At 60.6% G+C, this 115,343-nt stretch carries 87 protein-coding genes, 1 tRNA gene and 3 rRNA genes (2 of these 91 cut by a window edge); 57 read left to right on the forward strand and 34 right to left on the reverse strand.

The window, feature by feature from the left end; genetic code table 11:
- The 3 genes from ACVWSC_RS00590 to rrf (ACVWSC_RS00600) form a co-directional block, all read left to right on the forward strand.
- Window positions 1-1,563 (forward strand): 23S ribosomal RNA (locus tag ACVWSC_RS00590); it begins 1,328 nt to the left of the window's first position.
- A 129-nt stretch (window positions 1,564-1,692) separates the two neighbouring features.
- Window positions 1,693-1,808, forward strand: a 5S ribosomal RNA gene (rrf, locus tag ACVWSC_RS00595).
- A gap of 110 nt (window positions 1,809-1,918) precedes the next feature.
- Window positions 1,919-2,034 (forward strand): 5S ribosomal RNA (gene rrf / locus ACVWSC_RS00600).
- 59 nt (window positions 2,035-2,093) lie between these two features.
- Here rrf (ACVWSC_RS00600) and ACVWSC_RS00605 read toward each other — a convergent pair.
- Window positions 2,094-2,774 (reverse strand): GntR family transcriptional regulator, encoded by a 681-nt coding sequence (locus ACVWSC_RS00605; RefSeq protein WP_442111276.1) that lies wholly within the window; start codon window positions 2,772-2,774, stop codon window positions 2,094-2,096.
- A gap of 306 nt (window positions 2,775-3,080) precedes the next feature.
- On the opposite strand from ACVWSC_RS00605, the gene lapG reads away from it, so the two are divergent.
- A complete protein-coding gene (gene lapG / locus ACVWSC_RS00610; RefSeq protein ID WP_442111278.1) occupies window positions 3,081-3,767 on the forward strand; it encodes a cysteine protease LapG in 687 nt (228 codons plus the stop codon).
- A gap of 10 nt (window positions 3,768-3,777) precedes the next feature.
- Entirely contained in the window at window positions 3,778-5,724 is a 1,947-nt protein-coding gene (lapD, locus tag ACVWSC_RS00615) for a cyclic di-GMP receptor LapD (RefSeq protein ID WP_442111280.1), read from the forward strand.
- A 36-nt stretch (window positions 5,725-5,760) separates the two neighbouring features.
- Here lapD and ACVWSC_RS00620 read toward each other — a convergent pair whose 3' ends face one another.
- Together ACVWSC_RS00620 and ACVWSC_RS00625 are read right to left on the reverse strand one after the other, a co-directional pair.
- Window positions 5,761-6,105, reverse strand: coding sequence for a tryptophan synthase subunit beta (locus tag ACVWSC_RS00620; protein WP_476461719.1), 345 nt, complete (start codon window positions 6,103-6,105; stop codon window positions 5,761-5,763).
- A gap of 156 nt (window positions 6,106-6,261) precedes the next feature.
- The gene (locus tag ACVWSC_RS00625) at window positions 6,262-21,069 is read right to left on the reverse strand and encodes a retention module-containing protein (protein WP_442111284.1); all 14,808 of its coding nucleotides are present in this window, start codon (window positions 21,067-21,069) and stop codon (window positions 6,262-6,264) included.
- A gap of 345 nt (window positions 21,070-21,414) precedes the next feature.
- Between ACVWSC_RS00625 and ACVWSC_RS00630 the strand changes: the two genes are divergently transcribed.
- From ACVWSC_RS00630 to ACVWSC_RS00640, 3 genes are read left to right on the forward strand one after another with little or no spacing between them, the layout of a single operon-like run.
- On the forward strand, window positions 21,415-22,752 hold the full coding sequence (locus ACVWSC_RS00630; protein WP_442111286.1) for a TolC family outer membrane protein: 1,338 nt from the start codon (window positions 21,415-21,417) through the stop codon (window positions 22,750-22,752).
- A gap of 42 nt (window positions 22,753-22,794) precedes the next feature.
- Complete coding sequence (locus ACVWSC_RS00635) at window positions 22,795-24,951, forward strand: type I secretion system permease/ATPase (RefSeq protein WP_442111288.1); 2,157 nt, start codon at window positions 22,795-22,797, stop codon at window positions 24,949-24,951.
- A 7-nt stretch (window positions 24,952-24,958) separates the two neighbouring features.
- The gene (locus tag ACVWSC_RS00640; protein WP_442114236.1) at window positions 24,959-26,314 is read left to right on the forward strand and encodes an HlyD family type I secretion periplasmic adaptor subunit; all 1,356 of its coding nucleotides are present in this window, start codon (window positions 24,959-24,961) and stop codon (window positions 26,312-26,314) included.
- Window positions 26,315-26,405: 91 nt separating this feature from the next.
- Here ACVWSC_RS00640 and ACVWSC_RS00645 read toward each other — a convergent pair whose 3' ends face one another.
- Window positions 26,406-27,416, reverse strand: coding sequence for a helix-turn-helix transcriptional regulator (locus tag ACVWSC_RS00645; protein WP_442111290.1), 1,011 nt, complete (start codon window positions 27,414-27,416; stop codon window positions 26,406-26,408).
- A 207-nt stretch (window positions 27,417-27,623) separates the two neighbouring features.
- On the opposite strand from ACVWSC_RS00645, the gene ACVWSC_RS00650 reads away from it, so the two are divergent.
- The 6 genes from ACVWSC_RS00650 (at window position 27,624) to ACVWSC_RS00675 (ending at window position 33,553) form a co-directional block, all read left to right on the forward strand.
- The gene (locus ACVWSC_RS00650) at window positions 27,624-28,442 is read left to right on the forward strand and encodes a tetratricopeptide repeat protein (protein ID WP_442111292.1); all 819 of its coding nucleotides are present in this window, start codon (window positions 27,624-27,626) and stop codon (window positions 28,440-28,442) included.
- Window positions 28,443-28,535: 93 nt separating this feature from the next.
- The gene (locus tag ACVWSC_RS00655) at window positions 28,536-28,988 is read left to right on the forward strand and encodes a MarR family winged helix-turn-helix transcriptional regulator (protein WP_442111294.1); all 453 of its coding nucleotides are present in this window, start codon (window positions 28,536-28,538) and stop codon (window positions 28,986-28,988) included.
- The gene (locus ACVWSC_RS00660; RefSeq protein WP_442111296.1) at window positions 28,985-31,075 is read left to right on the forward strand and encodes an FUSC family protein; all 2,091 of its coding nucleotides are present in this window, start codon (window positions 28,985-28,987) and stop codon (window positions 31,073-31,075) included. Before ACVWSC_RS00655 ends, ACVWSC_RS00660 begins: the two co-directional genes overlap by 4 nt.
- A complete protein-coding gene (locus ACVWSC_RS00665) occupies window positions 31,072-31,284 on the forward strand; it encodes a DUF1656 domain-containing protein (protein ID WP_442111298.1) in 213 nt (70 codons plus the stop codon). The genes ACVWSC_RS00660 and ACVWSC_RS00665 overlap by 4 nt, the downstream gene beginning before the upstream one ends.
- Window positions 31,281-32,156, forward strand: coding sequence for an efflux RND transporter periplasmic adaptor subunit (locus tag ACVWSC_RS00670; protein ID WP_442111300.1), 876 nt, complete (start codon window positions 31,281-31,283; stop codon window positions 32,154-32,156). The genes ACVWSC_RS00665 and ACVWSC_RS00670 overlap by 4 nt, the downstream gene beginning before the upstream one ends.
- Window positions 32,153-33,553, forward strand: coding sequence for an efflux transporter outer membrane subunit (locus tag ACVWSC_RS00675; RefSeq protein WP_442111302.1), 1,401 nt, complete (start codon window positions 32,153-32,155; stop codon window positions 33,551-33,553). The genes ACVWSC_RS00670 and ACVWSC_RS00675 overlap by 4 nt, the downstream gene beginning before the upstream one ends.
- Window positions 33,554-33,665: 112 nt before the next feature.
- Here the strand turns inward: ACVWSC_RS00675 and ACVWSC_RS00680 are convergent, their stop codons facing one another.
- Window positions 33,666-34,412 carry a slipin family protein gene (locus tag ACVWSC_RS00680; RefSeq protein WP_442111304.1) on the reverse strand — a complete coding sequence of 249 codons (747 nt, stop codon included), beginning with the start codon at window positions 34,410-34,412 and terminating at the stop codon, window positions 33,666-33,668.
- A gap of 2 nt (window positions 34,413-34,414) precedes the next feature.
- The gene (locus tag ACVWSC_RS00685) at window positions 34,415-35,800 is read right to left on the reverse strand and encodes an NfeD family protein (protein ID WP_442111306.1); all 1,386 of its coding nucleotides are present in this window, start codon (window positions 35,798-35,800) and stop codon (window positions 34,415-34,417) included.
- 102 nt (window positions 35,801-35,902) lie between these two features.
- On the opposite strand from ACVWSC_RS00685, the gene ACVWSC_RS00690 reads away from it, so the two are divergent.
- The 3 genes from ACVWSC_RS00690 to ACVWSC_RS00700 all read left to right on the forward strand — a co-directional run bounded on the left by ACVWSC_RS00690 (window position 35,903) and on the right by ACVWSC_RS00700 (window position 37,372).
- The gene (locus ACVWSC_RS00690; protein ID WP_442111308.1) at window positions 35,903-36,361 is read left to right on the forward strand and encodes an aminoacyl-tRNA deacylase; all 459 of its coding nucleotides are present in this window, start codon (window positions 35,903-35,905) and stop codon (window positions 36,359-36,361) included.
- Between the two features lie 60 nt (window positions 36,362-36,421).
- Window positions 36,422-36,661, forward strand: coding sequence for a DUF2789 domain-containing protein (locus tag ACVWSC_RS00695; RefSeq protein WP_133216342.1), 240 nt, complete (start codon window positions 36,422-36,424; stop codon window positions 36,659-36,661).
- A gap of 63 nt (window positions 36,662-36,724) precedes the next feature.
- Window positions 36,725-37,372, forward strand: a complete 648-nt coding sequence (locus ACVWSC_RS00700) for an NADH:ubiquinone oxidoreductase subunit N (RefSeq protein ID WP_442111310.1) — start codon at window positions 36,725-36,727, stop codon at window positions 37,370-37,372.
- Window positions 37,373-37,388: 16 nt separating this feature from the next.
- Here the strand turns inward: ACVWSC_RS00700 and ACVWSC_RS00705 are convergent, their stop codons facing one another.
- From ACVWSC_RS00705 to ACVWSC_RS00770, 14 genes are all read right to left on the reverse strand, one after another.
- Window positions 37,389-37,829: a CBS domain-containing protein gene (locus ACVWSC_RS00705; RefSeq protein WP_442111312.1), complete on the reverse strand. Its 441-nt coding sequence runs from the start codon at window positions 37,827-37,829 to the stop codon at window positions 37,389-37,391.
- A 201-nt stretch (window positions 37,830-38,030) separates the two neighbouring features.
- A complete protein-coding gene (locus ACVWSC_RS00710) occupies window positions 38,031-39,287 on the reverse strand; it encodes a VWA domain-containing protein (RefSeq protein WP_442111314.1) in 1,257 nt (418 codons plus the stop codon).
- Between the two features lie 11 nt (window positions 39,288-39,298).
- Window positions 39,299-40,534: a VWA domain-containing protein gene (locus ACVWSC_RS00715; protein WP_442111316.1), complete on the reverse strand. Its 1,236-nt coding sequence runs from the start codon at window positions 40,532-40,534 to the stop codon at window positions 39,299-39,301.
- A 45-nt stretch (window positions 40,535-40,579) separates the two neighbouring features.
- Window positions 40,580-41,083, reverse strand: coding sequence for a hypothetical protein (locus ACVWSC_RS00720; protein WP_442111318.1), 504 nt, complete (start codon window positions 41,081-41,083; stop codon window positions 40,580-40,582).
- Window positions 41,084-41,092: 9 nt separating this feature from the next.
- Window positions 41,093-41,833: a hypothetical protein gene (locus ACVWSC_RS00725; RefSeq protein ID WP_442111320.1), complete on the reverse strand. Its 741-nt coding sequence runs from the start codon at window positions 41,831-41,833 to the stop codon at window positions 41,093-41,095.
- A gap of 21 nt (window positions 41,834-41,854) precedes the next feature.
- Entirely contained in the window at window positions 41,855-43,381 is a 1,527-nt protein-coding gene (locus ACVWSC_RS00730; protein ID WP_442111322.1) for a formylglycine-generating enzyme family protein, read from the reverse strand.
- Between the two features lie 16 nt (window positions 43,382-43,397).
- Window positions 43,398-44,621 (reverse strand): ABC transporter permease, encoded by a 1,224-nt coding sequence (locus ACVWSC_RS00735; RefSeq protein ID WP_442111324.1) that lies wholly within the window; start codon window positions 44,619-44,621, stop codon window positions 43,398-43,400.
- Window positions 44,605-45,303, reverse strand: a complete 699-nt coding sequence (locus ACVWSC_RS00740; protein WP_442111326.1) for an ABC transporter ATP-binding protein — start codon at window positions 45,301-45,303, stop codon at window positions 44,605-44,607. The genes ACVWSC_RS00735 and ACVWSC_RS00740 overlap by 17 nt, the downstream gene beginning before the upstream one ends.
- Before the next feature lie 5 nt (window positions 45,304-45,308).
- Window positions 45,309-47,228: a vWA domain-containing protein gene (locus ACVWSC_RS00745; RefSeq protein WP_442114237.1), complete on the reverse strand. Its 1,920-nt coding sequence runs from the start codon at window positions 47,226-47,228 to the stop codon at window positions 45,309-45,311.
- Between the two features lie 38 nt (window positions 47,229-47,266).
- Window positions 47,267-48,310 (reverse strand): hypothetical protein, encoded by a 1,044-nt coding sequence (locus tag ACVWSC_RS00750; protein WP_442111328.1) that lies wholly within the window; start codon window positions 48,308-48,310, stop codon window positions 47,267-47,269.
- Window positions 48,311-48,314: 4 nt separating this feature from the next.
- The gene (locus tag ACVWSC_RS00755) at window positions 48,315-51,023 is read right to left on the reverse strand and encodes a putative virulence factor (RefSeq protein ID WP_442111330.1); all 2,709 of its coding nucleotides are present in this window, start codon (window positions 51,021-51,023) and stop codon (window positions 48,315-48,317) included.
- Complete coding sequence (locus tag ACVWSC_RS00760) at window positions 51,020-54,097, reverse strand: virulence factor SrfB (RefSeq protein WP_442111332.1); 3,078 nt, start codon at window positions 54,095-54,097, stop codon at window positions 51,020-51,022. The genes ACVWSC_RS00755 and ACVWSC_RS00760 overlap by 4 nt, the downstream gene beginning before the upstream one ends.
- A gap of 17 nt (window positions 54,098-54,114) precedes the next feature.
- Window positions 54,115-55,578: an SrfA family protein gene (locus tag ACVWSC_RS00765; protein ID WP_442111334.1), complete on the reverse strand. Its 1,464-nt coding sequence runs from the start codon at window positions 55,576-55,578 to the stop codon at window positions 54,115-54,117.
- A gap of 424 nt (window positions 55,579-56,002) precedes the next feature.
- Window positions 56,003-56,317, reverse strand: coding sequence for a DUF3077 domain-containing protein (locus tag ACVWSC_RS00770; RefSeq protein ID WP_442111336.1), 315 nt, complete (start codon window positions 56,315-56,317; stop codon window positions 56,003-56,005).
- Between the two features lie 402 nt (window positions 56,318-56,719).
- Between ACVWSC_RS00770 and ACVWSC_RS00775 the strand changes: the two genes are divergently transcribed.
- Window positions 56,720-57,613, forward strand: coding sequence for a hypothetical protein (locus ACVWSC_RS00775; protein ID WP_442111337.1), 894 nt, complete (start codon window positions 56,720-56,722; stop codon window positions 57,611-57,613).
- A gap of 202 nt (window positions 57,614-57,815) precedes the next feature.
- Here ACVWSC_RS00775 and ACVWSC_RS00780 read toward each other — a convergent pair.
- A tRNA-Arg gene (locus tag ACVWSC_RS00780) sits at window positions 57,816-57,892 on the reverse strand.
- 261 nt (window positions 57,893-58,153) lie between these two features.
- On the opposite strand from ACVWSC_RS00780, the gene gabD reads away from it, so the two are divergent.
- The 3 genes from gabD to ACVWSC_RS00795 all read left to right on the forward strand — a co-directional run bounded on the left by gabD (window position 58,154) and on the right by ACVWSC_RS00795 (window position 62,409).
- Window positions 58,154-59,596 (forward strand): NADP-dependent succinate-semialdehyde dehydrogenase, encoded by a 1,443-nt coding sequence (gene gabD / locus ACVWSC_RS00785; RefSeq protein WP_133216358.1) that lies wholly within the window; start codon window positions 58,154-58,156, stop codon window positions 59,594-59,596.
- Between the two features lie 183 nt (window positions 59,597-59,779).
- On the forward strand, window positions 59,780-61,060 hold the full coding sequence (gabT, locus tag ACVWSC_RS00790) for a 4-aminobutyrate--2-oxoglutarate transaminase (RefSeq protein ID WP_133216359.1): 1,281 nt from the start codon (window positions 59,780-59,782) through the stop codon (window positions 61,058-61,060).
- Between the two features lie 140 nt (window positions 61,061-61,200).
- Window positions 61,201-62,409, forward strand: coding sequence for an HDOD domain-containing protein (locus ACVWSC_RS00795; protein ID WP_442111339.1), 1,209 nt, complete (start codon window positions 61,201-61,203; stop codon window positions 62,407-62,409).
- A gap of 69 nt (window positions 62,410-62,478) precedes the next feature.
- Here the strand turns inward: ACVWSC_RS00795 and ACVWSC_RS00800 are convergent, their stop codons facing one another.
- Together ACVWSC_RS00800 and desA are read right to left on the reverse strand one after the other, a co-directional pair.
- Window positions 62,479-63,468: a GGDEF domain-containing protein gene (locus tag ACVWSC_RS00800; protein ID WP_442111341.1), complete on the reverse strand. Its 990-nt coding sequence runs from the start codon at window positions 63,466-63,468 to the stop codon at window positions 62,479-62,481.
- A gap of 135 nt (window positions 63,469-63,603) precedes the next feature.
- Window positions 63,604-64,788 carry a delta-9 fatty acid desaturase DesA gene (gene desA / locus ACVWSC_RS00805; RefSeq protein ID WP_442111343.1) on the reverse strand — a complete coding sequence of 395 codons (1,185 nt, stop codon included), beginning with the start codon at window positions 64,786-64,788 and terminating at the stop codon, window positions 63,604-63,606.
- A 253-nt stretch (window positions 64,789-65,041) separates the two neighbouring features.
- Between desA and ACVWSC_RS00810 the strand changes: the two genes are divergently transcribed.
- From ACVWSC_RS00810 to ACVWSC_RS00875, 14 genes are all read left to right on the forward strand, one after another.
- Window positions 65,042-66,004, forward strand: coding sequence for an IS30-like element ISPsme1 family transposase (locus ACVWSC_RS00810; protein WP_442107591.1), 963 nt, complete (start codon window positions 65,042-65,044; stop codon window positions 66,002-66,004).
- A gap of 33 nt (window positions 66,005-66,037) precedes the next feature.
- On the forward strand, window positions 66,038-67,897 hold the full coding sequence (gene dibA / locus ACVWSC_RS00815) for a phosphodiesterase DibA (protein ID WP_442114238.1): 1,860 nt from the start codon (window positions 66,038-66,040) through the stop codon (window positions 67,895-67,897).
- 225 nt (window positions 67,898-68,122) lie between these two features.
- On the forward strand, window positions 68,123-68,305 hold the full coding sequence (oscA, locus tag ACVWSC_RS00820; protein ID WP_442111345.1) for a sulfur starvation response protein OscA: 183 nt from the start codon (window positions 68,123-68,125) through the stop codon (window positions 68,303-68,305).
- A 77-nt stretch (window positions 68,306-68,382) separates the two neighbouring features.
- Complete coding sequence (locus ACVWSC_RS00825) at window positions 68,383-69,390, forward strand: sulfate ABC transporter substrate-binding protein (RefSeq protein ID WP_442111347.1); 1,008 nt, start codon at window positions 68,383-68,385, stop codon at window positions 69,388-69,390.
- An 87-nt stretch (window positions 69,391-69,477) separates the two neighbouring features.
- Window positions 69,478-70,296: a sulfate ABC transporter permease subunit CysT gene (gene cysT / locus ACVWSC_RS00830; RefSeq protein ID WP_133216366.1), complete on the forward strand. Its 819-nt coding sequence runs from the start codon at window positions 69,478-69,480 to the stop codon at window positions 70,294-70,296.
- A 14-nt stretch (window positions 70,297-70,310) separates the two neighbouring features.
- Window positions 70,311-71,183: a sulfate ABC transporter permease subunit CysW gene (gene cysW, locus ACVWSC_RS00835; RefSeq protein WP_442111349.1), complete on the forward strand. Its 873-nt coding sequence runs from the start codon at window positions 70,311-70,313 to the stop codon at window positions 71,181-71,183.
- 3 nt (window positions 71,184-71,186) lie between these two features.
- The gene (locus ACVWSC_RS00840; RefSeq protein WP_442111351.1) at window positions 71,187-72,176 is read left to right on the forward strand and encodes a sulfate/molybdate ABC transporter ATP-binding protein; all 990 of its coding nucleotides are present in this window, start codon (window positions 71,187-71,189) and stop codon (window positions 72,174-72,176) included.
- Between the two features lie 261 nt (window positions 72,177-72,437).
- A complete protein-coding gene (locus tag ACVWSC_RS00845) occupies window positions 72,438-74,780 on the forward strand; it encodes a TonB-dependent receptor (protein WP_442111353.1) in 2,343 nt (780 codons plus the stop codon).
- Window positions 74,781-75,025: 245 nt separating this feature from the next.
- A complete protein-coding gene (locus ACVWSC_RS00850; RefSeq protein WP_442111355.1) occupies window positions 75,026-75,829 on the forward strand; it encodes an energy transducer TonB in 804 nt (267 codons plus the stop codon).
- Between the two features lie 27 nt (window positions 75,830-75,856).
- The gene (locus ACVWSC_RS00855) at window positions 75,857-76,579 is read left to right on the forward strand and encodes a MotA/TolQ/ExbB proton channel family protein (protein ID WP_442111357.1); all 723 of its coding nucleotides are present in this window, start codon (window positions 75,857-75,859) and stop codon (window positions 76,577-76,579) included.
- A 1-nt stretch (window position 76,580) separates the two neighbouring features.
- Complete coding sequence (locus ACVWSC_RS00860; protein ID WP_442111359.1) at window positions 76,581-76,982, forward strand: ExbD/TolR family protein; 402 nt, start codon at window positions 76,581-76,583, stop codon at window positions 76,980-76,982.
- 285 nt (window positions 76,983-77,267) lie between these two features.
- Window positions 77,268-77,849 (forward strand): alpha/beta hydrolase, encoded by a 582-nt coding sequence (locus tag ACVWSC_RS00865; protein ID WP_442111361.1) that lies wholly within the window; start codon window positions 77,268-77,270, stop codon window positions 77,847-77,849.
- Between the two features lie 65 nt (window positions 77,850-77,914).
- A complete protein-coding gene (locus tag ACVWSC_RS00870; RefSeq protein WP_442111363.1) occupies window positions 77,915-78,850 on the forward strand; it encodes a sigma 54-interacting transcriptional regulator in 936 nt (311 codons plus the stop codon).
- 145 nt (window positions 78,851-78,995) lie between these two features.
- Window positions 78,996-79,781 carry a MetQ/NlpA family ABC transporter substrate-binding protein gene (locus ACVWSC_RS00875; RefSeq protein ID WP_442111365.1) on the forward strand — a complete coding sequence of 262 codons (786 nt, stop codon included), beginning with the start codon at window positions 78,996-78,998 and terminating at the stop codon, window positions 79,779-79,781.
- A gap of 88 nt (window positions 79,782-79,869) precedes the next feature.
- On the opposite strand, the gene ACVWSC_RS00880 is transcribed toward ACVWSC_RS00875, so the two are convergent.
- On the reverse strand, window positions 79,870-82,233 hold the full coding sequence (locus tag ACVWSC_RS00880; RefSeq protein ID WP_442111367.1) for a penicillin acylase family protein: 2,364 nt from the start codon (window positions 82,231-82,233) through the stop codon (window positions 79,870-79,872).
- 141 nt (window positions 82,234-82,374) lie between these two features.
- Window positions 82,375-82,944, reverse strand: coding sequence for a DUF6436 domain-containing protein (locus tag ACVWSC_RS00885; RefSeq protein ID WP_442111369.1), 570 nt, complete (start codon window positions 82,942-82,944; stop codon window positions 82,375-82,377).
- 97 nt (window positions 82,945-83,041) lie between these two features.
- On the opposite strand from ACVWSC_RS00885, the gene bipL reads away from it, so the two are divergent.
- Entirely contained in the window at window positions 83,042-83,983 is a 942-nt protein-coding gene (gene bipL / locus ACVWSC_RS00890; protein ID WP_442111371.1) for a phospholipase BipL, read from the forward strand.
- Here bipL and ACVWSC_RS00895 read toward each other — a convergent pair whose 3' ends face one another.
- Window positions 83,984-84,733 carry a DUF2059 domain-containing protein gene (locus tag ACVWSC_RS00895; RefSeq protein ID WP_442111373.1) on the reverse strand — a complete coding sequence of 250 codons (750 nt, stop codon included), beginning with the start codon at window positions 84,731-84,733 and terminating at the stop codon, window positions 83,984-83,986. It abuts the gene before it with no gap.
- A gap of 113 nt (window positions 84,734-84,846) precedes the next feature.
- On the opposite strand from ACVWSC_RS00895, the gene ACVWSC_RS00900 reads away from it, so the two are divergent.
- Window positions 84,847-85,479, forward strand: coding sequence for a 2OG-Fe(II) oxygenase (locus tag ACVWSC_RS00900; protein ID WP_442111375.1), 633 nt, complete (start codon window positions 84,847-84,849; stop codon window positions 85,477-85,479).
- The gene (locus ACVWSC_RS00905) at window positions 85,460-85,963 is read left to right on the forward strand and encodes a 2-thiouracil desulfurase family protein (RefSeq protein WP_442111377.1); all 504 of its coding nucleotides are present in this window, start codon (window positions 85,460-85,462) and stop codon (window positions 85,961-85,963) included. Before ACVWSC_RS00900 ends, ACVWSC_RS00905 begins: the two co-directional genes overlap by 20 nt.
- A gap of 67 nt (window positions 85,964-86,030) precedes the next feature.
- Here ACVWSC_RS00905 and ACVWSC_RS00910 read toward each other — a convergent pair whose 3' ends face one another.
- Window positions 86,031-86,798, reverse strand: coding sequence for a transporter substrate-binding domain-containing protein (locus ACVWSC_RS00910; protein ID WP_442111379.1), 768 nt, complete (start codon window positions 86,796-86,798; stop codon window positions 86,031-86,033).
- Window positions 86,799-87,037: 239 nt separating this feature from the next.
- On the opposite strand from ACVWSC_RS00910, the gene ACVWSC_RS00915 reads away from it, so the two are divergent.
- Entirely contained in the window at window positions 87,038-87,514 is a 477-nt protein-coding gene (locus ACVWSC_RS00915; protein ID WP_442111381.1) for a DUF4399 domain-containing protein, read from the forward strand.
- An 82-nt stretch (window positions 87,515-87,596) separates the two neighbouring features.
- Here ACVWSC_RS00915 and serA read toward each other — a convergent pair whose 3' ends face one another.
- Window positions 87,597-88,826, reverse strand: coding sequence for a phosphoglycerate dehydrogenase (gene serA / locus ACVWSC_RS00920; RefSeq protein WP_442111383.1), 1,230 nt, complete (start codon window positions 88,824-88,826; stop codon window positions 87,597-87,599).
- Window positions 88,827-88,998: 172 nt separating this feature from the next.
- Here serA and ACVWSC_RS00925 point away from each other — a divergent pair, with 172 nt between their 5' ends.
- The 4 genes from ACVWSC_RS00925 (at window position 88,999) to ACVWSC_RS00940 (ending at window position 93,188) form a co-directional block, all read left to right on the forward strand.
- Window positions 88,999-90,396 (forward strand): FAD-binding oxidoreductase, encoded by a 1,398-nt coding sequence (locus tag ACVWSC_RS00925; RefSeq protein ID WP_442111385.1) that lies wholly within the window; start codon window positions 88,999-89,001, stop codon window positions 90,394-90,396.
- Between the two features lie 41 nt (window positions 90,397-90,437).
- Window positions 90,438-91,103, forward strand: a complete 666-nt coding sequence (locus ACVWSC_RS00930; protein WP_442111387.1) for a fumarylacetoacetate hydrolase family protein — start codon at window positions 90,438-90,440, stop codon at window positions 91,101-91,103.
- Window positions 91,104-91,253: 150 nt separating this feature from the next.
- Window positions 91,254-92,186, forward strand: a complete 933-nt coding sequence (locus ACVWSC_RS00935) for an SdiA-regulated domain-containing protein (RefSeq protein WP_442111389.1) — start codon at window positions 91,254-91,256, stop codon at window positions 92,184-92,186.
- A gap of 90 nt (window positions 92,187-92,276) precedes the next feature.
- Complete coding sequence (locus tag ACVWSC_RS00940; RefSeq protein ID WP_442111391.1) at window positions 92,277-93,188, forward strand: SdiA-regulated domain-containing protein; 912 nt, start codon at window positions 92,277-92,279, stop codon at window positions 93,186-93,188.
- A gap of 68 nt (window positions 93,189-93,256) precedes the next feature.
- Here ACVWSC_RS00940 and rpiA read toward each other — a convergent pair whose 3' ends face one another.
- Window positions 93,257-93,928: a ribose-5-phosphate isomerase RpiA gene (gene rpiA, locus ACVWSC_RS00945; RefSeq protein WP_133216391.1), complete on the reverse strand. Its 672-nt coding sequence runs from the start codon at window positions 93,926-93,928 to the stop codon at window positions 93,257-93,259.
- 135 nt (window positions 93,929-94,063) lie between these two features.
- Here rpiA and ilvA point away from each other — a divergent pair, with 135 nt between their 5' ends.
- Window positions 94,064-95,578 (forward strand): threonine ammonia-lyase, biosynthetic, encoded by a 1,515-nt coding sequence (gene ilvA / locus ACVWSC_RS00950; RefSeq protein WP_442111393.1) that lies wholly within the window; start codon window positions 94,064-94,066, stop codon window positions 95,576-95,578.
- Window positions 95,579-95,616: 38 nt separating this feature from the next.
- A complete protein-coding gene (locus tag ACVWSC_RS00955; protein ID WP_442111395.1) occupies window positions 95,617-96,045 on the forward strand; it encodes a DUF2269 domain-containing protein in 429 nt (142 codons plus the stop codon).
- Window positions 96,046-96,134: 89 nt separating this feature from the next.
- On the opposite strand, the gene ACVWSC_RS00960 is transcribed toward ACVWSC_RS00955, so the two are convergent.
- Window positions 96,135-96,791, reverse strand: coding sequence for a histidinol-phosphatase (locus ACVWSC_RS00960; RefSeq protein WP_442111397.1), 657 nt, complete (start codon window positions 96,789-96,791; stop codon window positions 96,135-96,137).
- Between the two features lie 140 nt (window positions 96,792-96,931).
- Between ACVWSC_RS00960 and ACVWSC_RS00965 the strand changes: the two genes are divergently transcribed.
- A complete protein-coding gene (locus ACVWSC_RS00965; RefSeq protein WP_010222140.1) occupies window positions 96,932-97,411 on the forward strand; it encodes an RNA pyrophosphohydrolase in 480 nt (159 codons plus the stop codon).
- Between the two features lie 22 nt (window positions 97,412-97,433).
- Complete coding sequence (gene ptsP, locus ACVWSC_RS00970; RefSeq protein WP_442111400.1) at window positions 97,434-99,713, forward strand: phosphoenolpyruvate--protein phosphotransferase; 2,280 nt, start codon at window positions 97,434-97,436, stop codon at window positions 99,711-99,713.
- A gap of 95 nt (window positions 99,714-99,808) precedes the next feature.
- On the opposite strand, the gene ACVWSC_RS00975 is transcribed toward ptsP, so the two are convergent.
- Window positions 99,809-100,555 carry an NRDE family protein gene (locus tag ACVWSC_RS00975; protein ID WP_442111402.1) on the reverse strand — a complete coding sequence of 249 codons (747 nt, stop codon included), beginning with the start codon at window positions 100,553-100,555 and terminating at the stop codon, window positions 99,809-99,811.
- Window positions 100,556-100,684: 129 nt separating this feature from the next.
- Here ACVWSC_RS00975 and ACVWSC_RS00980 point away from each other — a divergent pair, with 129 nt between their 5' ends.
- The 3 genes from ACVWSC_RS00980 to ACVWSC_RS00990 are packed head-to-tail and all read left to right on the forward strand — an operon-like array spanning window position 100,685 to window position 103,312.
- Window positions 100,685-101,467 (forward strand): sulfite exporter TauE/SafE family protein, encoded by a 783-nt coding sequence (locus tag ACVWSC_RS00980; RefSeq protein ID WP_442111404.1) that lies wholly within the window; start codon window positions 100,685-100,687, stop codon window positions 101,465-101,467.
- Between the two features lie 14 nt (window positions 101,468-101,481).
- On the forward strand, window positions 101,482-102,291 hold the full coding sequence (gene lgt / locus ACVWSC_RS00985; RefSeq protein ID WP_128323223.1) for a prolipoprotein diacylglyceryl transferase: 810 nt from the start codon (window positions 101,482-101,484) through the stop codon (window positions 102,289-102,291).
- Window positions 102,292-102,340: 49 nt separating this feature from the next.
- Window positions 102,341-103,312, forward strand: coding sequence for a thymidylate synthase (locus ACVWSC_RS00990; RefSeq protein ID WP_476461720.1), 972 nt, complete (start codon window positions 102,341-102,343; stop codon window positions 103,310-103,312).
- A gap of 120 nt (window positions 103,313-103,432) precedes the next feature.
- On the opposite strand, the gene cadR is transcribed toward ACVWSC_RS00990, so the two are convergent.
- Entirely contained in the window at window positions 103,433-103,876 is a 444-nt protein-coding gene (gene cadR, locus ACVWSC_RS00995) for a Cd(II)/Pb(II)-responsive transcriptional regulator (protein WP_442111408.1), read from the reverse strand.
- 82 nt (window positions 103,877-103,958) lie between these two features.
- Here cadR and ACVWSC_RS01000 point away from each other — a divergent pair, with 82 nt between their 5' ends.
- The 7 genes from ACVWSC_RS01000 (at window position 103,959) to ACVWSC_RS01030 (ending at window position 112,811) form a co-directional block, all read left to right on the forward strand.
- A complete protein-coding gene (locus ACVWSC_RS01000) occupies window positions 103,959-106,202 on the forward strand; it encodes a heavy metal translocating P-type ATPase (protein ID WP_442111410.1) in 2,244 nt (747 codons plus the stop codon).
- Between the two features lie 7 nt (window positions 106,203-106,209).
- Complete coding sequence (locus tag ACVWSC_RS01005) at window positions 106,210-107,073, forward strand: LysR family transcriptional regulator (RefSeq protein WP_442111412.1); 864 nt, start codon at window positions 106,210-106,212, stop codon at window positions 107,071-107,073.
- 116 nt (window positions 107,074-107,189) lie between these two features.
- Window positions 107,190-108,254 (forward strand): putative 2-aminoethylphosphonate ABC transporter ATP-binding protein, encoded by a 1,065-nt coding sequence (locus tag ACVWSC_RS01010; protein ID WP_442111414.1) that lies wholly within the window; start codon window positions 107,190-107,192, stop codon window positions 108,252-108,254.
- Window position 108,255: 1 nt separating this feature from the next.
- Window positions 108,256-109,980: a putative 2-aminoethylphosphonate ABC transporter permease subunit gene (locus ACVWSC_RS01015; protein WP_442111416.1), complete on the forward strand. Its 1,725-nt coding sequence runs from the start codon at window positions 108,256-108,258 to the stop codon at window positions 109,978-109,980.
- A gap of 41 nt (window positions 109,981-110,021) precedes the next feature.
- The gene (locus ACVWSC_RS01020; RefSeq protein WP_442111418.1) at window positions 110,022-111,047 is read left to right on the forward strand and encodes a putative 2-aminoethylphosphonate ABC transporter substrate-binding protein; all 1,026 of its coding nucleotides are present in this window, start codon (window positions 110,022-110,024) and stop codon (window positions 111,045-111,047) included.
- 71 nt (window positions 111,048-111,118) lie between these two features.
- A complete protein-coding gene (locus ACVWSC_RS01025) occupies window positions 111,119-112,246 on the forward strand; it encodes a TIGR03364 family FAD-dependent oxidoreductase (protein WP_442111420.1) in 1,128 nt (375 codons plus the stop codon).
- Between the two features lie 10 nt (window positions 112,247-112,256).
- The gene (locus ACVWSC_RS01030) at window positions 112,257-112,811 is read left to right on the forward strand and encodes a phosphonate degradation HD-domain oxygenase (protein ID WP_442111422.1); all 555 of its coding nucleotides are present in this window, start codon (window positions 112,257-112,259) and stop codon (window positions 112,809-112,811) included.
- Between the two features lie 43 nt (window positions 112,812-112,854).
- Here ACVWSC_RS01030 and ACVWSC_RS01035 read toward each other — a convergent pair whose 3' ends face one another.
- Together ACVWSC_RS01035 and ACVWSC_RS01040 are read right to left on the reverse strand one after the other, a co-directional pair.
- Entirely contained in the window at window positions 112,855-114,219 is a 1,365-nt protein-coding gene (locus ACVWSC_RS01035; RefSeq protein WP_442111424.1) for a GTPase/DUF3482 domain-containing protein, read from the reverse strand.
- A protein-coding gene (locus ACVWSC_RS01040; protein WP_442111425.1) for a DUF2868 domain-containing protein crosses the window boundary here: on the reverse strand, window positions 114,212-115,343 show its 3' portion. 260 nt of this gene lie beyond the right edge of the window; 1,132 of the gene's 1,392 nt are visible here — the last part of the coding sequence; its start codon lies beyond the right edge, outside the window; the stop codon is at window positions 114,212-114,214. Before ACVWSC_RS01040 ends, ACVWSC_RS01035 begins: the two co-directional genes overlap by 8 nt.

Here is a 115,343-nt window from a genome sequence, read left to right on the forward strand (position 1 = left end):
TAGTCGGTCCCTAAGGCGAGGCTGAAAAGCGTAGTCGATGGAAAACAGGTTAATATTCCTGTACTTCTAGTTATTGCGATGGAGGGACGGAGAAGGCTAGGCCAGCTTGGCGTTGGTTGTCCAAGTTTAAGGTGGTAGGCTGAGATCTTAGGTAAATCCGGGATCTTAAGGCCGAGAGCTGATGACGAGTTGCCTTTAGGCGACGAAGTGGTTGATGCCATGCTTCCAAGAAAAGCTTCTAAGCTTCAGATAACTAGGAACCGTACCCCAAACCGACACAGGTGGTTGGGTAGAGAATACCAAGGCGCTTGAGAGAACTCGGGTGAAGGAACTAGGCAAAATGGCACCGTAACTTCGGGAGAAGGTGCGCCGGTGAGGGTGAAGGACTTGCTCCGTAAGCCCATGCCGGTCGAAGATACCAGGCCGCTGCGACTGTTTATTAAAAACACAGCACTCTGCAAACACGAAAGTGGACGTATAGGGTGTGACGCCTGCCCGGTGCCGGAAGGTTAATTGATGGGGTTAGCTAACGCGAAGCTCTTGATCGAAGCCCCGGTAAACGGCGGCCGTAACTATAACGGTCCTAAGGTAGCGAAATTCCTTGTCGGGTAAGTTCCGACCTGCACGAATGGCGTAACGATGGCGGCGCTGTCTCCACCCGAGACTCAGTGAAATTGAAATCGCTGTGAAGATGCAGTGTATCCGCGGCTAGACGGAAAGACCCCGTGAACCTTTACTATAGCTTTGCACTGGACTTTGAATTTGCTTGTGTAGGATAGGTGGGAGGCTTTGAAGCGTGGACGCCAGTTCGCGTGGAGCCATCCTTGAAATACCACCCTGGCAACTTTGAGGTTCTAACTCAGGTCCGTTATCCGGATCGAGGACAGTGTATGGTGGGTAGTTTGACTGGGGCGGTCTCCTCCTAAAGAGTAACGGAGGAGTACGAAGGTGCGCTCAGACCGGTCGGAAATCGGTCGTAGAGTATAAAGGCAAAAGCGCGCTTGACTGCGAGACAGACACGTCGAGCAGGTACGAAAGTAGGTCTTAGTGATCCGGTGGTTCTGTATGGAAGGGCCATCGCTCAACGGATAAAAGGTACTCCGGGGATAACAGGCTGATACCGCCCAAGAGTTCATATCGACGGCGGTGTTTGGCACCTCGATGTCGGCTCATCACATCCTGGGGCTGAAGCCGGTCCCAAGGGTATGGCTGTTCGCCATTTAAAGTGGTACGCGAGCTGGGTTTAGAACGTCGTGAGACAGTTCGGTCCCTATCTGCCGTGGACGTTTGAGATTTGAGAGGGGCTGCTCCTAGTACGAGAGGACCGGAGTGGACGAACCTCTGGTGTTCCGGTTGTCACGCCAGTGGCATTGCCGGGTAGCTATGTTCGGGAGAGATAACCGCTGAAAGCATCTAAGCGGGAAACTTGCCTCAAGATGAGATCTCACTGGAACCTTGAGTTCCCTGAAGGGCCGTCGAAGACTACGACGTTGATAGGTTGGGTGTGTAAGCGCTGTGAGGCGTTGAGCTAACCAATACTAATTGCCCGTGAGGCTTGACCATATAACACCCAAGCAATCTGCAACGCAGATTGTGGTGGTGAAGACGAAAGTCACCGAAAGTTTGCAAAACCACAAAGTCACATACCCAATTCGCTGGAGTGTCTAACAAGACCTTCTGGCAACAGAATTTCTTGACGACCATAGAGCATTGGAACCACCTGATCCCATCCCGAACTCAGCAGTGAAACGATGCATCGCCGATGGTAGTGTGGGGTTTCCCCATGTGAGAGTAGGTCATCGTCAAGATTAAATTCCGAAACCCCTATCTGCGCATGCAGGTAGGGGTTTTGTCTTTATAGTAGAAGCATCAAGAATTCGCCGGTACGTCACAACAGACGGACCAGCACACAGAATTTCTTGACGACCATAGAGCATTGGAACCACCTGATCCCATCCCGAACTCAGCAGTGAAACGATGCATCGCCGATGGTAGTGTGGGGTTTCCCCATGTGAGAGTAGGTCATCGTCAAGATTAAATTCCAAAACCCCTGTCTGCCTTGCAGACAGGGGTTTTGTCTTTTCTGGCTACTATCAAGCGCTCAGGTAAGCCTTGATAGTCCTGGCCGCCGTATTCAAATGGCGTTCAAGCACCTTGATGGCATCATCAACTGACTTATCGTTCGCAGCATCTACCAAGGCGTTGTGGTCATCCTGGGTCAGTTTCCCCAAGCCCATCGACGACAGGTGAAAGCGTAAGAAGCGCTCTTCTTCGTTCAGCTCGATTTCAATCAGGTGCAGCAGCTTCTTGTTGGAAGCCTTGCTGTACAGGCTCATGTGAAACAACCGGTTCAGCCGGCCGATTTCGGCGTGCCGGGTTTCGTTTTCCAGTTGCTTGATATAGCTGCGAGCAAGGGCGATATCTTCGGCTTCCAGCAGAGGGATCGACTGGCGCAGCGCTTCAGATTCCAGAATCACTCGCAGGGCATAGGTGTCTACCGCATCTTCACCGATCAGCGGAGCAACCACCGCGCCTTTGTGTGCCACCACCTGTAGCAATGACTGCGCTTCAAGCTGGCGTAGAGCCTCGCGTACGGGCATACGGCTGACGCCGAACAGCGTCGCCAACTCTTGCTGTCGCAGAGCCATACCGGGTGCCAGGCGGCCTTCCAGAATGGCATTGCGCAACCGCTCTTCAATCACACTACGAGCCAGGTGCGGCGGGATTTGCTCGCTGCCCAGTATTTCGCTCAAGGATTTGGATTTCTCGGTCACGCTTTACTCTGTCCTTAATGTCGGGATGGATTAAATGTTGGATCCAATCACGCTAGTTAGCGTATGGACCCTTGTCAAACTCGCAGGCGCGCGCCTGAACCGGTCGGCAGGCTGCGAGTGTGATGGGTAGTTGCTATCGTGAATGAAGTTTTTCTCCAAGGGAAGTCGAGCCGACTACAGGGCATGGGTCTTCCGGGATGATCGCAGGCTGATGTTGTCGTGATTGTAAGGTGCCATTGTTTTTTCATGGGCAAGGCCGCACCATCGGTGTTTTTCCACAGGTTTGCGCAGGTTTTCGTATTGGCGATGCGTTGGGCTGTTCAGTTGACCTTGCGCCGGCTCGGCCTTGCCGTGGTGTTCGGCTGCCTGCTGTTAGGCAGCCTGCACGCCGATTGGGATTTCTCCCAGATCAGCCGACGAGCCCAATCCCTGTATGGCCCACTGGGGCCAGGGCAGGGTCGTATCGATGCCTGGCAAAACATGCTGACCACCCAGAAGCAGGGCAGTGAAGCCGAGCAGCTCAAGCGGGTGAATCAGTTCTTCAACCACCAATTACGTTACGTGGAAGACATCGACCTGTGGCGCGAGGTCGATTATTGGGCAACACCGATACAGGCACTGATCAAGGGGCAGGGCGACTGCGAAGACTATGCTATCGCCAAGTACTTCAGCCTGCGGCGCATGGGAGTGCCGGCGGAAAAACTGCGCATCACCTACGTCAAGGCGTTACGCCAGAACCGTGCGCATATGGTCCTGACCTATTACTCAAGCCCCAATGCCATGCCGTTGGTACTCGACAGCCTGATGGACGCAATCAAGCCCGCCAGCGAGCGTACCGACCTATTGCCGGTTTATTCCTTCAACGGTGAAGGCCTGTGGCTGACAGGTTCCGGAGGTAATAAAAAGGTTGGCGACACGAAACGTTTGTCGCGCTGGCAGGATCTACTGAAAAAGATGCAGGCCGAAGGTTTCCCGGCCGAACCGGTTTACTAAAGGAGCACAGATGTCACTGTTCAAACAATTGCTGCTTGCCATCTGCCTGTTCCTGGTAGTCGCGTTCAGCGGCAGCTTCATGGTTAGCCTGGAAAGCTCACGCAGCCAGTACGTAAACCAGTTGCGCTCCCACGCACAGGATGCGGCCACGGCGTTGGCGTTGTCGCTGACGCCGAACATTGATGATCCGGCGATGGTCGAGTTGATGGTCAGTTCGATTTTCGACAGTGGTTACTACTCCAGTATCAAGGTCATCGACCTGGGCTCCAACGCCGTGCTGGTAGAGCGCCACGCCGAAGCTGATGCCAATGGTGTACCTGCCTGGTTCATTCGCCTGATAGGCCTTGAGGCCGCAGGAGGCGATGCTATCGTCAGCCGCGGCTGGCAGCAGGCGGCGCGGGTTGAGGTGGTGAGCCATCCTATGTTCGCTCTGGGCAAACTTTGGCAAAGCGCTCTGGGCAGTCTCGGTTGGCTGCTGCTGTGCGGCGCCTTGAGTGCGGTGCTCGGTGCGTTGCTGCTGCGCCGTCAGCTCAAGCCACTGGACTACATGGTGGCGCAGTCTCACGCTATCGCTCGTCGCGAATTCCTCAGCCTGCCAGACCTGCCCAGCACACCTGAACTGCGTCGGGTGGTCCAGGCCATGAACCAGATGGTCGAAAAGCTCAAGGCGCTGTTCAAGGAGCAGGCTGAGCGCAGTGAAAAGCTGCGCGTCGAATCCTACCAGGACAGCCTGACGGGCTTGGCCAACCGCCGTTATTTCGAGATGCAGCTCAATGCCCAGGTCAGCAATATCGAGGAAGCCCGGCCGGGTTACCTGTTGTTGCTGCGAGTGAAGGATCTGGCCGGGCTTAACCAACGCCTGGGTGGCCAACGCACTGATCAGCTACTCCAGGCGGTAGGGCAGCAACTGCAACGCACCTGCGCTAACTACCCGGAAACCAACAACCTGATCACCCGCAGCCGTGGCGGTGAGTTTGCCGTGCTGGCACCGGGCTTGGTGCATGAAGAGGCGGTACAGCTTGCTCAGGCCCTGGAGGTGACCCTGCAGAGCCTGGCCGACACCGGCGCCACTGACGTCACGCCAGTGGCCTGTATCGGCATGGCGCCGTATAGCCCCGGTGATGCTCCCCAAGCCTTGCTCAAGCTGGCAGATGAAGCCTTGGCGCGTGCAGAGAGCCAGGTAGAGCCGGGTTGGGTGTGCCTCGAGCAGGGCACCGCCCCGCAAGCTGGCAATACTCACCATGCCTGGCATCAGTTGCTCGACGATGCACTGAAGCAAGGGCGCTTTCAGCTGTTTTTCCAACCGGTGGTGGCCAGTGATGCACCGGAGCGGGTGTTGCACTACAAGGTAATCTCGCGGGTACTGGATGACCAGGGTCAAGCGATTGCCGCGGGGCGCTTCCTGCCCTGGCTTGAGCGCTTTGGCTGGTCGGCGCGCCTCGATGTGCTGATGCTTGAGCAAGTGTTGAAACACATGCAAAACCACACCGAGGCCCTGGCCCTGAACCTGTCGGCGTCCACCTTGGCAGATCCGGCCGCGTTGCAACGGGTTTATGAGCTGCTTGGCCAGCATCCGGCACTGGGGCCGCGTCTGACCCTGGAGATTGGTGAAGAACAGTTACCCGACCAGGCCGTACTCGAACAGTTGACCCGGCGTTTGCGCGCGCTCGGTTTCAGCCTGAGCCTGCAGCGCTTCGGTGGGCGCTTCAGCATGATCGGTAACCTGGCCCATCTGGGGCTGGCCTACCTGAAGATTGATGGTAGCTACATCCGTGCGATCGATCAGGAGCGGCACAAGCGCTTGTTCATCGAAGCGATTCAGCGCGCCGCTCACAGCATCGACCTGCCGCTGATTGCCGAGCGCGTCGAAACCGAAGGGGAGCTTAAAGTGTTGCGCGAGATGGGCATCCAGGGCGTTCAGGGGCGTTTGGTAGGTGAGCCTGCACCCTGGCGCTAAAACAGGCGTGGGCAGGCCCTGAGGGGCCTGCAGCGCTTAGATCAGGCCGCCGTTCTCGTCACTGTCATCGATCAGATTGGTCAGCCCGCCCAGCACCTGACGGGCATTCGACCGGCTGAGCAGCTTGGCTTGAGCACCAGCCGGCAGGTCGGTGATGCTAATCACACCTTTGGTGGTGAGCACTTCGATCAAGTCTTCGAGTACCCGGATCATGTCCAGGCCACTCTGCTTGAGCTGCTTGAGGCTGTTCTCGACAACGTCATCAGCAAACCAGTCCTGAATTTCGGCGTGGTCGGCAGGCAACTGTTCCGTGTATTCGTCAAAGGCGGCGGCTTCTACCCGAAGCAACTGGCCCTGTGCGTCACGTTGCACATAGAACATGGGAATCCCTCGTAAATTGAGTCCGTAACCGCAGTCAGCAGCATAGGCCAAGCTCGCCAGGCTGTGGGACTGGCGAGCGAGTATGCCGGGTGAACAGGGTACAGGCCAAGCCTGCTGGCCTCGGTAGCCATGCCAGGCTACCGAGGTCGAGGGCTATCAGCTGTTGGAGTGGTCGATCTTGATGGTCGGGTCGGCACCAGATACCAGCGAGTTGATCGTGGTGTTGGCCCAGTTGACGCCTTCCAGCTTGATCGTCACATCCGCGTTGGCCAGGCCACCGGCGGAGTTCAGCTTGCCTTCGGAGCTGACCTGCAGGGTCGACTCGCCATTGACCGTGGTGATCTTCAGGAAGTTGTCGATCGTGCTGCCCTTCTCGCTCTGCAGCAGGTCGCTCAGATCCAGACGGTCACCCTCGCCAGGCTTGAAGTCCTTGATCACATCCTTGCCAGTGTCGCCGGCTTTCCACACGAAGGTGTCGGCGCCGCTGCCACCGGTAAGAATATCGTCGCCTTTGCCGCCCATGAGGATGTCGTTCCCTTCATCGCCAAGCAGGGTGTCAATGCCCTCTCCGCCAATCAGCGTGTCGTTGCCGGCGCCACCGATCAACACATCCTTGCCGCTACCGCCGAGCAGAATGTCATTGCCCTTGCCGCCTTCGAGACGGTCATCGCCACCCTGGCCGAAGATAATGTCATTGCCGTCGCCGCCGAGCAGCGTATCGGCACCATCGTTGGCGCGTGAAACATCAAAATCACTGACGTGTTCGGTGATGTACTTGTGCAGAACGCGGCCATCGACATCGCCCAGTTTCATATCCAGCTCACGGGCAACATAAGCCTGTATCGCTTCGATACCGTTGCCGGCGATTCCGTCGAAGCTGACCAGATCACCGAAGATAATGTCGTTGCCTTCACCGCCGTTGACCGTGTCGTTGCCAGGGTTAGTGGCTTCGGTATGACTGAGAATGGCTTCGGCCAGTTTGCTCGGATCGATGTTGGACTGCGGTTTGCCGTCGGTGTCGTAGTACTTCAGGTCATTGGCGTTAATCGTGCTATTGAGCCCGATCGCTTCCACACTTGAATGCTTCGACAGCAACAAGAACGAGTCTTTTGAGTTGCTGTCGATGTACCAGGACGACCCGCCCTGATACGACAACTCATACGTGCCGTCGCCTTGAGCATGCAGCTCACCCGAGGCTTTGTCGTCGTCACGCCAGCGGTTGCCAGAATAGTATTCGGCTGTGAGGTAACCGTTTTTGTCGATACTGATCCGGTTGTTGTCACCGATCATTTTGTCAGTGACAACATCACCCAGTTTGTACTTCATCGCGCCGAGCACACCGTCCAGGGTGAGGCTGGAGTTCTTGAATACCGGGTCGGACTCGCCGGTTTGATACCGGTTAGGTTTGCCGTCAGTGATAAAGAACGTCTGGTTGCTACCGGTGCTGCCGCTGATTTTGAGGTTCTGGAACCAGTTGGCGGTGGTTTTGAACGCGTCTTCGTAGTTGGTATTGCCGCCGGCATAGAACTTCTGCAGTGCAGCTTGCAGATCAGTGAGCGCGTTTTTGTCGGCCAGGTTGACCGTAATAGTGGTGTTCACCTGATCGGAGAAGTCCACCAACAGGATGTTCACCGTACCGGACTGCGCACCTTTGACACTGTTGGCCAGCGTAGTGAATACCGACTCCAGGGATTTCTTCGCAGCTTCTACGCCTTTGCTGCCCATACTGCCCGAAGTATCGACAATGAACGCCAGGTTGTAGTCCTGCCCTGGGGTAACGTGCAGACCGTTGACGTCAGCAACGACGATGTCGTTTTCGCTGCCCAGCGACTTATCGTCATTGACCTCGGTCAGGTTGCCGGGGAGGTAGCTGTCCGGGTGAACGGTGACCGTGATCTTGCCAGGGGTGGACGCGCTGTCGTTGTTGGCCTTCTCGGTCGATGTCGCGGTGACAGAGATGTCGAACTTGCCTTGGTAGTAAGCCGGTGGCTTGAGGCTCAGACCATTGAGGTTCCAGCCGGTGACATCCACTTCAGTCTTGCCAACGGTGACAGTGTGACCGGCGCCATCGCTGAGGATCGAGCCTTCCGGAATACCGCCCAGTTTGATGCTGAGGGTTTCCGAGCCATCGGTGTCGGTCAGGCTGCTGGAGATGCCCACCAGTTTGACGGTACCGTTCTCGGCACCTTCATTGAGCTTGTAGCCTTGGTAGTAGCCTTCACCGTTGTCGCCGTGCAGTTCGCCGACGGTCACGCCAGCGTTGTTCAGGTCGTTCACGCTCGGGTACATCGGGATGTTGCTATTGCTCAGGTCGACCGGAGCGCTGCCGTTGACCGACAGGTTGACGTCATAGCTGCCCGGACCACTCTGGTTCGCGTGGTAGATGTCCAGGGTGTAGTAACCACTGGCGCCCGGCGTGAATGAACCCGTGAACGTCCCGCTGGCATTGCCCCAGGTGGCAGACGCCACTTTCTGGCCGCCGATGGTAATCAGCAGGCTGTCGTCACCCATACCGCTGAAGGTGTAGGTTTTACCGGCTTCAAGATAAATCAGGCCAGAAGTCTTCGAGCCCGAGCCGGCTGTCACGCTGCTATCGGATTGGGCATTGGTGACCGTCGACGAGCTATTGGGTTTACCGGCGTTGTCGAAGACCGTCTTCAACGCGTTATCGGTGATGCCGTTGCCGTTGGTACCCAGGCCGCTCAGGCTGTTCCAGGTTTCCTTGAGCAAGCCGATCGAGTTCACGTTGTTGCTGCCGATGATCAGAGTCGGTGCATCGGCAACCGGAGTAATGTCGACCTTGATGGTCGATTCATTACCCACGCCTTGGCCATCAGTAGGTTTGAACTTGATCTGCGCGTAGTCGGCTTCTTTGTTGCCCACGCCGTTGCCGCCGTTGGCATTGATACCCGACTCGTTGCGATCCGGAACGAATTTCAGCTTACCGGCATCGATATCGGCTTTGCTGAAGACCTTGCCAGCATCAGCGCTGGTCAGGGTTTTCCAGACGTTGCCGTCCTTGTACTGCAGCACACCATCGGCAGGCAGTTGAGTGATGGTAAGACCGAGGTTGGCGGCCGGGGTATCGGCATCGGTGATGCCAAAGTTGGCCCAGCTCAGCACCAGGTCATTATCTTCAGTGCCGGTTACGGCACCACCTGCGGCAACGGGGGCTTCGTTGCTCTGGATGGTGGTGGTGACGCTGCCGTTGCTACCGACCTCCAGTTTTTCGAAATTGCCACCGGTGGCCGAATCGATCTTCACGGTGAAGGATTCAACGCCCTCGGCGACACCATCACGCAGGATCGGCACACTGAAGTTCCCAGTGCTGCTGCCTTTCGGAATCGTCACGGTCGTTACGCCGGTGAAGTCCGAGCCATCTTTGGCCGTGCCGGAGTAAGTCAGCGTAATAGTGACGTCGGCTTCCGCCTTGCTGGACAACGTCAGGGTGTAATTGGCGGAATCACCCTCGGCAACCGAGGTGGTGCCGGAGATATTGACCGTGGTGGTGTCGGTGGTGTCCTTGATATCGGCGGTTGCGGTAGCGCCGGTAAGGTCAGTGCCTTCGAAGTTGCCGCCGGTCACCTTAGTGACGGTGGCGGTCAGGGTGCTGCCGTCTTTGTAGACGTCTTCGACGTTGGTGTTCGGCACGTCGAGTTTGCCGTAGCCCTTGTCGTTGACGGTGACGGTGTAGTCCTTGCCCGCGACGTTGACGGTCAGGGTAGCGGTGGTGCCGGTCTGTGGCGGATTGCTCAGCTGGAAGTGGAAGGTGACGTTAGCGTCGCCTTCTTTCGCAGCGTCTGCAGTGACCTTGACGGTGGTGTCCTGGAAGGTGTCTTTGACATCAACCGTGACCGACGCGTCTTTGAGGTCAGTCCCTTCGAAGTTGCCGCCGTTCACTTCAGTCACGGTCGCGGTGACCTTGCTGCCGTCGAGGTAAGCGTCTTCGATGTTGGTGTTCGGGACGTCGAGCTTGCCATAGCCCTTGTCGTCAACGGTGACGAAGTAATCCTTGCCGCCAACGTTGATGGTCAGGATGGCAGTGCTACCGGCTTGCGGTGGATTGCTCAGCTGGAAGTGGAAGGTGACGTTAGCGTCGCCTTCTTTCGCCGCGTCTGCAGTGACCTTAACGGTGGTGTCCTGGAAGGTGTCTTTGACATCAACCGTGACCGACGCGTCTTTGAGGTCAGTCCCTTCGAAGTTGCCGCCGTTCACTTCAGTCACGGTCGCGGTGACCTTGCTGCCGTCGAGGTAAGCGTCTTCGATGTTGGTGTTCGGCACTTCGAGCTTGCCGTAACCCTTGTCGTCAACGGTGACGAAGTAGTCCTTGCCGCCGACGTTGATGGTCAGGATGGCAGTGCTACCAGCCTGCGGTGGGTTGCTCAGCTGGAAGTGGAAAGTGACGTTAGCGTCGCCTTCTTTCGCAGCGTCTGCTGTGACCTTGACGGTGGTGTCCTGGAAGGTGTCTTTGACATCAACCGTGACGGAGGCATCTTTCAGGTCGGTACCTTCGAAGTTGCCACCGTTCACTTCGGTCACGGTCGCAGTGACCTTGCTGCCGTCGAGGTAGGCGTCTTCGATGTTGGTGTTCGGGACGTCGAGTTTGCCGTAGCCCTTGTCGTCAACGGTGACGAAATACTCTTTACCGCCGACATTGACGGTCAGCACCGTCGTGCCTTGTGGCGGGTTGCTCAGCTGGAAGTGGAAGGTGACGTTAGCGTCGCCTTCTTTCGCCGCGTCAGCAGTGGCCTTGACGGTGGTGTCCTGGAAGGTGTCTTTGACATCAACCGTGACCGACGCGTCTTTGAGGTCAGTCCCTTCGAAGTTGCCGCCGTTCACTTCGGTCACGGTCGCAGTGACCTTGCTGCCGTCGAGGTAAGCATCTTCGATGTTGGTGTTCGGGACGTCGAGCTTGCCGTAGCCCTTATCGTCGACAGTGACGAAATAGTCTTTACCGCCGACATTGACGGTCAGCACCGTCGTGCCTTGTGGTGGGTTGCTCAGCTGGAAGTGGAAGGTGACGTTGGCGTCGCCTTCTTTCGCAGCGTCTGCTGTGACCTTGACGGTGGTGTCCTGGAAGGTGTCTTTGACATCAACCGTGACGGAGGCATCTTTCAGGTCGGTACCTTCGAAGTTGCCGCCGTTCACTTCGGTCACGGTCGCAGTGACCTTGCTGCCGTCGAGGTAAGCATCTTCGATGTTGGTGTTCGGGACGTCGAGCTTGCCGTAGCCCTTATCGTCGACAGTGACGAAATAGTCTTTACCGCCGACATTGACGGTCAGCACCGTCGTGCCTTGTGGTGGGTTGCTCAGCTGGAAGTGGAAGGTGACGTTGGCGTCGCCTTCTTTCGCAGCGTCTGCTGTGACCTTGACGGTGGTGTCCTGGAAGGTGTCTTTGACATCAACCGTGACGGAGGCATCTTTCAGGTCGGTACCTTCGAAGTTGCCACCGTTCACTTCGGTTACGGTCGCGGTGACCTTGCTGCCGTCGAGGTAGGCGTCTTCGATGTTGGTGTTCGGGACGTCGAGCTTGCCATAGCCCTTGTCGTCGACAGTGACGAAGTAATCCTTGCCGCCAACGTTGATGGTCAGGATGGCGGTGCTACCGGCTTGCGGCGGGTTGCTCAGCTGGAAGTGGAAGGTGACGTTAGCGTCGCCTTCTTTAGCCGCGTCTGCAGTGACCTTAACGGTGGTGTCCTGGAAGGTGTCTTTGACATCAACCGTGACCGACGCGTCTTTGAGGTCAGTCCCTTCGAAGTTGCCGCCGTTCACTTCAGTCACGGTCGCAGTGACTTTGCTGCCGTCGAGGTAAGCGTCTTCGATGTTGGTGTTCGGCACTTCGAGCTTGCCGTAACCCTTGTCGTCAACGGTGACGAAGTAGTCCTTGCCGCCGACGTTGATGGTCAGGATGGCAGTGCTACCAGCCTGCGGTGGGTTGCTCAGCTGGAAGTGGAAAGTGACGTTAGCGTCGCCTTCTTTCGCCGCGTCTGCAGTGACCTTGACGGTGGTGTCCTGGAAGGTGTCTTTGACATCAACGGTGACGGAGGCATCTTTCAGGTCAGTGCCTTCGAAGTTGCCGCCGTTCACTTCAGTCACGGTTGCAGTGACCTTGCTGCCGTCGAGGTAGGCGTCTTCGATGTTGGTGTTCGGCACTTCGAGCTTGCCATAGCCCTTGTCGTCGACAGTGACGAAGTAGTCCTTGCCGCCGACATTGATGGTCAGGATGGCAGTGCTACCGGCTTGCGGTGGATTGCTCAGCTGGAAGTGGAAGGTGACATTGGCGTCGCCTTCTTTCGCAGCATCTGCAGTGACCTTGACGGTGGTGTCCTGGAAGGTGTCTTTGACATCAACCGTGACCGACGCGTCTTTCAGGTCAGTCCCTTCGAAGTTGCCGCCGTTCACTTCGGTTACGGTCGCAGTGACTTTGCTGCCGTCGAGGTAAGCGTCTTCGATGTTGGTGTTCGGCACGTCGAGCTTGCCGTAGCCCTTATCGTCGACAGTGACGAAATAGTCCTTGCCGCCGACATTGACGGTCAGCACCGTCGTGCCTTGTGGTGGGTTGCTCAGCTGGAAGTGGAAGGTGACGTTGGCGTCGCCTTCTTTCGCAGCGTCTGCAGTGACTTTGACGGTGGTGTCTTGGAAGGTGTCTTTGACATCAACCGTGACCGACGCGTCTTTGAGGTCGGTACCTTCGAAGTTGCCACCGTTCACTTCAGTCACGGTCGCAGTGACCTTGCTGCCGTCGAGGTAAGCGTCTTCGATGTTGGTGTTCGGCACTTCGAGCTTGCCGTAGCCCTTGTCATCAACGGTGACGAAGTAATCCTTGCCGCCAACGTTGATGGTCAGGATGGCGGTGCTACCGGCCTGCGGTGGGTTGCTCAGCTGGAAGTGGAAGGTGACGTTAGCGTCGCCTTCTTTCGCCGCGTCCGCAGTGACTTTGACGGTGGTGTCCTGGAAGGTGTCTTTGACATCAACCGTGACGGAGGCATCTTTGAGGTCGGTACCTTCGAAGTTGCCGCCGTTCACTTCGGTCACGGTCGCAGTGACCTTGCTGCCGTCGAGGTAAGCGTCTTCGATGTTGGTGTTCGGGACTTCGAGCTTGCCATAGCCCTTGTCGTCAACGGTGACGAAGTAATCCTTGCCGCCAACGTTGATGGTCAGGATGGCAGTGCTACCGGCTTGCGGCGGGTTGCTCAGCTGGAAGTGGAAGGTGACGTTGGCGTCGCCTTCTTTCGCCGCGTCCGCAGTGACCTTAACGGTGGTGTCCTGGAAGGTGTCTTTGACATCAACGGTGACCGACGCGTCTTTCAGGTCAGTGCCTTCGAAGTTGCCGCCGTTCACTTCGGTTACGGTCGCAGTGACCTTGCTGCCGTCGAGGTAAGCATCTTCGATGTTGGTGTTCGGGACGTCGAGCTTGCCGTAGCCCTTATCGTCGACAGTGACGAAATAGTCTTTACCGCCGACATTGACGGTCAGCACCGTCGTGCCTTGTGGCGGATTGCTCAGCTGGAAGTGGAAGGTGACATTAGCGTCGCCTTCTTTGGCCGCGTCTGCAGTGACCTTGACGGTGGTGTCCTGGAAGGTGTCTTTGACATCAACCGTGACCGACGCGTCTTTCAGGTCAGTGCCTTCGAAGTTACCGCCGTTCACTTCAGTCACGGTCGCAGTGACTTTGCTGCCGTCGAGGTAAGCGTCTTCGATGTTGGTGTTCGGCACGTCGAGCTTGCCGTAGCCCTTGTCGTCAACGGTGACGAAGTAGTCCTTGCCGCCAACGTTGATGGTCAGGATGGCGGTGCTACCGGCTTGCGGTGGATTGCTCAGCTGGAAGTGGAAGGTGACGTTGGCGTCGCCTTCTTTCGCAGCGTCTGCTGTGACCTTGACGGTGGTGTCCTGGAAGGTGTCTTTGACATCAACCGTGACCGACGCGTCTTTCAGGTCGGTACCTTCGAAGTTGCCGCCGTTCACTTCAGTCACGGTCGCAGTGACCTTGCTGCCGTCGAGGTAAGCGTCTTCGATGTTGGTATTCGGGACGTCGAGCTTGCCGTAGCCCTTGTCGTCAACGGTGACGAAGTAGTCCTTGCCGCCAACGTTGATGGTCAGGATGGCGGTGCTACCGGCTTGCGGTGGATTGCTCAGCTGGAAGTGGAAGGTGACGTTGGCGTCGCCTTCTTTCGCCGCGTCTGCAGTGACCTTGACGGTGGTGTCCTGGAAGGTGTCTTTGACATCAACGGTGACGGAGGCATCTTTCAGGTCAGTGCCTTCGAAGTTGCCGCCGTTCACTTCAGTCACGGTTGCAGTGACCTTGCTGCCGTCGAGGTAGGCGTCTTCGATGTTGGTGTTCGGCACTTCGAGCTTGCCATAGCCCTTGTCGTCGACAGTGACGAAGTAGTCCTTGCCGCCGACATTGATGGTCAGGATGGCAGTGCTACCGGCTTGCGGTGGATTGCTCAGCTGGAAATGGAAGGTGACATTGGCGTCGCCTTCTTTCGCAGCATCTGCAGTGACCTTGACGGTGGTGTCCTGGAAGGTGTCTTTGACATCAACCGTGACGGAGGCATCTTTGAGGTCGGTACCTTCGAAGTTGCCGCCGTTCACTTCAGTCACGGTCGCAGTGACCTTGCTGCCGTCGAGGTAAGCGTCTTCGATGTTGGTGTTCGGCACTTCGAGCTTGCCGTAGCCCTTGTCGTCAACGGTGACGAAATAGTCTTTACCGCCGACATTGACGGTCAGCACCGTTGTGCCTTGTGGCGGGTTGCTCAGCTGGAAGTGGAAGGTGACGTTGGCGTCGCCTTCTTTCGCCGCGTCCGCAGTGACCTTGACGGTGGTGTCCTGGAAGGTGTCTTTGACATCAACCGTGACCGACGCGTCTTTCAGGTCAGTCCCTTCGAAGTTGCCGCCGTTCACTTCGGTTACGGTCGCAGTGACTTTGCTGCCGTCGAGGTAAGCGTCTTCGATGTTGGTGTTCGGCACGTCGAGCTTGCCGTAGCCCTTATCGTCGACAGTGACGAAATAGTCCTTGCCGCCGACATTGACGGTCAGCACCGTCGTGCCTTGTGGTGGGTTGCTCAGCTGGAAGTGGAAGGTGACGTTGGCGTCGCCTTCTTTCGCAGCGTCTGCAGTGACTTTGACGGTGGTGTCTTGGAAGGTGTCTTTGACATCAACCGTGACCGACGCGTCTTTGAGGTCGGTACCTTCGAAGTTGCCACCGTTCACTTCAGTCACGGTCGCAGTGACCTTGCTGCCGTCGAGGTAAGCGTCTTCGATGTTGGTGTTCGGCACTTCGAGCTTGCCGTAGCCCTTGTCATCAACGGTGACGAAGTAATCCTTGCCGCCAACGTTGATGGTCAGGATGGCGGTGCTACCGGCCTGCGGTGGGTTGCTCAGCTGGAAGTGGAAGGTGACGTTAGCGTCGCCTTCTTTCGCCGCGTCCGCAGTGACTTTGACGGTGGTGTCCTGGAAGGTGTCTTTGACATCAACCGTGACGGAGGCATCTTTGAGGTCGGTACCTTCGAAGTTGCCGCCGTTCACTTCGGTCACGGTCGCAGTGACCTTGCTGCCGTCGAGGTAAGCGTCTTCGATGTTGGTGTTCGGGACTTCGAGCTTGCCATAGCCCTTGTCGTCAACGGTGACGAAGTAATCCTTGCCGCCAACGTTGATGGTCAGGATGGCAGTGCTACCGGCTTGCGGCGGGTTGCTCAGCTGGAAGTGGAAGGTGACGTTGGCGTCGCCTTCTTTCGCCGCGTCCGCAGTGACCTTAACGGTGGTGTCCTGGAAGGTGTCTTTGACATCAACGGTGACCGACGCGTCTTTCAGGTCAGTGCCTTCGAAGTTGCCGCCGTTCACTTCGGTTACGGTCGCAGTGACCTTGCTGCCGTCGAGGTAAGCATCTTCGATGTTGGTGTTCGGGACGTCGAGCTTGCCGTAGCCCTTATCGTCGACAGTGACGAAATAGTCTTTACCGCCGACATTGACGGTCAGCACCGTCGTGCCTTGTGGCGGATTGCTCAGCTGGAAGTGGAAGGTGACATTAGCGTCGCCTTCTTTGGCCGCGTCTGCAGTGACCTTGACGGTGGTGTCCTGGAAGGTGTCTTTGACATCAACCGTGACCGACGCGTCTTTCAGGTCAGTGCCTTCGAAGTTACCGCCGTTCACTTCAGTCACGGTCGCAGTGACTTTGCTGCCGTCGAGGTAAGCGTCTTCGATGTTGGTGTTCGGCACGTCGAGCTTGCCGTAGCCCTTGTCGTCAACGGTGACGAAGTAGTCCTTGCCGCCAACGTTGATGGTCAGGATGGCGGTGCTACCGGCTTGCGGTGGATTGCTCAGCTGGAAGTGGAAGGTGACGTTGGCGTCGCCTTCTTTCGCAGCGTCTGCTGTGACCTTGACGGTGGTGTCCTGGAAGGTGTCTTTGACATCAACCGTGACCGACGCGTCTTTCAGGTCGGTACCTTCGAAGTTGCCGCCGTTCACTTCAGTCACGGTCGCAGTGACCTTGCTGCCGTCGAGGTAAGCGTCTTCGATGTTGGTATTCGGGACGTCGAGCTTGCCGTAGCCCTTGTCGTCAACGGTGACGAAGTAGTCCTTGCCGCCAACGTTGATGGTCAGGATGGCGGTGCTACCGGCTTGCGGTGGATTGCTCAGCTGGAAGTGGAAGGTGACGTTGGCGTCGCCTTCTTTCGCCGCGTCTGCAGTGACCTTGACGGTGGTGTCCTGGAAGGTGTCTTTGACATCAACGGTGACGGAGGCATCTTTCAGGTCAGTGCCTTCGAAGTTGCCGCCGTTCACTTCAGTCACGGTTGCAGTGACCTTGCTGCCGTCGAGGTAGGCGTCTTCGATGTTGGTGTTCGGCACTTCGAGCTTGCCATAGCCCTTGTCGTCGACAGTGACGAAGTAGTCCTTGCCGCCGACATTGATGGTCAGGATGGCAGTGCTACCGGCTTGCGGTGGATTGCTCAGCTGGAAATGGAAGGTGACATTGGCGTCGCCTTCTTTCGCAGCATCTGCAGTGACCTTGACGGTGGTGTCCTGGAAGGTGTCTTTGACATCAACCGTGACGGAGGCATCTTTGAGGTCGGTACCTTCGAAGTTGCCGCCGTTCACTTCAGTCACGGTCGCAGTGACCTTGCTGCCGTCGAGGTAAGCGTCTTCGATGTTGGTGTTCGGCACTTCGAGCTTGCCGTAGCCCTTGTCGTCAACGGTGACGAAATAGTCTTTACCGCCGACATTGACGGTCAGCACCGTTGTGCCTTGTGGCGGGTTGCTCAGCTGGAAGTGGAAGGTGACGTTGGCGTCGCCTTCTTTCGCCGCGTCTGCAGTGACTTTGACGGTGGTGTCCTGGAAGGTGTCTTTGACATCAACCGTGACCGACGCGTCTTTCAGGTCAGTCCCTTCGAAGTTGCCGCCGTTCACTTCAGTCACGGTCGCGGTGACCTTGCTGCCGTCGAGGTAAGCGTCTTCGATGTTGGTGTTCGGCACTTCGAGCTTGCCGTAGCCCTTGTCATCAACGGTGACGAAGTAATCCTTGCCGCCAACGTTGATGGTCAGGATGGCGGTGCTACCGGCCTGCGGTGGGTTGCTCAGCTGGAAGTGGAAGGTGACGTTAGCGTCGCCTTCTTTCGCCGCGTCCGCAGTGACCTTGACGGTGGTGTCCTGGAAGGTGTCTTTGACATCAACCGTGACCGACGCGTCTTTCAGGTCAGTCCCTTCGAAGTTGCCGCCGTTCACTTCAGTCACGGTCGCGGTGACCTTGCTGCCGTCGAGGTAAGCATCTTCGATGTTGGTGTTCGGCACGTCGAGCTTGCCGTAACCCTTGTCGTCGACAGTGACGAAGTAGTCCTTGCCGCCGACGTTGACGGTCAGGATGGCAGTGCTACCGGCTTGCGGTGGGTTGCTCAGCTGGAAGTGGAAGGTGACGTTAGCGTCGCCTTCTTTCGCAGCGTCTGCAGTGACTTTGACGGTGGTGTCTTGGAAGGTGTCTTTGACATCAACCGTGACCGACGCGTCTTTGAGGTCGGTACCTTCGAAGTTGCCACCGTTCACTTCAGTCACGGTCGCAGTGACCTTGCTGCCGTCGAGGTAAGCATCTTCGATGTTGGTGTTCGGCACTTCGAGCTTGCCGTAGCCCTTGTCGTCAACGGTGACGAAGTAGTCCTTGCCGCCGACATTGACGGTCAGCACCGTCGTGCCTTGCGGCGGATTGCTCAGCTGGAAGGTGAAGGTGACGTTGGTATCGCCTTCCTGTGCAGCATTGGCTTTGACCTCTACCGTTGTGGTGTCGATGGTGTCTTCGACATCGGCAGTGGCGGTCGCGCCAGTGAGGTCCGTGGCTTCGTAGTTGCCGCCATTGATCTCGGTAACGGTGGCGGTGACTTTGCTGGCATCGAGGTGCGCGTCGTCGAGGTTGGTGTTCGGCACATCGAGGGTGCCGTAGCCCTTGTCGTTGACGGTGACGAAGTAGTCTTTGCCGCCGACATTGACGGTCAACACGGTGGTGCTACCCGCTTGTGGCGGGTTGCTCAGCTGGAAGGTAAAGGTGACAAAGTCGCTGCCTTCCTGCGCGGCGTTAGCCTTCACTTCGACCGTGGTGGTATCAACGGTGTCTTTGACCTCAGCCGTCGCCGTGGCACCGGTCAGGTTGGTGGCTTCGTAGTTGCCGCCATTCACCGACGTCACGGTAGCGGTGAGGGTGCTGCCATCGGCGTAAACGTCTTCACCGTTGGTGTTTGGCACGGAAAGCGTGCCTTTACCGCTGGCATCGACGTTGACGGTGTAATTCTTGCCACCGACGTTAACGGTCAGGGTCGTAGCGCCCTGTGGCGGATTGCTCAGTTGGAAATTGAAGGTGACATTGGTATCGCCTTCCTTCGCCGGATCAGCGCTGACGGCCACGGTGGTGGTATCAACGGTGTCTTTGACCTCAGCCGTCGCCGTAGCACCGGTCAGGTTGGTGGCTTCGTAGTTGCCGCCATTCACCGACGTCACGGTAGCGGTGAGGGTGCTGCCATCGGCGTAAACGTCTTCACCGTTGGTGTTTGGCACGGAAAGCGTGCCTTTACCGCTGGCATCGACGTTGACGGTGTAATTCTTGCCACCGACGTTAACGGTCAGGGTCGTAGCGCCCTGCGGCGGATTGCTCAGTTGGAAATTGAAGGTGACATTGGTATCGCCTTCCTTCGCCGGATCAGCGCTGACGGCCACGGTGGTGGTATCAACGGTGTCTTTGACCTCAGCCGTCGCCGTAGCACCGGTCAGGTTGGTGGCTTCGTAGTTGCCGCCATTCACCGACGTCACGGTAGCGGTGAGGGTGCTGCCATCGGCGTAAACGTCTTCACCGTTGGTGTTTGGCACGGAAAGCGTGCCTTTACCGCTGGCATCGACGTTGACGGTGTAATTCTTGCCACCGACGTTAACGGTCAGGGTCGTAGCGCCCTGCGGCGGATTGCTCAGTTGGAAATTGAAGGTGACATTGGTATCGCCTTCCTTCGCCGGATCAGCGCTGACGGCCACGGTGGTGGTATCAACGGTGTCTTTGACCTCAGCCGTCGCCGTAGCACCGGTCAGGTTGGTGGCTTCGTAGTTGCCGCCATTCACCGACGTCACGGTAGCGGTGAGGGTGCTGCCATCGGCGTAAACGTCTTCACCGTTGGTGTTTGGCACGGAAAGCGTGCCTTTACCGCTGGCATCGACGTTGACGGTGTAATTCTTGCCACCGACGTTAACGGTCAGGGTCGTAGCGCCCTGCGGCGGATTGCTCAGCTGGAAATTGAAGGTGACATTGGTATCGCCTTCCTTCGCCGGATCAGCGCTGACGGCCACGGTGGTGGTATCAACGGTGTCTTTGACCTCAGCAGTCGCCGTGGCACCGGTCAGGTTGGTGGCTTCGTAGTTGCCGCCATTCACCGACGTGACGGTCGCGGTGAGGGTGCTGCCATCGGCGTAAACGTCTTCACCGTTGGTGTTTGGCACGGAAAGCGTGCCTTTACCGCTGGCATCCACGTTGACGGTGTAATCTTTGCCACCGACGTTAACGGTCAGGGTGGTAGCGCCCTGCGGCGGGTTGCTCAACTGGAAGTTGAAGGTGACGCTAGTGTCGCCTTCCTTCGCCGGATCAGCGCTGACAGCCACAGTGGTGGTGTCGATAGTGTCTGTAATCTGGGTGACCGCCGGCGTCTTGTCCGAGATTACGCTCAGTCCACCGCCGCCCGTAGTGCCGGTAATGGTCGTGGAGATTTCGCCGCCATCCAGGTACACGGTATCGTTCGGCGGGATGGTCACGCTGACGCTACCGGTGGTTTGCCCGGCGCTGATCACAATGACCTGGCCATTGGACAGGGTCACGGTCAGGTCGGTCAGGGGTGGCTGGCCGACAGTGGCGGTGTAGATAATCACGCCACCGGCTTCAGTAATCGACGGCGTCGCTTTCAGGGTGAGGCCGGTTTCGACATCGGCGGTCGGTGGCACCAGCTGGTTGTTGCCGTTGGTGTCCAGGCCGCCCAGTTCTTCACGCTGATCGTCGGTGGCAAAACCGATCGGGCCGGTCGGGAAGCCGATGGTCGGGTCCACGGAGCCTGCAGTGGCATCAAGCATCACGAAGCTGTGGCCACCACCGGCGGCACCGCCAGAGCCGGAGGCCGAAGGGCCTGCTGCGGTGGCTTCAAGTTCGGTCGTCGGGTCAGCACCGGCGGCGATTGCCTGCTGCAGCTCTTCAACCGAAGGCGCCGCTTGAGCGGTGGCAGCGGCCAGGTCGGTGCTGCTGTCCGGGGCATCAGCGCTCCATTGGGTATCGCGGCCCAGGTCCAGGGTGCGGCCGTCAGCCAGCTCCAGGCTCACGGCGCCGGCAAGGCCGGTCAGTACCTGCTCGCCAACGAACAGGCGGTCACCTTCGATAAGTACGCGCCGCACGCCTTCTGGTGATACGGCGATAACTTGACCAACAATGCTTTTGACGATGGCAACAACACTGCTCATTGGACTCTCCGGGTTACCCGTTCAATTGGCTTCCATGCCCAGGCGGCGCTGAATTGCCGCGTTTAGATGGAATGTTTCGAATTTAATTTGACGCTGAATTTGTCAAACTTTTGACTATATCTTTTGGCTATTAACTTTATGCCAAACTATTGACCTTACTGTTGCCATCCTAAACAATCGGCCCCGTAATGTCACATTGATATTTTTACGGCTGCCACCCTTCCTGCGTACGCTTGAGTACCCATTCGGAAGTCTCCGACATAACGTCTATCTGGTTGCCATTTTCGAATGCAGCAACGCCTTTTGCTGTGATTTGGGACAAGAGGTCCCCAGGAAAAAAGTCTAATGCGCGCGTCATTGTTCACCGCTCTTCCTTTCGCTCTCGCTGCCAGCTTCGTTCAAGCACAAACTCTGCCAGAGGCCATGCAAAAAGCCCTTGAGGTGCACCCGGAAATCCAGGCCGGGGTCAACAGCCGTATCGCTGCGGACTACCAGCTGCGTGCTGCCAAGGGTGGCTACTTGCCGAAGGTTGACGTGCTGGCAGGCTACGGCCGCGAAGGGACCGACAGCCCGAGCACTGGCAACCGCTGGGAGACGCTCAACCGTGGTGAATCCAGCCTGCGCCTGCGACAAATGGTCTTCGACGGTTTTGCCACGTCCAGCGAAGTAGGGCGTCAACAAGCCACCGTCAACTCGCGTGCCTATGCCTTGCTTGGCTCGTCCGAGCGCACGGCACTGACCGTAGCCCAGGTTTACCTGGATGTCCTTACCCGACGTGAAATGGTGCGCCTGGCCGAAGACAACCTGCGCAGCCACGAACGTATTTACGACCAGATCAAACTGCGTACCTCGAATGGCGTTGGTCGCCTGGCTGACCTTGACCAGGCCGAAGCGCGTCTGGCCCAGGCCCGCAACAACCTGATCACCGAGCAAACCAACCTGGCAGACGCCAAAACCAACTACCTGAGCGTGGTTGGCCAGATGCCTGATGAGCTCAGTGCGCCTGCACCGTTCATCGACCTGTTGCCGGCCAACCTCGACGAAGCGCGTCAGCAGATGGTCGAGAGCAGCCCGATCCTGCGTTCGGCAGAATCCGACATTGCGGCAGCGGAAAAGCAATACGAGGCGGCGAAGTCTACGTTCTATCCGCGCTTTGATGCAGAACTCGGACGAACGGCCGATAACGATATTGATGGCATGAACGGCCACAATAACGAATGGCAGGCTATGCTGCGTATGAGCTTTAACCTGTACAACGGTGGAAGCAACAAGGCCGACCTGGAATCCAAGTCGTACCTGACCAATCAGGCGCTGGACATTCGTAACAATGCCTTGCGCCAGCTCAATGAGGAATTAGGCCTGGCATGGAATGCTATGGACAACGCCAACGCGCAATTGCCTATTGCCCAGCAATATGTCGACTACAGCAGCAACGTGCGTTCCGCTTACCAGAAGCAGTTCAGCCTGGGCGAGCGGACCTTGCTCGACTTGCTCGATAGTGAAAACGAACTCTTCACCGCCCAGCGTCGTCTGACGGAGGTGAAGAACATTCAAGTATTTACTCAGTATCGAATCAAGGCGACCATTGGCCAACTGCTCAAGAGCCAGGGTGTTGTAGCGCCGATGGCCACCGTTGTGCAGAACGATTTGAAACCGCAAGTGAGCCTGCCTGGCATGAACTGAGGCTCACCGTGAACCCCGACCGTCACCATTAAGAGAAGCCGCGTGGAATCAGAAGTCAGTCGAGTCCAACTCAGCCATGATCCACGCAGCCAGCACGACGACCCGCTGCTGGACAGCCTTTTGTCACTGTGTGTGCTGCACCAGAAGCCCGCCAGTCGAGCCATGCTGACCACCGGCCTGCCGCTGCCGGAGCAGCGCCTGAGCCCGGAACTGCTGCCACGCGCAGCAGCCCGTGCTGGTCTGCAGGGTCGTCTGTTGCAACGCAAGCTTGAGCAGATCCCGAGCATTGCCATGCCCGCCATGCTGCTGCTCAAGGACGGTCGCAGTACGGTGCTGCTCGGTTGGGAAAATGACGATACCGCGCGGCTGTTGCTCAGCGAGAGTGACGGCGGCGAGGTCCACGTCAGCCGCGAGGCGCTGCAGGCGGACTACAGCGGCCGGGTGTTTTTTGCCCAGCCGCAGCACAAGTTCGACGTCAATCACGGCAACCTGATTCCCCGCGCCCGCTCCTGGTTCCGCGACACGCTCAAGCGCAGCCGCTGGCTGTACATCGATGCCATTGCCGCAAGCCTGGTGATCAACCTGATCGCCCTGGCGGCGCCGCTGTTCGTCATGAACGTCTACGACCGGGTGGTACCCAACCAGGCGACGGCGACCCTGTGGGTGCTGGCCATCGGTATTGCCGGTGCCTATATCTTCGACTTGATCCTCAAAGGCCTGCGCAGTTTGTGCCTTGACCTGGCGGGGAAAAAGACTGACCTGATCATCTCGGCCACGCTGTTCGAACGCATTGTCGGCATGGCGATGAAGTACCGTCCGGCGCGGGTCGGCAGCTTTGCCCAGAACATTCACGAGTTCCAGGGGCTGCGTGATTTCCTGGCCTCGCTGACCCTGGCGAGTCTTATCGACCTGCCGTTCACCCTGCTGATCTTGCTGGTGATCGCCATCATTGGCGGGCACCTGGTGTGGATCCCGATCATTGCCTTCCCGCTGGCCCTGGGCATTGGCTACGCCCTGCAGAAGCCCCTGACCGCCACGCTTGAGCAAACCATGGCCCTGGCCTCCGAGCGCCAGTCGAGTCTGATCGAGACCTTGGCCGGCCTTGATGCGGTCAAGGTCAATAATGCCGAGAGCGAGCGCCAGTACATGTGGGAGCAGACCATCGGCACCCTTAGCCGTCTGGAACTGCGAGTCAAAGTGCTGTCTGGCCTGGCGATGAACATCACCCTGCTGATCCAGCAACTGGCGGGTGTGGCGCTGATCTGTGCCGGTGTCTACCAGATCATTGCCGGCAACCTCAGTATGGGCGGCCTGATTGCCTGTTACATGCTCAGTGGTCGCGCCCTGGGCCCGATGGCGCAACTGTCCGGTTTGCTCACCCGCTACCAGCAGGCCAAGGTCACCATGGTGTCGACCGACCAAATGATGGCGCTGCCGCAGGAGCGCAACTTCGAAGAGCGCCCGCTGAGCCGTCAGGTGCTGCAAGGTGCGATTGAGTTCCGCGGTGTCGATTTCACTTACCCGAACCAGCAGAACCAGGCGCTCAAGGGCGTCAACCTGGTCATTCGGCCGGGTGAAAAGATCGGCATCATTGGCCGTAGTGGCTCCGGTAAGAGCTCGCTGGCCAAGCTTATTGTCGGCCTCTACGAAGCCGACAAAGGCTCGCTGCTGGTCGACGGCGTAGACATCCGCCAGATCGACGTCAGCGAACTGCGCCACAATGTCGGTTACGTGCCGCAAGACATTCAGCTGATGGCCGGTACCCTGCGTGACAACCTGGTCAGCGGCGCACGTTACGTCGAAGATGAACTGGTGCTGCAGGCCGCCGAGCTGTCGGGCGTCCATGAATTCGCGCGCCTGCACCCGCAAGGCTATGAGCTGCAGGTGGGTGAGCGTGGCCAGAACCTCTCTGGCGGTCAGCGCCAGAACGTCGCCCTGAGCCGGGCACTGCTGCTCAATCCGCAGATCCTCTTGCTCGATGAACCCACCAGCGCCATGGACAACACCGGCGAGGAACGTCTCAAGCAGCGCCTGCAGGCCGTTATCGAGAGCAAAACCGTGGTCCTGGTCACCCACCGGGCATCGTTGTTGTCACTGGTCGATCGTCTGATCGTCGTTGACCGGGGGCAGATTGTTGCGGATGGCCCGAAAGCCGCCGTTATGGATGCGCTGAAGAAGGGGCAGATCAGTGTTGCATAAGATCGATATGGGCCAATTCAAAGAGAACCTGCGCAAATACTTCAAAGGCACCGATTCCCTTAGCGGCCAGCCACTGCCAGAGGTCAACAAGGCGCTGATCGAAGATGCGCCGCGCATCGTGCGCATGACCATCTGGGGGGTAATCGCCTTCTTCCTGTTCATGGGGCTGTGGGCCAACTTCGCGATCATCGACGAAGTCACCCGCGGTGAAGGCAAGGCAATTCCTTCGTCCAAGCTGCAGAAAATCCAGAACCTGGAAGGCGGTATCGTTGCGCAGATCTACGCCAAAGAGGGTCAGATCGTCGAAGCGGGCGCCCCTTTGCTGCGCCTGGACGACACGCGTTTTGTCTCCAACGTCGGTGAAACCGAGGCAGACCGGCTGGCCATGGCGCTGCGTGTAGAGCGCTTGAGTGCTGAGGTTGAAGACCGCCCACTGAAAATCGACGAAGAGATTCGCAAGGCCGCACCAAGCCAGGCAGCCAACGAAGAGGCGCTGTACCAGAGCCGTCGTCAGCAATTGCAGGACGAAATCGGCGGCTTGCAGGAGCAGTTGGTACAACGTCAGCAAGAATTGCGCGAGTTCAGTTCCAAGCAGGCCCAGTACCGCAACAGCCTGCAGCTGTTGCGCCAGGAAATCAGCATGTCTGAGCCGCTGGTAGCCCAGGGCGCGATTTCCCAGGTTGAAGTGCTGCGCCTCAAGCGTGCCGAAGTGGAGAACCGCGGCCAGCTGGACGCCACGTCATTGGCCATCCCGCGCGCCGAATCGGCGATCAAGGAAGTAGAGCGCAAGATTGACGAGACTCGCGGCAAATTCCGTAGCGATGCGCTCACCCAGCTTAACGAAGCACGTACCGACCTGAGCAAGGCTCAAGCCACTGGCAAAGCCCTGGATGACCGGGTCAACCGGACCCTGGTGACCTCGCCGGTTCGCGGTATCGTCAAGCAGCTGTTGGTCAACACCGTGGGTGGTGTGATCCAGCCGGGCAGTGACCTGGTTGAAATCGTACCGTTGGACGACACCCTGCTGGTTGAAGCGCGTGTGCGGCCGCAAGACATTGCCTTCCTGCATCCTGGCCAGGAAGCCATGGTCAAGTTCACCGCCTATGACTTCACCATCTATGGTGGCCTGAAAGCCAAGCTTGAGCAGATTGGTGCCGACACCATCACCGATGAAGAAAAGAACACCTTCTACGTGATCAAACTGCGCACCGAGCGCAGCCACCTGGGTACTGACGACAAACCGTTGTTGATCATCCCGGGCATGGTCGCTTCGGTGGACATCATCACTGGCAAGAAAAGCGTGTTGAGCTACCTGCTCAAACCGATCATCCGCGCCCGCGCCGAAGCCCTCCGCGAACGCTAAGAGCGGGCTTTCTGTAGGAGCGGGCTTGCCCCGCGATGCGACGTGACTGACGGATCGCAATCGCGGGGCAAGCCCGCTCCTACCGGGTGTTTTAAGCGGTCTGGTACTGCGCCGCTGCATTGCTCAACGTTTCGGCAATCTGCTGGCGCAGGGCCAGAGGCTGTTCAACGATCAAACTGTCGCCCTGACTCAACAGCCACCAGCGCAACTGCCAGCTGTTACTCACCGTCGCCTGCAAACAATGGCCGTGCTCCAGTTGCGTCAGTTGCATGTCCGCCGACAGCGGCGTTTCCCGCACCAAACGCGCCAGGTTATCGCTGATCCAGGCGTGCAATTCGATCTTGTCGGTGTCACCGAACTGCAGCGCATCGCTACGCAGGTAGGCCTGCAGATCAAAGTCGCGCAGGCCTTCGGTGGCGGTGTCGAGTACGCGCAGCTGGCGGAAGCGATGCACGGCGAACTGACGAATGTCGCTGTAAGGGGCCGCGGTGGCAATCAGGTAACTGATCTGCCCACGCTGAATCAGCGCCAACGGATTGAGGGTCAACTGGCTAACCCGGTCGTTGTGCGCCGAATAGTACTGGCAGTGCAGTTGGTATTCTTCAAGCAAGGCTTCTTGCAGGGTTTCCAGAATAGTGTCCGGAACTTCCGGGGCCTGCATATTCAGGTCCGCCCGCACACTCGCAACCTTGTCCAGCCAGCGCGCCGCCTTGTTGGCGCTGGACAGGTGTTCGAGCTTCTGCCGCGCATGATTAAAGCGCGCATCCAGCACTTTGAGCATGCTGCTGGGCAATAGCGGTCGCACCGCTTCTTCAACCAATGCCAGGCTCAGCGCCTCATTGACACTGATCCCGCGCAATTCAACGCAGGCGTTGGCCGCCCAATGCCAGCCGTAGGGAATGCTCTTGTCGTTGCGTTCCAACGGGAAAATCAGCGACAGCTCGTTCAAGTCGCGTTCGATGCTGCGTTTGCTGATGGTAAAGCCGGCGCCTTGCAAACGGGCGACCAGCTCGGCGCTGGTAATACCGGGCGAACGGCTGGGCAATTGGCGCAGCAGCTCCCATTGGCGGCTGAGGGTGGCACGGGTAGTGGCAGAGGGCAAAAGATAACGTCCTTGTCTAGGCTTGCGGTTGTAGCATGGTCCCAGCGGAGAGATATGGCAATTGGCCATTTATCTTTCAATTCAAGGATGAAGCCGTTGATTTGCCTCAAACGGATTGTTCGCGACAGGTTTTGTCGTCGCAGTGAGCAGAATCACGCCTCATCACACCCGCCATCAGTCTGGATGGGTTGTTCAATGAGGATGAACATGTCAGCTGCCAGCAACATCTACCCACTGCTCGAGCGTCTGCTGCCTGAGCGAATCATTCCGATGCCGGGTCGCTCCGGGCAGTTGGAGCGGTTGTACGCCGGGGTAGGTATGCCCAGTCAGCGGGCGGCTTTGGGCGAAAGCTTCATCCTGATCAGCCGCCTGGAAGAAGCCAGCGATCTGCAAGCGCTGTACAGCGAGCTGCGTGGCCTGGCACTGGATGGCAGTGTGGCGGCGCTCAACGACCTGGGCTGGATCTGGCTCAATGGCAAATACTGGCGCGCCGACCCGCCGCTGGCCGGTCACTTGCTGCGCATGGCCGCGCTGCAGGGCAGTGCCGCGGCCTGGTTCAACCTGGGGCAGCAGTACTATTTCGGCAAGGGTGTGGAGGTTGCCTATGCCAGCGCGGCCGAGTATTACCAACACGCCTTCGAGCGTGGCATGGAGCAGGCAGCCGCGGCCCTGGGTGATCTCTACGAGGAAGAAATCTGCGACAGCGACGCGCAGCAGTGGCAGGTCGATCTGCACATGGCTTACAGCTGGTTCTTGCGAGGTGCGCAGCGTGGCGAGGCGCGTTGCCGCTTCGAAGTCGGTTATCGGCTGCTGCATGGGCAAACCGTGGCCGTCGATCAGAAGGCCGGCATCTATTGGCTGGAGCTGGCGGCCGTCGCGGGGGTGATGCAGGCGGCTGAAGAGCTGGCAGTGCACTTCAGCGTGTCACACAACAACCTGCGCTACCTATACTGGCGTGACCAGGCCATTGCGATGGGCAGTTCGTTGGCGCTGACCATGAAGCTCGACGATCAACTCCAGCCCTGAGAGGGCAGTCGTCAGCCACGCTTGACGGCGGAGGCGTTGTTCGCAGAACATTGATAGTTAGCAAACTATGAATATAGCGATGACCCTCCCTTCATGACTCGTGACGCACTGCAACAGAACATCAGCAGCGGTATGGTGGTGGCCAGTCGGCATTGGCGGCGCATGTGCCAGACGACCTTGGCCGACTACGGTATTTCCGAGGCGTGCGCCATGCCGCTGCTGATGATCATGCGCCTGGGTGATGGTGTTCACCAGGTGGCCGTTGCCCGGGCCGCAGGCCTTGAGAGCCCGTCACTGGTGCGCCTGCTCGATCAACTGTGCAAAGCCGGATTTGTCTGCCGCAGCGAAGACCCGGTAGATCGCCGGGCCAAAGCCCTGAGTCTGACCAGCAGGGGGAGGGTTGTGGCCGAGGCCATTGAAAGCGAACTGACGCGCTTGCGCCGTGAGGTGCTCAAGGACATTGACGAGGCCGATCTATTGGCCACCCAGCGGGTGCTGCGGGCTTTTGAACAGGCGGAACAACGCATGGCAGGAGTGCCGTCGTGAAGGGTTTTTTCAGCACCGTGCCGCCCGCGCGTGACTGGTTCTATGGCGTGCGCACCTTCGCGGCATCGATGATCGCCCTGTACATCGCCTTGCTCATGCAACTGCCGCGGCCTTACTGGGCCATGGCCACCGTCTACATCGTTTCCAGCCCCTTTGTCGGCCCCACCAGTTCCAAGGCCCTGTACCGCGCATTGGGCACGTTGCTGGGCGCTGCTGGTGCGGTGTTCATGGTGCCCTTGCTGGTGCAGACTCCGGTGCTGCTGACCGTGGCTATCGCCTTGTGGACCGGCACCTTGCTGTTCCTTTCCCTGCACCTGCGCACGGCCAACAGCTATGCCCTGATGCTGGCGGGCTATACCTTGCCGATGATCGCCTTGCCGGTTGTCGATGACCCGCTGCGGGTGTTCGATATCGCCTCGTCCCGGGCGCAGGAAATCTGTCTGGGGATCGTCTGTGCTGCGGTTGTCGGGGCGATTTTCTGGCCCCGCCGACTGACACCGGTACTGGTGAGTGCCAGTGGCAACTGGTTCAACGAAGCGATCCGCTACAGCGATACCTTTCTCGCTCGTGCCGCATCACCGGAAACAGTCGGCAGCGCACGGGCCTCGATGGTGGCGACCTTCAATTCCCTGGAGTTGATGATCGGTCAGTTGCCTCACGAAGGTGCCCGTCCGCAAACGGTGAAAAACACCCGTGAGTTGCGCGGTCGGATGATTCACCTGCTGCCTGTCGTCGATGGCCTGGATGATGCTTTGCTCGCCCTGGAGGCCCGCGCGCCGGAGCAGGCCAGGCAACTGCAGCCGTTGTTGGAGCAAGCGCGCGAGTGGCTCAAAGCCACCGCCAGCGATGCCGCGCCGAGCCGCTGGTCGGCGTTGCGCGCGGAAATTGAGCACATGCAGCCCAGTGCCGCGTCGCTGGATCAGCGTCCGTCATTGCTGCTGTCCAACGCCCTGTACCGCCTGGCGGAATGGGTCGACCTGTGGCAAGACTGCTGCAGCCTGCTGCACGCCATCCGCAACGAAGATCAGTCCCCTTGGCGTGCGGTGTACCGGCATTGGCGCCTGGGTCGGCTGACGCCCTTCTTCGACCGAGGGCTGATGCTGTACTCGGTGTTCTCCACCGTCACCGCAATCATCGCCGCCACCAGCCTGTGGATTCTCTCCGGCTGGAACGACGGTGGCAGCGCAGTGATTCTCGCGGCGGTAGCGTGCAGCTTCTTCGCCGCGATGGACGACCCGGCACCGCAGATCTACCGGTTTTTCTTCTGGACCGCCGCCTCGGTGGTGTTCGCCAGCCTCTACCTGTTTCTGGTGCTGCCCAACCTGCACGACTTCCCGATGCTGGTGTTGGCGTTCGCCGTCCCGTTCATCTGCGTGGGCACCCTGACGGTACAGCCGCAGTTCTACCTGGGTACCTTGCTGACCATCGTCAACACGGCGTCGTTCATCAGTATCCAGGGTGCCTACGACGCTAACTTCCTGACCTTCGTCAACTCCAACCTGGCAGGGCCGGTGGGCTTGCTGTTCGCCTTTATCTGGACCCTGGTGATGCGCCCGTTCGGCGTGGAGCTGGCGGCCAAGCGCCTGACGCGTTTCAGTTGGCACGACATCGTCGGCATGACCCGCCCCGCGACCCTGGCCGAACATCGCCGCCTCGGTGTGCAAATGCTCGACCGCCTGATGCAACACCTGCCACGCCTGACCCAGACCGGCCAGGACACCGGCAGCGCCCTGCGCGATCTGCGCGTCGGCCTGAGCCTGCTCGACGTGCTGGCCTATGCGCCACGGGTGGGCGCACAACCACGGCAAATGCTGGAACGCGTGGTCGCGGAGGTGGGTGCGCATTTCCAGGCCTGCCTCGATGCCCGCCGTCGTCTGCACGCGCCCGAAGCACTGCTGCAGAACATGGAGCGCGCACGCCGCGCGCTGAACCTCAATGACCTGGCAGACAGCGCCGAAGCCCGGGTGCACCTGTTGCACGCCTTGAGCGGCTTGCGCCTGGCGTTGTTGCCTGGCGTCGAGGTGGTGCTGGAGCCCTCTGATGACCAACCGCAATTGCCTTATGGTATCGATGGAGCGCCCCTGTGATCGGTGAACTGGATATCAGCGGGGTGTTCCTGCCCACGCTATTGGTAATGATGGTTGCCACCTACCTGTTGTTTCTCGGGGTGCACGCGGTGCTCATCCGCGTGCATTTCTACCGCCTGGTCTGGCACCGGGCGTTGTTCAACGTTGCGCTTTACGCCGTGCTGCTCGGCACGGTTGACCACTTTTGCCGAAACCTGATGCTGCCATGAAAAAACCTTTATTGACCCTGGGCCGCGTGGTCCTGACCCTGCTGGTAGTGACACTGGCGACCGTTCTGGTCTGGCAGATGGTCATGTACTACATGTTTGCCCCCTGGACCCGCGACGGGCATATCCGCGCCGACGTGATCCAGATCGCGCCAGACGTGTCTGGCCTGATCCAGCAGGTTGAAGTGCGCGACAACCAAGTGGTCAAGCGCGGCGACGTGCTGTTTACCATCGATCAAGACCGCTTCCGCCTGGCTCTGCGCCATGCCCAGGCGACCTTGGCGGAACGCAAGGAAACCCTGGCTCAGGCCCAGCGTGAGGCGCGCCGTAACCGTGGCCTGGGTAACCTGGTGGCGCAGGAGCAACTCGAAGAAAGCCAGTCGCGAGAGGCGCGGGCACAGTCGGCGCTGGCCGAGGCGCAAGTGGCGGTGGACGCTGCTCAGCTCAACCTCGACCGCTCGGTGGTGCGTAGCCCGGTGGATGGCTACCTCAACGACCGCGCCCCGCGTGCCCATGAATTCGTCAGCGCAGGCAAGCCGGTGCTGGCAGTGGTCGATAGCGCCTCGTACCACGTCGACGGCTATTTTGAAGAAACCAAACTGGGGGGTATCCACATCGGTCAGGCTGTGGATATCCGCGTCATGGGTGACAGCGCTCGCCTGCGCGGACACGTGCAAAGCTTTGCCGCCGGTATTGAAGACCGCGACCGCACCAGCGGCGCCAACCTGCTGCCCAACGTTAACCCGGCCTTCAGTTGGGTGCGCTTGGCGCAGCGGATTCCAGTGCGGATCGCCTTCGACGAAGTGCCGGCAGACTTTCGCATGATCGCCGGACGCACCGCGACGGTGTCGATCATCGACGGTAACGAGCAATGAAACGACTGTCGTTGCTCGGCCTGAGCGTGCTGCTGTCGGCCTGCCAGATGGTTGGGCCGGACTACAAAGTGCCGAAAGAGGCGGCCGTCCAGCGTGCTGACCTGCAAGGTGAGTTGCGCCAGGACGCCAATAGCGTGGTGTCTGCGCCAGTGCCCGCGAACTGGTGGCATCTGTATCACGACCAGCGGTTAAACAGCCTGGTCAGTCAGGCGCTGGCGGCCAACAGCGAACTGCGTGTTGCCGCCGCCAACATCGCCCGTGCCCGGGCGCAGGTCGAACAGGCTGAAGCCCAGGGCGGACTCAACGGTGGGGTAAAGCTGGGCGCACAGCGCTTGCAGGAATCCGGCGAAGCCTTCCTGCTGCCGGAAAAAGTCCCGGTGGCGAACATCGGTGAAGCGATCATCAGCGCTTCTTATCAGTTTGACCTGTGGGGCACCCTCAAGCGTGGCGTAGAGGCTGCCCAGGCCAACGCCGATGCAACCCAGGCCGCTGCCGACACCGCGCGCATTACCTTGGTGGCCGATGTCGTGCAGGCCTACACCCAGGTGTGTGCGGCCAACGAGGAATACCACATCGCCCGCGAGTCGCTGGACCTGCAGGAACAGAGCGTCAACCTCACCCAGCGCCTGCGTGACGCCGGGCGTGGTGATGAAACTCAGGTAACCCGCTCGCAGACCCAGTTCAAATCACTGCGTGCCGAGTTGCCTCGTTACCAGGCGGCCCGCGAGGCTGGCCTGTACACCCTGTCGATGCTGCTGGCCAAACCGGTGGCGCAGTTGCCCGCGGGGACTGCCGAGTGTGCGGAATTGCCGCACATCGCCCAGGTATTGCCCGTGGGTGATGGCGCTGCGCTGCTCAAGCGCCGCCCTGACATCCGTCAGGCCGAACGCCAGCTGGCCGCCTCTACCGCGACCATCGGCGTGGCGACCGGGCAGTTGTACCCGGACATCAGCATCGGTGCGCAGGTAGGTACCATCGGCATCCTCGAAAACCTTGGCGAACCCGCCACCAATCGCTGGGGCTTTGGCCCATTGCTGACCTGGACTGTCCCGACCAACGGCTCACGGGCGCGCATCCGCGAGGCCGAGGCCTCGACCCAGGCGGCGTTGGCGCATTTTGACGGGGTGGTGCTCAACGCCATTCGCGAAACCCAGACCAGCCTGGCGCAGTACAGTGCACTGCTGCAGCGGCGTGATGCCCTGGCCGACGCCGAGCGCTCCGCGCAACAGGCGGCAGACCAGACCCATCGCTTCTACCAGGCTGGGCGTGAGTCCTTCCTGGCTGATCTGCAGGCGACACGGACCTACACCGACATGCGCGCGCAACTGGCCATGGCCAACACCCAAGTGGCGATGGGCCAGATCAGACTCTTCCTGGCCCTGGGCGGCGGCTGGTAACCCCCTCCGGTAGGAGCGGGCTTGCCCCGCGATAGCGATCTGTCAGTCACATCGCATCGCGGGGCAAGCCCGCTCCCACAGGTAGTGCAGACAGTTGTTCCCACCGAGGTTGTCATTTGTCCATCATGCCCTTGAGCAAATCGATCGGCACTGGGAAGACGATGGTCGACGATTTGTCCCCAGCAATCGTGCCCAACGTCTGCATGTAGCGCAGTTGCATGGCCCCCGGCTGGCGCCCGAGCATTTCCGCCGCCTGCATCAGCTTTTCCGACGCCTGCAGTTCACCTTCGGCATGAATCACCTTGGCCCGCCGTTCACGTTCGGCTTCAGCCTGACGGGCAATAGCGCGGATCATCGATTCATTGAGGTCAACATGCTTGATCTCGACGTTGGCCACCTTGATGCCCCAGGCGTCGGTCTGCGCGTCGAGAACCTGGCGGATATCCAGGTTCAGGCGCTCACGCTCGGCCAGCAGTTCATCCAGCTCGTGTTTACCAAGCACGGCGCGTAAGGTGGTTTGTGCCAGCTGGCTGGTGGCCATGAGAAAGTCCTCGACCTGGATGATCGCTTTCTGCGGATCGAGCACGCGAAAGTACAGCACCGCGTTCACTTTGACCGAGACGTTGTCGCGGGTGATGACATCCTGCGGCGGCACATCCAGCACCACGGTCCGCAGGTCCACCTTGACCATTTGCTGTACGCCGGGAATCAGCAGCACCAAACCCGGCCCCTTGACCCGCCAGAAGCGCCCAAGCTGGAACACCACGCCGCGCTGATACTCGCGCAGGATGCGAAACGCCGACAGCAGCAACACCGCAGCAAAAGCCAGTAGTGCACCAATGCCCAGTTCGAAAAACATCTTCAGTCTCCTTGCACCGCAGCCTCGGCTGCAGCACTGACGTCCAGTAGTACGCCCTTGCGTGAGATCACCCGGACGTGTTGCCCCACCTGTAGCGGCGTCTGGCATTGCGCCTGCCACTGTTCACCCTGTGCTTGCACAGAGCCGATGTATGGATCGCTGTCGTTCACCGCCATGACCGTGGCCAGGCTGCCGACCAGCCCAGCGTCACCGCTGACCAGCGCTCGTCGGCGTGCTTTCACCGCCATGCCCACCACACCACCGAGCAGCAGGGCCGAGAACAGCGCCAGAAACAGGATCAGCGGTAGCGGGATGCCGAAGCCCGGCACATCGGTGTCCATCAGAATCACCGCACCCACCACAAAGGCGACGATGCCGCCGAAGCCGACCACGCCAAAGCTGGGCATGAAGGCTTCGGCGATCATGAACGCCACCCCAAGCAGGATCAGCCCGGCGCCGGCATAGCTCACCGGCAGCAGTTGCAAGGCGTACAGCGCCAGCAACAGGCAGATGCCACCGATCACCCCGCCTACGCCGGAGCCGGGGCTCATGAACTCGAACATCAGGCCGTAGACACCGATCATGATCAGAATCAGCGCCACACTGGGGTTGGTGATCACCGCCAGCAAGCGTGTGCGCCAGTCGGGCTGGCGCTCGATCACGGCCGCGTTGGCGGTGTTCAGGGGGCGCGATTGCCCGGCGGCTTCGAGGGTTTTGCCGTCCAGTTGGCGAAGTAGATCCGGCAGGTCGTTGGCGACGCGGTCGATGACTTTCAGGCGCAGCGCTTCGCTGGCGGGCAGGCTGACAGCGTCACGCACAGCCTGCTCGGCCCATTCGGCATTGCGCCCGCGCAGTTGCGCCAGGCTGCGAATGTAAGCGGCAGCGTCGTTGACCTGTTTGCGGGTCAAGGTGTCTTGCTCGGTGGGTGCCGGTTGCTTGTCGCCGGTCGGTGCTGCCGGTGGTGCGCCCGGGTCTTTCGGCGTACCGGGCAAGCCGCCGATCTGCACCGGGGTGGCAGCACCCAGGTTGGTGCCGGGGGCCATCGCGGCCACGTGGCTGGCATAGAGAATGTAGGTACCGGCGCTCGCCGCCCGCGCACCGCTGGGCGCAACGAAGCTGGCGACGGGCACAGGGCTGGCAAGGATCGCCTTGATGATCTCGCGCATCGAGCTATCGAGCCCGCCCGGTGTATCCAGGCGAATCACCACCAGTTGCGCCTGGTCGGTTTTGGCTTGTTGCAGGCCACGTATCAGATAATCGGCACTGGCCGGACCGATGGCGTCGTTAATACTGAGCACCAATACCGAATGAGCGGGCGCTGCCTGGCTGCCAGGCAACGCGCCGAGCAAGAGCAGGAAGAGCAGGTGCCGACACCAACGAGCGATCACCTGAATTCACCCGGATTGTGCGTGTCTACTAAGTTTAGTCTGCTGCCTGCAGGCGCACGGCCTAAACTTCAACAGTGGGGGAGCTCTCTCTGGAGGTGCATCATGCGTATGGCAAAAACCCTGCAGCAGTGCCTGGACAAGGCCGGCTGCGACTACGACATCGTTCCTCACGCGCACTCATCCACCAGCCTTGAGTCGGCGCGCATGGCAGGGGTTCCGGCCGAGCGGGTGGCCAAGTCAGTCATGCTCGACGACCGTCATGGCAACTACCTGATGGCCGTGCTACCGGCCAATCGTCACCTGGACATGAGCAAAGTGCAGGCCACCGGACAGTGGCACATGACCTCGGAAAGCAACTTGCCCCACTTGTTTGGCGACTGTGAACGCGGCGCCATTCCGGCCATGGGCGATGCCTACTCGATCAAGATGCTGGTTGACCCAACCCTGACCCGCCAAGGCGATGTCTATGTCGAAGCCGGCGATCACGACCACCTGATCCACATGAACATGGCGCAATACCTGAAACTGGTGCCTAACGCCGAAGTGCGTGAGGTTTGCTGATGATCAACCCACTGCCAGGCTGGCGTCGTGGACGGCTGGTCTGGCGCTAAGGAGTGACCTATGGAAGCACCCAATCACAAGTTTTCAGAATTGTTCAAACAGCTTGGCTTGCCCGACGACCCGGTTGGCATCGACCAGTTCATCACCAGCCATTCGCCGCTCAAAGGCGAGATCAAACTGGTCGACGCACCGTTCTGGAACGAGTCGCAACGGACCTTTCTCAAGGATAGTATCGAGGAAGATTCGGACTGGGCAGTGATGTTCGATCAGCTCAATGAGGCCCTGCGAAATAAACGCTGAGTGGCACTGATACCGGCGTGCGGCGTTGCTATGCTCAGAAAAAAACAACAGGGGGATAGCGCAATGAAAGATCCCTATGCCGTCGGTTTCTGGTGTTCCGTGAGTGCTTTGGGCCTGCTGACCGTCGGTTATTTCTACGGCGTCAAACAGAGCTATCAACTGGACCAGGCCCTGGTATTTCTCTACGCAGCCAGCGGAGTGATCGGGGCACTGGCATTGACTGCACTGGCCTGGATTGCCTGGCAGCAATTACGGGTCAGCAAGCGCCAGCTGGCTCAGGGCCGAACGCTGGTGGCGATCTGGAACACCAAAGTCGCCTTGCGGCGCGTTGAAACCGTTTTCGACCGCTACTTCTGGGGCAGCTACTGGCAGCCGGGGCGAACCTTTCAGGAAGTTATGGGCGAGTTGGAAGGCACGCCGCTGGAGCAAAGCCTGGAAGCCCTGAAACGCGAGTGCCGGGAGCTGGACAAAGAAACCCACGACCTACGCCGACACTGGCTGGACAACGCCCGCGAACTCTCCACCGTCGCCACCGCCATGGCCCGTGAGCGCTATCAACTGGACCTGTGCGATTCGCAGCAAAGCGGCGGACGAGGCGGACGAGGCGGCGCGGTACTGAACCGCGACCTGGAAGTGCTGGTGTACACCTGGTCGGCACGCCTGCGCAGCTTCGACCACCAGCTCGATGAGCTGGAGGGCGAATACCGCTGAGCCGCTACGCGGCGAATCAATCGCCGCGAATGTACTGTTCCAGCTGCTGAATCATATTGGCTTGCTCGGCGATGGCTTCTTTGACCAGGTCGCCAATCGACAGCAGGCCCAACAGCTCGCCGTTCTCCACCACCGGCAGGTGGCGCAAATGGCTGTTGGTCATCATGTTCATGCAGTACTCGATGTTCTGGTGCGGGTCCACGGTGATTACCGGTGCGCTCATGATCGCGCTGACCGGAGTACCCACTGACGAGCGGCCCTTGAGCACCATCTTGCGCGCGTAGTCGCGCTCACTGACGATCCCCACCACTTGGCCACCCTCGACCACAGGCAAGGCGCCGACGTTTTTCTCGGCCATCAACTTGAGGGCATCGAGGACCATTTGCCCGGGGCCAATGGTATGAACCTGCTGGTGCTGCTGGGCTTTGGTTTTCAGGAGCTGTGCCACGGTTTTCATAGAGGCCTCTGCAATGCTGGGAGTTGATGACGGCAGATAGCTAAAGAATCGTGTACAGACGGCCACAGAGCAAGAGCGAAAGCGGCATCGAGCCCATTGAAAAACGTCATCAACCACCGCGGGTAGGAGCGGGCTTGCCCCGCGATAGCGGTGTGTCAGTTTCACCGCATCGCGGGGCAAGCCCGCTCCCACCGGGGGGAGTTAGTTGCAGTCGGAGGCGCTGGACACCTCTTGGCTGGCCTCTTTGAGGGCGGCGGCGACGGCGGCGGCATCGTTGGCGGTGTAAACCCGGCCACCGGTGTTTTCAGCCGCGCAATTGGAGCCGGTGCTTTTGCTGATGTTGACGATGTTGATCCGCAGTCGTGGCTGTTGCTCGGCAATCTGCTTGGACACAGCACACACACTGCGCCCACAGCTGTCGCTGCCATCGACGAACATCACGATTACACCATCACGGTCGCGGCCGTTCATCTGGCTGGCGGCGGCGTCAAGGCTGTCGCCCAGCGCCGTACCGCCGGAAGGCTGCAACTTGTTGATCTTGTCGATCAGGACGTTGCGTTGGCCGGGGTTGAATACGCCATGGTCCAGCGGTGCCCGGCAACCCTCGAAGGTGACCAGGCGCATGTCGATATCGTTGTCCAGGTTCTGAATGACTGAGCTCAGCGAGGTCTTGGCCACATCCATGCGCGAAATCCGCTGCGCGGCGTCGTACGGCAGGAACTCCTCCACCAGCGGCACCCTGCGCAGCAGCGTGATGTACCACTGCTCGTCTTCACGCTTGACCCGAATCCGCTCATCCATGGAGCCCGAGGTGTCGAGCACCACGGTAAATTCCGAGGCCTTGAATGCCCCGCCAGGGGTGCAGGCCTGTGGCCCAGCGGCTTGCCAGAGCTGACGCAGCGTCGGCCATAGCTGGTACAAACCGTATAGCAACGCGAGCAACAACAAGCCCAGCAGCCACGGCCACAGCACCAGCGGCCGACGTTGGCGCACCGGGCGTGGAGGAGGTGGCGGCGGGGCCGGTTTTGGAGCGGCTGGCGCTGCGACGGGAGGTGGCGCCTGCACAGGCGCTGGCTGACCCCAACGCACCACCAGTGGCTCACCGTTGATGCTGTACAGGTTGTTCAGGTCAGGGCTGCCAATCAGCTGGTTCAGCGCCTGCGCTGCCGCTGGCTGGCCACGTCGCTCCAGCTCCTGAGCAAGCTGCTGAACGGCGGCCTGGCGCTCTTCATAACGCTGCAGCAGTTGCGCCTGCTGTTCCCGCTCGAGGCTGGCATACAGGTGCGGCTGACCTTCCAGCGTTGACCACCACTCCAGCACACCATCACGGCCTTGGCGCGGAATGGCATACAGCTGGGCAATGCTCAGCGGAAAGTGCTGGCGAATCAGCGCCACCGTCTGCTCCAGCACCGAGGCCGCTTGCTGGTTCGCCTGTGTGTCGCGTAGTACTCGTTGCATTTGCCCGGCCCTTAGTCGCAGTTGGCTTTGCTGGACACGTCCTGGCTCGCCGCCTCAAGGGCCACGGCCAGCTGTGCAGCATCGTTGGCCGAGTAGACCTGCCCACCGGTACTGGTGGCGATGCAGTCAGCCAGGCTGTTGTTGCTGATGTTGATCAGGTTGACCTTCAGTCGCGGTTGCTCTTGGGCGATGCGTTGCGCCACTTCGCAGACGTTCTGGCCGCAGCCATCCGCGCCGTCGACGAACATCACGATCACGCCGTCGCGGTTGCGGCCATCCATGGCGCGGGCAGCCATGTCCAGGCTGGCGCTGAGCGCGGTGCCATCGTTGGCGACCAGGCCCTGGATACCCTGGATCAAGGCCGGGCGCTGGGCCAGGTTGAATACGCCGTGGTCCACCGGCGTGCGGCAGCCGTCGAAGGTGACGATGCGCATGTCGATGGCCGGGTGCAGGTCATTGACCATTTGCGTCAGCGACTGCTTGGCCACATCCATACGAATCGGGCCCTGCATGATCCGTTTCAGGCGCACAAGGTCAGGTGCCGGGTTGTCCTGGTTTTCGAAGAACCACTGCTCATCGTCCAGCGTCGCTGCGACGTTGAGCTGCATGGAACCTGAGGTATCGAGCACCACCGACAGTTCTGGCGGCTGTACGGTAGGGCTCTTGATGCAGGCAAACGGCTTGGTCGGCGCCGGCTCGCCTTCGAACCAGCGCGCCAGGTACGGCCAGCCGAACCACAAGGCAGCCAACAGGGCCAGCAAGGCCAGTAGCGGCAGCAGGAACCACGGTAGCCAGATCCAGCGGCGGCGCACCGGGGCAACGGGCGGAGGCGGCGCAGGCGGTGGTGCAGGCGCCACGACCGGCTCGCCCCAACGCACCAGCAGCGGCTGGCCGTTGACGCTGTAGAGGTTATCCAGGTTGGCCGGGCCAATCAGGCGCCGCAAATTCAACGCCTCGCCCGACAAGCCACGCTGCTCCAGCTCGGCGGCCAGTTGCCGAATGGCGTCCTGACGCTGCTCGTAGACGTTCAGCAAACCCGCTTGCTGGTCAGCGTTGAGCTCGCGGTACAACCGTGGCTGGCCTTCAAGCTCGGTCCACCACTCACGCACGCCATCCTTGCCGCTGCGCGGAACGGCATACAGCTGGGCGACGCTGGGAGGGAAGTGCTTGGTGATGATCGCGATTGTCTGGACGAGATCGGCCAGGCCCGAATGGTCTGGCCCGGCATCACGGGTAACCCGCTGCATGATGGAATCCTGAAAAAGATCGGCAGCCGAAGCTGCCGAAGGGGCTTACTCGTAACCCAAGCTCAACTGCAGGCGGCTGACCTGCTGCTGGAGGGCTTTAAGCTCTTGTTTACGGGCTTCAAGCTGGGCGCTGCTGGCATTTTTTGCCGGTGCGCTCTGGCTGGCCTTGAGCTGTTTTTCCAACCCGGCGATCTGCTGTTGCACATCGCTTTTATTGCCGTGGCGGGCCTTGAGGGTGCTCAACAAACCGTTGAGCGACTTCTCCAGGCTCGCCTGCTGGCGCTGCTGGGTGGCCAGGTCCTGACGGGTCGAGGCTTGCAGCGCGCTGAGCTCGTCGAACACCTGGTTGAACTGGCGGTTCTGCTCACGGGCGGCGATCAGCTCTTGCTCGCTGTTGCGCACGCCCTCGGCGTAGCCGCCACCGTAATCACAGTTGAGCTTGCTGATCAGGCTGGCGCTGCTGTCCGAGGCGCTGCATTGCGAGGCAGTGGTGGCGCAGCCCGCCAGGGTGCTGAGCAGCAAGGCGCCAAGGCCGATTCGTAGCAACATGACTTATCCTCAGCCCAGAGTGATTGCCGAACGCTGGTTGTAGAGGCCATCGACCTCTTGCTGCAGCGACGCGACCTTGGTGTTCATTTTGGAAATCTCGGCCTCGACCTTCGCCACTTCAGCCGGGCTGGAACCGCTTTCACGCTCAAGCTTGGCGACGCCTTGGAACTCGGTGATGCGCTTTTGCATGTTGGTCACGTCTTTGCGCATCAGGTCGAGGTTCTTGTCGATGCTGGCGATGTTTTCCTTAGCCTTGGCCTTGTCGACGGTCTTGGCTTTGATGTCGCGCTGAATGTCGGCGATCTGCTGCTTGTCGTCGTTGATCACGCGCTGCAGGGTGGTGGTGCGCTCGGCGACTTTGGCGGTTTCTTTCTGCACGTCCGCGCTCATCACATTGAGGCGCTGAGTGGTGTCGGCGTATTTGGCGCGACGATCATCCAGGTAGTAGTTGGCGCCCATTGCCACGCCACAGGCGGCCAGGCCGGCAGCAACGGCGCAGACCGCCTTGTTGCTCGAGTTGGACAGGGTGCAGGCCAGCACGCCACCGGCAGCGGCAACCGCGCACGCCTGATAACCCGAGGTGCTGAAGAACTTGGCGTCGTTACCCGAGGTCAGGCGCGGGTCAGCGGTGCCTGGGCTGTTGTCGCCGAGCAGCGAACTGCCGGTGCTGGCGCAACCGCTGAGCACCAGGCTGGCCGCCATCATCAAACCGATCCACACCCGGGCAATACCTGGTTTTTTGCTGTTCACGTTAGCTTTCCTTGTTCGCGGTTAATTATGAGTTACGGCCTTGCAGCTCTTGAGCCAGGCGTTGATGTCGATCTTCTGGGTCTTGAGGAACGCTGCCTGGTTGCTCCAGTGGGTGCGCAGGTAAGGCGTCAATTCGGCAAGGTTCTTGTTCGCCGTCAGCACCCCTTCGAGCACCGGGATCTGCGCTTCGAGCAGCGGCTGGCCATAGAGCGAGGCCGAGTCCACCAGCGAGCTGGCGTAGTAACGGCTGAGCTTGTGCAGGCGGTCGTCTTGCTCGTCCAGTTTGGTTTTGCGCATGCCGCAGGTCGGGTCTTCCTCACCGGCCTTGCAGTTGGCGGCATAGTTTTTCTGCAGGAAGTCCAGGTACTGGCCGTCATCGAGCATCTTGGTGCACAGGAACGCACCGAGGTTGAGGCTGGCGCGGATCGCCTGGTCACGGGCTTCCTGCTGTTGCTGGTTGCTCGCGCGCAGTTGGTTTTCCACGCTTTTGAGCTGGTCTTTCAGGCCTTGGTCTTCAACGCTGGAGGCCAGGTCTTCAAGGGCTTTGACGGTGCCTTTGTCTTTCGGGTTGGCCGACGGCTGATCGTTGCCCAGCTTGCTCCAGCTCTTCTCGATGCTGCTGACGCGCTCACGCGAAGTCAGGGTCGGCGACACCAGCGCCAGGCGCACACCGTTGGTTTTTTTCGTCACCGGGCCCTCGCCGTTGTAGTACGGCTCTTCCTGGCGAAGCGCTGTGCGCAACTGGCCTTCGGCGGTCAGGTAGTTGCCGCCGCGCACCACATAGCCACCGGCCTGACCGTGCTGACGGTCGAGTTTGTTCAGGCGGAAGGGTTCGAACATCATCTCGCTGGCGTTGCCGAGCATGTCGTGCAGGCCCAGCGGGTTAGGCTTGAGCAGGCCGCTGAGCTGCAACTTGCCGTTGGCCGACTGCGCGCCCGCGTACCATTCATAGCTGTTCAGGCCTTCAGGCATGGGGTAACGGCCGTCACGGAATTCAGCCGTGCTGACCTGCAGACCACCACGGGCAGCAAACTCCCACTCGGTTTCGGTAGGCAGGCGCAGGAAGCCCTGGGCGCCGTCTTCGCTCGGTAGCTTGGCCGCAGCGTTGGCGCGCAGCCAGCGGTTGTATTTGTCGGCGGCCTGCAGGGCATCCAGCCAACTGACCGACACCACCGGCAAGCGCAGTTTGTTCGACGGCGTCGGGCAGGTTTCGCTGGTCAGGGCCTGGTACTGCAGCTGGGTCATCTCGTACTTGGCCATCAGGTAGTAACGCGACTTGTCACCCTTGGCGCTGGTGAAGCTGCCGGAGATGAAGGCGGGGCGGGTCTGTTCGACATAGCCCCACTCGGCGCTGTCCTGGCCGATGTTGATCGGGAAGTCGTCCAGCGGCCCGGCCAGCGGGATCAACACCTTGCGAAACACCATCGAGCCTTCGCACGGCATTGGCAGCACCACGTCATCGGCCTCTGGCATCGGGTTGTAGTGCTTTTCTTCCCAGGCAGCGGCTGAAGCGTTAAGCAGGTAGCCGAAACTCAGAGGTACAAACATCAGACGGCAGCAGGCTTTAAAGCTCACGCAAACTCTCCGCAGGTTGAATTCGAATCGCACGCAGGGCACCGATCAGGGCGACCAGGGCAGCGACCAGGAAGGCCAGGAACAAGGCCACCAGGCCATGCCAGACAGTGATGTGACAAACAAAGGTGCCGGTGGCCTGACTGCTGCCGAGCAAGTAATCGAACAGCAGGCTGCCGACGAAGTAACTGCCCAGCCCACCGAGGTAACCCACCGCACTCAGCAGCAATGCCTGCAGCACCACGTAGCCCGCCACTGCCGCACTGCCAAAGCCCAGCAGGCGCAGCACCGCCAGGTTGCGGCGTTTACGGTCGATGTTGGCGAGGAAGGCACCCACCAGCGAGGCGATGCAGCCGATCAGTGCGGCACCGGCAATCACGCTGAAGATCAGCCCCAACACGTGGTTGATGGCCTTGACGCTGTCGATCTCGGCCAGGCGGCTGCTGGTCTCGATGCGTTGTTCGTTGAGCCAGCGTTCCAACGGCTCGACGCTGTCGATATCGCGGGCATAGAGGCGGGCGCGGGCATAGCCGACGTTCACCCCGTCCAGGGTTTTGCCCGTCACACCGCCCAGCGCCGCGACCTGATAGCCATCGCGGTAATACTCAAGTTCAAGCAGCAGCTCGGGGCTGACAAACGCCGCCGGGCGGGCGAAGCGCGCAGGCTCCAGCACTGCCTGCACTTGCAGAGTCCGTTCCCCGCGCTCATTCACGCCGTCCATACGCCGGGCCACGCGCAGACGCACGCTGTCGCTGGCTTTGGCGCTCAGGCGCTCGGCGGCGCGCGCGCTGAGAATCACCTGATCACCCTGCAGGGCACTCAGGGGCGAGTTGAGCAACGGGTCGTTGGCCTGGGTTGGAATCACTTCGACGTTGTCAGCGAAGCGGCCACGCTCGCCGAGCAGGTCCGCCTGGGTGTTCAGCGAGCGGGTCTGGCCGATGGCGAAACCTACTTGCGGTTGTTGGCGTAGGGCTTCAATCCATTGGCGGTCATAGTGACCGCTGCTGAGCATTTTGATTTCAAGGTTGCGCGGGTCGCTCAACAGTTCGTTCTGCAACTGGCTGACCACGCCATGCTTGAGACCGAACAACAGCAGCAGCGGGGCAATCACCGCCACCAGCGACGCGGCCATGCACAGGGTGACCTTGCGGTCGTGCCAGAGGTCGGCCAGCGACAGCTGCAGGAGTAATCCGAGACGCTTATGCCAGGGCTTCAAAGCGCGTCTCTCCTTCACCGTTGACCGCGCCCAGGCGTGGCAAGCCGAAACTGTCGATCAGCGCCCAGTCGTGCGATACCACCAAAGCGCTGAGGCCCAGCTCGCTGACCAGATTGAGCAACAGCTCGAACAAACGCCGGGCGTTGAGCGGGTCGAGGGCTGCGGTGGGTTCATCGGCGAGCAGCAGGCGTGGCTCATGGGCAATCGCCCGAACGCAGGCCACGCGCTGACGCTCACCAATCGACAGCGCCTGGGGCAACTTGTCGAGCAGCGGGGCAAGGCGCAACACATCGATGGCTGTGCCTACTGCGTCACTGCGGCCGGAAAGGCCGAGCATGCGGCGTGGCAAGTTGATGTTCTCGCGCACCGTGAGATACGGCAGCAGACCACCGTTCTGCAGCACGAAACCCAACTGCTGCGAACGCACAGCAGCCAATTCTGCCTCACGCTCAGCGGCCAGCAACCGCGCTACGTCCAGCGCCTCTGGCCCCAGTTGGTAGCGCTCCAGCGCCTGCGGCGCCAGCAACAGGCCGATGGCTTCGAGCAGGGTGCTTTTGCCGCAGCCGCTTTCGCCGGTGATCGCGCAGATCTCTCCTTGGCGCAGCTGCAGCGAGTCCAGCCGTACCTGGTGGGCTTGCGGGCCTTGCCCGCGCACCACCAGCAGTCCTTTGATATCCAGCATGGGGCTTAGGGCATCATCTCAAGCGGAACGGGATACACGTTGTCACGGCTGTCGCTGCCTGGCGCCAGTGCTACCCAGCGGTCCACATCAGCGTTGTAGCGCTGGTAGTGGCGCAGCTTGGTGCTCAGGTTGCGGATGAATTTCTCCTGCGCCAGGCCGTCCAGGCCTTTCCAGGTTTCTTCATCGAGGTTGAGCACCTCGCTCTGGTACGGCAGGTCTTCCAGGTACTCACCCAGCACGCCGAGGTCGGCAACACGGGTGGTCGAACCTTGCTTGAGCTGGTTCGGGTCAGCACCCATGGTGGCGGCGACCGAACGCAGGCGGGTGAACATCTCGCTTGGCGAAATCATGCCTTCGTTGGCCGCATCGACAATCTGCTTGAGCACATCGCTCAGGTCACTGAGCTGGGCCTTGGTCAGCAACACCCGCACATCGGTAGTCGGCAGGTTCTGCTTGATCAGGTCACGGTCGCTGATCCACGCCTGGAACACCGGTGGTGCCTGGGTGCCAGTGGTTTTGCCGAGATAAGCCAGTTGCATGGCGTGGCCGATCAGCGCGGCGTCTTCCAGCATCTTCTTCTCGGCCGGATCGACCTTGGCGTTGGTGGCGCTGCCGATTGCATCTTCACCCAGGTACGCGGATTTCACCTGTTGGGTGATGGCCGCAGCCAGGCCATCGACCTTGCGGCCGAAGGCTTCGACGTCACCGGCATTGACCGGGTAGTACAGCGAGGTATTGGTGCCGGGGTAGTTCGACAGGGCCCGGTACTGAGCTTCGGCGTGGCTGTGGTTCTTCGCGCCTTTCGGGGTTTTCAGGTGCAGGGTGTAGAGCGCGACGCCAGGGTTGCTGGCCTCGATCTTGACCTGCTCGGCGCCAAGGCCGGTGCCCGACAGCTTGTCGGTGCCGTCGATGGCACCGGCGTCGGTGATCAGCACCACGTACCGGGCGCCAAATTGGCTCCAGTCCACCTTGTCCACCGCGTGCATGACACCGGCATAGGCGTCTTCATCGAAGGTGCTGCTGGAGACTTTGGCCTGTTTGAGGTCAGCGACCTTGGCCATGAAGTCGGCACCGTCTTTGACCGTGTTGGGGTCGGCGTACATCTTGCTGACGTACTCCAGCCCAGGCACGGCCTTGGTGCTGGAACGGTAGGCAACCAGACCGAACTTGACCTGCTGACCGAGGTTTTCCTTCTCGATCTGCTCGTACACGCGCTTGATCGCTTCGCGGGTACGGTCGATGTATGGGTCCATGGAGATGGTCGAGTCGATGACGAACACCACCGCGGCACTGAACGCCTTCATCTGCGTCTTGGCTGCAGCAGGGGTGCTCGCAGACGCCGCAGCGGCATTGGCAGCATCCGCTTTGCTCACCGAGGCGACGTTGAGAATACGGGTACGGAAACCCTCTTCCGTCATCACTTCTTCGCCGCTCAGCACGGGCAGTAGGTAGAAGTTCTTCTGCATATCGACGAAGAACTCCGGCTCCTGGGCCAGAACGCCAGGGGCTTCGCTGCCTTGCTTGAGTTTGGCCCGCAGTGGCGCCACCTGGCTGACCGGATCCGGCGCGTCAAGGATGCCTTCGAGCTGGCTGCGCTCCTTGAAGAACATCAGGCGGTCGCGGTTGGCCGGGTTGGTGAAGGCCAGGGTCAGCTGCATCTTCCATTCAACGGTGCAGTCGCCGGGTAACCAGCCGATGCTCTTGCCTTGCGTGTCCGGGCCAACGCGCAGCCATTCCTGGGCACCCACCGTGCTGCGCTCGTACACATAGAAGCGGCTGAACGCGGGTTGGGCAGTACCGGCCGCATCACCGGCGGCGGTGCCGAGTTTGCAGCTTGGAGTGGTCAGTACACGCTGGAACAGGGTTTTCTTGCCAGCCTGCAGCAGCGGCTGGTCGGCCGCTTGCAGCAACGGGCTCAGGCTCATGGCCAACAGGGCAGCGGCTACGCCGCGCAGTTGCAGGCTCATGGCTTGAGTTCCTCAAAGCGCTGTTTGGCATCGGCGTTGTTTTCGTCGAAACCCAAAATGGTCTCGTACCAGTACGCTGCAGTCGCGTTGTCAGGCGTTTTGAAGCATTCGCTTGGCTGGTGGTACTTAGGGTCGTACTCGTGGGCGTAAGCGGTGGCGATCTGAATGTCGCCGCTCTGCGCACGGTTGGCGTACAGACGCTGAGCAACCGCACACTGGTTATTGGCCTTGGCCAGGTTGATCACTTCCAGCAGGGCAGCACTGCCCGGCGCTTTCTGGATGCAACCTTGCACGAATGCCAGTTCTGGCTGGCTCTTCATGCTTTCCAGTGTGCAAGGCGCTGCTGCATCGGCGACCGGCTCGGTGGTGGGTGCAGGCGCGGGTAGCGGCTCATCGACCACTGCAGGTTTAGGTTGTTGCATAAACCACCAGGCACCGCCAGCAATCGCCAGCAGCACGAGCAACAGCAGCAACGGCAGCAGCCAGCGGTTTTTCTTCGCGGGCGCTGCCGGTGGTGGGGTCAGCGGTGGTTCGGGAATCGGCTCTGGCGCGGGCTCAGCAACGACCGGTGCTTCAACCACGGGAGCGGGTGGTTCAGCAACGACCACTGGCTCAGGAATCTGCACCGGCGGTGCAACCGGTGCTGGCGCAGGCTCAGGCTTTTTCGCACCGGTGGAGGCAATCGAGGCGAGCAGGTGCTTGTCCAGACGCACCATGGTCGCTTCACTCTGGCCCAGCCCCGGGTTGTTCAGGGTGATGCGGAAGTTGGCAGTGCCACTGGCGGCCAGCAGCGGGTCGATCAGATCAGGACCGACCAGCACCTGCAGCGCATCGGCACCCTCTGCCGGCGCCAGGCCGATCAGCGGGAAACCGTGGGCGACGTTGGTCCACTGCTTGCCGGGGTGCAGAAAGTCACGGGTCTGGCTGCTTTGTACCGAATACTCAAGCCCCGCGCTGGCGCCCGTCCAGCCAGTAATCCGCAACCACCCCTGACCCGGGGTGTTATCGATCAATGGCAGTACATCAACTCTGATACCCATGCACTCAACTCGCTTCGAATGTGTTCAGCAGGACCGCCAACTGGCGGCGCTGCTCGGTAGTAATTTCCGGGTCGGCGCCGCTCTTGGCGTTTTCCTGGGTCAGCCAGGCCAGGCCCGATAACCAATCCACCTGATAACGCTGTTCCTGGTGCGACGGCTGCTCTGGCAGCTGCGGCAGTTCGCCCGACGGCACCGAACGATAGAAGCTGAATACCGGTGCACGGTCGCCCAGCAGGCTGTGCGGGCGCTCGGCCTCCGGCTTGGCCAGCAGGCCGAACCAGGAAAGGAAGTCGCGCATTAGCAACTGCACCGACAGCACCTGGCGCTGCACGGTCTGATCGCGATGCAGGCCACCTTGCACCCGGCGGGTGACCGCCTGATCCAGGTCGGCCATGAAGGCCTTGTTGCGCACGGCGCTGATCAACTCTTCGGTGAGGGCATCAACGATGTCTTTGTTCAGGCGCAGGCTGTTGAGCAGCAGGGTGCGTGTGCCCAGGTCGCGCATGTGCTTGATCCAGGCTTTGAGCGCAGCGCGGGCGAAGCGCTGTTCTGGGGTCAGGCGCTGTGCCAGCGGTTTTTTCACCGCCGGGGCAGGCTCCGCTGCAGAACTGGCGAACAGGTTGCCGAAGTTCAGCGCTGGCGCCTGGTTGGCCGGTGCCCGCACGTTCTGCTCAGGCTCGGCCTCGGCTTCAGCGTCCAGCCCGTCGATGTGGTACACGCCACTCAGGTACAGGTCGCGCAGCTCTTCCACCGGCAATTGCAGCTCATGGATCAGGTTGGCGATGACATCCGGGTCGGCGCCCAGGTTGTCGAGCAGGTACTGGGTTTTCTGACGTTTCTTGTTCAGCAGTTGTTCGAAATCTTCTTCACGCCACACATGCAGGCCATGCTCCAGCAGATCGGCGCGGCACTGGTGCAGCTGTTCTTCGATACGGGTCAGCTTGAAGTCGATGTTGGCGACACCCTTGAAGCTGCTGCTGAAGCGAGTGATACCGCCGTCATTGAGCTCCAGCATGGCTTGCCAGGCATCTTGCGGGTCTTTCACGTGGCGCTGCACCGAAGGGCTGGCAGCAAAGCACTGCTTGAGCTGGCCCAAACGCTGCACATGGCGGTCGGTGAATTCGTTTTCTTCGCCGCTGCTGCCATCGCGTTCGATGAACGCGGTGTCCAGGCGCGGCTTGCGCACCAGGTAGGTGTTGTTGAACGGGTCGTTCGACCAGTTCTTCATCCACTCCATGGCACCGAAGCGCTCGATCATGGTCAGCTTCATCATGTTCTCGCAGCCCTCAGGCAGTTGCCCTTCGCTCAGGCCGAGGGTGTTGCTGATGAAACCGTCGAGCATGGTCAATGCCCAGATCAGGCCCGGGGTGCGCTGACCGCGCTCTTGCGGGGTGGCGCCCTGGGTTTTGTGAATCCAGCGGGTCAGCACCGGCCCGACGCTGACCACTTCGCTCTGCTTGAACGAGCTGGTGCACAGCACCAGGGCGTTCATTTGCTGCGCGTCGGTGTAGCGTTCGAACAGGTAAGCGACCTTGCCCCGCAGAATCAGGGTCGAGACCGGGTTGATCTCTTCAACCGCGTTCGGGTCGGCGGCGTCTTCGATGCGCAGCAGCTTCTGCCGGGTGCGGTAGCCGGGGAAGTCGAGCAAATCGACTTCTTCCACCACAGGGTCTTTCGGCGTGTTGCTCAGGCGGAAGGTCATCTCGGCGGTCAGCGCGGCCAGCTGGGCAACGGTCAGGCCGGTGCTGGCCTGTGCCTTGCCTTCGCGAACCGGCAGCACGTTGACCGGCAAATCACGGCCAGTGCCCAGACGTCCGAGGATGTCGACGTTCATGATGCTGTTGGCTTGGGTGTAAACGCCGTTTTCGTCTTTGACCAGAACGCTCAACGGTGCGAAGACGGTGTCCGGGTAGCCCATTTTCTGCAGGCCACCGACCAACTGCTCGTACACCTCGGTCAGGCCGTCCTGCTCGCCCCAGAGAATCGAGAACAGCTTGGCGCGCTGGCGGTAGTTCAGGCGCGGGGCCAGTTTCATCACCCGCGGCCAGTACACTTCGGAGAGCTTGCGCACCGACTTCTCGTAGTTGCCTTTGAGGTAGTCCCACAGGGCAACGACGTCATCGGCGCTGACGCCGGGCTGCAGGTTCTCGACTTCGCGGCCTTCGAACGCGGCGAGTACCGCCTGGATGCGCTCGTCGGTGAACGAATAGTCGAGCTTCTCCTGGTCGAAGTCTTCAAACCAGGCGTTGGACAGGATCTTCGCCACTTCGATTTCGCTGAACAGCTTCAGCTCTACCGGGAAGTTGGCGTCCGGGCTTGGTTGCGCCCAGCGGCTGAAGCGAGTAACCAGGCCGGTGGCTTCTTTGCCCAGACCGGTCGGGTTGACGTGCTCGATGAAGTCGAGGGTCTTGCCGCCGAAATCGGTTTCCAGACGGCCACTGGTGTCGGCCGCCAGGGCGGAAATCAGGTACGACTTACCGGCCTGCGACAGGCCGAAGAAGCCAATTACCATCGGCGTCGCAGCAGCGCGCTGCAGATCGCGGGCACGGTTGCGGGCGCGGTGCAGGCGCAGGTTCAGACCATCGGCTTCGGCCTCGACACTGGCCGCGTTGCCACGGACCTGTTCGATCCACTGCAGGGCCTGGTCGGCGCCTTTGTGAACGGCGCTCCAAGCGCCCACCAGTTGTTGCTGCTTTGGCGTTAGATTGCTCATTTTCCTTTGACGTTCCCGCTGTCGAGCCAATAGTCACTGTCACTCAGGTTGCCGGTCGGCATGGTGTTGAGTGAGAGCTCAAGATCCCGTTCGAAGTCGAAGTCGGCATCCTGAATGTTCGATTTCAGATCCGAGATAATCAGCTTGTCGCTGATCAGCCCCTGCTCGAGCAGAATGTCCGATGGCTCATCGACGGCCAGTCGAATGCGCAGCACCGGCGCTTCACCGCCCTTGCCGATCGACTGCGAGAAGTTACGCTGCCCTTGCGGGGTGAAACGCAGGGTGTAGAGCGGCGAGGCCGACCAGCGCTCGGCGGCCAGTTGGCGGTAGCCGAGGTGCATGTCGCCACGCATTTCCAGCCACGGCGTACCACGCTCTTCGCCTTCACCCACGATTGGCAGCTGGATGCGGCCCTTGTCGGAGGTCAGGTTGTGGTACAGCACGTCACCATGCTTGATGGTCCCGGCGTTATCGATCTGACCGAAGTGCTTGATGATCGAGTACGGCTTGAGCATTGCGGTGCGGAAGTAGAAGTTCGGCACGCTGTGCTTGGCGCACAGCAGGCAGATCATCGCACCGACCGAGGCGGTACTTTTCGGGTCGTCGATCAGGCCGTTCTTGTGGAACGGGTACCAGCCACCGGTGCGGTAGTTTTGCAGCGGCAGAATGCGTCCTGGCGGCAATGGCAGGCGCTGGCGGATGAACGCCTGAATGCCTGGCAGGCGCGACGGACGCCCGGTCAGCAGCAGAGCGTCACAGGAATAATGCGAGATCACTTCGCACAGTTCGCTGAGCACTTTGGTGATGTTGATCTGGCCACCGACAAACGCCAGGTGAACTTGCTCCAGGTCCAGCGTCAGCGGCGTGCTCAGCAGGTCCAGGGTGCCATCGCGTCCGACGTCACGGCGCACCGCAGCGTTGACGAACTCCAGCACACTGTCGTTGACCGAGGCATCGCCCAGCAGCTCGCGCCAGCTCTGCTCAACCACCTCCTGCGGCGTTTCCGGGTCGTATTGCTCATAAGCCTTGAGCACCGCCAGGCCCAGCGGTACGAACACCTGCAGGTTCAGCTGCTGGCGCAATACGCGCTCTTGCGCACTGGCTTCGCCGTTACCGCACAGGCGCGACATCAGCGCATCCGGGGCATACACACCGGCGTCCTGCAGCGCGCGCTTGAACGACGGCAGAATGAATTCGCGGATCACATCCAGCAGGATGTCGTCACCGGCCACTTTGAAACCGTCGCGGAAGCGTTGCTCAGGGACGATGTGCACGTTGGCACCATTGCCGCCGTTGGCACCGCGATCCAGGCGGTAGTCGGTGATGACCAGGTCGGTGGTACCGCCACCGATATCAATGGTGGCCAGGGTGATCTGCTCGGCTTCGGTCTTGTCCGGGCGTGCCAGCGTGGCAAAGAACTCTTCCGGGTGACCGGCGAAGTTTTCGCTGATTTCGTTGTACAGGTACACCAACTGGCCGCAGCTGGCTTCGTCCCAGTCCACGCGGATGCTTGGCAACGGGGTACGTGGTTTGACGGTCTTGTCTTTGAACGGGTTGCTGTCGCCTTCATGCCAGCCCAGGCTTTTCCACACCAGGCCGACGGCTTCGAACATGCGATTGCTGAGAATGCTGCGCTCGGCCTGCGGCATGCCTGGCGGTACAGTCAGGGTGATGCTGTTGAGCAGGCGCGGAGTGCGCGCGCGGCCTTGGCGCGAACGTTGCGCCGGGCTGTTGATCTGCGACAGCGCCTGAGTCACCACTTCAGCGAGCATGAAGGTCATCAGGTTGCTGCGCGAATACAGCGACGAGAACGCCGACATATCGTTTTTCGGCGGCAGGTACAGCGCTTGGCCGAGGTCGTTGATCAGCGACGAGAACGGCGCGGCAATCGCTTCCGGTTCATCGCTGACCTTCTTGTTCGAAGTGTTGAAGCGCCAACCGTGGGCGTAGGCTTTCTCGTCCCACAAGTAACGTTTCGGGCTCGACAAGCCGGTGGAGCCTTCGGTGCCACGGCGACGACTGGCCAGACGCCCGGCTTCACCACCGACGCGGGCCAGGGTCGGCCACTGGAAGGCATCGTGACGACCACTCTGGCTCGACCACTGATCGCTACCAAAGGCGGCCTTGCTGAACTCGACCCGGCTTTCGAACGCCTGGTTGTAGATCTGGTGCGGCTCGCTCAGGTCGCGCAGCTCCAGCACATAGTTGTTGAGCATGCCAGCGCCGGCCTGGCCGTGGTCTTCGATGAGAATGCCGCAGGTGCGCGAGTTGCCGACGTCCAGTACCAGATCAACCTTGATCGGCTGCACAACGCCTTGGGCGTCGTTGGCCACCACCTTGATTTCCGGGATCTCGACCTTGGGCTTCTCGGTGCTTTGCTCGGCTGGCACCGGGCGGCGCAGCAGGCTCAGCAGGTTGAGGTAGTGCGCGATGTGACGGTTGCCTTGCAGGTCACGGTCCAGACGCTCACGGGTCCACTCGGCGCGGGCCTCGGTGTACAGCTCGGTCAGCCATTCGCGGATCCAGTTGTTGGTCAGGAACCAACCGTATTCGCGCGCGCTGCAAGCCAGCTTGAAGGCGACACCGGAGCGCACGTCTTCTTCACTTGGGGCCAGGTAGGCGGCGCCGTCGACACTCTTCATGATGCGGCAGTCGAAGGCGATGGTCAGACGGTGGGTATTGCCGTCGATATCGGCTTCCGGCAGCTTGACCAGACGCATGCGCGACCAGTTGTTCGGGCCTTCGTCGTAACGGTGCGGCGGCATGTAGCGCAGGAACGGAATCGGCAGCCAGACGCCATCGAACAGCTTCAGGCTTTCTTCCATGCCCAGGCGGAAGTGGTTGTCTTCGGTGGAGTCGAACTCGACCTGAACCATTTTGTCGGGCTCAGGTTCGTAGAAGTCCTTGTACTCCTTGGACCACAACAGGCGAGTCGGGACCATACCGTTGTTGAGCTGAACGAACTTGCCGGCCTGCTCATCGGGGCCCAGGCGCAGGGCGAAGTCCATGAACTGGATGCCGCTATCGCTGACCAGCGTGACCGTTTCTTCAAACTGAGTGATTTCAGGCAACATCTTCTGCGCTTCTCGTGTTATTGGCCGGCTTGATTCATCAGCATCTTGAACTCGTCTGCGCCGTAGTTACCGGAGCAGTCGGCGATGCTTTGAGCGCCTGGTGTGCAATTCACTTGGGGGAGTTCGTAGCTGCTGCCATCGGCACAGGCTGCCTGGCCGTCGTTGGTGATCGACAGCGTGCCGCCATTCATGGCTGCCGCCACTGGCGCCTTGCAGCTCACGCCATCGGAGCGGCTGACCGTGGCCTGGCCTTTGCCATTCTGGAAGTCGTACTTCAGGCGCAGCGGCTTGCCGGTGCCCACTTCCTGAATACCGGCACCGTTGTAGTTGCCGTTGAGGAAGTCGGCGGCGCCATTGCCGACATTCGGCGGAATGGTCAGCCCTGAGGTTTGTGACGGCGGTACTGGCTGCTCTACTGGCAGCTCAGGCGGGGCAGGTGGCTGCTGGTCAGCCGGAATTTCCGGTGGCGTTGGCTGCTGATCGGCAGGCGGTTGCTCAGCAGCGGGTTCGCCGTTGTTCGCCTCAGGTGCCTGAGGTGGCTCGCTGACCGGTGCGCCAGAGTTGCCCGCCTCTGGGGCGCCGGAAGGAGTGGGCACGTTGCCGCCAGTTGGCAGCGTCGCGCCAGCGCCGTTGTTTGTACCGACAGGCTGGCCCGTGGTTACAGGCAGGCCGTTGCCTGTAGGCAGGGTGGTTGTCGGCAGGCTTGGATCTACGTGGATATCCGGCTTGTTGAAATCGCCGAGCGGCAAACCGCCCAGGCCCATGCCCGGCCAGCAACTGCGCAGCCCGAACAGCAACAGGGCAAGCAGCAACAGCAAGGCCAGCAGCCACAACAAGTACCGCCACCACGGGCGTTTGACGACTTCGGTGACCACCGGGGCCGGCTGTGGAGGCGGTGCAATCGGCGCGACCGGCGCTACCGGTGCAGGTGCAACAGGCTCGGCGACTTTCGGGGTGGTGGGGTACAGGCAATGCAGTGGTTGACGGCTGCGCTCGGCACCGGCGTGGATAAAGCCCCAGAAGGTCAGGACTGGTTTGCCGTCGACCAGGTACACATAGTTTTCATCGGGGAACGGCACCACACAGGTCAGCAGCTTGCCGAACACCGTGCGATCGCCTTGCGCGCCGGGCTTGCTGCCGGGCAGTGGCTGGCCGTTGGCGTCGAGACCGAGAAACTCGTTGCTCAGGTCGTTGATTCGGCTTTGCAGCACTTCCAGCTGCGCGCGTGCGGGCGCACGTTCTTCTTCGGTCGCGCTGCTCCAGGGAATCACATCACCCAGGCGGTCGCTGTACCAATCGATTTTGCTGCCCAGCTCATCGGTTTGCGGAATGGCCAGGTGCTCGACCAGCCCCGGATGGTCGGGGTTTTTCCGTCGAATAGCTTCACGAAGCTGCAATGCAGCCCGGTAAACCGGCTGACCGGTTTCCCCCAGCGCAGTGAATTGTTCACTTTTGCCGCTGCGTAGCAGTACTCCGCGCATCCTTGATCTACCTTCTGCTCTTCCGATAAGCAACGGGCGGCTCTAAATAGAGACGCCCGAAATGTCGTGCAACACTAACGGCATGAGCAGAAGTCGTCAATTCAAACGGATGGCAATTTGCTATTGGTCAGACAGCGCCGCCTGTGGGAGCGGGCTTGCCCCGCGAAACAATGTGCCAGACAGCCCGCAATCGCGGGTCAAGCCCGCTCCCACAGAGTGCCCGCATGGCCCATTTTCAGCCCCGGTAGGAGCGGGCTTGCCCCGCGAAGCAATGTGCCAGACAGCCCGTAATCGCGGGTCAAGCCCGCTCCCACAGAATGCCCGCATGGCCCATTTCCGACCCCGGTAGGAGCGGGCTTGCCCCGCGAAGCAATGTGCCTGACAGTCCGCATTCGCGGGTCAAGCCCGCTCCCACCGGAGGTTGCTAGCTGTTCATCTGAACCATGGCCCGTTCTTCTATGCCCTCCAGCAACGCCTCAACCAACCCCTTGGCCATCTCTACCGAATGAAGGGTCGACCACAAGAAATTCTTGCTGTCTGGATGGATGTCATCGAACGCTTTGTAGCCAGTGTCGTAAGCACAGCTCAGATATAAAGAGGCATGCACCAGCGCATCATGGGCAGCGATCCCGGAGCAAACGGAAAACAGAGGAGAGTGCCCGGCCGGGCAACAGCCGAAGACGGTGTGTGCGGTGGTTGTAGATGCTTCAAGCGGTGGGTCGGGAACTATTTTTTTCATGTCGGCGATCCATTGTTGGGCTGACACCGTCATTCGTTACCACACGAATGGGTGGCAGCTGTACGCGGGGTGGTAAACCGGGGGATCGTCCAAACCCGGCAGGCCCGAAAGCCTCCCGCGCACAGCCGCCATAGGCTGTATAGGATGATCCTCACTCCGGGTTACCACACCCGATCACCGAGTTTTCGGTGACGAGTAGGAGCCTAGAAGTAAGTATTCCCAGGGACAAGCAGATGGGGATCGACAGACTCGGTAGGGTATTTCCTAGGACGTTACATCGGCCAGTATTTTCGGAAGATCGACATAAAATCTGACATTCTTCACCCCGCTAACTGCCTGTAAACTCCGCAAAGCACCGCCGTAGGCGGCTTGTTCATTGATGACGCGTTGAGAGGATAGAGAATGAGTCTCTGGGATGACCTGAAAAAGAAAGCCGTCGACGCCAACCCCGAATTGGCTGCCAAAGCGGCCCAGGCATTGACCAAAGCCAAGGAACTGGCAGTTGAGGCTGGCCAGAAGGCTGCGCCGGTACTCAAGGAAGCGAGCGAGAAAGCCGCCGCCTACGCCAATGAAAAGACCCCAATCCTCAAAGCCCAGGCTCTCAAGGCCATCGAAGACGCCAAGGTGCGCCGCGCCGAGCTCAAGGAGCGCGCCAAGCACGACAAGGCCGCGCGCGATGAAATGATCCGCACCATGTACGACATCAGCCTGTCAGCCGAAGACCCGAACTTCATCGATGAGCCGTTCAACCACTTCGACCGTCAGCTGTGTTTCTTCATCTTCAGCGGTGAGGTGCTCGACAGCCAGAAGCGCAACCAAACGCACTTGAGTGCCAGTCATTCACACAGCTCCGGTGGCGGTTACATTGCCAATGGTTACGGCTCGATTGGTGGTAGCTCGTCGTCGATGCACGTCAGCAGTCACAATGTGCAGGAGCACGAGTTCTGGGTGCGTTTGGACAATGGCAAAGAAGCGTGCTTTCAGTTTTCCAACAGCAACGTGCGCATTCGTGAAGGGCAGTACATCAGCATGGTGTTCGCGCGCCCGGCCGACAGCCAGAACGGAAGAATGGTTACACTTTACAACCACAACGCCGAGGCCAGTTACAACATCGCCTCACCGGCTACGATCAACCAGATGTTCAACCTGTACACGGTAGAGCCTGGGCTGTTCAACAAAACCGAAGTGACCACCACCCGCAATCGTCTGCTGCAGGAGCTGGATAAACGCTTGGGGCAGTTGGCGCGCTACTCGGCGATCCACGGCAAAGCGCCAGTGCAAGGCCAGCTGGAATAGGCTTTCGGTGGGTGGGGGATGCAGTCTTGCACCACCTGTGGGAGCGGGCTTGCCCCGCGATGGCGGTGTGTCAGCCAACATCGCATCGCGGGGCAAGTCGGGTCGCCGCACCGCCGCTCCCACAGGATGATCAAGACAGTTGCTCCCACGGAGCAAGGCATAAAAAAAGGCCCAGGTTTTCACCTGGGCCTTTTCATCTATATGGCGCACTCGGCGGGATTCGAACCCACGACCCCTGCCTTCGGAGGGCAGTACTCTATCCAGCTGAGCTACGAGTGCAACGCGGGCGCCATGATACCCATCTAGACTGACGGCGTCCATCGCCACAAATGGCTGTGTTCGATTTTGCACACATAGGGACCTGGGAGTGACGCTGATCTGAAAAGAGGCGCCGTATAGCGCTTTTTGTTCTTTTTTTCGAACACCCTATTGTCCTTTTCTGTCGTAGCTCCTAGGATTCGTTTGAGATTTCAAACGCTCTCCTTTTTCTACAATCAATAATTCGCGCCGTGTCTGTACGGTGCCGTTAAGGAAGCCGACATGCAGCTTAAAGATGCCCAGTTGTTCCGCCAGCAAGCCTTCATTGATGGCGTGTGGTTGGACGCGGACAACGGTCAGACCATCAAGGTCAACAACCCGGCCACCGGCGAGATCATCGGCACTGTGCCGAAGATGGGTGCTGCCGAAACCCGTCGTGCTATCGAAGCCGCCGACAAGGCGCTGCCAGCCTGGCGCGCGCTGACCGCCAAAGAACGTGCGGGCAAGCTGCGTCGTTGGTTCGAATTGATGATTGAGCATCAGGACGACCTGGCGCGTCTGATGACCACCGAACAAGGCAAGCCTCTGGCCGAAGCCAAGGGCGAGATCGTTTACGCTGCTTCCTTCATCGAGTGGTTCGCTGAAGAAGCCAAGCGCGTTTACGGCGACACTATTCCTGGCCACCAGCCAGACAAGCGCCTGATCGTGATCAAGCAGCCTATCGGCGTTACCGCGGCCATCACCCCGTGGAACTTCCCGGCGGCGATGATCACCCGTAAAGCCGGCCCGGCCCTGGCCGCTGGCTGCACCATGGTGCTCAAGCCTGCTTCGCAAACCCCGTACTCGGCCCTGGCCCTGGTTGAGCTGGCCACCCGCGCCGGTATCCCGGCTGGCGTGCTGAGCGTGGTCACCGGTAGCGCTGGCGACATCGGCAGCGAGCTGACCGGCAACCCGATCGTGCGCAAGCTGTCGTTCACCGGCTCGACCGAAATCGGTCGCCAGCTGATGGCCGAATGCGCCAAAGACATCAAGAAGGTTTCCCTGGAGCTGGGCGGTAACGCGCCGTTCATCGTGTTCGACGACGCTGACCTGGATAAGGCCGTTGAAGGCGCGATCATCTCCAAGTACCGCAACAACGGCCAGACCTGCGTCTGCGCCAACCGTATCTACGTGCAAGACGGCGTTTACGATGCCTTCGCCGAGAAGCTCAAGGCAGCTGTTGCCAAGCTGAAAATCGGTAACGGCCTGGAAGACGGCACCACCACCGGTCCGCTGATCGATGGCAAAGCGGTCGCCAAGGTTCAGGAACACATCGCTGACGCTGTTGAAAAAGGCGCTCAGGTACTGACTGGCGGCAAGCTGATCGAAGGCAACTTCTTCGAGCCGACCGTACTGGTCAACGTGCCGAACAACGCTGCAGTGGCCAAGGAAGAAACCTTCGGCCCACTGGCTCCGCTGTTCCGTTTCAAGGACGAGGCAGAAGTGATTGCCATGTCCAACGACACCGAGTTTGGTCTGGCCTCGTACTTCTATGCCCGCGACATGAGCCGTGTGTTCCGTGTTGCTGAAGCGCTGGAGTACGGCATGGTCGGTATCAACACCGGTCTGATCTCCAACGAAGTCTCGCCGTTCGGCGGTATCAAGGCCTCGGGCCTGGGCCGCGAAGGTTCCAAGTACGGCATTGAGGACTACCTGGAAATCAAATACCTGTGCATCAGCATCTGATCGCAGCGTAAGGCTTTACCTCTGCCAGCGGGGCGCGAGAGCGACGTCTCGCTGGCCTTTTTTACACCGTACACCCAGTGGCCTGGGCCCCTGCAGCAGTCGATCAACGCATGCTGCCTGCAGTTGAATACCGGCCACCTGACTTGAATCGCGCCACCTTGTGTGTGGCGAATTGAGGACACTATGAGCAAGACCAACGAATCTTTGATGCAACGCCGTGTCGCCGCCGTTCCACGTGGTGTTGGCCAGATCCACCCGATCTTCGCCGACTCGGCAAAGAACGCCACCGTTACCGACGTTGAAGGCCGCGAGTTCATCGACTTCGCTGGCGGTATCGCGGTACTGAACACCGGTCACGTGCATCCAAAGGTTATCGCTGCCGTTGAAGCCCAACTGCACAAACTGACCCACACCTGCTTCCAGGTGCTGGCGTACGAACCGTACGTAGAAGTCTGCGAGAAGATCAACGCTCGCGTTCCAGGCGACTTCGCCAAGAAAACCCTGCTGGTTACCACCGGTTCCGAAGCTGTTGAAAACGCCATCAAGATCGCGCGTGCCGCTACCGGCCGTGCTGGCGTGATCGCCTTCACCGGCGCTTACCACGGCCGTACCATGATGACCCTGGGTCTGACCGGTAAAGTCGTTCCTTACTCGGCCGGCATGGGCCTGATGCCAGGCGGTATCTTCCGTGCGCTGTACCCGAACGCACTGCACGGCGTGAGCATTGACGATTCGATCGCTTCGATCGAGCGTATCTTCAAGAACGACGCTGAAGCCCGTGACATCGCGGCAATCATCCTCGAGCCAGTACAGGGCGAAGGTGGTTTCTACGTTGCTCCTAAAGAGTTCATGCAGCGTCTGCGCGCCCTGTGCGACCAGCACGGCATTCTGCTGATCGCTGACGAAGTACAGACTGGCGCTGGCCGTACCGGCACCTTCTTCGCCATGGAGCAGATGGGCGTTGCCCCAGACCTGACCACCTTCGCTAAATCCATCGCGGGTGGTTTCCCACTGGCCGGTGTGTGCGGCAAGGCTGAATACATGGACGCCATCGCACCAGGCGGCCTGGGCGGCACCTACGCCGGTAGCCCGATCGCTTGCGCCGCAGCCCTGGCTGTAATGGAAGTGTTCGAAGAAGAGAAACTGCTGGAGCGCAGCCAGGCTGTTGGCGAGCGTCTGGTCGCTGGCCTGAAGAAGATCCAGGACAAGCACCCGATCATCGGTGAAGTGCGTGCTCTGGGCTCGATGATCGCTGTTGAAGTCGTCGAGAAAGCCGGTTCCCTGACCCCTAACGCTGCAGCAGTAGCGTCGGTTGTGGCCAAGGCTCGCGACAAGGGCCTGATCCTGCTGTCGTGCGGCACCTACGGCAACGTCCTGCGTATCCTGGTTCCGCTGACCTCGCCTGATGAGCAACTGGACAAAGGTCTGGCCATCATCGAAGAGTGCTTCGCAGAACTTGCGTAAACTGTGACGCACTAGAAGAAAAACCCGCTTCGGCGGGTTTTTTTTCGACTTCAGGAAGGCAACAAGGCTAAGGTTGCCAGTAAGGAGACACCTTGGAAGGTGCGCGGGATTGCGTGTCGTGAATTATTGGAGAGGCAAGTATGAGCACTACCAACCCACCTACAGCACCTTGCGTGTTGATTGCCGAGGGCGATCCCTGGGTACGGGAGATGCTCAGTCAAATGCTGCTCAGCGTGCGTTGCGACGCGCGTGTGCAGGTGTGTGCCGATGGCTCGCAGGCACTGGCGGCGTTGTCGTGCCAACCTGATTTGATCATTGCTGCTCGCGAGTTGCCGGGCGGTGATGGCCTGGACTTGCTGCGCAAGGTGCGGGCCAAAGGCCGCGAGTCGGTGCTGCCGTTCATTCTGATGAGCAACCGCAGTGACAGCGCCAGTGTGCGTGAAGCGTTGCCATACGCGCCTACGGCGTACTTGAGCAAACCGTTGAACATGGACTCCCTGCGCCACCGTCTGGAGGAGTTGCTGGTCAAGGTCGGTGAGCAGATCGCCTGCCCGGTGCCACCGCTGCAGCCGGGTATGACCTTGTCGCGTTTTCTTGAAGGGCGTCGGGCCACCGCCGATGGTGGTCCGTTGTTGGCTGACGTGCAGCAAGCCATTAAACGCAGCCTGAACCCGCAAGGGCTCAACCTGAAAACCCTGGAAGAAGAAATCCGCAACGACCCGCAGATTACGGCGGTGTTGATTGCCGCTGCCAACAGCGCGGCGCTGCACCGTGACGGCGCGGTGCAAACCTTGTTGCAGGCGTTGAACAAGCTGGGCACCACGCAAAGCATGAACCTGATTCTGGGCTTGGCACTCAAGCGCAGCGCCAAGCTCAGTGACCCGCTGCTGGCGCAACGGGCCGAGCATTTCTGGACACTGTCGCTGCATGCCGCCGAATATGCGCGCACCCTGGCGCGCATGCTGGAACTGGATCAGGAGCGTTGTTACTGCGCCGGGTTGCTGCATTGTCTGGGAGATCTGGCGCTGCTGCGCTGCCTGCAGGAGTGGCGGTTGTCCGGTGGGGAACTGGATGAGGACAGTGTCGAGTTGTCGCTCAATGAGTTTGGCGCGGCGTTCGGTTCGGCGCTGCGCACGCGCTGGCGTTTGCCGCTGGAACTGCGCGAGCTGATTGCTGCGATCTACCAGTTGGGCGGCGGGGTGTATTCGCGTGAAGCGTTGGTGATGAACCTGGCCGGGCAACTGGCGCGCTTGCCGGCTGAGCAGGGGCTCGAAGCGCTGGCTGACAGTCGCACTGCGCGGTTGCTCAAGGTGGGGATGGCGGAGTTGGGTAAGTTGCGTAAGGGGTGAGATCGCATCGCGGGGCAAGCCCGCTCCCACCAGTCTGTAGGAGCGGGCTTGCCTCGCGATAAGGCCCGATCAGCCAACCACAATCTGATTCTTGCCTTGACGCTTGGCCTGATACATCGCCGCATCCGCGCGCGCAAACAGGCTGTCGAGCGCCTCATCCGCCTCGGTAATGCCCGTCAGCCCCTGGCTCACGGTGACGCTGAAAGACTGGTCGTCATGGCTGAATCCCAAGCGCTGAATCTCGCGCTGCAAGCGTTCGGCAATCTGCTGGGCAATCTGCGGTGTACACCCCGGAAATACGGCGGCGAACTCTTCACCGCCAATCCGCCCGAACAGGTCGCCACGGCGCAGTACGGCTTTGCCGGTGTCAGCAATGCGCTGCAAAACGTAATCGCCTTCCTGGTGCCCGTAGGTGTCGTTGATCTGTTTGAAATCATCGATATCCAGTAGCAAGAAGGCGAGCGGCGTCTGCTCACGCCGCGCGCTGTCGAACGCTTCCTGGGCGCAGTCGAAGAAGTGTCGGCGGTTGCTGCTCTGGGTCAGAACGTCGGTGGTGGCCAGGTGTTGTAACTCACCTTCGAGGCGTTTCTTCTCGGTGATGTCTTCCGCCATGCCGACCACGATGACCCGATGGTTGTTGTCGGCCTGTTGGTTGATGAAGCACTTGTCGCTGAGCCAGCGCACTTTGCCGTCGGCATCGATGATGCGGTACTCGCGGTCTTCTACTGCACCTTTGACCAGCACCTCAGCCAGGCTGCGTTCGGCGTAGTCCAGGTCGTCGGGGTAGATGCTGTCGCGCCACTCGTTGTAGTCCGCCAGCAGCAGGCCAGCCGGGCGGCCAAAAATGCGCTCATACGCGGGGCTGACATACAGCACCTGGCGCGATTCCCAATCGAACGCCCAGAGCACGGCGTTGACGCTGTCGAGCAACGAGCTGAACAGCTGTTCACGCTCGCTCAGGCGTGCAACTTCGCCTTGCGCGTGCATCAGCGCGAGGAGGGTTTGGGCCGCTTCCGGTGGCTCATTACAGGGTGGGGACGTCGGTTTCTTATTGACCATTTGCGCGGAACTTCTCACACAGAGGCGGGCGGCCACGACCCGGCCCGCCACGCGGGCGTTGTGCCAGTCAGAGTAAGAATAGGCGGTGAAGTTCCAGGCGGCGCGCCCCGGGGTAGAGCGCGCCGATCAACGGCATCAGTTCAGGGCGGGGCGCAGCGAGTAGGTTTTCAGCTGGGCGGCGAAGTCGCGCAGCGACTGGATGCCACTGGCTTCGGCTTCATGTACCCACTCTTTGATGGCCGCCAGCATGTCGTGGCCATTGGAGCTGGTACGCAACCAGATTTGCTGCAGGGCCAGGCGTTTTTCGTAGATGGTTTTCAGCGCCTGGCTGTGTTCCAGCATGGTTTGAATACGCAGGTGATGGCGGTCTTCAAGCAGGCTGGTTTCCCGCGACAACAAGCGTTTGGCGCGGCGGAACTGATGGCGCACCGAGTCATCGACGCGTGCCAGTTCCTGTTTGACCAGCGGCGCGATGACCAGCTTGCGGTACTGGGCCATGATCTGGAAGCGGTTGTTGAGGATCGCCATGGCGGTGTCCATGTCCAGCTGGCCTTTGCCTTCGACCCGGTGGGCGATAGGCGCAACACGCTGGACCTTGGCCAGGCGCAGGAAGCAGAACAGCTTGATCCAGGCCCAGCCCATGTCGAACTCCCAGCGCTTGACCGACAGCTTGGCCGAGTTCGGGTAGGTGTGATGGTTGTTATGCAGCTCTTCGCCGCCAACGATGATGCCCCACGGCACGAGGTTGGTGGCAGCGTCGCGGCACTCGAAATTGCGATAGCCGACGGCATGGCCAAGGCCATTGATGACGCCAGCGGCCCAGAACGGAATCCACATCATCTGCACGGCCCAGATGGTGATGCCAGCGGTGCCGAACAGCAGCAGGTCGATCACCGCCATCAGGGCAATACCGCCGAGTTTGTAGCGCGAGTAGAGGTTGCGCTCGATCCAGTCTTCCGGGCAGTTCTTGCCGTAAATCCGCAGGGTTTCCGGATTCTGCGCTTCTTCGCGGTACAGCTCGGCGCCTTTGCGCAGGACGGTGGACAGGCCCAGGATGACCGGGCTGTGCGGGTCGTCGACGGTTTCGCACTTGGCGTGGTGCTTGCGGTGGATGGCCGTCCACTCGCGGGTGTTCTGCGCGGTGGTCAGCCACAGCCAGAAACGGAAAAAGTGCTTGAGCCCGGCGTTCAATTCCAGCGAGCGGTGGGCGGAATAACGGTGCAGGTAGACCGTGACACTGACGATGGTCACGTGAGTCATGACCAGGGTAACTGCCAGCAGTTGCCAGGCCGACAAGTTCAGCAAACCTTGGTACCACATAGGCGAAAGGGCCCTCTAGAACATAAGGAACAGCGGCAGCATTATCCCTGTACACACACAAATAAAACCAGTCGGCCTTTTAGATAGGAGGTCACGGGATATTTCTACCCTATAATCCCCCAATATTTTTTGTGGGCTTGTCTGTAGCTTATGTCTGCCTGAATTCATAGAATAAGTGCAACGTTTGAAACGATAGGCAGAGAGTCAGCCACCGGTAGAATCCAGGCTCTCACACCGAAGGATTCAAGCGCAGATGACTACGCATTACCGGCAGCTGACTCAGGGCCAACGTTACCAGATTGAGGCCGGTCTGAGCGCCGGAAAAAGCCAGGCAAGCATCGCGAAACAGGTTGGCGTACATCCCTCGACGATCAGTCGTGAGGTTCGCCGCAACAGCTCCCAGAAGACCTACAAAGCGGTTGCTGCGACCCATGAAAGTGATGCCCGTCGAGCGCAGGCGCGCAAGCACTGCAAGCCATTAACGTGGTTCAGCCATTATCTGCCGCTCTGGCTAAAACACGGTATGAGCCCGGAGCAGATTGCTCAGCGCCTGAAGCAAGAGCAGCCGGAGCGCGCGGTCAGTCACGAGTGGATTTATCGGTTTATCGCCACCGACAAACACGCAGGTGGCGAGTTATACAAGTATTTGCGGCACCGCAGGAAGCTGTACCGAAAACGCTACGGAAGCCACGACCGGCGCGGACAGTTGCGTAATCGCGTATCGATAACCGAGCGCCCTGCTGAGGTCGAAGCCCGCGAGCGTCTAGGTGATTGGGAGGGTGACACGGTGCATGGCGTAGGCGGCAATCTGGTCACGCTGGTTGATCGTAAAAGCGGCTACCTGAGCGCCTATCCGGTCAAGCGCAGGACGCGCCGGCAGGTAACGCGGGCGATCAATCTGTTGCTCAAGGGGCATGCTGTTCACACGCTGACGCTGGATAACGGGAAGGAGTTTGCCGGGCATGAACGCATTGCGCATCGGAGCCAGTGCCAAGTCTTTTTTGCAGAACCCTATTCATCCTGGCAGCGAGGCACTAATGAAAATACCAACGGCCTGCTCCGGCAGTATTTTCCCAAGGGCGGCGACTTCAGCAAGCTGACCGTCGAGGCGGTCAGTCGCGTGGTAACGAAGATCAATTTACGCCCGCGAAAACGCCTGGGCTGGAAGACGCCGTACGAAGTTTATGCAGGGGCGAGCGTTGCACTTATGTGTTGAATTCAGGCTGCTTCAATCCGAGACGCCATGCGCATGGCTGCGCTGTACCTGGTTTTGTCTGTGCTGTGGCTGGCACTCTCTGATCAAATATTGAGCAGCCTTTTCGATAATCCCCAGCAGCTGGCGCGTTGGCAATTGCTCAGTGCCTATGTCTGGGTGCTGTGCAGCGCCATGCTGATTTTCACTTCCCGCGCGCGTTTGTTGAATTTCATCGGTGTTGGCGCGCGTCTGCGGCGCGAAGACCGCGAACGCCTGCGCATGGCCGCAGCGGTTTTCGACAGCACCCTCGAAGGCGTGCTGGTAACCGATCGGGACGGTGTGATCGTGCATGTGAACCGGGCGTTCATGCGCATCACCGGCTACGAGCAGGATGAAGTCATCGGCCAGCGACCGAACAAGTTCAAGTCCGGGCGCCATGGCCCTGAGTTCTATCAGCAGATCTACGCGGCCCTGGACGAGAAGGGTGAGTGGAGCGGTGAGATCTGGAACCGGCGCAAAAGCGGCGAGGTGTACCCGCAATGGCAGACCATTTGCTCGATCCGCGATGACAGCGGTGAGGTCAGTCACTATGTCGCGGTGTTCAGCGACATCAGCGTGATCAAGCACACCGAGCGCGAGCTGGCCTACCTGGCCCATCATGACCCGCTCACCGACCTGCCCAACCGTCTGCTGTTCAACGACCGCGCCGAGCAGGCGCTGGCCGCCGCTCAGGCCAACAAGCGTGGTTGTGCCTTGTTGCTGCTGGACCTGGATCACTTCCAGAGCATCAACGATGGCCTTGGCCACAATGTTGGTGACCAATTGCTCAAGGCGGTGGGCGAGCGCCTCAAGGATTTGCTGGACAATGGCATGACCCTGGCGCGGCTGGGTGGCGACGAATTTGCCGTGTTGACCGAGCAATGCCCGCAAGTCGGCCACGCTGCGGCGCTGGCGCAAAACATTATCGACGCCATGAAGCAGCCCTTCGAGATCGATAACCAGCGCTTGTTCGTGGGTGTCAGCATTGGCATCAGCCTGTTCCCCAGCGATGCCCTCAGTGCTGAGCAGTTGCTGCGCAATGCCGACTCTGCGTTGTTCACGGCCAAGGCTTCAGGGCGCGCGGTCTACGCCCTGTATACCGAAGAAATGACGGCACACGCCCAGCAGCGGGTTGAAACGGCGGCTGAGTTGCGTCGGGCGTTGGAGCAGGAAGAATTGCGGGTTTACTACCAGCCGGTACACGACCTCAGCAACGGCACCATGATCGGTGTCGAAGCCTTGGTGCGCTGGCAGCATCCGGAGCGCGGGCTGGTGCCGCCGGGTGAGTTCATTCCAATTGCCGAGCGCACCGGGCTGATTGCCGATATCGATAGCTGGGTGTTGCATCAGGCCTGCGCGCAGATGGTGCAGTGGCAGGCTGAAGGGCGGTCGTTGCAGTACGTGGCGGTGAACATCTCCAGCCGCCTGTTTGGCCATCGTGAGTTGTTCCAGAAGGTTGCCAAGGTGCTGCACGACACCGGGCTGGACCCGGCGATGCTGGAGCTGGAAGTGACCGAAAGTGCGGTGATGGACGACCCGGAAATCGCCCTGGAACAGCTGCACCGTTTGCGTGAGCTGGGGCTACGCCTGGCCATCGATGACTTTGGGACGGGCTATTCGTCGCTGCTGCGACTCAAGCGTTTGCCGGTGCAGAAACTCAAGATCGACCAGGGTTTTGTCGCCGGTTTGCCGTGGGACGAAGACGATGTGGCGATTGTTCGGGTGATCATCGCCCTGGGCAACAGCATGGGCATGCAGGTACTTGCCGAAGGCATCGAGCAGGCGGAGCAAGCGCGGTTCTTGCTCGAACATGGCTGCCAGCTGGGTCAGGGCTACTGGTTCGGGCGGCCGGTTCCGGTGCATCAGCTGGGCTGATCACCACACAACGGTAGGAGCGGGCTTGCCCCGCGATAGCGGTTTGTCAGGTACACCGCTATCGCGGGGCAAGCCCGCTCCCACAGTAGTAGGTTTTGGTTATATAAAAATTCTTAAATAGTATTTTTAAGAATATTCAAGCCCCCCTAAGATTGCTCTCAAGCCAGGTGCAGTCTTTCCCCTTCGCGCAACTGCACGGCACCTTTTATTCACAGGAGCACGAGCATGAGCGCATCTCTGCGTAGCGTTGACGGTCAGGACGAAGCAACCATTCTGCGCGAAATCCAGAGCGCCTTGCGCGACCTGCGTTTTGGCGCGGTGGAGATCACCGTGCACAACGCTCAGGTTGTGCAGATCGAACGCAAGGAAAAGTTCCGCCTGCAGAACCCAGGCCACAAGCCCGCCTGACCCTCTGTTGGAGCGGGCTTGCCCCGCGATGAATACGCCACCGAATTAGAAAAAAATAGCCAATCGGGAGCTTCACCATGTCCATCCGCCGTTATGCCCTGGCAGCACTCGCCAGCGCCGTTTTTGCCGGTTCCGCCATCGCCAAGGACTACGAGTTGTTGAACGTGTCCTACGATCCGACCCGCGAGCTGTACCAGCAATACAACGCCGAGTTCATCAAACACTGGCAGCAGGCTCACCCGGACGACAAGGTGAAGATCCAGCAGTCCCACGGTGGCTCGGGCAAGCAGGCCCGGGCGGTGATCGACGGTCTGCGCGCCGACGTGGTGACCCTGGCCCTGGCCGGTGACATCGACGAAGTGGCCAAGCTCGGCAAAACCCTGCCGGACAACTGGCAGGCCCGCCTGCCGGACGCCAGCACGCCGTACACCTCGACCATCGTGTTCCTGGTGCGCAAAGGCAACCCCAAAGGCATCAAGGACTGGGGCGATCTGGTCAAAAATGACGTATCGGTAATTACCCCGAACCCGAAAACCTCCGGCGGTGCGCGCTGGAACTTCCTCGCCGCCTGGGCCTATGGCCTGAAAACCGGTGGCAGTGAAGCCAAGGCCCAGGAGTACGTGAAGGAACTGTTCAAGCGTGTACCGGTGCTGGATACCGGTGCCCGTGGCTCGACCATTACCTTCGTCAACAACGGTCAGGGTGACGTGTTGCTGGCCTGGGAAAACGAAGCCTTCCTGGCCCTCAAGGAAGAGGGTGGTGCCGACAAATTCGACATCGTTGTGCCGTCGCTGTCGATTCTCGCCGAGCCGCCAGTGGCCGTGGTCGACAAGAATGCGCAAAAGAAAGGCAACGAGAAAATCGCCGAGGAATACCTCAAGTACCTGTACAGCCCAGCCGGGCAGAAGATCGCGGCAGAGAACTTCTACCGTCCACGTGATGAGAAAGTGGCCGCCGAATACGCCAAACAGTTCCCGAAACTGGACCTGGTAACTATCGACAAAGACTTCGGTGGCTGGAAGACTGCGCAGCCCAAGTTCTTTAACGATGGTGGTGTGTTCGACCAGATCTACACGGCTCAGTAATTTGCAGCCGTCAGGATAATCGCCGTTCAGTAGCCAGCATGGGCCCGGGATTTGTCCCGGGCTTCGTGCGTTCAACCAGGGACCTTTATGTCACGTCGTATCTCCCCCGTCATACCCGGCTTCGGGCTGACGCTGGGCTACACCTTGGTGTACCTCAGTCTGATTGTGCTCATACCGCTGGCGGCCATGTTCATACATGCCTCCCAGCTCACCTGGGAGCAGTTCTGGGCCATTGTCAGTGCGCCGCGTGTCCTCGCCGCATTGAAACTGAGCTTCGGTACTGCCCTTTTCGCCGCCATCATCAACGGTATCATCGGCACACTGCTGGCCTGGGTGCTGGTGCGCTACACCTTCCCGGGGCGCAAGATCATCGAGGCGATGATCGACCTGCCGTTCGCCCTGCCTACCGCGGTAGCGGGTATCGCCCTGACGGCGTTGTATGCGCCAGCGGGTCTGGTCGGGCAGTTCGCAACCGATCTGGGCTTCAAGATCGCCTACACCCCCCTGGGTATTACCCTGGCGTTGACCTTCGTGACGCTGCCCTTTGTGGTGCGGACCGTGCAGCCGGTACTGGCCGACATCCCCCGGGAAGTCGAAGAAGCCGCCGCCTGCCTGGGCGCCAAGCCGCTGCAGGTGTTCCGCTATGTGCTGTTGCCAGCCCTGTTGCCGGCCTGGCTGACCGGTTTTGCCCTGGCCTTCGCTCGGGGGGTGGGCGAGTACGGTTCGGTGATTTTCATCGCCGGTAACATGCCGATGAAAACCGAGATCCTGCCGCTGCTGATCATGGTCAAGCTCGACCAATACGACTACACCGGCGCTACTGCCATCGGCGTGTTGATGCTGGTGGTTTCCTTCATCCTGTTGCTGCTGATCAACCTGCTGCAGCGGCGCATTGAAACCCCTTGAAGGAGGCCAAAACCATGTCTGCAACGTCTATTGGTGCGGCCGCTTCGGCCAACGCTGCCCGCCGCGGCAGTGCTACTTCACGGCGAATTCTGATCAGCCTTGCCTGGCTGATCTTTGCCTTGTTTCTGTTGTTGCCGCTGGTCATCGTGGTGTCTCAGGGCCTGAAAATGGGCCTGGGCACTTTCTTTGAGGCGATCTTCGAGCCCGATGCCCTGTCGGCCCTGAAGCTGACCCTGGTTGCCGTGGCCATCTCGGTGCCGCTGAACCTGGTGTTTGGTGTCAGCGCAGCCTGGTGTGTGAGCAAGTACAACTTCCGCGGCAAAAGTATTCTGGTGACGCTGATCGACTTGCCGTTCTCGGTGTCGCCAGTGATTGCCGGTCTGGTCTATGTCTTGATGTTCGGTGCCCAGGGGCTGTTCGGCCCGTGGCTGCAGGATCACGATATCCAGATCGTCTTCGCCTTGCCGGGGATTGTGCTGGCGACCATCTTCGTCACCGTGCCCTTTGTGGCCCGCGAACTGATCCCGCTGATGCAAGAGCAGGGCACTCAGGAAGAGGAGGCGGCGCGCTTGCTCGGCGCCAACGGCTGGCAGATGTTCTGGCACGTGACACTGCCCAACATCAAATGGGGCCTGATCTACGGCGTGGTGCTGTGTACGGCGCGGGCGATGGGTGAGTTTGGTGCGGTGTCGGTGGTTTCCGGGCATATTCGCGGGGTGACCAACACCTTGCCGTTGCACGTCGAGATCCTCTACAACGAATACAACCACGTCGCGGCCTTCAGTGTGGCCAGCCTGTTGCTGATCCTGGCGCTCTTCATCCTGCTGCTCAAGCAGTGGAGCGAGTCTCGCATTAACCGCCTGCGCCACAGCGCCGCGGAGGAATAATTCATGTCGATCGAAGTTCGTAATGTCAGCAAGCGCTTCAACGCTTTCCAGGCCCTGGACAGCATCAACCTGGATATCCACAGCGGTGAGCTGGTCGCACTGTTGGGTCCGTCCGGCTGCGGCAAAACCACCCTGTTGCGGATTATTGCCGGCCTGGAGACCCCAGATCAGGGCAGCATCGTGTTCCACGGCGAAGATGTGTCGGGTCACGATGTGCGTGATCGCAACGTCGGTTTCGTGTTCCAGCACTACGCGCTGTTCCGCCACATGAGCGTGTTCGACAACGTCGCCTTCGGCTTGCGCATGAAGCCCAAGGGCGAGCGCCCGAGCGAAAGCAAAATTGCCGAGAAAGTCCACGAGCTGCTGAACATGGTGCAGCTCGACTGGCTCAGCGATCGCTACCCGGAGCAGCTGTCTGGTGGTCAGCGCCAGCGTATCGCCCTGGCTCGTGCCCTGGCAGTGGAGCCCAAGGTGCTGCTGCTCGATGAGCCGTTTGGAGCATTGGATGCCAAGGTGCGTAAAGAGCTGCGCCGCTGGCTGGCGCGCCTGCACGAAGACATCAACCTGACCTCGGTATTCGTGACCCACGACCAGGAAGAGGCGATGGAAGTCGCTGACCGCATTGTGGTGATGAACAAGGGCGTGATCGAGCAGATCGGTTCGCCGGGCGAGGTTTACGAGAACCCGGCCAGTGATTTCGTTTACCACTTCCTCGGCGACTCCAACCGCCTACACTTGAGCGAAGATCATCACGTGCTGTTCCGTCCGCACGAAGTGTCGTTGTCGCGTCATGAAGTGGAAGGCCACCATGCTGCGGAAGTGCGTGACATCCGGCCACTGGGAGCGACTACGCGGGTGACCCTGAAGGTAGAAGGGCAAAGCGAGCTGATCGAGGCTGAGGTGGTCAAGGACCACGACAGCCTGAGCGGCCTGGCGCGGGGTGAAACCCTGTTCTTCAAACCTAAGGTTTGGCAGAAAGTCGCCAACATCTGATGCACTGATCGCGGGGCAAGCCCGCTCCCACCTGGTTTATATACCACCGGTGGGAGCGGGCTTGCCCCGCGATGCGTTTACCCCTCCAGCACCTCCCTCCCTGCACACACATATGCTTTTTTCTCATTAAAAGTATCGGGCAAATGCATTTGCTCTAGCTCTGCCGCACTCCTTATAAATGCAGTTACTTATTCGCTAAATATCTTTCAAAAGATAAATAAATAACTAGCAGGAATATGTATTCCTGATCAGGAGCCGCTCATGAGTCCGACCCTTCGCGTTGCCCCTCTCTCTTCACGACGGCTCAAGCGCCTGCCTCTGGCCATGCTGCTGGCTGGCAGTGCGCAGTGGTTGCCGGTGCAGGCTGCCGAGCCGCAACAAGCGGCGGTGAAAGCCAGCGAGAGCCAGCTTAAAACCGTGACGGTGACGGCACGACGCCGTGAGGAGAGTGCCCAGGACGTGCCGACCCCGATCAGCGTGCTCGATGGCCAGACCCTGGAAACCCAGCGGGTGTATCGCATCCAGGACCTGCAGCAACTGGTGCCCAGTGTCAACGTGGCGTACATGCATGCGCGCCAGTCCAGCGTGTCGATTCGCGGTCTGGGCAACAACCCGGCCAGTGATGGCCTGGAAGGCAGCGTTGGCCTGTATCTGGACAACGTCTACCTCGGCCGCCCAGGCATGGCAGTATTCGATCTGATGGACATCGAACAACTGGAAGTCTTGCGCGGCCCGCAAGGCACCTTGTTCGGCAAGAACACCACCGCCGGGGTGATCAACATCAGCACCCGGGCGCCGAGCTTTACCCCGGAGCGCAGCATCGAGACCTCGGTGGGCGAAGACGGTTACTTCCAGACCAAGGGCACCTTGTCTGGCCCGTTGAACGAAACCCTGGCCGGGCGTATTTCCGCCTACCGCACCCGTAGCGACGGTGACATCAAGAACGAATTTGACGGCAATACCCTCAACGGCGGTTCGCGCCAGGGCTTTCGTGGGCAATTGCTGTACAAGCCCAACGAGCAGTTCAACCTGCGCTGGATCGGCGACTACAACGAAGAGGACTCCAGCGCCGGGACCCGCTTGCTGTACAGCACCGGGCCGACCATCAATGGCGTCAACCGTTACGAAGCACGCGCCAAGGCCGCGGGTGCCACGCTGATCGATGGCGACAAGCGCAAGGTCAACCTCGACACCGACCAGCAGGTAACGGTGTTCCAGGGCGGCACCTCGCTGGAGGCCAACTGGACCCTGGACAACGATTTCACCCTGACCTCGGTCACCGCCTACCGCTGGTGGGATTTCACCCCGCGCAACGATGAGGGCCTGAACGTGCCTGCGGCGTACAACTCCGGGGTTTCGGTGCGCGATAAGCAGTACTCGCAGGAGTTTCGCCTGGCCTCACCCACCGGTGGCTTCTTCGACTATGTGTTGGGTGCCTATTACTTCGGCTCCGACCTGGATAACAAATCCTTCGTGTACTACGGCCCCCAGGCCGATATCTGGAACGGTACGCCCGCGGGCGCCCTGGCCAACGTCACTACCTTGGGCAAAGGCCACATCGAAACCGACAGCTTTGCCCTGTTCGGCCAAGGCACCTGGCACCTGAGCGAGCGCCTGGACTTTACCGCCGGTATACGCGGCACCTATGAAGAAAAAAGTGCCTGGGTAAACCGCGACGCGCCTGTGGGTGGGGCTGACGTCACCGGGGCCGCCGCCGCTGTTCGCCAGGGGCGTACCGGCGCTTACGACTCGGGCGACCTCAACCAGTACACCTTCAGTCCTTCGGGCCTGCTCAACCTGAGTTATCACTTTACCGATGACCTGCTGGGCTACGCCACCGTGTCCCACGGGGAGAAGTCCGGCGGGGTCAACCTGGCCGTGGCAACTGCACCGGTGGCCGGTGCCGATTCGCTGCTGGTAGGTACCGAGCGCGCCAACAACGCTGAGCTGGGCTTGAAAAGCACGCTCTGGGACCGCCGCCTGCAGCTCAACGCCAACCTGTTCTGGACCGAGGTGCACGGCTACCAGACCAACGCCTATGACGAAGCCAACCGCGTGCAGTACCTGACCAACGCCGGTTCCGTGCGTTCACGCGGGGTAGAAGTGGAGAGCACGCTGGTGCCGGTGCGTGGCCTGACCTTGAACCTCAATGGCTCGTACAACGATGTGCGCTACCTGTCCTACAAAGATGCCCCTTGCGCGCCGGAAGTCGCCCTGCGCCCCGGTGCACCGGCCTCCTGCGATCTCACTGGCCATCAGGTGGTCGGCGCCTCGAAGTGGATCGCCAATGCCAACGGCCAGTACCAATGGGACCTGGACAACGGCCTGCAGCCGTATGTCACCGCCAGCTACGCCTTCCGCTCCAAAGCCGTCGGTACCGTCGAAGACTCCGACTTCGCGCAGATCCCCAGCTACGCCGTGGTCAACCTGTCCACAGGCCTGCGCGGCGATCTCGGCCAAGGGCAGTGGGATGTCTCGCTGTGGCTGAAAAACGCCTTCGACAAAACCTACTACACCACCCTCTGGAGCGCAGCCAACGGTGGCTATGAAGGGCTGGCGGGCACCCCGCGAACCCTCGGGCTGACTGGTCGTTACGACTTCTGAAGGCGGTTTCTCCATGCCTGCCTTGAATACTTTCAATGCGCGGCAGGCATGGCTTTTCCAACACCTGTCTGCAGGCCTCGAACCACGGGGCTTTGAGGAAAACGCCGGTTTTATATATTCGTTTTGGTTCTATTTTTAACTTTAAAAATTACTTTATGAACTAAGCAGTGTGCATCAATGATTCAGGCAACGCAGGCCATTGACGGGCTTGCGATGAAACACACAGAGACTCCAGGAGCTGATCAATGGGTAATGTCCAGACCGCCGCCGCGCTCAATGTGCTTTGGCGCCAGACGCCAAGTGCGGAGCTGGTTGATCTTGGTCGAGCGCACCGCTTGCCCTTGGCGCAGCAGCGTTTGCAGCGCACGCCGCGCAGTGCCCTGGGGCGTCAGGAAAAAATCCTCCTGGGGCTGTTCGCCCTGGCCTTGCATGGCGCTGTCGCCTATTGGCTCAGTCAGGCGCCTACGCCGGTGCTGCCGGTGGTACCGCCGCAAATCCCCCCGATGACCATTGAGTTTTCCCAACCTGCACCACCGGCCGTTGAACCGCCGCCACCCGCGCCGCCACCGGCCGTGGTCGAGCCACCGCCGCCAGTGGTTGATGAACTGGCGGCCAAACCTGCGCCTAAGCCGGTGCCTAAACCCAAGCCGCAGCCCAAACCAAAGCCGGCGCCCAAGCCTGCGCCAACGCCCGCGCCCAAGGCGGTCGAACCAGCGCCTGCGCCCACGCCAGCGGTTGCCGCACCGGCGCCGCCCGCACCGGCACCGATCACGCCAGCCTCGGCCAGCGCCGGGTACCTGAAGAACCCGGCGCCGGAGTACCCGGCACTGGCCCATCGGCGTGGCTGGGAAGGCACGGTGTTGTTGCGAGTGCATGTGCTGGCCAGCGGCAAGCCGGGGGAGATTCAGCTGCAAAGCAGTAGCGGTCGCCAACAGCTCGACGATGCCGCGTTGGCGGCGGTCAAGCGCTGGAGTTTCGCTCCGGCCAAGCAGGGTGCAGTGGCCGTGGACGGCTGGGTCAGCGTGCCAATCGAATTCAAGATCCACTAATTCGCGCTAACAGAGAGAGTACTGATCATGACGTTATTGGCATCCCCCCTCGAATCCATTGAAAGCGCGGTGATCTGGCTGCTGGTGGGCTTTTCGGTGATCACCTGGGGCCTGGCTTTGGTCAAGGGTGTGCAGTTTGTACGCCTGAAAAACCAGGACAAGCGTTTTCACAAGCACTTCTGGGCGGCGTCCAGCCTGGATGCCGCAGCCGAACTGAGCGAGAGCCAACCCGGTGCAGCGGCACGGGTGGCGCAGGCCGGTTACGCGGCGATTGCGGTGGGCGAACCTGGCCAGGCCAGTGACCTGAGCCAGGCCATCAACCATCAAGACCGCCTGGAACGTGCCTTGCGCCAGCAAATCGTGCGTGAACGGCGCTCGCTGGAAACCGGCCTGGCAGTGGTTGCCAGTATCGGCAGCACCTCGCCCTTCATCGGCCTGTTCGGCACGGTCTGGGGCATCATGGAAGCCCTCAAGGGCATCAGCGCGGCGGGCTCGGCGAGCCTGGAAACCGTGGCCGGGCCGATTGGTGCGGCGCTGGTCGCCACCGGCGTGGGGATTGCCGTCGCGGTGCCTGCGGTGCTGGTTTACAACTATTTTCTGCGGCGCTTGAAGCTCACCGCTGCCGACCTCGATGACTTCGCCCACGACTTCTACAGCCTGGCGCAGAAGAGTGCCTTCCGCGTACTGGTGCACCCCACTGCCTACAAGCCATCCGGCAGTGCCGCGCAAAAAGTGAAGGAGGCTTCCTGACATGGCCTTCTCGACCCAGGACAGCGACGAAGTACTCAGCGAAATCAACGTAACGCCACTGGTGGATGTGATGTTGGTGTTGCTGGTGGTGTTTATCGTCACCGCGCCGTTACTGACCAACGCCATCCCGATCAACTTGCCCAAGACCGAAGCCGTGGCCCCGGTGGAGCAGAAAGACCCGCTGGTGGTGAGCATCGATGGTGGCGGCAAGTTGTTCATCAACAAGGATGAAATCCAGCCCGACACACTGGAAACCAGCCTTCAGGCAGCCAAAGTCAAAGACCCGGAATTGCGCGTGCAACTGCAGGCCGATGATGGCGTGAATTATGGGGAAGTGGCGCGTGCCATGGCCTCGATCGAACGTGCGGGCATCACCAAGTTGTCGGTGATTACCGCTCGCTGAGCAACACACCTCAGGCAGGACTTCGGGGGTCATTCCTAGGCAGGGGGTGACCCCTTTTTTTTAAGAAAACCACCTTGGTCACCCCTTATGGGCAACTGTCTTGCACCCTCTGTGGGAGCGGGCTTGCCCCGCGATGCGAGGGTGGCTGACACACCGCTATCGCGGGGCAAGCCCGCTCCTACAGTTGTAATTTGGTTATTAATAAATAGCTTCTTATTCCTTTACGAATATAAACGCCTCCCTATACTTGACCTCAAGCACGCAAACCCAGCAGGAGGCGTCCCCATGCGCAACACGTCGATCCGTTACCTGATTGTGCCGGGCTGGCAAGGTTCGCCAGAGGATCATTGGCAGAGTCATTGGCAGCAAGTGCTGCCCAACAGCGCGCGGGTCGAGCAACGCGATTGGTTGACGCCGCAGCGCCAGGATTGGGTCGCGGCCCTGGAACAGGCGGTCGCGGCTGACGAATCTCCGGTGATCCTGATTGCCCACAGCCTGGGTTGCATCACCGTTGCCCATTGGGCGGCGCAAGCCAGTGCCAGCCTGCTGCGCCGCGTACGCGGTGCATTGTTGGTGGCGCCTGCCGATGTCGAGCGCCCCACCTGTGCCCCGGCGCTGCGTAACTTCGCACCGATTGCAGAGCAGCTGCTGCCGTTTCCCAGCCAGGTCGTCAGCTCCGACAACGACCCTGCCGTCAGTGCGCCGCGCGCCATGCAACTGGCGCGGGCCTGGGGCGCGGAGGTCGGCTTTCTCGCCGGTGCCGGGCATATCAACGTCAAGTCCGGACATCGCCGCTGGGAGCAGGGCTTCGCCTACCTGTACCGCCTGCAGAACCGCCTGGAACAGCACGCACTTCGCCGCGCCTGAGTTCAGGCGCTCACTGACTTTCAAGACCAACGCCCGGCCCCGGTAGCTGCGGGCGGGAGTTTGCCATGAGTATTCACGACACGTTCGGTCAGCCGCTGTTGACCTTTCCCGAGCAGGACAAGAGCCCCCTGAGCATCCGCGCCAAGGCGCTGGTGTTCGTCGACCCGCGTTCGCGGCAACTGCGCGAGGAGCTGGAGCTACTGGCGCCGTTGGCGCTGCCGGTATTGATCCGTGGCGAGACCGGCACCGGCAAGGAACTGCTGGCCCGGCAGATTCACCGCGCCAGTGATCGCGGCGGGCTGTTCGTTTCGGTCAACTGTGCCGCAATCAGCCCGACCTACGCCGATGCCGAGCTGTTCGGTTACAGCGCCGGTGCCCACAGTGGTACCGCCAGCAGCCGCGCGGGCTGGTTTGGTTCGGCCAATGGCGGCACGCTGTACCTGGACGAAATCGCCGACCTGCCGCTGGCGATCCAGGTCAAATTGCTGGCTGCGCTGGAAAACCGTGAAGTCACCCGGGTCGGTGCCCAGCAACCCAACCCGGTCGATGTGCGGCTGGTTGCGGCGTCGAGTATTGACCTTGGCGAGGCGGTGGCAGCGGGCAAGTTTCATGAGCGGCTTTACCACTATTTGCATGAAGGGCAGCTGGAGCTCCCAGCCCTGCGCGAGCGGGTTGGCGATATTCTGCCGTTGGCCGAGTATTTCGTCGGCATCTACAGCCCGCGGCTGAACCTGCCGGTGCCATTGATCAGTGAGGCCGCCCAGCGCGTGCTGGAGCTGCACAGCTGGCCAGGCAACACCCGCGAGCTGGAAAACGTTATCCACTTTGCCTTGCTGGTCAGCAGTGGCGAGGAAATTTTGCCGCAGCATCTGAACTTGCCTACCCCCCTGCAAGCACTGAGCAGCCAGCTCGATCAACTGTGCCAGCGCGCGGTCGCTGGTGAGCGCAGCGCCTTGCAGAAGGTGTTGGAACAAGCCTTGGTACGCCTGCAAACGCAATAATTACTAAATGGAATAAGCGTCAAAATAAAAGATATTGTTGCGGCATAAAGAATCTCGGTATTGTCCGCTCCAAGCCAGCGATTAACGTGCTGGCAGCCTAATTTTGCCGTCGACCGATGGCCCTGTATTCGAATAAGGACTGCACATGAAAAAGGCCCTGTTGTTCACCGCTCTGGCAGCCGCTCTGTCGGTTGCAGGTTTCGCCAACGCTGGCGAAAAGCTGGTGGTTGCAGCCACTCCGGTTCCTCACGCTGAAATCCTTGAGCTGATCAAGCCAACCCTGGCCAAAGAGGGCGTGGATCTGGAGATCAAGGTGTTCACCGACTATGTGCAGCCTAACGTTCAGGTCGATCAGAAGCGCCTGGATGCCAACTACTTCCAGACCCTGCCGTACCTGAAGAACTTCAACGAAGGCAAAGGCACCCACCTGGAGACGGTGATCGGCGTACACGTCGAGCCTTTCGGTGGTTACTCGAAGAAAGTCAAAAGCCTGAGCGAACTCAAAGATGGCGCCACCGTTGCCATTCCTAACGAAGGCAGCAACAGCGGCCGTGCCTTGCTGCTATTGCAGAAAGCGGGCTTGATCACCCTGAAGGATCCGAAGAACGCCCTGGCCACGCCAAAAGACATCGCCCAGAACCCGAAGAACCTGAAATTCCGCGAGCTTGAGTCGGCCATGCTGCCGCGCGTACTGGATCAGGTAGACCTGGACATGATCAACACCAACTATGCGCTGGAAGCGGGCCTGAACCCGGCCAAAGACGCACTGGTGATTGAAGGTTCCGACTCGCCTTACGTGAACTTCCTGGTGGCCCGTCCAGACAACAAGGACAGCGAAGCGATCCAGAAACTGGCCAAAGCCCTGACCAGCCCGGAAGTGAAAACCTTCATCGAGAAGAAGTACAGCGGCGCCGTCCTGCCAGCATTCTGATCCTCGGTAGGAGCGGGCTTGCCCCGCGATAGCGGTATACCTGACACAACGCTATCGCAGGGCAAGCCAAGTCGCCCCACCGCCGCCCCTACGGTACCAGGCGCAAAGTGCTTTGCGCCGGTATCACCCCCATCTGTGCCCTGTGGTACTGCCCCTCGATATAGTCTTTGGCTTGATCGGCGTAATGCCGGTCGAACAGCACGCCACTTTGCCCAACCGGATTGATGGTCAGCGCCTGTGCGGCATCGGCGAAGTCGATCAAGCGCCGGGTCGAAGGGCCATAGGTCACCGGCCAAGGCGCCGGACCGATCTTCGCCGACAAATTGTTCGGCACTTCATGAGTACCCGGTGCAGCGAATGGGCCGACGTTGAACAACAGATTCAGCGGTTTCTGCAGCCCCAACGGATGGTTGTGGGTCAAGGTGTGGGCCTTGCCCCATTGCCAGGCGCTCGGGTCATTGCCCAAGGTTTCACGCAAATGTTTCAGGCTGGCCTGCCAGGCGCGTTTGACCGCTTCGCTGCGCGTGCCGCGTTCACTGCTGCCGTGCAGCCCCCACCACGGCGAATCGGCATCAGCGGCCAGGCGTGGCAAGGCCGCGTCGATGGCGCGGGTACTGATCATGGTCTGGAACCAGGTGTCACCCAGCTCGTCGTGCATGGCCGCGTACGCCAGGTCGTAGAGGAACTGGTTGAACAGCGTGGCATTGACCGAGTCCAGCGGGTAGTCACCGCTCCAGCTTGCTAGTTGCTCGACCAGCTCTTGCTCCTGTTCGCCGGTAGCCACTTCACGCAAGGTCTTGAGCAACGGTGCCAAGGTCCGTGGGCCATAGCCGCTGGCTGTATCGAGCTGCAGCGCCCGGCTGTTTTGTGTATCCCATTTGATCTGTGGGTCGGCCAGGTGGCGGTCTAGCTGTTGGCCACGGTCGGCGAGGTTGTAGTAACCGGGAATGGGCATGGCTGCAGGCGGCTGGTAGTTGGCCGAGACGATATAGCCGCTGGCAGGGTTTTCTTGCTGCGGGTTGGCGCTGAAGGGGTAGAAGCCAAGCTTGTCGGCCTGGGCTGTGCTGCCGTCGAGGATGAACGTCGGGTTCACCCCGTCCGGGCGGATCGGCAGTTGTGCGGCGGCCCACCAGCCAATGTCGCCACTGGCATTGGCCCACACCAGGTTGAGCCCGGGCGCTTGAACCTTTTCTGCAGCGCTACGCATCTTGTCCAGGGTATTGGCGCGGTTGATCTGGTAGAAGCCATCGAGAATCGGATTATCGCTTTCCAGGAACGCCCACCACATGGCAATCGGTGTGGGCCCGGCGTTGGTGCCGATCACGTCGTTGACGATCGGGCCATGCGGTGAGCGGCGCAGCGTGATGCTGACTGGCTCCTCGCCTTTAACCGCAATGCTGTCCTGGGTGATGGTCAGCGGCTGCCATTGGCCATTGATGCGCACTTGCTCGGGGTTGGCCGGGTTGACCTGCTCGGCGATCAGGTCGACATCGTCGTTCTGGAACATGGTCAGGCTCCAACCGAATTCACGGTTGTGCCCCAACGATGCAAACGGGTTGAGCGCCTGGTGATAGCCGTAGAGATTGAAACCGGGCGCCGACAGTTCGGCCTCGTACCAGACAGAGGGCACGGCAAAGCTGATATGCGGATCGCCCGCCAGCAACGGTTTGCCACTGCGTGTACGGCTGCCGGACACCGCCCAGGCGTTGCTGCCTTCGTATTGCGGGATGCCTGCCTCACTCAAGGCCTGCTGGCTGACGCGGGCCAAGTGCTTCAGGCTGCTCCAGTCGGCAGCTGCCAGAGGCGGTCGGCTGTGCAGCGCGCCCTCGGGGTTCCAGTCGAGGTCGAAGACCTTCAGGTACTCGCTGCCGAGTTGGTCGCGGACAAAGGTCATGGCTGGTTCTGTGCGAAATGCCGCAGCAAAGCTGTAGGCCATGTACCCGGCGATGCTCAGGGTGTCTTGCGCGGTAAAGGGCCGTGGAGTAATACCCAGCGCATCGAATTCCATCGGCTTGGGATGGCTGGCCTGCCAGGCGTTGACGCCATCGAGGTAGGCCTGCAGGGCAAGCCAGGCGGGTGATTGCTTGTCCTGGCGTTCAACGTAGCGTTCGGCCTGTTCACGAATGCGCAGATTGCGGAACAAGGTATCGGTGGGCAGCAGCTTGCGACCGAGGATTTCCGCCAACTCGCCACGTGCCAGGCGGCGGATGATCTCCATCTGGAACAAGCGGTCCTGGGCATGCACATAGCCCAGCGCGCGGTACAGGTCGGTTTCGTTGGCGGCCTCGATATGCGGCACGCCGCGGGCGTCGTAACGCACACTGACCGGCGCTTGCAGGCTGGACAGGGTGACTTCGCCCTCGCGCTGCGGCAACTTGCCGTGCACATACCAATACCCACCGCCTGCTGCTGCGGCAATGACCACAGCGAGGAATGTCAGGCTGCGTTTCATTGGGACTCCTTGTGCTTTTTATTGGATGTTGTGGTCCGATCTTCGAGCAAATTCGCACACAGAATAGCCCCAAAGAGGGGCGCATGGACTGTGGTGCTCAACAGAACATGACTGCCGCTGAGGGCACCCCGCGCGCCTGCGTCAAGGGCTCCAGGGGCAGTAGCAACCCACGGCCATCGTGTGGGTTGCGCTGACTGCGCGGCCTTGGCTCAAGGCCAGCAATATCGGCTCGATGAAGCTGTTGCTCGAATTGCAGGTTGCGCCTTCGCTGTAGGGGCCAAAGTAGGCCAACTGGCCCTGGCGGTCCCAGATCGCCACGCCGGGGCTGGCGGGCAGGTGCTCTGCGCCGGGCAGTTCGGGCAGGGGTTTGAGTGCGCTGAGGGTGCTGGGCAACTGTCCGTGGCTGCCGGGCTTTTGCACCACGTAAAACTCAACGCCCTGAGGGCTGAAGTGCTCGATCAGTTCGGCCAGGTGCTGCTGGTTGCCGACGTTGCACGGGCAGGCCGGGTCCCAGAAGTGCACCAGGCGGATCGGGCCGGGGCCAGCGATGTCTGCTGGTAGCTGCAGACGATCGCCGGAGAACAGCGCGGTTTGCTCGTCGAAGGTGCGCAGGTAGCGACTCTGGAAACTGTCATAGGCCCACCATAAGCCGACGGCGCAAAGCGCAGCGATTATCAGGCCAAGCAAGGTTCGGGTGGCAGGCGCAAGCATCGGGCAAATTCCAGAAAAAGTTGCCTAGCTTGCCATGCTGCCGACGACAGCTGAATATCACAGGTCAATATCCGGCTTTTGCTGTGTGGAATTTTCTATGCCTGCGTCTTTTCAACCCGACTCGTTACGCGCCAGCCTGTCTGCAATGACGGCGCGTCAGCCGTTGTCGACCGAGGCCCAGGCCTATCAACGCTACTACGGGCTGGACCTGTCGGCGCGCAAGGTTGCCCCGCAGCGCTGGCTGGGCCGTTTCCAGGCGGCGGGTTTCGAGGTGGTCGGGCAGGTCTGGTTGCCGCCTGCGCCAGTGGCGACGCTGGTGTTGCTGCATGGCTTTTACGACCACATGGGGTTGTACCGTCATGTCATCGACTGGGCACTGGACCAGGACTACGCCGTGCTCGCCTGTGACCTGCCGGGGCACGGTTTGTCCAGCGGTGAGCGGGCCAGCATCGACGATTTCGGCACTTACCAGCAGGTGCTACAGGCCTTGTTCGAGCAAGGCCGGGCCCTGGATCTGCCACAGCCCTGGCACCTGTGCGGGCAAAGTACCGGCGGCGCGATTGTCATCGATCACCTGCTGCACGGCGGTGCGCAAAGCCCGGCCCAGGGCGAGGTGATCCTGCTGGCACCCCTGGTGCGGCCACGTGCATGGCGTTGGTCAAAGCTCAGCTATCACCTGTTGCGACCGTTTGTGAAAGGCATCGAGCGGCGCTTCAGCGAGAACAGCAACGATCCGACCTTCTTGCCGTTCCTGCAGGCTGACCCGCTGCAACCACGGCGCTTGCCCACCGCCTGGGTTGGCGCGCTGGTGGAGTGGGTCAAGCGTATCGAGGCGGCGCCTGTCAGTGCGCGGCAGCCGTTGATCATTCAGGGAGAGTCCGACATGACTGTGGACTGGCCGCATAACCTCAAGGTGCTGCAGGAGAAGTTCGCCACGCCGGAGATTCTGTTGATCCCCGAGGCGCGGCATCACTTGGCCAATGAGTTGCCGGCGATTCGCCAGCGCTATTTCGACTTCATCGACCAGCGTTTGGGCTGATCACTTCAGGTCCGAAGTGTTCTGCCCAACGGCCAGCCCGGCGCGAATGGCAGCCAGGGCAGCCTTGTAGTACGCCTGGCCTTCGGCCGATTCGGCGAAGGTGGCGAACTCATCGAGCTCGGCATCCGACAGGTCGCGATACACATACAGCAGGGTGTTGTTCAGCTCGCTGCCGATTTGCTGCATCAGCCGCTGGCGCTGGCCATCGAGCAGGCTTTGCGCCTGGCCACCACCGAGCAGGCCAGGAATCATCTGGCTGAGGCTGTCGGCGGCAACCCCGGCAATCGCCAGGCTGACTTCGGCGCCGGCTTCGCGGGCAGGCAGGGCCTGGGCCAGGTGGCCGATAATCAGCAAGCGGTTGTCGCTGGCTTCAATCTTCGGCAAGCCCTTGGCATTTTTCGCCAACTGGTCGCGGCGCGTGGCCAACAGCTCGGCGGCGACGATCTTGCGCCCGAGCGGCGACTGGAAGAACGCCAGCGCAGGGGCAGGATTGCTCAGGTTGGCGCGCAATTGCGCCTGGGCACGCTTATCCACCGCCTGGGCTTGAAAGCGCTGGTTACTGTTATTGACCAGGGCCTGAAAAACTGCGGGCGGCAGACTATTGCGATAGCGCTGCTGAGCGGCATCGAGGGCATCGGTAAAGTGGGCGCGCTGCTCGGGCCAGCCAGCCACCTTGTACAGTTGGTCGAGGCTGTCTGCCCAGACAGGCGTGGTGCAGATCATCATCAGCAAAAAAAACAAACGGCGCATTCAGGACTCCTGTCGGCAGGGCGCTATTGTCTTGGCCTTGCCGGGCTTTGTCGAGAAGCCATTGCATACTCTCAGCCAAGTGGCGCTGTCGGTTTTCCTGGTAGATCGATACTATGCGCGCCATGCCCCTATCTTCTGATCACCCACTGCTGTTGCGCATTGTCGACGACCTGGCCACCCACGGCTGGTCACAGCAGGACATCTTTCTTCCAGCGTCGCTGACGCTGGCGCTGGCGGCTGAGTGCCGTAATCGTGCTGCCGAGGGCGAACTGGCGCCTGCAGCGGTAGGGCGAGGGTCTGCTCAAGGGGTTCGCGAGGGCATTCGTGGTGATCACATCCAATGGCTCGAGCCCGGCCAGGCGGAGTGCTGCGACCAGTACCTCGAGTTGATGGACAGCCTGCGTGAAGCGCTCAACCGCGGCTTGTACCTGGGCCTTGAAGACTTCGAGTGCCACTTTGCCCTGTACCCGCCGGGGGCTTTTTACCGCAAGCACCTGGACCGTTTTCGCGATGACGACCGACGCACCGTGTCGGCAGTGATCTACCTCAATCCGGACTGGCTACCCGAGGACGGCGGCCAGTTGCGCATGAGCTTGAAAAACGGCGAGGAACACGACGTGCAGCCGGTAGGTGGTTGCCTGGTGGTGTTCCTGTCGGGCGATATTCCCCATGAAGTGTTGCCGGCCAACCGTGAGCGTCTGTCGGTGACCGGCTGGTTCCGCCGTCGTGGCAACGAACCCTTCTGACCTACCCAAGGTGCTGGTCAGCGCCTGCCTGCTAGGGCAAGCGGTGCGCTATGACGGGCGCAGCAGTGGTCATCCTGATCTGCTCCAGCGTTGGCAGGCTGAAGGCCGGGTTGTGCCATTGTGCCCGGAAGTCGCTGGCGGGCTGCCAACACCGCGGCCTCCTGCGGAAATTCCCGGTGGTCAGGGCCGTGCGGTGCTTGATGGTGAGGCCCAGGTGATTACTGTCAGCGGCGAGGATGTCAGCGCGCAGTTTCTGGCCGGGGCGCAGTTGGCGCTGGAGCTGGTGCGGCGTCACGGCATTCGCATTGCGGTGCTGAAATCGGGCAGCCCTTCGTGCGGCAACCTGTTGACCTATGACGGCACCTTCAGTGGCAACAAAGTCACTGGCGAAGGGGTGACAGCTGCGTTGCTGCGCCGCGAAGGGGTGCTGGTATTCAGCGAGCTGGAGCTTGAGGCGGCAGAGCTGGCGATTGCGCAACTGTAAAAAATCGCGGGGCAAGCCCGCTCCTACAGGGATCTGTGGGAGCGGGCTTGCCCCGCGATAGGTGTGCTTACTTCGGTGGCTTGCTGGCGTCCATCCCGAACCATTTCTGCGACAGGGTGTTGAGCCGGCCATCGGCCTTGATGCGCTGCAGGGCTTTATCCACAGCGCTATGGAACGCCGGATTACCCTTCTGGAATGGAATCGCCAGGCTCAGGATCGGCCCAACGGTGGCGCCCTCGGTCACCGCTTGCTGGCTGTCGCGTATGGCGTACGGCACCAGCAGGCGGTCGCTGATCGCCGCGTCGATCTGGTCGTTGGCCACATCCTTGATCGGCTGGGTGGCGTCTGGATAGCTACGCAGGTCGACCCCTTCAACGCCACGCGCCTGCTCGGCGAACTGGCTGCCCTGGACCACGCCAAGGCTGTGGCCCTTGAGCGCCTGGAGGGTACTCAGCGGGCGCTTCTCCTCTTTGCGCACAATCAGTTGTGCGCTGGAATAGCTGTAGGGTTCGCTGAAATCCAGGCGTTCTTTGAGTTCGGGGGTGGCGGCGATCTGGTTCAGGGCAATGTCGTATTTGCCGCTTTCAACACCCGGCAGCACGTCGTCGCGGGTGGTGACGATGAATTCGGCGCGCACATCCAGTTCATCGGCAAGCGCCTGGCCAAGTTCGATTTCAAAGCCGGCCAGTTTGCCGTCATCTTTGAAGTTGAACGGCGCCATATTGGCTTCCACGGCAATGCGCAGCTCGCCGCGGTCGTTCATATCGTCAATCAGTTCGGCATGTGCCCATGGGCTGAGCAGGGTGCAAAGAAGTATCCCTGTGGTCAAACGCATCGAAGTCCCTTGAAAATATTGGCAGTGAAGAAGATCGCCGTGGCTTTCTGATAATGCCACGGTCGAGCGTAAGTTAGGACAGCATCAGCAGTAGGATGTTAGGCGCAGGGAACAAATTTTTCTGTGAGAATATTCGGATATGTTCTGAATCAATTGATCTATGGTTACAAGCCATTGCCTTTTGTTTCACTGGCAAGGTTATCGAAAGCTACTGAAGAACAGAATCACAGGAGAAGTGAATGAAAAGCCTAGTTTCGCGTGCAGCCGTCGTCGGCCTGTTGATGGGGGTGTCGGCTTTTGCCGCAGCCGCCGAAGGCCTGAAGAGCCAAGAGCCGCCGAAAGACGCCAAGGTCTTCATCGTTTCCCCGGCCGATGGCGCGACGGTTGATAAGACCTTCACCGTCAAGTTCGGCATTGAGGGCATGGAGCTGAAACCGGCGGGCGACCAGACCCCGCATACCGGTCATCACCACTTGCTGGTAGATGTCGACAAGGAACCGGCTGCCGATCAGGTGTTGCCGACCAGCCTGCTGCCGGAAAACAAGGCGCCATTGCCTGCCGGTCCACAGGTATTGCACTTCGGCAAGGCGCAGACTGAAGTTGAGCTGACGTTGACCCCGGGCAAGCACACCCTGCAACTGGTGCTGGGTGACAAGTTCCACGTGCCGTTCAAGCCAAGCGTTGAATCGAAGAAGATTACCGTTACGGTTAAGTAAGGGTTGAAAGCATCGCGGGGCAAGCCCGCTCCTACACGATCTGTAGGAGCGGGCTTGCCCCGCGATATAGCACTGAAAAAACTTAGAACAGCACGCGGGAACGGATAGTGCCCTTGACGTGTTGCAGTTTTTCTTGCGCCAGGTCCGAGTACTCGGCGTCAACATCGATTACCACGTAACCGACTTTCTCGTTGGTCTGCAGGAACTGACCGGAGATGTTGATAGCGTTTTCGGCGAAGACTTTGTTGATCTCGCTGAGTACGCCCGGAATGTTTTCGTGGATGTGCAGCAGGCGGTGCTTGCCTGGGTGAGCCGGCAGGGCCACTTCAGGGAAGTTGACCGACGATACGGACGTACCGTTGTCGCTGTACTTGACCAGTTTCTCGGCCACTTCCAGACCAATGTTGGCCTGTGCTTCAGCGGTGGAACCGCCGATGTGCGGGGTCAGGATCACGTTGTCCAGGCCACGCAGCGGGCTTTCGAACTGCTCGTCGTTGGAGCGTGGCTCAACCGGGAACACGTCGATGGCAGCGCCGATCAGGTGCTTGTCCTTGATCGCTGCAGCCAGGTGGTCCAGCTCGACCACGGTACCGCGGGCGGCGTTGATCAGGATCGAGCCTTTCTTCATCGCACGGATTTCTTTCTCGCCGATCATCCACTGAGTGGACGGCAGCTCAGGCACGTGCAGCGAAACGATGTCGGCCAGGCCCAGCAGTTCGTGCAGGCTGGCAACCTGGGTGGCGTTACCCAGTGGCAGCTTGGTCAGCGGGTCGAAGAAGAACACCTGCATGCCCAGGCTTTCAGCCAGAACCGACAGTTGCGTACCGATCGAGCCGTAACCGACGATACCCAGCTTTTTGCCGCGGATTTCGAAGGAGTTGGCCGCGCTTTTGATCCAGCCACCACGGTGGCAGGAAGCGTTCTTCTCCGGGATGCCGCGCAGCAGCAGGATCGCTTCGGCCAGCACCAGCTCGGCAACCGAACGGGTGTTGGAGTACGGCGCGTTGAACACCGCGATACCGCGCTCGCGGGCCGCGTCCAGGTCGACCTGGTTGGTACCGATGCAGAAACAGCCGACAGCGACCAGTTTCTTGGCGCAGTCGAAAACCTCTTCGGTCAGTTGAGTGCGCGAGCGAATGCCGATGAAGTGGGCATCAGCGATCTTTTCTTTCAGCTCAGCGTCGGGCAGAGAACCGGTGAGGTACTCGATGTTGGTATACCCGGCGGCCTTGAGGACGTCCACGGCCGATTGGTGGACGCCTTCGAGAAGAAGGAACTTGATCTTGCTCTTATCGAGAGAAGTCTTGCTCATCTGCGTAAACCTGTGTCCCGGAGAAAAATGGCAGGGAAGTGAAGCTCTCGCAGCATCGGCCTAAAGCACGATCAGCGGGGGGCGTATGCTAGCATGAGTACCCCCCGATACGCCCATCCCTGGCACGTGAAGAGTGCTCAGGGTGACTATGAATAGTTCGAGAGTTCTGTCGATGACCGATTCTGCGTTGCTTGATGAGCTGATGACCCTGGTTGAGCCTGGCAAGGTGCTGACCGATGCTGCATCCCTGGAGGCATACGGCAAGGACTGGACCAAGCATTTCGCCCCGGCACCGCAGGCGATCGTGTTTCCCAAGAGCACCGAACAGGTCCAGGCCATCGTGCGCTGGGCCAACCGGAACAAGGTCGCGCTGGTGCCGTCCGGCGGGCGCACCGGGCTCTCGGCGGCGGCAGTGGCGGCCAATGGCGAAGTGGTGGTGTCGTTCGACTACATGAACCAGATCCTGGCTTTCGATGAGTTCGACCGTACCGTGGTGTGCCAGCCAGGGGTGGTGACCGAGCAACTGCAGAACTTTGCCGAAGACAAGGGACTGTACTACCCGGTGGACTTCGCTTCTGCAGGTTCAAGCCAGATTGGCGGCAATATTGGTACAAATGCTGGCGGAATCAAGGTTATTCGCTACGGTATGACCCGCAATTGGGTGGCTGGTCTGAAAGTGGTGACCGGCGCTGGCGACCTGCTGGAACTGAACAAGGACCTGATCAAGAACGCCACCGGCTACGACCTGCGCCAGCTGTTCATCGGTGCTGAAGGCACCCTGGGCTTTGTGGTGGAAGCGACCATGCGTCTGGACCGCGCACCGAACAACCTCACGGCGATGGTGCTGGGCACGCCGGATTTCGACTCGATCATGCCGGTGCTGCACGCCTTCCGCGACAAGCTCGACCTGACCGCCTTCGAATTTTTCTCCGACAAGGCGCTGGCCAAGATCATGGGCCGCGGCGATGTACCGGCACCGTTCGAAACCCCATGCCCGTTCTATGCCCTGCTGGAGTTCGAAGCGAGCACCGAAGAGGTGGCCAATGCCGCCCTGGCCACCTTCGAACACTGCGTGGAACAAGGCTGGGTGCTCGATGGGGTGATGAGCCAGAGCGAGCAGCAGCTGCAAAACCTGTGGAAGCTGCGCGAGTACATCTCCGAGACTATCTCGCACTGGACGCCCTACAAGAACGATATCTCGGTTACCGTTTCAAAAGTTCCGGCATTCTTGCGGGATATCGATGCGATCGTCGCAGAAAACTATCCGGACTTCGAAGTGGTCTGGTACGGCCACATCGGCGACGGCAACCTGCACCTGAACATTCTCAAACCTGACGACCTGAGCAAGGACGAGTTCTTTGCCAAGTGCGCTACGGTGAATAAATGGGTATTTGAAATCGTCCAGCAGTACAACGGCTCGATTTCTGCAGAACACGGCGTGGGCATGACCAAGCGTGATTACCTCACCTACAGCCGCTCGCCCGTGGAGATTCAATACATGAAAGCGGTGAAGGCGGTGTTCGATCCTAACGGGATCATGAACCCGGGCAAAATCTTCGCGATCGAGTAAGTCAAAGGCATAAGAGCTTCCAATAGCGCCAGGAGTCGGTAATGAGCTATCAGCACCAGTATGTAGACGGCACGCGTATTCACTTTCCTCTGGGCAAAGTGGTGTGCATCGGGCGCAACTATGCCGAGCACGCCAAGGAACTGGACAACCCGATTCCGAGCGAGCCGTTGCTGTTCATCAAGCCAGGCAGCTGTGTGGTGCCGATCAACAGTGGCTTCAAGATCCCGGCTGAGCGTGGATCGGTGCACTATGAGGCGGAAATTGCCGTGTTGCTGGGCAAGTCGTTGTCGCCGGCACCTAGCGAAGAGGAAGTCCTCGACGCCATTTCCGGTTTTGCCCCGGCGCTGGACCTGACCCTGCGTGACCTGCAGGCCGAGCTCAAGGCCAAAGGCCTGCCGTGGGAGCGTGCCAAATGCTTCGATGGCGCCTGCGTGCTGGCGCCGTTCGTCGCTGGCAGCACCTTCGAAGACCTGGCCGATATCGGTATTCGCCTGAGCATTAACGGCGACGTGCGCCAGGACGGCAGCAGCGCGCTGATGCTCAACCCGATTGTGCCGATGATCCAGCACATGGCTTCGCAGTTCAGCCTGCAGGCCGGCGATGTCATCCTCACCGGCACACCTGCAGGCGTTGGCCCGCTTGAGCCGGGCGACGAGCTGGTACTGGAATTGCCAGGTGTCAGCCGTTTCGAAAGCACAGTGCTGTAACCCCCTGGGGCAGCCAGCCACTCTGGCTGCCCTGCATGCTGTCGGCTTTTGTCATTTTTTTCACACTTGATCCGGATAATGCTTGCCGGTCTGGCTCTACCAACGTGCCAGTAATGTGTTATTAACTGGCAAAAAAGAGCACCGACCCCCATGGCCACTCCCGTTCCTTCCAGTAAAACTGTGCCCGCTGCGCGCAAGCGTGGGCTCGCCTTGCGTTGGTCTACCTGGTTGGCTGCGGCAGCAATCATTGGCTATGGCGTGGCTATCGCCATGCACTGGGATGATCGCGGCGCGTTGTGGATAAAAGAGGGCTTTGAAAGCCCGGTCGAGCAGCAAGCCAGCATCTGGTTGCCGGATTACGTGGTCGATATCGATGCCAAGGTGTTGCCGGGCATGGAAGACGACGAAGCCTCCGACCTGACCTACAACCCTGAAAGCAAAACCCTGTTCGCAGTGATGGGCAAGAACCCGTTCCTGGTCGAGCTGACCCTTGATGGCGATGTAGTGCGCAAGATGCCGCTGGTGGGCTGGAGCAACCCGGAAGGCGTCGCCGCACTTGAAGGCGGGCGCCTGGCGATCGTTGACGAGCGTGATCACAAAATGACCATCGTCACCCTCACTGCCGATACCCGTTCGCTGAACATTGCGGACTTCCCGCAATACGACCTCGGCCCTTCGGAAAACCAGAACAAGGCGTTTGAAGCGGTTGCCTGGGACCCTCGGCAGCAACGCATCGTCCTTGGCGAAGAACGCCCGCCTGCCTTGTTTACCTGGAAAAGCGATGGCAAGAGCCCGTTGACTGGTGACAAGCAGTCGCTGCCCAGCGACGAACTGGATTTGCGCAACCTCTCGGCACTGGGCATTGATCCGCGCACCGGGCATATGCTGGTGCTGTCCGCCGACTCCAACATGCTGCTGGAACTCAACGAGAACGGCGAGCAGGTCAGTTTCATGACCCTGCTGGGTGGCTTCAATGGTTTGAACAAGCGTATTCCGCGTGCCGAAGGCGTGGCAATGGACGAACACGGCACGCTGTACATCGTCAGCGAGCCGGATCTGTTCTATCGTTTCCGTAAACCCTGAGCCACATTAAGAATCGTCCTGCACGAAGATTAAGTTTGGCTTCAGTTGGATATGGTTAGATTCAGGCTGTCCTTTGTTGAGTCCTCCTGAATGCGTCGTTACATCCGTCTGCCACTGATTTTCCTGGTTGTAAGCCTTCTTGCCCTGCTGCTGGCCGCAGTTGCAGGGCAGCAATACCGTTTGTTCGAACGCGGCTGGTTCAACATCAAGACCTGGTGGCAGCCCTTCGAGCAGAGCATTGGCCTGGACCAATACCGGGTCGAGCTTGAAGCCAAAGTAATTGAAGGCCTGGACGACGACATCTCGGCGCTGACCTTCGATCCCGACCGTAAAAGCCTGTTTACCGTGACCAACAAGCGCTCCGAGCTGATCGAGCTGTCGCTCGACGGGCGGATTCTGCGTCGCGTGCCGCTGACTGGGTTCGGTGATCCGGAGGCGGTGGAGTACGTGGGGCCGGGCAGCTATGTCATCACCGACGAGCGTGAACAGCGTCTGATTCGTGTACACCTGCAAGACAACACGCTGTTCCTCGATGCCAAAGATGCCGAGCAACTGACCCTGGGGATCGGCCTGAACGGCAACAAGGGCTTTGAAGGGCTGGCCTATGACTCGGCTGGCAAGCGTCTGTTCGTGGCCAAGGAGCGCGACCCGATGTTGATCTATGAGGTGCATGGCTTCCCCCATGAAAACCCGGAGCAGCCTTATGCCGTGCATGTCGTGCAGGACCAGAAGCGCGATTCGCGGTTGTTCGTGAGGGATCTGTCGAGTTTGCAGTTCGATGAGCGCAGCGGCCACTTGCTGGCGCTGTCGGATGAGTCGCAATTGGTGGTGGAGCTGGATGTGAAGGGCAAGCCCTTGAGTACGCTGTCGTTGCGCAAAGGCTTTCAGGGTTTGAAGCAGAGTGTGCCGCAGGCTGAAGGGATCGCCATGGACGATGCCGGGACCATTTACCTGGTCAGCGAGCCGAACCTGTTTTATGTGTTCAAGAAGCAGGGCGAGTAATTATCTTCGCGGGGCAAGCCCGCTCCCACAGCTGTTGCTGGTGGGAGCGGGCTTGCCCCGCGATGCTTTTAAGCTTTAAGCGTTTTCACACCTTCAGACGTCCCCAGCAACAGCAAATCCGCCGGCCGCGCCGCGAACAGGCCATTGGTAACCACGCCCACAATGGCATTGATCTGGCTTTCCAGCTCAACCGGGTTGGTGATCTGCAGGTTGTGCACATCAAGGATGATGTTGCCGTTGTCGGTGATCACGCCTTCACGATAAACCGGGTCGCCGCCCAGCTTCACCAGCTGACGGGCCACATGGCTGCGGGCCATCGGAATGACTTCGACCGGCAGCGGGAAAGCGCCCAGCACTGGCACCAGCTTGCTGGCGTCGGCGATGCAGATGAAGGTTTTGGCCACCGCGGCAACGATCTTCTCGCGGGTCAGGGCTGCGCCGCCGCCTTTGATCAGGTTCAGGTGCTCGTCGCTCTCGTCGGCGCCGTCTACATAGAACTCCAGGTCGCTGACCGTGTTCAGCTCATACACCGGAATACCATGGCCTTTCAGGCGTGCAGCGGTGGCTTCGGAGCTGGCCACAGCGCCATCGAAGGCGGTCTTGTGTTTGGCCAGGGCGTCGATGAAGCAGTTGGCGGTCGAGCCAGTGCCGACGCCGACGATGCTCTTGTCGTCAAGCTTGGGCAAAATGAAATCGACAGCGGCCTGGGCGACAGCCTGTTTGAGTTGATCCTGGGTCATGCGGGCTCCGAAGCGGGGAGGAGTATCGTGAAGGCGCGTAGTATAGCGGCTAAATCCTGGGTCTTGCTGTGGTCGCCCGACAAGGCGCTGCGGTAGACTGCCAGGCCCGCCCAACCGCTCAGTGATGCTTTCCCGATGCTCGAACAGTACGTCAAAAAGATCCTCACCTCGCGCGTTTACGACGTTGCGGTCGAAACCCCGTTGCAGACCGCCGGTCAGCTGAGCAAGCGCTTGGGCAACAACATTCTGCTCAAGCGTGAAGACTTGCAGCCGGTGTTTTCCTTCAAGATTCGCGGCGCCTACAACAAGCTGGCGCAGCTGACCGCTGAAGAACTGGCCCGTGGCGTGGTAACCGCCTCGGCTGGCAACCATGCCCAGGGCGTGGCGCTGGCAGCGCGGGAGTTGGGCATCAAGGCGACCATCGTCATGCCCAAGACCACCCCGGAGATCAAGGTTGAAGGCGTGCGCTCGCGCGGCGGCAAGGTTGTACTGCATGGCGATTCGTTTCCCGAGGCGCTGGCGTACTCGCTGAAGCTGGTCGAGGAAAAGGGCTTCGTCTATATCCACCCTTACGACGACCCGCACACCATTGCCGGGCAGGGCACCGTGGCCATGGAGATCCTGCGCCAGCACCCGGGCCAGCTGGATGCGATCTTCGTTCCGGTCGGCGGCGGTGGCTTGATCGCCGGTATCGCTGCGTATGTGAAATACCTGCGCCCGGAGATCAAAGTGATCGGCGTCGAGCCAGACGACTCGAACTGCCTGCAGGCGGCCATGGCCGCTGGTGAGCGGGTGGTGCTGCCGCAGGTCGGTCTGTTTGCAGACGGCGTTGCCGTGGCGCAGATCGGCCAGCACACCTTCGATATCTGCAAGACGTATGTGGATGAAGTGGTGACGGTCAGTACTGACGAAATTTGTGCGGCGATCAAGGATATCTACGACGATACCCGCTCGATCACTGAACCTGCCGGTGCCTTGGGTGTGGCCGGGATCAAGAAATACGTTGAACTCAAGGGCGTCAGCGGCCAGACCCTGGTAGCCATCGACTCCGGTGCCAACGTCAACTTCGACCGCCTGCGTCATGTTGCCGAGCGTGCCGAATTGGGCGAAGGCCGTGAGGCGATCATTGCCGTCACCATCCCTGAGAAGCCGGGCAGTTTCAAGGCGTTCTGCGAGGCCATCGGCAAACGTCAGATCACCGAATTCAACTACCGCTACCATGCTGATGGTGAGGCGCACATCTTTGTCGGTGTGCAGACCCACCCCGACACCGACCCGCGCAGCGCCCTGATCCAGAGCCTGAGCGAGCAGGGCTTCCCGGTGCTGGACATGACCGACAACGAACTGGCCAAGCTGCATATCCGCCACATGGTCGGTGGCCATGCCGCGCGGGTCAGCGATGAACTGGTGCTGCGCTTCGAGTTTCCTGAGCGGCCGGGGGCGTTGTTCAACTTCCTCAACAAGCTTGGCGGGCGCTGGAACATCTCGATGTTCCACTACCGCAACCACGGCGCGGCCGATGGTCGCGTGGTCGCCGGCCTGCAAGTCCCGGATGATGAGCGCCACCTGGTGCCCGCGGCGCTGGCCAAGATCGGCTATCCGTACTGGGACGAAACCGACAACCCGGCGTACCGGCTGTTTCTGGGCTGAGCAGCTAAGCTCAGGACAGTTCACAAGGAAGCAATGACATGGAATACCTGACGACGCTCAAGGTCCTGCACATCTCGGCCACGGTAGTGCTGCTGGGCAGCGCTCTGGGGCTGGCGATCTGGACCTGGTTGGCGCGGCACAAAGGCGACACGGCTGCGGCTAGCCGCCTGACCCAGCGGCCGCTGGTGTTTGTCTGGCTGTTGATGGGCATTTGCCTGGTGAGCATGCCGTTCACCGGCTGGTGGCTGGTCCACCTGATTGGCTGGCCGTTGGGCCAGACCTGGGTGCTGGGCTCCAGCGTGATCTACACCTTCGGTGCATTCAGCTGGTTCTGGCTATTGGCGCGGGTTAACCGCCTGCGCACGGCGCCGACTGTGGGTAATGCCAAATTCACCCTGGCATTGGCGTTGTTCAGCGGCGTGTGCTTCATCGCCATCGCCGGCCTGATGGGCGCCAAACCGGTCTGAACACAACACCTGTGGGAGCGGGCTTGCCCCGCGATAGCGATCTGTCAGTCACATCGCATCGCGGGGCAAGCCCGCTCCTACCAGGTTGATCAGTCGCGCAGGCTGATCACCGGCCAGCCGCGTTTTTCAGCTTCGGCACGCAGCTTCGGATCCGGGTCTACCGCCACTGGATTGACCACTTGCTCCAGCAGCGGCAAGTCGTTCATCGAGTCGCTGTAGAAATGGCTGCCTTCCAGGTTCAGGCCGTTTTCTTCCAGCCAGCGGTTCAGGCGGGTCACCTTGCCTTCACGGAAGCACGGTACATCGGTGCTGCGGCCGGTATAGCGGCCGTCGGCCATTTCGCATTCGGTAGCCAGCAGGGTGTCGACGCCCAGGCGTTTGGCAATCGGCCCGGTAATGAAACGGTTGGTGGCGGTGATGATCACCAGCTTGTCGCCAGCATCGCGGTGCTTTTGCAGCAGCGCCAGGGCCTTGGGCTGGATGATCGGTTCAACGCAGTCACGCATGAAGTCTGCATGCCATTCGTCGAGCTGGGCCATTTCGGTGTTGGCCAGGATCTCCAGGGTGAATTCCAGGTAGGCGTTGAGGTCCAGCTTGCCGGCCAGGTAGTCCTGATAGAACTCGTCATTACGGTTCTTGTAGGCCACCGGGTCGAGAATACCGCGCTCGCACAGGTAGTCTCCCCAGGCGTGGTCGCTGTCGCCGCCGAGGAGGGTATTGTCCAGATCGAATAAAGCCAGGCGCATTTAAGTCACTCGCATAACATCTGAAAAGTCCCACAGAATACGGACTTTTCACATCGGTGCACATAAGGTAAACAGGCGCGTTGCTGGTCTTGTTCCCTTTGTGGAACAATGCCCCAACATGCGTTTGCGAGGTTGCTGCCGTGATCGACCCCGATGGTTTTCGCCCCAATGTCGGGATCATTCTGACGAATGATCTTGGGCAGGTGCTATGGGCTCGCCGGATCAACCAGGATGCCTGGCAGTTTCCCCAGGGTGGTATCAACCCTGAAGAGACGCCAGAGGATGCCTTGTACCGCGAGCTGAACGAAGAAGTAGGGCTGGAACGCGACGATGTTGAAATTCTTGCCTGCACGCGCGGCTGGTTGCGTTATCGTTTACCCCAACGTCTGGTTCGTACCCACAGCCAACCGCTGTGCATAGGCCAGAAGCAGAAATGGTTTCTCCTGCGCCTTGTCTCTAACGAGCAACGGGTGCGGATGGATTTGACCGGGAAACCGGAGTTCGATGGTTGGCGCTGGGTCAGCTATTGGTATCCGCTTGGCCAGGTGGTGACATTCAAGCGCGAGGTTTACCGCCGCGCTCTCAAAGAGCTTGCCCCGCGCCTGCTGGCGCGCGACTGACGACGGAGTTCGACCCCGAGCCATGCTCAATACGCTGCGCAAGATCGTCCAGGAAGTTAACTCCGCCAAGGATCTCAAGACGGCGTTGGGGATCATTGTGTTGCGCGTCAAAGAGGCCATGGGCAGTCAGGTCTGCTCGGTCTACCTGCTCGACCCCGAGACCAACCGCTTCGTATTGATGGCCACCGAAGGCCTGAACAAGCGCTCGATCGGCAAGGTCAGCATGGCTCCCAACGAGGGTCTGGTTGGCCTGGTCGGCACGCGGGAAGAGCCGCTCAACCTGGAAAACGCCGCCGACCACCCGCGCTACCGCTACTTTGCCGAAACCGGTGAAGAGCGCTTTGCCTCGTTTCTGGGCGCGCCGATCATCCACCACCGGCGTGTGGTCGGGGTGCTGGTTATTCAGCAGAAAGAGCGGCGCCAGTTCGATGAGGGCGAAGAAGCCTTCCTGGTGACCATGAGCGCCCAGCTCGCCGGCGTAATTGCGCATGCCGAGGCAACCGGCTCGATTCGTGGCCTCGGCCGTCAGGGCAAGGGCATCCAGGAAGCCAAGTTCGTCGGCGTACCGGGTTCGCCTGGCGCTGCCGTGGGCAAGGCGGTGGTCATGTTGCCACCGGCTGACCTCGATGTAGTGCCGGACAAAAGCGTCGATGACATCGACGCCGAGCTGAAACTGTTCAATAACGCCCTGGAAGGTGTGCGCGCCGATATGCGCAGCCTGTCCGCCAAACTTGCCACCCAGCTGCGCCCGGAAGAGCGCGCGTTGTTCGACGTCTACCTGATGATGCTCGAAGACGCGGCCCTGGGCGGCGAAGTGGTGCAGGTGATCAAAACCGGGCAGTGGGCGCAGGGCGCCTTGCGCCAGGTGGTGGGCGAGCACGTCAATCGCTTCGAGCTGATGGACGACGCCTACCTGCGGGAGAGGGCTTCGGACGTGAAGGATTTGGGCCGGCGTCTGCTGGCCTACCTGCAAGAAGCCAGGCAGCAGACGCTGGTCTACCCCGATAACACCATTCTGGTCAGTGAAGAGCTGACCCCCGCCATGCTCGGCGAAGTACCTGAAGGCAAACTGGTTGGCCTGGTTTCGGTACTGGGTTCGGGCAACTCCCACGTAGCGATCCTGGCCCGCGCCATGGGCATTCCTACCGTGATGGGCCTGGTTGACCTGCCGTATTCGAAGGTCGACGGCATCGACATGATCGTCGATGGCTACAAGGGCGATGTCTACACCAACCCCAGTGATGTGCTGCGCAAGCAGTATGCCGATGTCGTTGAAGAAGAACGCCAGCTGGCCCAGGGCCTGGATGCCCTGCGTGAGCTACCGTGTATCACCCTCGATGGTCACCGCATGCCGCTGTGGGTCAACACCGGCCTGCTCGCCGATGTTGCCCGCGCCCAGCAGCGTGGCGCCGAAGGGGTTGGCCTGTACCGCACCGAAGTACCGTTCATGATCAACCAGCGCTTCCCCAGCGAAAAGGAGCAGCTGGCGATCTACCGTGAGCAGCTGGCGGCGTTCCATCCTTTGCCAGTGACCATGCGCAGCCTGGACATCGGCGGTGACAAAGCGCTGTCTTACTTCCCGATCAAGGAAGACAACCCCTTCCTTGGCTGGCGCGGTATCCGCGTGACCCTCGACCACCCGGAAATCTTCCTGGTGCAGACCCGCGCCATGCTCAAGGCCAGCGAAGGCCTGAACAACCTGCGTATTCTGCTGCCGATGATTTCCGGTATCCACGAACTGGAAGAAGCCCTGCACCTGATCCACCGTGCCTGGGGCGAAGTGCGTGACGAAGGCACCGATGTGCCGATGCCGCCAGTCGGGGTGATGATCGAGATCCCGGCGGCGGTGTACCAGACCCGTGAGCTGGCCCGTCAGGTGGACTTCCTGTCGGTCGGCTCCAACGACCTGACCCAGTATTTGCTGGCGGTAGACCGCAACAACCCGCGGGTTGCCGACCTTTATGACTACCTGCACCCGGCCGTGCTGCAAGCGTTGCAAACGGTGGTGCGTGACGCCCATGCCGAAGGCAAGCCGGTGAGTATCTGCGGCGAGATGGCCGGTGATCCGGCGGCGGCAGTGCTGTTGATGGCCATGGGTTTTGACAGCCTGTCGATGAACGCCACCAACTTGCCGAAAGTGAAATGGATGCTGCGTCAGGTCAGCCTGAGCAAATCCCAGGAACTGCTGGCGCAGGCCATGGGCATCGACAACCCGCAAGTTATCCACAGCTCGTTGCAACTGGCCCTGAAGAACCTCGGGTTGGCGCGGATGATCAATCCCGGGGCGGCGAAGAACCTGTAAACCTATCGCGCGGCCGGTGGGAGCGGGCTTGCCCCGCGATTGCGGTTTGTCTGCCACACCGCAATCGCGGGGCAAGCCCGCTCCTACAGACAGCGTCAAACCTGCAAATCCACCTCCCCCAAATGCCCCCCAAACGGCCCAAAACTGCGCTCCACCAGGCGGCGCCGACCATCCGCTTCGACAATCAACACCGTACTGGCCCGCGTCCCATAGTTCTGGCTGGCGATAAACACACTCGACAGCAAGCGCTCGGTACTCAGCCCTACGCCGGTTTCCGGCAGTTCGCTGTCTGCCGCTTGCAGGTTATCCCCAAGCAGCTCCAGCAAGGTGCCGGGCTGCGGGTCGGATAACTGCTGGGCCAGTCCGGCACGCGCCTTGACCAGTTTTGGCCAGGGCGTATCCAGCCCGGCATTGGACAAACCATAGACACCTTCGCCCAGCAGCCGCACCTGCGCCTCACGGGCGTTCAGGTAACCCAGCGAGTGGCTATCGCCCACCAGCAGGTTGAAGCCTGAATACTGCTGGCTGCGGCTGGCAACGCTATCCAGATAGGCTTCGACGCCTGATTCACCGCGCAGGAAGGCCGCCACCAGCTCGCCCCGTGAGCGGGCGCCCTGGGCCTGCTGTGGGTCGCGAATATTGGTCAATGCAGCAAAGCGCCCCGCCGGACCGACACCCAGCCAGGTGCCACCGGCTTCCAGGTCGCGTCCGGCGTAGACGCCGGGCGCATCGTCCCAGGCGCCGAGCATGCGGCTGGGGCGGGCATAGAATTCATCGCGGTTGGCCGCGACGATCAACGGCTGGGCATGCCCGGGCCGCCAGGCGAAGACGATCAGACACATAGCGGGTTCTCTGCGTTTTTGCTCACTCTACCCATAGCGCCTGGACTGTTCCATCGACTTAATGTGTCTTCACTAGAGCCACAGGCCTCGCTTCCGTTACCATGCCGGACTGAATTTACGGGGGCGACAATGGAATTCGTGCTCTATTTGCTGCTGGGCGCCTGCGCAGGCGTGCTGGCCGGGCTGTTCGGCGTAGGCGGTGGGATCATCATCGTGCCGGTGCTGGTGTTCAGTTTCACCTTGCAGGGCTTCGACGCCTCGGTGCTTACCCACCTGGCGGTGGGGACGTCGTTGGCGACCATTGTCTTCACCTCGATCAATGCCATTCGCGAGCACCACCGCAAAGGCGCCGTGCAGTGGCCGATCTTCATCTGGATGACCCTGGGTATCCTGGTCGGTGCCGGTATTGGTGCCAAGACCGCCTCGGCGATCCAGGGCCCCATGCTGCAAAAGATCATCGGCGTCTTCGCCCTGGTGATTGCCGTGCAGATGGCGCTCGACCTCAAGCCCAAGGCCAGCCGCAGCATTCCCGGTAAGCCTGGGCTGACTGCCGCCGGTGGTGTGATTGGCTGGGCCTCGGCGATTTTCGGCATTGGCGGCGGCTCGTTGACCGTACCGTTCCTGACCTGGCGCAGCCTGCCGATGCAGCAAGCGGTGGCCACGTCGTCGGCCTGCGGTTTTCCGATTGCTGTGGCCAGTGCCCTGAGTTTCATCTGGCTCGGCTGGCACGATCCGCATTTGCCCGCGCACAGCCTGGGTTTTGTCTATTTGCCGGCGCTGGTGGGGATTGCCCTGACCAGCATGTTCTTTGCCCGCTATGGCGCACGTCTGGCACACAAACTGTCGCCCCGCGTGCTCAAGCGCTTGTTCGCGGCGCTGCTGTTTTGCGTCGGCCTTAGCTTTTTGCTTTAACGAGAGGAGTCACCATGCTGCCTTACCCGCAGATAGATCCCGTGGCCGTTGCCCTGGGACCGCTGAAAATCCATTGGTACGGCCTGATGTACCTGGTCGGCATCGGCGGCGCCTGGCTGCTGGCCTCGCGTCGATTGAACCGCTTCGACCCGACCTGGAGCCGCGAAAAGCTCTCGGACCTGGTGTTCTGGCTGTCCATGGGCGTGATCGTCGGCGGGCGCCTGGGTTATGTGCTGTTCTACGACCTGCATGCGTACCTGGCCAACCCAGCGCTGATTTTCGAAGTGTGGAAAGGCGGCATGTCGTTCCATGGCGGTTTTATCGGCGTCATGCTTGCCGCCTTGTGGTTCGGCAAGCGCAACAACAAGTCGTTCTTTGAGCTGATGGACTTCGTCGCCCCGCTGGTACCGATCGGTCTGGGTGCCGGGCGCATCGGCAACTTCATCAACGCCGAACTGTGGGGCAAGGCTACCGATGTGCCGTGGGCCATGGTCTTCCCGCCGTTCAGTGATCCGGCACAGTTGCCACGTCACCCGTCGCAGCTGTACCAGTTCGCCCTGGAAGGTGTGGCATTATTCCTGATTCTCTGGCTGTACTCGCGCAAGCCACGCCCGACCATGGCCGTTTCCGGCATGTTCGCGCTGTTCTACGGCATTTTCCGCTTTATCGTGGAGTTCGTGCGGGTACCCGACGCCCAGCTTGGCTACATTGCTTTTGGCTGGTTGACCATGGGTCAGTTGCTGTGCGTACCGATGATTGTCGGTGGCATCTTCCTGATCTGGTGGGCCTACAACCGTAAACCCACGGCCAAGGCCGCCGTTTGATTTTCCACGGCAGGGGCGATCCCCCTGCCGTCTTTGTTACAGGTAAGCCATGAAACAGTATCTAGATCTGGTCCGCGACGTCATCGAAAACGGCACCCTGCAGGGTAACCGTACCGGGATCCGCACCATCAGCCTGCCCGGCGCCATGCTGCGCTTTGACCTGCAGAAAGGCTTCCCGGCCATCACCACGCGCAAGCTGGCGTTCAAGTCGACGATCGGCGAAATGGTCGGTTTTCTGCGCGGCGTGAAGAATGCCGGCGAGTTCCGCGAGCTGGGCTGCAAGGTCTGGGACCAGAACGCTAACGAAAACGCCCAGTGGCTGGCCAACCCGTTCCGCCAGGGTCACGACGACCTCGGTGAAATCTACGGTGTGCAGTGGCGCCAGTGGCCAGCTTACAAGCGTATTCCGCTGAGCAACCCGGCCGCCATCGAGCTGGCGCAGAGCCAGGGCTTCCAGAAAATCGCCGAAGCGCAAGAAGACGGCGAAGCCTTTGTGGTGCTGTACAAGGCCATCGACCAGATCCGCCAGTGCATCGACACCATCCACAAAGACCCGGGCAGCCGCCGTATCCTGTTCCACGGCTGGAACTGTGCCCAGCTTGACGAAATGGCCCTGCCGCCGTGCCACCTGCTGTACCAGTTCCACCCCAATGTCGAGACCAAGGAAATCTCTCTGACTCTCTACATTCGCTCCAACGACCTGGGTCTGGGTACACCGTTCAACCTCACCGAAGGTGCGGCGCTGCTGTCGCTGGTTGGCCGCCTGACTGGCTACACACCGCGTTGGTTCACCTACTTCATCGGTGATGCGCACGTGTATGAAAACCACCTGGACATGCTCAACGAACAGCTCAAGCGCGAACCGTTGGCCGCGCCAAAGCTGGTGATCAATGAGCGTGTGCCGGAATACGCCAAGACCGGGGTGTACGAGCCGGAGTGGCTGGAGAAGGTCGAACCGAGCGACTTCAGCCTGGAAGGTTACGAGCACCACGCGCCAATGACCGCGCCAATGGCGGTCTGACACCAAACGCTGTGGGAGCGGGCTTGCCCCGCGATGCGGTGTGGCAGACGAACCGCAATCGCGGGGCAAGCCCGCTCCCACAGACAGGTGGTGCAAGACAGTTGCCGCCAGATCAGTAGGTCAGTGGCCGTGGCTTCGGCCTACGTGTGAGTGCTCCGCCTCGGGGGCAGTCACCGCGCCATTGACCTCCAGGTGCTGCAGGATCGAGCACTGCACCTCTTTGGGGTGACAGTGCTGACGCAGCTCCAGCAGTTGCGCCTGCAAGGCCTGCAAACCATCGATCCGCGCCTGTACATGCTCGATGTGCTCGTCGATCAAGGCGTTGACGCTTTCACACTGGTCATCCGGGCTGTCGCGCAGGCGCAACAGGCTGCGGATCTCTTCCAGGGTCATGTCCAGGGTACGGCAGTTGCGGATGAAGGTCAGGCGTTCGACATGGGCCTGGGTGTACATCCGGTAGTTACCTTCACTGCGCGCAGGCTCCGGCAGCAGGGCTTCGCGCTCGTAGTAACGGATGGTTTCCACGGCGCAATCGGTGGCTTTGGCCAGTTCTCCGATCTTCATCTGAAAATTCCTCGCCAGGTTGCTTGACCCTATAGTGGCTACAGGGTGTTCACTTGGCAACAGGACATTTAAGGATGAGCCCATGAACCAGCCTGTTAGCCATACGCCGGGTAAAGACCCCCACGACCACGCCAGTCATGACCATGCCAAGCATGCGCACAGCTGCTGCGCTCACGATGCTGCACCGGCTTTGGTGCAATTGAGTGAAGCCGCCAGTGGCAACGCACGTTTGAGCCGCTTTCGCATCGAGGCCATGGATTGCCCGACCGAACAGACGCTGATCCAGAACAAGCTGGGCAAGCTGGCGGGCGTCGAGCAACTGGAATTCAACCTGATCAACCGTGTCCTCGGGGTGCACCATACCCATGCCGACACTTCGGCCATCGAGCAGGCCGTTGCCTCGCTGGGGATGCAGGCCGAGCCTCTGGCCGAGCACAGCGAGGAACCTGCAGACGCAGCGAAACCTGCGAAAAAGCACTGGTGGCCGTTGGCGTTGTCCGGGGTTGCCGCCTTGGCAGCCGAGGGCATTCACTTCGCCGAGCTGGCGCCGTCGTGGGTCGTGGCGCTGGTGGCGCTGGTGTCGATCCTCAGTTGTGGCCTGGGTACTTACAAGAAGGGCTGGATCGCCCTGAAGAACCGCAACCTGAACATCAATGCGCTGATGAGCATTGCTGTGACCGGCGCGGTGCTGATTGGCCAGTGGCCGGAAGCGGCCATGGTGATGTTCCTGTTTACCGTCGCCGAGTTGATCGAGGCGCGCTCGCTGGATCGTGCCCGCAATGCGATCAGCGGCTTGATGCAGTTGAGCCCGGACATGGCCACGGTGCAACAGGCCGATGGCCAATGGCGTGACGTCGAGGTCAAGGACGTGGCACTCGGCGCGCGGGTGCGGGTGCGTCCTGGTGAGCGCATCGGCCTGGATGGCGAGGTGGTCAGCGGCCAGTCGAGTATCGACCAGGCGCCGATTACCGGTGAAAGCCTGCCGGTAGAAAAAGGCCCGGGCGACAAGGTGTTCGCCGGTACCATCAACCAGGCCGGGGCGCTGGAGTACCGGGTGACTGCGGCGGCCGGGCAGTCGACGCTGGCACGTATCATCAAGGCGGTGGAGGAAGCCCAGGGCGCCCGCGCCCCGACCCAACGCTTCGTCGATCAGTTCTCGCGCATTTACACCCCTGCGGTGTTTGCCTTTGCCCTGGCCGTTGCCGTGATTCCACCGCTGTTCATGGCCGGTGCCTGGTTCGACTGGATTTACCGCGCCCTGGTGCTGCTGGTGGTGGCCTGCCCGTGTGCGCTGGTGATTTCCACCCCGGTAACGATCGTCAGCGGCCTGGCAGCGGCAGCGCGCAAAGGCATTCTGGTCAAGGGCGGCGTGTACCTGGAGGGTGGGCGTAAGCTCGATTTCCTGGCCTTGGACAAGACCGGCACCATCACCCACGGCAAGCCGGTACAGACCGACTACGTGCTGCTCGAGCCGTTGTTCGAAGGTCGCGCCCAGGCGCTGGCGGCCAGCCTTGCCGACCGCTCTGACCACCCGGTGTCGCGGGCCATTGCGGTATTGGCCAAAGAGCAGGGCGTGCCGCTGAGTGAAGTCATGGCCTTCGAAGCCCTTGGCGGTCGTGGTGTGCGTGGCGAAATCGATGGCCAGTTGTACCACTTGGGCAACCATCGTCTGGTCGAAGAGCTGGGCCTGTGCTCGCCAGCGCTTGAAGCACAGCTCGATGCCCTGGAGCGTCAGGGCAAAACCGTGGTGCTGCTGCTCGACAAGTCCGGCCCACTGGCACTGTTCGCGGTGGCCGATACCGTCAAAGACAGCAGCCGTGAAGCGATTGCCGAGCTGCATGAACTGGGTATCAAAACGGTCATGCTCACCGGCGACAATCCACACACGGCTCAGGCCATCGCCGCCCAGGTGGGCATCGATCAGGCGCATGGCAACCTGCTGCCAGCTGACAAGCTCAAAACCATCGAGGCGCTGTACGCCGACGGGCATCGGGTCGGCATGGTCGGAGACGGGATCAATGATGCGCCCGCTTTGGCCCGCGCCGAGGTTGGATTTGCCATGGCCGCTGCTGGCACCGACACCGCCATCGAAACGGCCGACGTGGCCTTGATGGATGATGACTTGCGCAAAATCCCGGCCTTCGTCAGGCTTTCGCGTCAGACTGCTACGATCCTGACCCAGAACATTGTGCTGGCGTTGGGCATCAAGGCGATTTTTCTGGCGATCACCTTCGCCGGGATGGCCACCATGTGGATGGCAGTGTTTGCCGATATGGGCGTGAGCTTGCTGGTGGTCTTCAACGGCCTGCGCCTACTGCGAAAATAGAGGATGTATGTTGAGCTCCGAGTTGAAAGCCTTCTACATGGTTGCCCGCCTGGGCAGCATCACTTTAGCGGCGAAGAAACTCGGGCTCAGCCAGCCGACGGTGACCACGCAGATCCGCAACCTGGAAAGCCAGTATGCGGTGGAGCTGTTCTACCGTGGCGGGCGCCGTCTGACCCTCAGCGACGACGGCGCGCGCCTGCTGCCGATGGTCAAGACGCTGTTGCAGCAAGAGGCGGACATTGAGTTCTTCTTGCGCAACAGCGGCCAGGCCCAGGGCAGTTTGCGCATTGCCGCGACCGCGCCGTACTACATTCTTGATCTGGTGAAGATCTTTCGCGAGCGTTTGCCGCAGGTCGAGGTGTCGGTCGAAATCGGCAACTCCCAGCAGGTGCTGGAGTTGCTGGAAGACTATCGCGTCGACATCGCCGCCTCTTCGCAACTGCTCGAAGACGCACGCCTGATTCGCCGGGTGCTGGGCACCGACCCGCTGGTGGTGGCGGTACACCGCAACCATCCGCTGGCCAATCGTGACTCACTGCCGTTGTCGGCGCTGGCCGGGCACTGCCTGCTGGTGCGTGAGCAAGGTTCCAGCACACGCAAACTGACTGAGCAGATGCTTGAGGATGCTGGGGTCAAAGTGGGTTCGATACTGGAGATTGGCAGTCGTGAGTCGATTCGCGAAGCGGTGTTGCGCAACATCGGCATCAGCATCATTGCCCGCCATGAAGTACCGCATAACCCGGAGCTGCGGGTGCTGAGCCTGGAAGGTGCGCCGGTGATGCATGAGTATCTGTACTGCCTGAAAGAGCGGCGTCAAGCACGTTTGCCAGCGGCGTTTCTCGGCCTCGCCCAGGAAGTCTCAGCCCTGTAGGAGCGGCGGTAGACCCAAATCTGCCTATACCACTATCAGCATCTTTTGCTTCCCCGCCACAGAACCTTCGCATTCGCCTCCTAGCATGACCCTCATTCGTTCGATGAGGTCTTGCCATGAACACTCCGGTCGCAAACCCAGGCGCACAGATGAAAGTGCGCGGTATCCACAAGCGCTTCGGCGCCTTTACCGCTCTGCAGGATGTCTCGCTCGACATCGCCGCCGGTGAACTGGTGTGCCTGCTCGGCCCGTCCGGTTGTGGCAAGACTACGCTGCTGCGCTGCATCGCTGGCCTTGAGCGCCAGGACCGCGGCACCTTGTACATCGGCGACCGCGACATCTCCGAATTGCCGCCGCAAGCCCGTGATTACGGCATCTTGTTCCAATCCTATGCGCTGTTTCCAAACCTGACGGTCGAAGCCAATATCGCCTACGGCCTGGCGGGCAGCGGTCGTGATGAAGTGCGCCAACGCGTGGCGCAGATGCTGGAACTGGTCGGTCTGGCCGGCAGTGAGAAGAAGTACCCGGGCCAGCTGTCTGGCGGCCAGCAGCAACGGGTCGCGCTGGCCCGCGCCCTGGCCCCGGCACCGTCGTTGTTGCTGCTCGACGAACCGATGTCGGCCCTCGATGCCCGGGTTCGCGAGCACCTGTGCACCGAGCTTCGCCAGTTGCAGCGTCAACTGGGTATTACCACCCTGATGGTGACGCACAACCAGGACGAAGCGATGTTGATGGCCGACCGCATTGCGGTGATGAACAACGGTCAGGTCGAACAGTACGCAACGCCGCAGGAAATCTACGATCAGCCGGCCACCCCGTTCGTCGCCGAGTTCGTCGGCCAAGGCAACTGGCTGCCGTTCCAGCGCCACAGTGACAGCCACGCTCAGGTCGGCGCGCTGAACATGCGCCTGGCCGACGGTGCCGGACAGGCCCGCAGCGGCCGTTTGTTCTGCCGCCCGGAAGCCATCAGCGTCAACCCGCCGGTGCATGAAGAAAACCTGTTCCCGGCGCGGGTGCGCGAGATCACCTTCCTCGGCAATCGCTGCCGGATGAGTTTCGAGTTCAATGAACTGCCAGGCCATGCGCTGTTGGCCGAAGTCGCTCCGGAGTCGATGCCGCGCCTGGGTTCCCAGGACATCTGGGTCGCCTTGCCGCCACGTAGCCTGCAGGTGTTTGCCTGAGATGGCCGCGCCAATGACCATGCCGATCGCGCAGGCGAAGGCAACACAGCGCTCCGGCGTGTCCCTCGGTGATCGACTGTTCGTGGTCGGCGGTAAATGGTTGCTGCTGCTGTTGCTGACAGTTGCGGTATTGATGCCGTTGCTGGCGATCTTCTGGCGTGGTTTCAGCAGTGATGCCGGGCAGGGCGGTGGGCTGCTGGCGGCGCGTGAGCTGTTTGCCAGCGCCAACTTTCACTGGTTGCTCGGCAACAGCCTGAAGGTGTCGATCAGTGTGGCGGCGATTGTTGTGCCGCTGGCTTACCTGTTTGCTTACGCCTTGCAGCGTACGTTGATCCCCGGCAAACGCATCTGGCGCGGTATCTCGTTGCTGCCCTTGCTGGCGCCGTCGATGCTGCCAGCCATTGCTCTGGTCTACCTGTTCGGTAACCAGGGGCTGCTGCGCGGGCTGCTGAGCGACAACATCTACGGTTTCTGGGGCATTGTGCTCGGCGAGGCCATCTACACCTTTCCGCACGCGCTGATGATCTTGCTGTCGGCGCTGTCGCTGGCAGATGCACGCTTGTTCGATGCTGCGTCGAGCATGGGTGCCAGCCCCTGGCGCGCGTTTCACAGCATTACCTGGCCGGCGACCCGTCAGGCGGTGTTTGCTGCGTTCTGCCTGGTGTTCACCCTGACCATCACCGATTTTGGTGTGCCGGTCGTGGTGGGTGGCGATTATCAGGTGCTGGCGCTTGAAGCCTACAAGGCAGTGGTAGGGCAACAGCAATTCGGTCGCGGCGCGTTGATTGGCATGGTCTTGCTGGTACCGGCACTGCTTAGCTTTACTGTCGATGCCTGGCTGCGCCGTCGCCAGGGCGATGCCATGAGCGGTCGCGCTCAGGTGTTCGAGCCGCAGCCATCACGGCGTCGCGATGCCTGCTTCCTGGCTGTGGTGCTGGCGGTGTGTGCGGTGCTGTTGCTGGTGGTCGGTATGGCCGTGTACTCGTCGCTGGTGACGTTCTGGCCGTACAACATGACCTTGTCGCTCAAGCACTATCAGTTCGATGAAACCGCGGGCGGTGGCTGGCTGGCCTACCGCAACAGCCTGACCATGGCCCTGGGAACTGCATTGATCGGCAGCGCGGTGATCTTCACCGGTGCCTATCTGATGGAAAAAACCAAAGGCCAGCGCGCACTCAACCTGGTGCTGCGTTTGCTCAGCTTCGTGCCGATGGCGGTGCCAGGCTTGGTGCTGGGTCTGGGCTACGTGTTCTTCTTCAACCTGACCAGCAACCCGCTGCATGTGTTCTACGGCAGCATGGCGTTGCTCGTGGTGTGCACCATTGCCCACTACCTGACCACTGCACAAATGACCGCCACCACCGCCCTGCGCCAGCTCGACGGTGAGTTCGAAGCCGCAGCGCTGTCGCTCAAGGCGCCGCTGTACCGTCACTACCTGCGGGTCACCGTACCGATCTGCCTGCCGGCATTGCTGGACATCGTCCGCTATCTGTTCGTCTCGGCGATGACCACGGTATCGGCGGCGATCTTTCTCTACAGCCCCGACACCATCCTCGCCGCCGTCGCCGTGTTGAACATGGACGATGCCGGCAACGTTGGCGGCGCGGCGGCTATGTCGACCCTGATTCTGCTGACCAGCGCCAGCGTCTCGCTGCTGCTGGCCTGGGCCTCGCGCGGCCTGCTGCAGCGTTCCCAAGCCTGGCGCCAGCGCGCGCCGGGTCACTGATTGCACTACCCAACCCTCGTACCGTTCAAAGGAACCGCATCATGTTCAAGCCACTTGCTCTTGCCGCTGCCGTCCTCACTGCGTTCAGCCTGCAGGCCACTGCTGCCGACACTCAGCTGACGGTCTATACCGCGCTCGAAGCCGAACAGCTCAAGAGCTACAAGCAGGCCTTCGAAAAGGCCAACCCGGATATCGAGATCAAGTGGGTACGTGACTCTACCGGCATCATCACCGCCAAACTGCTGGCTGAAAAAGACCGCCCGCAGGCCGATGCGGTATGGGGGCTGGCGGCTTCCAGCCTGGCGATTCTCGATCAGCAGGGCATGCTGCAGAGCTATGCGCCGAAAGACCTCGACAAGATCGGCAACAACTACCGCGACAGCGCCAACCCACCGGCCTGGGTCGGTATGGACGTGTGGGCAGCAACCATTTGCTTCAACACCATCGAAGCGGAGAAACAGGGTCTGACCAAGCCGGTGAGCTGGCAAGACCTGACCAAGCCTGAGTACAAAGGCAAGATCGTCATGCCTAACCCGGCCTCCTCGGGAACCGGCTTCCTCGACGTCAGCGCCTGGCTGCAGACCTTTGGCGAGAAGCAGGGCTGGCAGTACATGGATGACCTGCACCAGAACATCGGCCAATACGTTCACTCCGGCTCCAAGCCGTGCAAGCTGGCGGCCGCCGGTGAGTTCCCGATTGGTATCTCGTTCGAATACCCGGCAGTACAGCTCAAGCGCCAGGGCGCGCCGCTGGACATCGTCTTGCCGAAAGAAGGCCTGGGCTGGGAAATCGAAGCCACTGCGGTATTGAAAGGCAGCAAGAACGAAGCGGCGGCCAAGCGCCTGGCCGACTTCTCGGCCAGCCCGGCGGCCATGGACCTGTACAAGGAAAACTTCGCTGTGCTCGCTCAGCCAGGTATTGCCAAGCCGCAAACCGAACTGCCGGCTGACTACGAACAGCGCTTGATCAAGAACGACTTCAACTGGGCCTCGCAGAACCGCGACACCATCCTCGCCGAATGGCGCAAGCGCTATGACGGTAAGTCGGAGAAGGTGGCGCAGCAGTAAGACCGCATCGCGGGGCAAGCCCGCTCCTACAGTGGGAGCGGGCTTGCCCCGCGATCTTCAAGGAAATCCAAATGACCGATCTAATCATCGTCGGCGCCGGCATTCTCGGCCTGTCCCACGCTTACGCCGCCGCCCGCCGAGGCCTCAAGGTGCGGGTGTTCGAGCGCACTGCCACACCGCTGGGCGCTTCGGTGCGCAACTTTGGCCAGGCACTGGTCACCGGTCAGCCGCCGGGTGAAATGCATGAACTGGCCAAGGCCAGCCGCAACATCTGGGCGCATTGGGCGCGCCAGGCCGGTTTTCAACTGAAAAGCAATGGCTCGCTGTTGTTCGCGCGCAATACCCTTGAGCAGGAGCTACTTGAAGCATTCTGTGCAGAGCGGGCCGTTGAGCAGGGCTATCGGGTCGAGCTGCTCAGTGGTGCTGCGCTTAACGACCTGTACGGCGGCCAATTCAGTCACCACCGCGCCGCCTTGCGCGGGCTGGACGATCAACAGCTGTACTCGCGTGAGGCCATTCCCACGCTGATCCGCTTTCTTCAGCAAGCGCTGGAGGTTAGCTTCCATTTCTCCACCCTGGTGCGCGATATCCAGCCTGGCAAGGTATTCACCACTGCAGGCGAATTCAGTGCCGAGCAGATCGTGGTCTGTTCTGGTCACGACTACCAGACCCTGCTCGCCGAACCCATCGCCACCTTGCAACCGCAGATCTGCCGTTTGCAGATGCTCCGTGCGCGCCCGCGTTTCGACCTCGACCTGCAGCACGCCGTGCTGACCGGGCTCAGTTGTGTGCACTACGGCGCCTTCGCCGACTTGCCGCAAGCCCAGGCACTCAAAGCGCAGCTACTCAATGACAGCCCACACCTGATGCAACACGGCATTCACCTGCTGATCAGCCCCACGCCACATGGCGAGCTGATCATCGGCGACTCGCATGCCTACGGCAGTGATGCTTCGCCGTTCAACGCCGAGCAGGTCGATAACTGGATGATCGAACTGGCCGAGGACACGCTCGGTGGTCGTATCGAGGTGGTCGAACGTTGGCAAGGCGTCTATGGTTCTGGCGGGCCCGCGCCGTTTTCGCTGCTGCAGGTGGCACCGGGTGTCAGTGCTGCGCTGATGCACAGCGGGGTCGGCATGAGCGTAGGTCCGGCCTTGGCCGAGCGGCATATGGCGCGCTTGCTTAATGAAACCGTGTGAGGGGATAACAATGAGAACGGCCGAACAGGTTGTCAGCGAAATCTTCGCCCTGTACCAGCAGCATGGCGATGACGATTACATCGGCGAGCCGGTGTCGCAGTTGGAGCATATGTCTCAGGCCGCGCAATTGGCTCTGGATGAAGGTTTTGACGATGAAGTGGTGCTGGCGGCGTTCTTCCACGACATCGGCCATATCTGCGGTGGCGCCGAAGGCGACATGGGCGGCTACGGCGTGGTCAGCCACGAGCAGGTGGGTGCCAACTACCTGCGCCGCTGTGGGTTCAGCGAACGTCTGGCGACACTGGTGCAATACCACGTTGAAGCCAAGCGCTACCTGACGCTGCGTAAACCGGGCTATTACGACCGTCTAAGTGAAGCCAGCCGGCGCACCCTGGAGTATCAGGGCGGGGTCATGAGTGAAGCTGAAGCCGATGCCTTCGAGCGCGATCCGCTGTGCACGGTGAGCCTGCGGATGCGTGAGTGGGACGAGCTGGCCAAGGAAATGAATGTGCCGGTGATTGACCTTGAGGTGCTCAAGGGCAAGGCGCTGGCGTTGTTGCATTAAAGAACGCACACCGGTGGGAGCGGGCTTGCCCCGCGATGAGCCCCTAAAGCTCCAACACCAAAGCATCAATCTGCTCCTGTCGCTCAGCCTGATTCAACCGCGCCCCCGGGTTGAGCGACGACCACTGCGGATGCGCCCGCGCTTTGCTCAAGGCCTCCGGCAGCTTGCCTTCGCGCCAGCTTTGTTCCTGCGGTGGCGCCAGCTTGATCCGCTCCATCGCCGCATGACCGCGACTGTCCAGCGCCTGGATCAACTGATGCTGACGCAACGCCAACAGGCGCAACACGCTGTCATCCACCGTCAATTCACGCTGCCCTTTGAGCTTGCCCAACAGGCGTGAGCCGTAGCTGCGCGCGGTCTGCAGTGCACCACCGGCAATCGCCCCGGCCAGCGCAGCGGCGCCCAGGGTCAAACCACCGACCAGCAGATCGACCCCAGCCCCCGCTGCAGCCCCGGCAGCGACCCCACTGCCAAGGCGCACGCCCAGCAGTTTCAGGGTTTCCGGGTTGAACAGGTCATCACCCCAGCGGCCGTCCAGCAACGGCAAGTCGCTGGCGCTGGCGTCGTCTTGGCGAAACGCGTACAGCTTGAGCAAGGCTTCGACGCAGCGTTGTTCACGCTGGCGAATATCTTTGCGCAGGGCCTCGATGGCCGCCGCTTCGGTAGCCGGTTCGGCGACCACGCTGCGGCGGCAGGCGGCGCAATCGAGCAACAGTTCCGCGATCAGGCGCTTGCCGCTGAGCTGGCGGGCCAGGCGCTGGGCCTGCTGGTCATCGATCAGCCGTTGCAAGGCTGGGCGCGCGTTTTCCAGCATCAGCGCCAGGCTTTCATAGAGGCGGCGTTCGCCATCTTCCGGCGGAGCGACGCTGTCGAAGCGCACCAGAGCATGCAGGCCCAAACGGGCCAACGCTTCGCGCCAGTCCGGTTCGCGGTGGTCGCTGCTGGCGACAAAGTTGAGCACCGGCAGCAATGGCTTGCCACAGCTGGCCAGCACTTCCAGTTCATCGCGGTACTTGGCCAGCACCGGCTCACGGGCATCGATCACATACAGGCCGGCATCGCTGGCCAGCAATTGGCGCAGCACTTTGGCTTCCTGTTCGAAACGCTGGCGCGCTTCGCTGCCCTGAAGAAACCGCGCCAGCCGTGCCGGGCCGTCGAGACGTTCGCCCGGTCGCTCCAGGCGTTCGAGGTAGTCGAGCAGGGCGATGGCATCTTCCAGGCCGGGCGTGTCGTACAGCTCCAGCAGCGGTTCACCCTCGACCGACAGCCGTGCACCTTCAACATGGCGAGTGGTGCTGGGGCGGTGCGAGACTTCGCCAAAGCCGACGTCGCGGGTCAGGGTGCGCAGCAGCGAGGTCTTGCCGACATTGGTGTGGCCGACCACGGCCAGTTTCAACGGCTTAGTCATGGCCTTGCTCCAGCCAGTTCAGCGGGGCGCTGTCGGCATGCTCCAGGCCCAGTTGGTCGAGTGCCTGATGCCAGTCGCCGAGGCGCTCGGCATCCACGGCCTGGCCCGGTAGCGGCTGCAGCAACCAGATGCGCGTGGCACCGGCATTGCGCGCCAGTTCGGCGAGCAAGGCCAGGCTGCCGCGGTCTGGTGAGCGACGTGGGTCGCAGGCGATTGCCAGGCGTGCAGGCGGGAAGCGGCTGAGTTGTTCGAGCAACTTGTTGCGCGATTCGCGGCTGTCGAGCACTCCGGCGTTATTGACCGTAGCCGGCAGCGCAGGTGGCCAGGGGCGTTGATCGTCGAGTTCCAGGCCCACCAGCAACGCGCCGTTGCTGTGCGTCTCGCCGACACCGCGGACGATCTGCGGCAAAGCATCCGGCGCGGCATCGTTGACCCCCAGGCGTTCGCTGCTGGGCATCAACGCTTCACGCAGGTGGCTGTAGCCGGGGAGGTTGAGGTCCAGGCGCAGGCGCAGCCGGCCATGTCGCCAGCGCCACAGGCACAACGCCGCGAGCAGCAGGCGCGGGAGGATGCCGAACACCAGCAGCACACCCAGCAACCAGCTGGCCCAGGCCTGTCGGGCCAGTTCCAGCGCTGGCTGGCTGTCGCCGCTGGCGCGGATCATGTCGATGTCTGGCACGCCGAAGCCGAGCAAGGCCGGTAAGGCGCCAAGTGCCTGGGTCAGGCCTACGAAGGTGTCGGCGCTGAGAATAGTGGTTTCCCAGACAAACCCGTAACGGCGGGTGGCAAGCAACACCAGGAGCATCACCAGTGCGGTGCTCAGGGCCAGCAACCACAGGCAGTGAACCAGCAGGCCGATCAACCAGCGGTTGAGCTTGTGGCGTTGCAGCATCACCAGCAAGGCTGGAGCCAGGTGCACCGCCTGGGCATCGCGGGCAAATTTCTCGCTGAGCCACAGCCAGACCTTACCCAGGGTGGCGCCCTGTTCGCCGGCGAAGAAAAAGCCCAGCGCCCATCCCGCCAGCAATACAAGGTTCAAACCCAGCAGGCTGCCCAAGGCCCAGAACACATTCACCGGGCGCTGGCTGTCGCCTAAAGCGGCCAGCGCAAGCCCGGCACCACTG

This window comes from Pseudomonas sp. NUPR-002 (genome assembly GCF_056322725.1).

Excerpts from the sequence above, each read along its gene's own strand:
- dibA (WP_442114238.1), top strand. The coding sequence starts at position 66,038 with ATGGCTGCGCTGTACCTGGTTTTGTCTGTGCTGTGGCTGGCACTCTCT.
- ACVWSC_RS00895 (WP_442111373.1), bottom strand. The coding sequence starts at position 84,733 with ATGCGCCGTTTGTTTTTTTTGCTGATGATGATCTGCACCACGCCTGTC.
- ACVWSC_RS00650 (WP_442111292.1), top strand. The coding sequence starts at position 27,624 with ATGTCAGCTGCCAGCAACATCTACCCACTGCTCGAGCGTCTGCTGCCT.
- ACVWSC_RS00925 (WP_442111385.1), top strand. The coding sequence starts at position 88,999 with ATGACCGATTCTGCGTTGCTTGATGAGCTGATGACCCTGGTTGAGCCT.
- cysT (WP_133216366.1), top strand. The coding sequence starts at position 69,478 with ATGTCACGTCGTATCTCCCCCGTCATACCCGGCTTCGGGCTGACGCTG.
- ACVWSC_RS00715 (WP_442111316.1), bottom strand. The coding sequence starts at position 40,534 with ATGCAGCGGGTTACCCGTGATGCCGGGCCAGACCATTCGGGCCTGGCC.
- ACVWSC_RS00760 (WP_442111332.1), bottom strand. The coding sequence starts at position 54,097 with ATGTTGCCTGAAATCACTCAGTTTGAAGAAACGGTCACGCTGGTCAGC.
- lgt (WP_128323223.1), top strand. The coding sequence starts at position 101,482 with ATGCTGCCTTACCCGCAGATAGATCCCGTGGCCGTTGCCCTGGGACCG.
- ACVWSC_RS01035 (WP_442111424.1), bottom strand. The coding sequence starts at position 114,219 with ATGACTAAGCCGTTGAAACTGGCCGTGGTCGGCCACACCAATGTCGGC.
- ACVWSC_RS00755 (WP_442111330.1), bottom strand. The coding sequence starts at position 51,023 with ATGAGCAATCTAACGCCAAAGCAGCAACAACTGGTGGGCGCTTGGAGC.
- ACVWSC_RS00825 (WP_442111347.1), top strand. The coding sequence starts at position 68,383 with ATGTCCATCCGCCGTTATGCCCTGGCAGCACTCGCCAGCGCCGTTTTT.
- ACVWSC_RS00975 (WP_442111402.1), bottom strand. The coding sequence starts at position 100,555 with ATGTGTCTGATCGTCTTCGCCTGGCGGCCCGGGCATGCCCAGCCGTTG.
- ACVWSC_RS00955 (WP_442111395.1), top strand. The coding sequence starts at position 95,617 with ATGGAATACCTGACGACGCTCAAGGTCCTGCACATCTCGGCCACGGTA.
- ACVWSC_RS00720 (WP_442111318.1), bottom strand. The coding sequence starts at position 41,083 with ATGTTGCTACGAATCGGCCTTGGCGCCTTGCTGCTCAGCACCCTGGCG.
- ACVWSC_RS01000 (WP_442111410.1), top strand. The coding sequence starts at position 103,959 with ATGAACCAGCCTGTTAGCCATACGCCGGGTAAAGACCCCCACGACCAC.
- ACVWSC_RS00775 (WP_442111337.1), top strand. The coding sequence starts at position 56,720 with ATGAGTCTCTGGGATGACCTGAAAAAGAAAGCCGTCGACGCCAACCCC.
- serA (WP_442111383.1), bottom strand. The coding sequence starts at position 88,826 with ATGAGCAAGACTTCTCTCGATAAGAGCAAGATCAAGTTCCTTCTTCTC.
- ACVWSC_RS00670 (WP_442111300.1), top strand. The coding sequence starts at position 31,281 with ATGAAAAAACCTTTATTGACCCTGGGCCGCGTGGTCCTGACCCTGCTG.
- ACVWSC_RS00620 (WP_476461719.1), bottom strand. The coding sequence starts at position 6,105 with ATGTTCTATGTGCAACGTGACGCACAGGGCCAGTTGCTTCGGGTAGAA.
- ACVWSC_RS01030 (WP_442111422.1), top strand. The coding sequence starts at position 112,257 with ATGAGAACGGCCGAACAGGTTGTCAGCGAAATCTTCGCCCTGTACCAG.
- ACVWSC_RS00865 (WP_442111361.1), top strand. The coding sequence starts at position 77,268 with ATGCGCAACACGTCGATCCGTTACCTGATTGTGCCGGGCTGGCAAGGT.
- ACVWSC_RS00850 (WP_442111355.1), top strand. The coding sequence starts at position 75,026 with ATGGGTAATGTCCAGACCGCCGCCGCGCTCAATGTGCTTTGGCGCCAG.
- ACVWSC_RS00990 (WP_476461720.1), top strand. The coding sequence starts at position 102,341 with ATGAAACAGTATCTAGATCTGGTCCGCGACGTCATCGAAAACGGCACC.
- ACVWSC_RS00880 (WP_442111367.1), bottom strand. The coding sequence starts at position 82,233 with ATGAAACGCAGCCTGACATTCCTCGCTGTGGTCATTGCCGCAGCAGCA.
- ACVWSC_RS00740 (WP_442111326.1), bottom strand. The coding sequence starts at position 45,303 with ATGCTGGATATCAAAGGACTGCTGGTGGTGCGCGGGCAAGGCCCGCAA.
- gabT (WP_133216359.1), top strand. The coding sequence starts at position 59,780 with ATGAGCAAGACCAACGAATCTTTGATGCAACGCCGTGTCGCCGCCGTT.
- ACVWSC_RS00940 (WP_442111391.1), top strand. The coding sequence starts at position 92,277 with ATGCGTCGTTACATCCGTCTGCCACTGATTTTCCTGGTTGTAAGCCTT.
- ACVWSC_RS00765 (WP_442111334.1), bottom strand. The coding sequence starts at position 55,578 with ATGCGCGGAGTACTGCTACGCAGCGGCAAAAGTGAACAATTCACTGCG.
- gabD (WP_133216358.1), top strand. The coding sequence starts at position 58,154 with ATGCAGCTTAAAGATGCCCAGTTGTTCCGCCAGCAAGCCTTCATTGAT.
- ACVWSC_RS00915 (WP_442111381.1), top strand. The coding sequence starts at position 87,038 with ATGAAAAGCCTAGTTTCGCGTGCAGCCGTCGTCGGCCTGTTGATGGGG.
- ACVWSC_RS00745 (WP_442114237.1), bottom strand. The coding sequence starts at position 47,228 with ATGAGCCTGAGCCCGTTGCTGCAAGCGGCCGACCAGCCGCTGCTGCAG.
- ACVWSC_RS00875 (WP_442111365.1), top strand. The coding sequence starts at position 78,996 with ATGAAAAAGGCCCTGTTGTTCACCGCTCTGGCAGCCGCTCTGTCGGTT.
- ACVWSC_RS00770 (WP_442111336.1), bottom strand. The coding sequence starts at position 56,317 with ATGAAAAAAATAGTTCCCGACCCACCGCTTGAAGCATCTACAACCACC.
- ACVWSC_RS00750 (WP_442111328.1), bottom strand. The coding sequence starts at position 48,310 with ATGGGTATCAGAGTTGATGTACTGCCATTGATCGATAACACCCCGGGT.
- ACVWSC_RS00900 (WP_442111375.1), top strand. The coding sequence starts at position 84,847 with ATGCGCGCCATGCCCCTATCTTCTGATCACCCACTGCTGTTGCGCATT.
- ACVWSC_RS00860 (WP_442111359.1), top strand. The coding sequence starts at position 76,581 with ATGGCCTTCTCGACCCAGGACAGCGACGAAGTACTCAGCGAAATCAAC.
- ACVWSC_RS01020 (WP_442111418.1), top strand. The coding sequence starts at position 110,022 with ATGTTCAAGCCACTTGCTCTTGCCGCTGCCGTCCTCACTGCGTTCAGC.
- ACVWSC_RS00630 (WP_442111286.1), top strand. The coding sequence starts at position 21,415 with ATGCGCGCGTCATTGTTCACCGCTCTTCCTTTCGCTCTCGCTGCCAGC.
- ACVWSC_RS00840 (WP_442111351.1), top strand. The coding sequence starts at position 71,187 with ATGTCGATCGAAGTTCGTAATGTCAGCAAGCGCTTCAACGCTTTCCAG.
- ACVWSC_RS00705 (WP_442111312.1), bottom strand. The coding sequence starts at position 37,829 with ATGAAAACCGTGGCACAGCTCCTGAAAACCAAAGCCCAGCAGCACCAG.
- ptsP (WP_442111400.1), top strand. The coding sequence starts at position 97,434 with ATGCTCAATACGCTGCGCAAGATCGTCCAGGAAGTTAACTCCGCCAAG.
- ilvA (WP_442111393.1), top strand. The coding sequence starts at position 94,064 with ATGCTCGAACAGTACGTCAAAAAGATCCTCACCTCGCGCGTTTACGAC.
- ACVWSC_RS01015 (WP_442111416.1), top strand. The coding sequence starts at position 108,256 with ATGGCCGCGCCAATGACCATGCCGATCGCGCAGGCGAAGGCAACACAG.
- ACVWSC_RS01005 (WP_442111412.1), top strand. The coding sequence starts at position 106,210 with ATGTTGAGCTCCGAGTTGAAAGCCTTCTACATGGTTGCCCGCCTGGGC.
- ACVWSC_RS01025 (WP_442111420.1), top strand. The coding sequence starts at position 111,119 with ATGACCGATCTAATCATCGTCGGCGCCGGCATTCTCGGCCTGTCCCAC.
- bipL (WP_442111371.1), top strand. The coding sequence starts at position 83,042 with ATGCCTGCGTCTTTTCAACCCGACTCGTTACGCGCCAGCCTGTCTGCA.
- ACVWSC_RS00655 (WP_442111294.1), top strand. The coding sequence starts at position 28,536 with ATGACTCGTGACGCACTGCAACAGAACATCAGCAGCGGTATGGTGGTG.
- ACVWSC_RS00800 (WP_442111341.1), bottom strand. The coding sequence starts at position 63,468 with ATGGTCAATAAGAAACCGACGTCCCCACCCTGTAATGAGCCACCGGAA.
- ACVWSC_RS00855 (WP_442111357.1), top strand. The coding sequence starts at position 75,857 with ATGACGTTATTGGCATCCCCCCTCGAATCCATTGAAAGCGCGGTGATC.
- lapD (WP_442111280.1), top strand. The coding sequence starts at position 3,778 with ATGTCACTGTTCAAACAATTGCTGCTTGCCATCTGCCTGTTCCTGGTA.
- ACVWSC_RS00675 (WP_442111302.1), top strand. The coding sequence starts at position 32,153 with ATGAAACGACTGTCGTTGCTCGGCCTGAGCGTGCTGCTGTCGGCCTGC.
- ACVWSC_RS00680 (WP_442111304.1), bottom strand. The coding sequence starts at position 34,412 with ATGTTTTTCGAACTGGGCATTGGTGCACTACTGGCTTTTGCTGCGGTG.
- ACVWSC_RS00845 (WP_442111353.1), top strand. The coding sequence starts at position 72,438 with ATGAGTCCGACCCTTCGCGTTGCCCCTCTCTCTTCACGACGGCTCAAG.
- ACVWSC_RS00980 (WP_442111404.1), top strand. The coding sequence starts at position 100,685 with ATGGAATTCGTGCTCTATTTGCTGCTGGGCGCCTGCGCAGGCGTGCTG.
- ACVWSC_RS00960 (WP_442111397.1), bottom strand. The coding sequence starts at position 96,791 with ATGCGCCTGGCTTTATTCGATCTGGACAATACCCTCCTCGGCGGCGAC.
- lapG (WP_442111278.1), top strand. The coding sequence starts at position 3,081 with ATGCGTTGGGCTGTTCAGTTGACCTTGCGCCGGCTCGGCCTTGCCGTG.
- ACVWSC_RS00640 (WP_442114236.1), top strand. The coding sequence starts at position 24,959 with ATGGGCCAATTCAAAGAGAACCTGCGCAAATACTTCAAAGGCACCGAT.
- ACVWSC_RS00730 (WP_442111322.1), bottom strand. The coding sequence starts at position 43,381 with ATGTTTGTACCTCTGAGTTTCGGCTACCTGCTTAACGCTTCAGCCGCT.
- oscA (WP_442111345.1), top strand. The coding sequence starts at position 68,123 with ATGAGCGCATCTCTGCGTAGCGTTGACGGTCAGGACGAAGCAACCATT.
- ACVWSC_RS00700 (WP_442111310.1), top strand. The coding sequence starts at position 36,725 with ATGAAAGATCCCTATGCCGTCGGTTTCTGGTGTTCCGTGAGTGCTTTG.
- ACVWSC_RS00795 (WP_442111339.1), top strand. The coding sequence starts at position 61,201 with ATGAGCACTACCAACCCACCTACAGCACCTTGCGTGTTGATTGCCGAG.
- ACVWSC_RS00870 (WP_442111363.1), top strand. The coding sequence starts at position 77,915 with ATGAGTATTCACGACACGTTCGGTCAGCCGCTGTTGACCTTTCCCGAG.
- ACVWSC_RS00930 (WP_442111387.1), top strand. The coding sequence starts at position 90,438 with ATGAGCTATCAGCACCAGTATGTAGACGGCACGCGTATTCACTTTCCT.
- ACVWSC_RS00810 (WP_442107591.1), top strand. The coding sequence starts at position 65,042 with ATGACTACGCATTACCGGCAGCTGACTCAGGGCCAACGTTACCAGATT.
- ACVWSC_RS00710 (WP_442111314.1), bottom strand. The coding sequence starts at position 39,287 with ATGCAACGAGTACTACGCGACACACAGGCGAACCAGCAAGCGGCCTCG.
- ACVWSC_RS00625 (WP_442111284.1), bottom strand. The coding sequence starts at position 21,069 with ATGAGCAGTGTTGTTGCCATCGTCAAAAGCATTGTTGGTCAAGTTATC.
- ACVWSC_RS00935 (WP_442111389.1), top strand. The coding sequence starts at position 91,254 with ATGGCCACTCCCGTTCCTTCCAGTAAAACTGTGCCCGCTGCGCGCAAG.
- ACVWSC_RS00690 (WP_442111308.1), top strand. The coding sequence starts at position 35,903 with ATGCGTATGGCAAAAACCCTGCAGCAGTGCCTGGACAAGGCCGGCTGC.
- ACVWSC_RS00910 (WP_442111379.1), bottom strand. The coding sequence starts at position 86,798 with ATGCGTTTGACCACAGGGATACTTCTTTGCACCCTGCTCAGCCCATGG.
- cadR (WP_442111408.1), bottom strand. The coding sequence starts at position 103,876 with ATGAAGATCGGAGAACTGGCCAAAGCCACCGATTGCGCCGTGGAAACC.
- ACVWSC_RS01010 (WP_442111414.1), top strand. The coding sequence starts at position 107,190 with ATGAACACTCCGGTCGCAAACCCAGGCGCACAGATGAAAGTGCGCGGT.
- desA (WP_442111343.1), bottom strand. The coding sequence starts at position 64,788 with ATGTGGTACCAAGGTTTGCTGAACTTGTCGGCCTGGCAACTGCTGGCA.
- rpiA (WP_133216391.1), bottom strand. The coding sequence starts at position 93,928 with ATGACCCAGGATCAACTCAAACAGGCTGTCGCCCAGGCCGCTGTCGAT.
- ACVWSC_RS00885 (WP_442111369.1), bottom strand. The coding sequence starts at position 82,944 with ATGCTTGCGCCTGCCACCCGAACCTTGCTTGGCCTGATAATCGCTGCG.
- ACVWSC_RS00695 (WP_133216342.1), top strand. The coding sequence starts at position 36,422 with ATGGAAGCACCCAATCACAAGTTTTCAGAATTGTTCAAACAGCTTGGC.
- cysW (WP_442111349.1), top strand. The coding sequence starts at position 70,311 with ATGTCTGCAACGTCTATTGGTGCGGCCGCTTCGGCCAACGCTGCCCGC.